This is a genomic window from Ferruginibacter sp. SUN002 (assembly GCF_050611725.1).
In the GTDB taxonomy this organism is placed as follows: Bacteria; Bacteroidota; Bacteroidia; order Chitinophagales; family Chitinophagaceae; genus Ferruginibacter.
The window spans coordinates 3,103,154-3,209,519 of record NZ_JBODJB010000001.1; the positions used below are offsets into that span (position 1 = coordinate 3,103,154).

Annotated in this window: 86 protein-coding genes and 4 tRNA genes (1 of these 90 only partly in view); 35 read left to right on the top strand and 55 right to left on the bottom strand. The window is 36.2% G+C overall.

Going from position 1 to position 106,366, the window contains the following annotated elements:
* The 7 genes from ACQ33O_RS13215 to ACQ33O_RS13245 all read right to left on the bottom strand — a co-directional run.
* Window positions 1–430: the beginning of a TolC family protein gene (locus ACQ33O_RS13215; RefSeq protein ID WP_430996064.1), read on the bottom strand. The gene continues 977 nt to the left of window position 1, outside the view; the window shows 430 of its 1,407 coding nt (coding positions 1–430); the start codon lies at window positions 428–430; its stop codon lies off the left edge, out of view.
* The gene (locus tag ACQ33O_RS13220; RefSeq protein ID WP_430996065.1) at window positions 427–1,740 is read right to left on the bottom strand and encodes an HlyD family secretion protein; all 1,314 of its coding nucleotides are present in this window, start codon (window positions 1,738–1,740) and stop codon (window positions 427–429) included. The genes ACQ33O_RS13215 and ACQ33O_RS13220 overlap by 4 nt, the downstream gene beginning before the upstream one ends.
* Before the next feature lie 17 nt (window positions 1,741–1,757).
* On the bottom strand, window positions 1,758–3,413 hold the full coding sequence (locus ACQ33O_RS13225) for a peptidase domain-containing ABC transporter (protein WP_430996066.1): 1,656 nt from the start codon (window positions 3,411–3,413) through the stop codon (window positions 1,758–1,760).
* A 111-nt stretch (window positions 3,414–3,524) separates the two neighbouring features.
* Window positions 3,525–4,283 carry a TerC family protein gene (locus tag ACQ33O_RS13230; RefSeq protein WP_430996067.1) on the bottom strand — a complete coding sequence of 253 codons (759 nt, stop codon included), beginning with the start codon at window positions 4,281–4,283 and terminating at the stop codon, window positions 3,525–3,527.
* Between the two features lie 10 nt (window positions 4,284–4,293).
* Window positions 4,294–4,635 carry a hypothetical protein gene (locus ACQ33O_RS13235; RefSeq protein WP_430996068.1) on the bottom strand — a complete coding sequence of 114 codons (342 nt, stop codon included), beginning with the start codon at window positions 4,633–4,635 and terminating at the stop codon, window positions 4,294–4,296.
* A 71-nt stretch (window positions 4,636–4,706) separates the two neighbouring features.
* Complete coding sequence (locus ACQ33O_RS13240; RefSeq protein ID WP_430996069.1) at window positions 4,707–5,357, bottom strand: carbonic anhydrase family protein; 651 nt, start codon at window positions 5,355–5,357, stop codon at window positions 4,707–4,709.
* Window positions 5,358–5,359: 2 nt separating this feature from the next.
* Window positions 5,360–6,919 carry a SulP family inorganic anion transporter gene (locus ACQ33O_RS13245; protein WP_430996070.1) on the bottom strand — a complete coding sequence of 520 codons (1,560 nt, stop codon included), beginning with the start codon at window positions 6,917–6,919 and terminating at the stop codon, window positions 5,360–5,362.
* Between the two features lie 128 nt (window positions 6,920–7,047).
* On the opposite strand from ACQ33O_RS13245, the gene ACQ33O_RS13250 reads away from it, so the two are divergent.
* Both ACQ33O_RS13250 and ACQ33O_RS13255 read left to right on the top strand, forming a co-directional pair.
* Complete coding sequence (locus tag ACQ33O_RS13250; RefSeq protein ID WP_430996071.1) at window positions 7,048–7,725, top strand: TetR/AcrR family transcriptional regulator; 678 nt, start codon at window positions 7,048–7,050, stop codon at window positions 7,723–7,725.
* Window positions 7,726–7,969: 244 nt separating this feature from the next.
* On the top strand, window positions 7,970–11,410 hold the full coding sequence (locus ACQ33O_RS13255; protein ID WP_430996072.1) for a DUF2126 domain-containing protein: 3,441 nt from the start codon (window positions 7,970–7,972) through the stop codon (window positions 11,408–11,410).
* A gap of 310 nt (window positions 11,411–11,720) precedes the next feature.
* Here ACQ33O_RS13255 and ACQ33O_RS13260 read toward each other — a convergent pair whose 3' ends face one another.
* Complete coding sequence (locus tag ACQ33O_RS13260) at window positions 11,721–12,188, bottom strand: DUF6680 family protein (RefSeq protein WP_430996073.1); 468 nt, start codon at window positions 12,186–12,188, stop codon at window positions 11,721–11,723.
* A 51-nt stretch (window positions 12,189–12,239) separates the two neighbouring features.
* On the opposite strand from ACQ33O_RS13260, the gene ACQ33O_RS13265 reads away from it, so the two are divergent.
* Window positions 12,240–13,391, top strand: a complete 1,152-nt coding sequence (locus tag ACQ33O_RS13265) for an IS1595 family transposase (protein ID WP_430996074.1) — start codon at window positions 12,240–12,242, stop codon at window positions 13,389–13,391.
* Window positions 13,392–13,399: 8 nt separating this feature from the next.
* Window positions 13,400–13,531, top strand: coding sequence for a hypothetical protein (locus ACQ33O_RS13270; protein ID WP_430996075.1), 132 nt, complete (start codon window positions 13,400–13,402; stop codon window positions 13,529–13,531).
* Window positions 13,532–14,364: 833 nt separating this feature from the next.
* Here the strand turns inward: ACQ33O_RS13270 and ACQ33O_RS13275 are convergent.
* Window positions 14,365–14,817 carry an Hsp20/alpha crystallin family protein gene (locus tag ACQ33O_RS13275; RefSeq protein ID WP_430996076.1) on the bottom strand — a complete coding sequence of 151 codons (453 nt, stop codon included), beginning with the start codon at window positions 14,815–14,817 and terminating at the stop codon, window positions 14,365–14,367.
* 677 nt (window positions 14,818–15,494) lie between these two features.
* Here ACQ33O_RS13275 and ACQ33O_RS13280 point away from each other — a divergent pair.
* Window positions 15,495–16,427 carry a 5'-nucleotidase gene (locus ACQ33O_RS13280; RefSeq protein ID WP_430996077.1) on the top strand — a complete coding sequence of 311 codons (933 nt, stop codon included), beginning with the start codon at window positions 15,495–15,497 and terminating at the stop codon, window positions 16,425–16,427.
* 113 nt (window positions 16,428–16,540) lie between these two features.
* On the opposite strand, the gene ACQ33O_RS13285 is transcribed toward ACQ33O_RS13280, so the two are convergent.
* The 5 genes from ACQ33O_RS13285 to ACQ33O_RS13305 form a co-directional block, all read right to left on the bottom strand.
* Window positions 16,541–17,209: a hypothetical protein gene (locus tag ACQ33O_RS13285; RefSeq protein WP_430996078.1), complete on the bottom strand. Its 669-nt coding sequence runs from the start codon at window positions 17,207–17,209 to the stop codon at window positions 16,541–16,543.
* A complete protein-coding gene (locus ACQ33O_RS13290) occupies window positions 17,209–18,108 on the bottom strand; it encodes a hypothetical protein (protein WP_430996079.1) in 900 nt (299 codons plus the stop codon). Before ACQ33O_RS13290 ends, ACQ33O_RS13285 begins: the two co-directional genes overlap by 1 nt.
* Window positions 18,109–18,142: 34 nt before the next feature.
* Window positions 18,143–19,066, bottom strand: a complete 924-nt coding sequence (locus ACQ33O_RS13295; protein ID WP_430996080.1) for a hypothetical protein — start codon at window positions 19,064–19,066, stop codon at window positions 18,143–18,145.
* 112 nt (window positions 19,067–19,178) lie between these two features.
* Window positions 19,179–19,541, bottom strand: a complete 363-nt coding sequence (locus ACQ33O_RS13300; protein ID WP_430996081.1) for a hypothetical protein — start codon at window positions 19,539–19,541, stop codon at window positions 19,179–19,181.
* 21 nt (window positions 19,542–19,562) lie between these two features.
* Complete coding sequence (locus ACQ33O_RS13305; RefSeq protein ID WP_430996082.1) at window positions 19,563–20,321, bottom strand: DUF4145 domain-containing protein; 759 nt, start codon at window positions 20,319–20,321, stop codon at window positions 19,563–19,565.
* 611 nt (window positions 20,322–20,932) lie between these two features.
* Here ACQ33O_RS13305 and ACQ33O_RS13310 point away from each other — a divergent pair.
* From ACQ33O_RS13310 to ACQ33O_RS13355, 10 genes are all read left to right on the top strand, one after another.
* The gene (locus ACQ33O_RS13310; RefSeq protein ID WP_430996083.1) at window positions 20,933–21,679 is read left to right on the top strand and encodes a DUF6261 family protein; all 747 of its coding nucleotides are present in this window, start codon (window positions 20,933–20,935) and stop codon (window positions 21,677–21,679) included.
* A gap of 307 nt (window positions 21,680–21,986) precedes the next feature.
* Window positions 21,987–22,502: an REP-associated tyrosine transposase gene (locus ACQ33O_RS13315; RefSeq protein WP_430996084.1), complete on the top strand. Its 516-nt coding sequence runs from the start codon at window positions 21,987–21,989 to the stop codon at window positions 22,500–22,502.
* Between the two features lie 190 nt (window positions 22,503–22,692).
* Window positions 22,693–23,034, top strand: a complete 342-nt coding sequence (locus tag ACQ33O_RS13320) for a hypothetical protein (RefSeq protein WP_430996085.1) — start codon at window positions 22,693–22,695, stop codon at window positions 23,032–23,034.
* 459 nt (window positions 23,035–23,493) lie between these two features.
* A complete protein-coding gene (locus tag ACQ33O_RS13325; RefSeq protein WP_430996086.1) occupies window positions 23,494–23,886 on the top strand; it encodes a VOC family protein in 393 nt (130 codons plus the stop codon).
* 1 nt (window position 23,887) lies between these two features.
* Entirely contained in the window at window positions 23,888–24,190 is a 303-nt protein-coding gene (locus tag ACQ33O_RS13330; protein WP_430996087.1) for a DUF1905 domain-containing protein, read from the top strand.
* Between the two features lie 15 nt (window positions 24,191–24,205).
* Window positions 24,206–24,553, top strand: a complete 348-nt coding sequence (locus ACQ33O_RS13335; protein ID WP_430996088.1) for a TfoX/Sxy family protein — start codon at window positions 24,206–24,208, stop codon at window positions 24,551–24,553.
* A 152-nt stretch (window positions 24,554–24,705) separates the two neighbouring features.
* Window positions 24,706–25,860, top strand: a complete 1,155-nt coding sequence (locus tag ACQ33O_RS13340) for an acyl-CoA dehydrogenase family protein (RefSeq protein WP_430996089.1) — start codon at window positions 24,706–24,708, stop codon at window positions 25,858–25,860.
* Window positions 25,861–26,009: 149 nt separating this feature from the next.
* The gene (locus tag ACQ33O_RS13345; protein WP_430996090.1) at window positions 26,010–26,687 is read left to right on the top strand and encodes a YggS family pyridoxal phosphate-dependent enzyme; all 678 of its coding nucleotides are present in this window, start codon (window positions 26,010–26,012) and stop codon (window positions 26,685–26,687) included.
* Window positions 26,688–26,792: 105 nt separating this feature from the next.
* Window positions 26,793–27,575, top strand: a complete 783-nt coding sequence (locus tag ACQ33O_RS13350) for a hypothetical protein (RefSeq protein WP_430996091.1) — start codon at window positions 26,793–26,795, stop codon at window positions 27,573–27,575.
* A gap of 18 nt (window positions 27,576–27,593) precedes the next feature.
* Window positions 27,594–28,943, top strand: a complete 1,350-nt coding sequence (locus ACQ33O_RS13355; RefSeq protein ID WP_430996092.1) for a bifunctional folylpolyglutamate synthase/dihydrofolate synthase — start codon at window positions 27,594–27,596, stop codon at window positions 28,941–28,943.
* Here the strand turns inward: ACQ33O_RS13355 and ACQ33O_RS13360 are convergent.
* Genes ACQ33O_RS13360 through fbp form a run of 5 tightly spaced genes read right to left on the bottom strand, consistent with a single transcriptional unit; the run spans window position 28,937 to window position 32,692 of the window.
* Window positions 28,937–29,476, bottom strand: coding sequence for an NUDIX hydrolase (locus tag ACQ33O_RS13360; protein WP_430996093.1), 540 nt, complete (start codon window positions 29,474–29,476; stop codon window positions 28,937–28,939). The two genes, ACQ33O_RS13355 and ACQ33O_RS13360, sit on opposite strands and share 7 nt — an antisense overlap.
* Window positions 29,477–29,528: 52 nt before the next feature.
* Complete coding sequence (locus tag ACQ33O_RS13365; protein ID WP_430996094.1) at window positions 29,529–30,053, bottom strand: YfiT family bacillithiol transferase; 525 nt, start codon at window positions 30,051–30,053, stop codon at window positions 29,529–29,531.
* A 2-nt stretch (window positions 30,054–30,055) separates the two neighbouring features.
* Window positions 30,056–30,892, bottom strand: coding sequence for an FKBP-type peptidyl-prolyl cis-trans isomerase (locus tag ACQ33O_RS13370; protein ID WP_430996095.1), 837 nt, complete (start codon window positions 30,890–30,892; stop codon window positions 30,056–30,058).
* A 25-nt stretch (window positions 30,893–30,917) separates the two neighbouring features.
* On the bottom strand, window positions 30,918–31,679 hold the full coding sequence (locus tag ACQ33O_RS13375) for an ABC transporter ATP-binding protein (RefSeq protein WP_430996096.1): 762 nt from the start codon (window positions 31,677–31,679) through the stop codon (window positions 30,918–30,920).
* 2 nt (window positions 31,680–31,681) lie between these two features.
* Window positions 31,682–32,692 (bottom strand): class 1 fructose-bisphosphatase, encoded by a 1,011-nt coding sequence (fbp, locus tag ACQ33O_RS13380; protein WP_430996097.1) that lies wholly within the window; start codon window positions 32,690–32,692, stop codon window positions 31,682–31,684.
* Window positions 32,693–32,797: 105 nt separating this feature from the next.
* Between fbp and ACQ33O_RS13385 the strand changes: the two genes are divergently transcribed.
* Window positions 32,798–34,051 (top strand): aspartate kinase, encoded by a 1,254-nt coding sequence (locus ACQ33O_RS13385; protein WP_430996098.1) that lies wholly within the window; start codon window positions 32,798–32,800, stop codon window positions 34,049–34,051.
* A gap of 2 nt (window positions 34,052–34,053) precedes the next feature.
* Here ACQ33O_RS13385 and ACQ33O_RS13390 read toward each other — a convergent pair whose 3' ends face one another.
* Entirely contained in the window at window positions 34,054–34,821 is a 768-nt protein-coding gene (locus ACQ33O_RS13390) for a L,D-transpeptidase family protein (RefSeq protein ID WP_430996099.1), read from the bottom strand.
* Between the two features lie 181 nt (window positions 34,822–35,002).
* On the opposite strand from ACQ33O_RS13390, the gene ACQ33O_RS13395 reads away from it, so the two are divergent.
* Window positions 35,003–36,124: a 5-(carboxyamino)imidazole ribonucleotide synthase gene (locus tag ACQ33O_RS13395; RefSeq protein WP_430996100.1), complete on the top strand. Its 1,122-nt coding sequence runs from the start codon at window positions 35,003–35,005 to the stop codon at window positions 36,122–36,124.
* Between the two features lie 86 nt (window positions 36,125–36,210).
* Window positions 36,211–36,729, top strand: a complete 519-nt coding sequence (gene purE, locus ACQ33O_RS13400; RefSeq protein WP_430996101.1) for a 5-(carboxyamino)imidazole ribonucleotide mutase — start codon at window positions 36,211–36,213, stop codon at window positions 36,727–36,729.
* Between the two features lies 1 nt (window position 36,730).
* Here purE and bshC read toward each other — a convergent pair whose 3' ends face one another.
* The 9 genes from bshC to ACQ33O_RS13445 form a co-directional block, all read right to left on the bottom strand.
* The gene (gene bshC / locus ACQ33O_RS13405; RefSeq protein WP_430996102.1) at window positions 36,731–38,329 is read right to left on the bottom strand and encodes a bacillithiol biosynthesis cysteine-adding enzyme BshC; all 1,599 of its coding nucleotides are present in this window, start codon (window positions 38,327–38,329) and stop codon (window positions 36,731–36,733) included.
* 127 nt (window positions 38,330–38,456) lie between these two features.
* A complete protein-coding gene (gene rimO / locus ACQ33O_RS13410) occupies window positions 38,457–39,764 on the bottom strand; it encodes a 30S ribosomal protein S12 methylthiotransferase RimO (RefSeq protein WP_430996103.1) in 1,308 nt (435 codons plus the stop codon).
* Between the two features lie 140 nt (window positions 39,765–39,904).
* Window positions 39,905–40,162, bottom strand: a complete 258-nt coding sequence (locus tag ACQ33O_RS13415) for a Smr/MutS family protein (RefSeq protein ID WP_430996104.1) — start codon at window positions 40,160–40,162, stop codon at window positions 39,905–39,907.
* An 84-nt stretch (window positions 40,163–40,246) separates the two neighbouring features.
* Complete coding sequence (locus ACQ33O_RS13420) at window positions 40,247–41,077, bottom strand: CvfB family protein (RefSeq protein WP_430996105.1); 831 nt, start codon at window positions 41,075–41,077, stop codon at window positions 40,247–40,249.
* A gap of 7 nt (window positions 41,078–41,084) precedes the next feature.
* Entirely contained in the window at window positions 41,085–42,053 is a 969-nt protein-coding gene (gene ftsY, locus ACQ33O_RS13425) for a signal recognition particle-docking protein FtsY (protein WP_430996106.1), read from the bottom strand.
* Between the two features lie 109 nt (window positions 42,054–42,162).
* On the bottom strand, window positions 42,163–42,333 hold the full coding sequence (locus tag ACQ33O_RS13430; RefSeq protein ID WP_430996107.1) for a DUF4295 domain-containing protein: 171 nt from the start codon (window positions 42,331–42,333) through the stop codon (window positions 42,163–42,165).
* Window positions 42,334–42,400: 67 nt separating this feature from the next.
* On the bottom strand, window positions 42,401–42,583 hold the full coding sequence (rpmG, locus tag ACQ33O_RS13435; RefSeq protein ID WP_430996108.1) for a 50S ribosomal protein L33: 183 nt from the start codon (window positions 42,581–42,583) through the stop codon (window positions 42,401–42,403).
* Between the two features lie 21 nt (window positions 42,584–42,604).
* On the bottom strand, window positions 42,605–42,841 hold the full coding sequence (rpmB, locus tag ACQ33O_RS13440; protein WP_430996109.1) for a 50S ribosomal protein L28: 237 nt from the start codon (window positions 42,839–42,841) through the stop codon (window positions 42,605–42,607).
* 96 nt (window positions 42,842–42,937) lie between these two features.
* Window positions 42,938–43,819: a DMT family transporter gene (locus tag ACQ33O_RS13445; RefSeq protein WP_430996110.1), complete on the bottom strand. Its 882-nt coding sequence runs from the start codon at window positions 43,817–43,819 to the stop codon at window positions 42,938–42,940.
* A gap of 203 nt (window positions 43,820–44,022) precedes the next feature.
* Between ACQ33O_RS13445 and ACQ33O_RS13450 the strand changes: the two genes are divergently transcribed.
* The 3 genes from ACQ33O_RS13450 to ACQ33O_RS13460 all read left to right on the top strand — a co-directional run bounded on the left by ACQ33O_RS13450 (window position 44,023) and on the right by ACQ33O_RS13460 (window position 49,862).
* Complete coding sequence (locus ACQ33O_RS13450; RefSeq protein WP_430996111.1) at window positions 44,023–47,094, top strand: glycosyltransferase family 117 protein; 3,072 nt, start codon at window positions 44,023–44,025, stop codon at window positions 47,092–47,094.
* A gap of 131 nt (window positions 47,095–47,225) precedes the next feature.
* Entirely contained in the window at window positions 47,226–48,323 is a 1,098-nt protein-coding gene (locus ACQ33O_RS13455) for a vWA domain-containing protein (protein WP_430996112.1), read from the top strand.
* A 12-nt stretch (window positions 48,324–48,335) separates the two neighbouring features.
* A complete protein-coding gene (locus ACQ33O_RS13460; RefSeq protein WP_430996113.1) occupies window positions 48,336–49,862 on the top strand; it encodes an AAA family ATPase in 1,527 nt (508 codons plus the stop codon).
* Between the two features lie 50 nt (window positions 49,863–49,912).
* Here ACQ33O_RS13460 and ACQ33O_RS13465 read toward each other — a convergent pair whose 3' ends face one another.
* The 4 genes from ACQ33O_RS13465 to ACQ33O_RS13480 are packed head-to-tail and all read right to left on the bottom strand — an operon-like array spanning window position 49,913 to window position 54,875.
* Entirely contained in the window at window positions 49,913–50,461 is a 549-nt protein-coding gene (locus tag ACQ33O_RS13465) for a hypothetical protein (RefSeq protein WP_430996114.1), read from the bottom strand.
* A gap of 53 nt (window positions 50,462–50,514) precedes the next feature.
* A complete protein-coding gene (gene murB, locus ACQ33O_RS13470; protein WP_430996115.1) occupies window positions 50,515–51,540 on the bottom strand; it encodes a UDP-N-acetylmuramate dehydrogenase in 1,026 nt (341 codons plus the stop codon).
* Window positions 51,541–51,563: 23 nt separating this feature from the next.
* Complete coding sequence (gene priA / locus ACQ33O_RS13475; protein WP_430996116.1) at window positions 51,564–54,056, bottom strand: replication restart helicase PriA; 2,493 nt, start codon at window positions 54,054–54,056, stop codon at window positions 51,564–51,566.
* Window positions 54,057–54,101: 45 nt separating this feature from the next.
* Window positions 54,102–54,875, bottom strand: a complete 774-nt coding sequence (locus ACQ33O_RS13480; protein ID WP_430996117.1) for a lysophospholipid acyltransferase family protein — start codon at window positions 54,873–54,875, stop codon at window positions 54,102–54,104.
* A gap of 192 nt (window positions 54,876–55,067) precedes the next feature.
* On the opposite strand from ACQ33O_RS13480, the gene rplU reads away from it, so the two are divergent.
* The 4 genes from rplU (at window position 55,068) to ACQ33O_RS13500 (ending at window position 57,878) form a co-directional block, all read left to right on the top strand.
* Window positions 55,068–55,373, top strand: a complete 306-nt coding sequence (gene rplU, locus ACQ33O_RS13485; protein ID WP_430996118.1) for a 50S ribosomal protein L21 — start codon at window positions 55,068–55,070, stop codon at window positions 55,371–55,373.
* 132 nt (window positions 55,374–55,505) lie between these two features.
* Window positions 55,506–55,772 carry a 50S ribosomal protein L27 gene (rpmA, locus tag ACQ33O_RS13490; protein WP_430996119.1) on the top strand — a complete coding sequence of 89 codons (267 nt, stop codon included), beginning with the start codon at window positions 55,506–55,508 and terminating at the stop codon, window positions 55,770–55,772.
* A gap of 82 nt (window positions 55,773–55,854) precedes the next feature.
* Complete coding sequence (locus tag ACQ33O_RS13495) at window positions 55,855–56,010, top strand: hypothetical protein (RefSeq protein ID WP_193311540.1); 156 nt, start codon at window positions 55,855–55,857, stop codon at window positions 56,008–56,010.
* Window positions 56,011–56,192: 182 nt separating this feature from the next.
* Entirely contained in the window at window positions 56,193–57,878 is a 1,686-nt protein-coding gene (locus tag ACQ33O_RS13500; protein WP_430996120.1) for a helix-hairpin-helix domain-containing protein, read from the top strand.
* Window positions 57,879–58,184: 306 nt separating this feature from the next.
* Here the strand turns inward: ACQ33O_RS13500 and ACQ33O_RS13505 are convergent, their stop codons facing one another.
* The 4 genes from ACQ33O_RS13505 to ACQ33O_RS13520 all read right to left on the bottom strand — a co-directional run bounded on the left by ACQ33O_RS13505 (window position 58,185) and on the right by ACQ33O_RS13520 (window position 62,910).
* Window positions 58,185–58,661 (bottom strand): hypothetical protein, encoded by a 477-nt coding sequence (locus tag ACQ33O_RS13505; RefSeq protein WP_430996121.1) that lies wholly within the window; start codon window positions 58,659–58,661, stop codon window positions 58,185–58,187.
* Window positions 58,662–58,712: 51 nt separating this feature from the next.
* Window positions 58,713–59,054, bottom strand: coding sequence for a hypothetical protein (locus ACQ33O_RS13510; protein ID WP_430996122.1), 342 nt, complete (start codon window positions 59,052–59,054; stop codon window positions 58,713–58,715).
* 40 nt (window positions 59,055–59,094) lie between these two features.
* Window positions 59,095–61,971, bottom strand: a complete 2,877-nt coding sequence (locus tag ACQ33O_RS13515) for an outer membrane beta-barrel protein (RefSeq protein WP_430996123.1) — start codon at window positions 61,969–61,971, stop codon at window positions 59,095–59,097.
* Between the two features lie 111 nt (window positions 61,972–62,082).
* Window positions 62,083–62,910, bottom strand: coding sequence for an MBL fold metallo-hydrolase (locus tag ACQ33O_RS13520; RefSeq protein WP_430996124.1), 828 nt, complete (start codon window positions 62,908–62,910; stop codon window positions 62,083–62,085).
* Window positions 62,911–63,145: 235 nt separating this feature from the next.
* On the opposite strand from ACQ33O_RS13520, the gene ACQ33O_RS13525 reads away from it, so the two are divergent.
* Window positions 63,146–63,361 (top strand): hypothetical protein, encoded by a 216-nt coding sequence (locus ACQ33O_RS13525; protein WP_430996125.1) that lies wholly within the window; start codon window positions 63,146–63,148, stop codon window positions 63,359–63,361.
* Between the two features lie 67 nt (window positions 63,362–63,428).
* Here ACQ33O_RS13525 and ACQ33O_RS13530 read toward each other — a convergent pair whose 3' ends face one another.
* Window positions 63,429–64,427, bottom strand: coding sequence for an ARPP-1 family domain-containing protein (locus ACQ33O_RS13530; RefSeq protein WP_430996126.1), 999 nt, complete (start codon window positions 64,425–64,427; stop codon window positions 63,429–63,431).
* A 129-nt stretch (window positions 64,428–64,556) separates the two neighbouring features.
* Between ACQ33O_RS13530 and ACQ33O_RS13535 the strand changes: the two genes are divergently transcribed.
* Complete coding sequence (locus ACQ33O_RS13535) at window positions 64,557–66,392, top strand: histidine kinase (RefSeq protein WP_430996127.1); 1,836 nt, start codon at window positions 64,557–64,559, stop codon at window positions 66,390–66,392.
* Window positions 66,382–67,125 carry a LytR/AlgR family response regulator transcription factor gene (locus tag ACQ33O_RS13540; RefSeq protein WP_430996128.1) on the top strand — a complete coding sequence of 248 codons (744 nt, stop codon included), beginning with the start codon at window positions 66,382–66,384 and terminating at the stop codon, window positions 67,123–67,125. The genes ACQ33O_RS13535 and ACQ33O_RS13540 overlap by 11 nt, the downstream gene beginning before the upstream one ends.
* A 28-nt stretch (window positions 67,126–67,153) precedes the next feature.
* On the opposite strand, the gene ACQ33O_RS13545 is transcribed toward ACQ33O_RS13540, so the two are convergent.
* The 5 genes from ACQ33O_RS13545 to ACQ33O_RS13565 are packed head-to-tail and all read right to left on the bottom strand — an operon-like array spanning window position 67,154 to window position 75,526.
* Complete coding sequence (locus ACQ33O_RS13545) at window positions 67,154–70,909, bottom strand: sensor histidine kinase (protein ID WP_430996129.1); 3,756 nt, start codon at window positions 70,907–70,909, stop codon at window positions 67,154–67,156.
* Between the two features lie 8 nt (window positions 70,910–70,917).
* Window positions 70,918–71,694 (bottom strand): nucleoside triphosphate pyrophosphohydrolase, encoded by a 777-nt coding sequence (gene mazG / locus ACQ33O_RS13550; RefSeq protein ID WP_430996130.1) that lies wholly within the window; start codon window positions 71,692–71,694, stop codon window positions 70,918–70,920.
* A 2-nt stretch (window positions 71,695–71,696) separates the two neighbouring features.
* A complete protein-coding gene (locus ACQ33O_RS13555; RefSeq protein WP_430996131.1) occupies window positions 71,697–72,629 on the bottom strand; it encodes a hypothetical protein in 933 nt (310 codons plus the stop codon).
* Window positions 72,626–74,395: a hypothetical protein gene (locus ACQ33O_RS13560; protein ID WP_430996132.1), complete on the bottom strand. Its 1,770-nt coding sequence runs from the start codon at window positions 74,393–74,395 to the stop codon at window positions 72,626–72,628. Before ACQ33O_RS13560 ends, ACQ33O_RS13555 begins: the two co-directional genes overlap by 4 nt.
* 24 nt (window positions 74,396–74,419) lie before the next feature.
* Window positions 74,420–75,526, bottom strand: a complete 1,107-nt coding sequence (locus ACQ33O_RS13565; protein WP_430996133.1) for an MbnH family di-heme enzyme — start codon at window positions 75,524–75,526, stop codon at window positions 74,420–74,422.
* A 142-nt stretch (window positions 75,527–75,668) separates the two neighbouring features.
* Between ACQ33O_RS13565 and ACQ33O_RS13570 the strand changes: the two genes are divergently transcribed.
* Complete coding sequence (locus ACQ33O_RS13570) at window positions 75,669–76,559, top strand: hypothetical protein (protein WP_430996134.1); 891 nt, start codon at window positions 75,669–75,671, stop codon at window positions 76,557–76,559.
* Between the two features lie 71 nt (window positions 76,560–76,630).
* Here the strand turns inward: ACQ33O_RS13570 and ACQ33O_RS13575 are convergent, their stop codons facing one another.
* The 6 genes from ACQ33O_RS13575 to ACQ33O_RS13600 form a co-directional block, all read right to left on the bottom strand.
* Complete coding sequence (locus tag ACQ33O_RS13575; RefSeq protein ID WP_430996135.1) at window positions 76,631–79,057, bottom strand: TonB-dependent receptor domain-containing protein; 2,427 nt, start codon at window positions 79,055–79,057, stop codon at window positions 76,631–76,633.
* Window positions 79,058–79,405: 348 nt separating this feature from the next.
* Window positions 79,406–81,961 carry a TonB-dependent receptor gene (locus tag ACQ33O_RS13580; RefSeq protein ID WP_430996136.1) on the bottom strand — a complete coding sequence of 852 codons (2,556 nt, stop codon included), beginning with the start codon at window positions 81,959–81,961 and terminating at the stop codon, window positions 79,406–79,408.
* Window positions 81,962–82,039: 78 nt separating this feature from the next.
* Window positions 82,040–82,396 carry a winged helix-turn-helix domain-containing protein gene (locus ACQ33O_RS13585; RefSeq protein ID WP_430996137.1) on the bottom strand — a complete coding sequence of 119 codons (357 nt, stop codon included), beginning with the start codon at window positions 82,394–82,396 and terminating at the stop codon, window positions 82,040–82,042.
* 209 nt (window positions 82,397–82,605) lie between these two features.
* Window positions 82,606–82,691, bottom strand: a tRNA-Leu gene (locus tag ACQ33O_RS13590).
* Window positions 82,692–82,768: 77 nt separating this feature from the next.
* Window positions 82,769–82,841, bottom strand: a tRNA-Gly gene (locus ACQ33O_RS13595).
* Between the two features lie 359 nt (window positions 82,842–83,200).
* Complete coding sequence (locus ACQ33O_RS13600) at window positions 83,201–84,238, bottom strand: glycosyltransferase family 2 protein (protein WP_430996138.1); 1,038 nt, start codon at window positions 84,236–84,238, stop codon at window positions 83,201–83,203.
* Between the two features lie 144 nt (window positions 84,239–84,382).
* Here ACQ33O_RS13600 and ACQ33O_RS13605 point away from each other — a divergent pair, with 144 nt between their 5' ends.
* Both ACQ33O_RS13605 and ACQ33O_RS13610 read left to right on the top strand, forming a co-directional pair.
* Window positions 84,383–85,531 carry a sensor histidine kinase gene (locus tag ACQ33O_RS13605; RefSeq protein ID WP_430996139.1) on the top strand — a complete coding sequence of 383 codons (1,149 nt, stop codon included), beginning with the start codon at window positions 84,383–84,385 and terminating at the stop codon, window positions 85,529–85,531.
* 79 nt (window positions 85,532–85,610) lie between these two features.
* Window positions 85,611–85,694, top strand: a tRNA-Leu gene (locus ACQ33O_RS13610).
* A gap of 176 nt (window positions 85,695–85,870) precedes the next feature.
* Here the strand turns inward: ACQ33O_RS13610 and ACQ33O_RS13615 are convergent.
* The 3 genes from ACQ33O_RS13615 to ACQ33O_RS13625 form a co-directional block, all read right to left on the bottom strand.
* Complete coding sequence (locus ACQ33O_RS13615; protein ID WP_430996140.1) at window positions 85,871–90,964, bottom strand: C25 family cysteine peptidase; 5,094 nt, start codon at window positions 90,962–90,964, stop codon at window positions 85,871–85,873.
* 6 nt (window positions 90,965–90,970) lie between these two features.
* Window positions 90,971–92,086: a PorV/PorQ family protein gene (locus ACQ33O_RS13620; RefSeq protein ID WP_430996141.1), complete on the bottom strand. Its 1,116-nt coding sequence runs from the start codon at window positions 92,084–92,086 to the stop codon at window positions 90,971–90,973.
* Between the two features lie 207 nt (window positions 92,087–92,293).
* Complete coding sequence (locus ACQ33O_RS13625; protein WP_430996142.1) at window positions 92,294–97,093, bottom strand: C25 family cysteine peptidase; 4,800 nt, start codon at window positions 97,091–97,093, stop codon at window positions 92,294–92,296.
* Window positions 97,094–97,289: 196 nt separating this feature from the next.
* On the opposite strand from ACQ33O_RS13625, the gene tyrS reads away from it, so the two are divergent.
* The 4 genes from tyrS to ACQ33O_RS13645 all read left to right on the top strand — a co-directional run bounded on the left by tyrS (window position 97,290) and on the right by ACQ33O_RS13645 (window position 104,506).
* On the top strand, window positions 97,290–98,573 hold the full coding sequence (tyrS, locus tag ACQ33O_RS13630; RefSeq protein ID WP_430996143.1) for a tyrosine--tRNA ligase: 1,284 nt from the start codon (window positions 97,290–97,292) through the stop codon (window positions 98,571–98,573).
* A 453-nt stretch (window positions 98,574–99,026) separates the two neighbouring features.
* A complete protein-coding gene (locus ACQ33O_RS13635) occupies window positions 99,027–103,253 on the top strand; it encodes a gliding motility-associated C-terminal domain-containing protein (protein ID WP_430996144.1) in 4,227 nt (1,408 codons plus the stop codon).
* 48 nt (window positions 103,254–103,301) lie between these two features.
* Complete coding sequence (locus tag ACQ33O_RS13640) at window positions 103,302–104,204, top strand: PorP/SprF family type IX secretion system membrane protein (RefSeq protein WP_430996145.1); 903 nt, start codon at window positions 103,302–103,304, stop codon at window positions 104,202–104,204.
* Between the two features lie 231 nt (window positions 104,205–104,435).
* A tRNA-Gln gene (locus ACQ33O_RS13645) sits at window positions 104,436–104,506 on the top strand.
* Window positions 104,507–104,935: 429 nt separating this feature from the next.
* Here the strand turns inward: ACQ33O_RS13645 and ACQ33O_RS13650 are convergent.
* From ACQ33O_RS13650 to ACQ33O_RS13660, 3 genes are all read right to left on the bottom strand, one after another.
* Window positions 104,936–105,514 carry an exosortase/archaeosortase family protein gene (locus tag ACQ33O_RS13650; protein ID WP_430996146.1) on the bottom strand — a complete coding sequence of 193 codons (579 nt, stop codon included), beginning with the start codon at window positions 105,512–105,514 and terminating at the stop codon, window positions 104,936–104,938.
* 193 nt (window positions 105,515–105,707) lie between these two features.
* Window positions 105,708–105,953: a hypothetical protein gene (locus tag ACQ33O_RS13655; protein WP_430996147.1), complete on the bottom strand. Its 246-nt coding sequence runs from the start codon at window positions 105,951–105,953 to the stop codon at window positions 105,708–105,710.
* A 55-nt stretch (window positions 105,954–106,008) separates the two neighbouring features.
* Window positions 106,009–106,366: T9SS type A sorting domain-containing protein (locus ACQ33O_RS13660; protein WP_430996148.1), on the bottom strand; the 358-nt coding region annotated here is incomplete at its 5' end.

Here is a 106,366-nt window from a genome sequence, read left to right on the forward strand (position 1 = left end):
ATGCGGCTCTTCTTTTATCCATAAACAAATTCTTTGCCAATGGTATACTGATTCCAAAGTAACTGGTTTCTCCTTTTGTTTCTACAGGGTCAGTACGGTTACCCGATAAATATTCTAACCCTGCAAATACTTCCACACCAAACCAAGTGGGGATGGAAAGTTCAGGGCGGTTGTAATAATAATAGTCATTACCATCAAAAGTTTTTTGTGCCATTTCATTTTGCAAAACGGGGTCAAACATTCCTTTGGCAATGGTGACTTCGGTTTTCGCTTTTTCAATAAATATATCCGCCTGCTTTGCCACGGGATGAAATCGTTTTACAATTTCCATCACCTCTTGGGCTGATAAAGTTCTCAGGGTATCCTGGGCTTTTAAAGAAGAGATAAATAGTAAGAGAATAAATAATGTTATGTATTTGATCGAATTCATTTTTTTTCTTTTAGTTGTGCTTCTTCTTTTTTATAATAGTCCGGCGGGAAGCCATTGATATTTCGCCATAGCTCATACCATACCATTACATCTTTTAATAAAGTAATTCCATTTGCACCGGCACCAATTTTTAATTCTTTAGGCCATGGTTTGTCGGATATATCTTCTTTTACCAGCACCCTGAATTTGCCATTTATACTTACATTGCTTTCCACCGCTACAATCTCGCCACCAAACGTACCAGAAGATGCTTTAGGCCAGCCGCTGAATACGATTGCAGGAAATCCATCGAAAAGGAAACGAACTTTTTGCCCTGGTGCAATCAAAGGCAGGTCGAGTGGTTGTACATACATTTCCACTGCATACTGAATTTTATTGGGGACTATTTCGGCAATCATATCACCATCTTTTACAAACTCACCTATACCGGCTTTTTGTGCTTTTATAATTTGTCCACTTTGCGAAGCAAGTAAATAATACATACCGTTGCGAATAACATAATTGGCATATTGATTCTCTAACTTCGCAACATCTGCCTGGCCGCTGGCTATTTGTGTGAGTGACTGAAACTGGTCGCCCTGTGCTTTGGAAACTTTCTCCAGGTTTTCCTGTTGCACTGCACTCATTTCAATTTTGGTAATGGTTAAATCCTGTTTACTGTTAGCAAGTTTATTTTCAGCACTAATTTTTTTTGCCATTGCATTTTGAAATTGCTGATTTCTTGTTTCTAATTGTGTTAATGAAACAAGGCCGCTGTCATACATGGCTTTCTGGCGGCTGTATTGTTTGGAGCCAATGATGAAATCATTATTAGCTGCTACTGCTTCTGCACTATCGGCCTGTACTTTCAGTTGCAATTGGCTCAGTTTGTTTTCTAATTGGTTCAGTTTTAGCTGAAGCCCTGAATTGATAGCGCCAATCTGTTGTCCCGTTACATCTACTTTACTTTTATAATATTCAACAGATAATTGTTTACCAGCGAGTTGTTCTTTTGTTCTTTGTAACAAATCAGGATCCAGGTAATCTGTTTTTACTTCCGTTAATTGAACAAGTGTATCACCAGCTTTTACATAGTCCCCTTCTTTGACATACCATTTCATTACCCGACCACCGATGACAGTATTCACCTGTTGCGGACGCTGGTCTTGATACAAAGTTGTAACCGTTCCTTTGGCCCGTATGTTTTGTGTCCATGGAAGAAACAAAAAGACAACAAAAACAAGTACACAAACAATAAACCACTCTTTTACACGACTATCCGTTCCATGTTTATAAATATGCGTATACGACTTTACTTTATCTGTATTCATTACGATTATATTTGAAATTATTTGATAAAAACACTACCCTCTTTCATCGTTATAGTCTTATCACATTTTGTCGCAAACTCTCCGTCATTAGTTACTATGATCATTGTTGTATCTTTTATTTCACTGAGTAGCTGAATGATTTTACGGCGATAAATATCTTCAGTATTTCGCCAAGGATCTTCTAATAACAACAATCGGGGTTTTCCGGCAAGGGCTCTTACTAATAAAATTTTGTGGGCTACATTACTGGGCAATTGTTTTCCATTGGGGTCAAGTATTGTGTCGAACCCATTTTTTAGTGTAGCAATAAAATCAGTAAGTCCAACTTTAGCGGCATAATCAATAACAGTTTCCAAATTTATATTATTATACCCAAGAGAAATGTTTTCCCAAAGCGTACCATGAAAAATATCCTGCTCATTTAGCAGCACGCCTGTTTGTGAGCGTATAGAATCTAAATCGTAATTATTAATGGGAAGATCATCGAGCAGTATAGACCCTTTAAAATCGGTATAGGCTCCGGCTAGTAACCGTAATAATGTTGACTTCCCTGAACTGTTATTGCCCATTATACAGATCTTTTCACCACTGTTTATTTGAAGTGAAATATTTTTTAACACATCTGTTTGATCGTTATAACTGAAGCTTACATCTCTCATCTCCAACTTTAGTCCTTTAGATAATTTTGATAGTTGAAACGACCCGTTTTGTTCAGTTGGTTTATCAATAAAGCTTCCAATTTTTTCAACCGATGTCAAGGTATCGTATACACTTTCCAAATTCATAATCAATTTCTCCACTGAATTCAACACCAATAATATTACAATCTCTGCGGCAACGAACTGGCCGACATTCAATTTCTGATTAACCATTAACAATGTACCTACAATCAACACTGCCGCAGTGATAATAGTTTTAAACAAAACCAATAAATTATATTGGAAAAGCAATATTTTAAAATGACTATTACGGGCTTTCAGGTAACCAATAACACTTTCATCCGTTTTATGCAAATGCAGGTCATTGCTTTTTGCCAGTTTAATAGATTTGATAACTCTTGCCGCCTCTTCAAGCCAGCCTGCTACTTTGTATTTGTAACTGCTTTCATCAAGGCTGGTTTGCAAACCATTATTACCTGTATAGCGAAGTATTAACCAAAGCAAAAAAATCAGTATGATACCGAAAAGGATAAATGCCGGATGATAAAAAGATAGTAATATTAACCCGAATAAAATTTGAATACTTGCGATTGGTATGTCCAGCAGAATTTTGGATAAACTTTTTTGTAATACCGGAATATCAAAAAACCGATTGACCAATTCGGGCAAATAAATATTGTCAGTTTTCTTTAGATCAAGTTTGGGGATATGCTCAGCAAAGGCAAAAGCGTAACGTACAAAAAGTTTTTGCTGAATTTTTTCTATAATCTTTATCTGGTTTACTTGCATGATGCCAACAACCAGTACCCCAAGTACTATTAATGTAATGAGTATTATCAGCGAAGCCCTCATGGAAGCTCCCAATACGAAACCAATGATAGCTTGTACACCCAGTGGTAATGAAAGTTGTATCAAGCCATTAAGTATGGCATATATGTAGACAGCAGTTATTTCTTTACGTTCCAGTTTTACTAACTTTAGTATTCTGGAAATTGGGCTTGTATTTGTTGCCATTTAAACAGGATTTACGATTCAGTTACGAATGATATAATATATGCTAAAGCCATTTTAAATTGTGATTGCGTGAGGTAACAAAGAATTGATTGCAGCTACCTCATTTTTTTGTCAGAATACATTTTTAGGTAATTTTTCTTCTCCATCTTTGTAATGTTCATGTATTTCTACAGGTGTATTATTTCTGTGCATCCGCATTTGAAAAATACTGACCAACATTGAAAATGCCATTGAAAAATAAATGTATCCTTTTGGTATTTCAATACCAAAGCCTTCACTTACCAGGGCAAACCCTATCAATAATAAAAATGAAAGTGCCAGCATTTTAAATGCCGGATGTTTATTTACAAAACTACTAATCGGTTCAGCGGCTAGCAACATTATCAAAACCGTAACAACGATAGCAACATACATTATCCATACCTCTTTCACCATACCGATTGCTGTAATAATTGAATCAATTGAAAAAACCATATCCATAAGTAAAATCTGGAAAATAACCTGTGCAAAGGAAGCTGCTTTTATTTTATTAGTTTTATTGCCTTGCTCTCCTTCCATTTTATGATATATTTCTTTTGAACTTTTATATAATAAGAACAATCCGCCTAATATCAATATCAAATCTTTGGCTGATATACCCTGACCGAATACGTTAAATAAATCATTGTTTAATTTCATTATGAAAGTGACTATAGCCAATAAACCTAATCGTAAAACCATAGCCAGTATTAACCCATAGAACCTTGCTTTTTTTTGTTGATTTGCCGGTAATTTATTGGCTAATATGGATATAAAAATAACATTATCTATCCCTAAAATAACTTCTAAAATTATAAGTGTAGCAAGTGAAATGTAAATTTGATAATCCATATTTTTCTTATTAATCTACTAGATCTTCGTTTATTAAATTTAACCCGGTTACCCTTTTTCTAATCTTGTTGTGAAAATTTATAGACATATGCACAATAGGGGTAGCTATCATATAAAAATCTATATTCGGAAACTCTTTTTTTAAAATGGAGTCTATTTCATTATACAACATACTTTTTGTTACAAACTGAACCACATAAACTTCCGAATGTAGTTTCTCACTAGAAGAGTTTAAATGATAAGAGTCAAAGCAACTTCCAAAAACATTCAGGGTAAACTTATTTTTCAGAATGCAATTTGCAACATCACTTCCTAATTCTTTTCCAACTACTAAAAGTTTTACAATGATCATGTAATAATGTTATAAGACGATTAAAAATGAGTGTTAAAAATTTGCTGATAGTACACCTAACCGAAAAGAGTTTACTGAGTGCTATTTATAATTGAAGTATCAGCATAAAAACTTACTTCTCCGGTGGCTATATCATGAGTTCCGCCAACAATACCTATTTCACCTTTCTCAATCATTTCTCTTAAAATCGGACTACGTTCCATTATGGCATGTACAGTTCTTTTTACATTAATACTGGCTACTTTTTCTACAAATTCACTGTTACCCGAATTACGATTTTCTTTAACAGTTTTTTCATCATACACAGCAGGCTGTATTTTGTTTAAAAGTCCTGTAAGGTTACCCATTTCCACATGGTCGCAGGCACCTTTTACAGCACCACATTTGGTGTGTCCCAAAACCACAATGATTTTTGAACCTGCAACCTTACAACCAAATTCCATACTGCCTAAAATATCTTCATTAATAATATTTCCTGCAATACGAACACTAAAAATATCTCCTAAACCCTGGTCAAAAATTAATTCGGCAGATGTTCTGCTATCAATGCAACTAAGTATTACAGCAAAAGGATGCTGCCCGTCTGAGGTTTCATTCGCCTGTTGCAAAAGGTTGCGATTTATTTTAAGGTTGTTTACAAAACGTTTGTTTCCCTCCTTTAATAATTCCAATGCCATTGAAGGTGTAATGGAAGCCTGCATTTCTTTTGTTAATGTTTTCATTTTTAATTATTTATTGTTTCTGTAAAATTTATTTTTTCAATAATTATATTTTTTGTTTTTGCGTTGCTTTCAAAATTTTTTATCAGTTCAATTACATCATAAGCAATTGATTTAGATTTTGAGCAGTCAATAATTACTTTTGAATTAGCAGGAATTTCATCTAAAACTCTCATAACACTTGCTTTATTAAAAAATGACACTTCTTGTGCAAGTTCAAGATGATGAACTTCTTGCCCGTTCTCTGTTGTTTCTATTTGTTTTAAATGGTGTGAGTTACGATAACTATGTCGTAGCGTATAAAAGATACCAAAGAGTATACCTACTGTAATTCCTTTTAATAGATCAGTTAATAAAATTGCTACAACTGTTGCAGTAAAAGGGATAAACTGTTCCCAGCCCAATTTATACATATCCTTAAAGAGTGCCGGCTTTGCTAACTTGTAACCAACCATTAAAAGTATTGCGGCTAAACTTGCCAATGGTATCATATTTAATACACTGCTAATTGATAATGCACTTAGTAGTAGAAAAAAACCATGAAGTATTGTAGACAATTTTGTTTTGCCACCAAAAGATATATTTGCCGTACTCCGCACAATTACCTGTGTAACAGGTAAACCGCCTATTAAACCAGAAACTACATTTCCTAAACCTTGTGCTTTCAATTCTCTGTTGGTTGGTGTAATTCTTTTATCCGGGTCAAGTTTATCGGTTGCTTCTACACAAAGCAATGTTTCTAAACTTGCAACGATGGCAATTACTACAGCAATTTTCCATACTTCAAAATTCATTAATGCCGAAAAATCAGGAAAAGTAAATTGACCGAAAAACTCTGCAATTGAATGTGGTACCGGTACAGCAACTACTTGTTTTGTATTTAAACTGAAATCAAAAATGCCGTTTTTATATAAATTAAACATTAAAATGCCAAATATCACTACTACCAGCGGACCATTAACGATACTGAAAATTTTATGTTTTTTAATTAATACTTTATCCCATAAAATAAGAATGACTAAAGAAATGACACCAATGATTAAAGCGCCGGGTGTTATAAAATTAAATGCCCTGAAAATTTCAGAAAACGTATTTTGCCCGTCGGCCTGAAAAAAAGCATCATCCCCCATTGCATCTTTATCCCAACCCAATGCGTGGGGAATCTGTTTTAAAATTATTAGCAGCCCAATGCCAGTAAGCATTCCTTTAATTACTGAAGATGGAAAGAAATAGGCAATAAAACCAGCTTTGGCAAATCCCAAAATCAATTGAAATAAACCCGCTAAAACAACAGCTGCTAAAAATGCCGTCCACGAACCGTCTAATGTTTTAATAGAAGTTAATACGATCACTGCTAATCCGGCCGCAGGACCACTTACTCCTAATGGTGAACCACTTGCAATTCCTACAACAATACCACCAACTATACCCGCAATGATACCCGCAAATAACGGCGCCCCGGATGCCAATGCTATTCCAAGGCATAATGGAACTGCTACAAAAAACACCACAATACTTGCAGGCAGATCGTTCTTTAGGCTTTTGAATAGACTTGTCTGATTCATATTTTTTATGATTTCCGACAAAGATAGGATTATTATTTTAAAAGATAGTAATACTATCATAAATAATTGTAAAACATTTTTTCCGTAGCTTTGTAAAGTATTCAGAAACTTACCTAAGTACAGTAAAAATGAAACTACAGTTACAAATAAAAATGAATGAGGATTTATTCCTACGAAATCCGGAGCAAACAGAATTGGGCAAAAACATCATTAAACATAGCATTCAATTAGTTGAAAAGGATGGTTTTGAGGCTTTTACATTCAAAAAGTTGGCAGAAGATATAGGTACTACCGAAGCAAGTATTTATCGCTACTTTGAAAACAAGCACCGCCTTCTTTTATATATTATTGCTTGGTATTGGAGTTGGCTTGAATACCAAATTATTTTTCAAACGAACAATATTACAGATCCGGAAGTAAAGTTAAAAAAAGTAGTAAAATTATTGGCAACAACAGTGGAAGATGATGCAAATACAAGTTATGTAAATGAAAGTTTGCTCCACAAAATAATAGTTTCAGAAGGCTCAAAAGCATATTTAACAAAGCAGGTTGGACAAGATAATAAGAACCAATTTTTTAAGCCCTACAAAGACCTTTGTGCTGTTATTGGAGAAATAATTTCAGAATGTAGTCCAAAGTACAAGTATCCAAGATCATTGGCAACTACGATTATTGAAATGGCTCATTTTCAGAATTTTTTTATGAATAACCTCCCCTCACTTACAGATTTTGGAAAGAATAAAGAGGAGTCGGAAATAATTTTATTTTTAAATGATCTGGTATTTTCGACTATAAAGAAAAAATAAATGTAAATAGAGTAATAAAGAATGAGCCAATAGGGAAACTTTACGAATACAATGAAATGGCAAAGAATTAATTCATAAATCACTTATCTCGTACTAACATAAGTGGAAATATATTTTTGCATTATTATCGCTTTCCTTAATATCCTCCCATGCATTTTTAAATTTTGTAATCCCCAAAAAATGTACTTACTTTATACACAACGATTGCCTGCCCTACACAAACACCAAAACAACCTAACTAACTATGGCAATCAGGGTAGCAATACAACACAAAACAACCTACAAGTACGACAGAGCTGTCAACATCGCACCGCACATTTTCAGGTTGAGACCGGCAGTGCATTCCAGAACACCCATTGAAGCCTATTCACTCAAGATCGAACCAAAGAATCATTTCATCAACTGGCAACAAGATCCCTTTGGAAACTTCCAGGCAAGAGTAGTATTTCCTGAACCGGCTACAGAATTGAAAGTAGAAGTTGAGGTCATCGCCAACATGATCGTCATCAACCCATTTGATTTTTTTGTAGAAGACTATGCAAAAGATTTTCCATTTAAGTATGAAGAAAATCTTTCTAAAGAATTAGTCCCTTATCGTGAGTTGACAGAGAACGGGCCACTCCTGCGTCAATGGTTATTGGATATAGATAGATCACCAAAACCAATCGTAGATTTTCTGGTGTACATCAACCAAAAATTAAACAGAGATATTAATTATACCGTTCGTATGGAAGCAGGTGTACAAACCTGCGAACAAACTTTAGAAACACGTTGGGGCTCCTGTAGAGATTCTGCATGGCTCTTAGTACAAATATTACGTTACCTCGGCTTTGCAGCTCGTTTTGTTTCCGGCTATTTAGTACAACTAACGGCCGACATTAAATCACTCGACGGACCATCAGGCCCCGAAAAAGATTTCACTGATCTGCATGCATGGACAGAAGTGTACATCCCCGGTGCAGGATGGATCGGTATGGACCCCACCTCCGGATTATTTGCAGGCGAAGGACATATACCACTGGCATGCACACCCGATTTTGCAAGTGCTGCACCCGTAGTAGGCACAACAGATCTTTGCAACGTAACTTTTGAATTTGATAATAGTGTAACCCGTATTCACGAAGACCCTCGTGTTACGAAACCATACAGCGAACAACAATGGGCTGAGATGGATGCCCTGGGTTATAAAGTAGATAAGGAATTATTAGAAGGCGATGTACGCATGACCATGGGTGGCGAACCAACTTTCGTTTCCATCGACGATATGGAATCTGCACAATGGAACACGGCAGCAGACGGAAAAGAAAAACGTTTACTGGCACATGATCTTATTTTTAAATTGAGAGATCAATTTGGCCCCGGCGGTATGTTGCATTACGGTATGGGCAAATGGTATCCCGGCGAACCACTACCCCGTTGGCAATACGGTTTGTTCTGGCGTAAAGATGGTGTACCTGTGTGGGAGAGCAGCAACTACATCGCAGGGGAAAGAGTTCCCAAAAAATACACCGAAAAAGATGCTGAATTGTTTGCAACCGAATTAGCAAAACATTTAGCCGTTAGTCCTGAAAATATTTCTCCTGTTTTTGAAGATGTATTTTATTTTTTATGGAGCGAAGGAAAACTCCCTGTCAACGTTGATCCATTAAAATATAATTTAAAAGATACCACCGAAAGAAAAACCATTGCACAATTATTAGATAAAGGTTTAGAAAAACCAGCAGGCTTTGTTTTACCCATTGCATGGAATTACTGGAGCAATACCTGGCAAAGCATTAAATGGCAACTCAATCGTGAGCATGTATTCCTTGTGCCCGGCAACTCTCCCATCGGCTTACGGTTACCGTTAGACTCTATCCCTGCAGTAGCAAAAGAAGATGAACCACAAATAGTAGAACGCAGTTTGTTTGAAGAAGTGCCTCCATTTGAAAATTTTGATAATACCATTAGCGGTCGTTATGATACAGTAAGCACACACAACGATCCAATAAAAAAGACAACAAAGTCAAAAGCTCCCATGACTGGCTCGGGGTTTCAACCCCGAGATGAAAAAGAAAAACCAAACATCACCGAAGCAATACCTGTTATTAAAACAGCATTGTGTGTAGAAGAAAGAGAAGGTGTGGTCTATATCTTCTTCCCTCCCTGCGATTATTTAGAACATTATTTAGATATGCTCTCTTCTGTAGAAGCAACAGCTACCAAATTAAATATACCTGTCCGCATTGAAGGTTACGAACCACCGAGAGATAACCGTCTTGAAAGAATGGTAGTATCTCCCGATCCCGGTGTGATTGAAGTAAACATTCATCCTGCAAAAAACTGGGATGAGTTAAAACATATTATCGGTACCGTGTTTGAACAGGCTCGCCTCTCAAGATTGGGCACAGAAAAATTCATGCTCGATGGTAAACACACGGGCACCGGTGGCGGCAATCATATTACCATTGGTGGTGCAGTACCTGCCGATAGTCCGTTGTTGAGACGGCCCGATATGTTGCGTAGCCTTATCACTTACTGGCAACACCATCCCGGTTTATCGTATTTATTTTCGGGTGCATTCATCGGACCAACATCTCAGGCACCACGATTTGATGAAGGCCGTGAAGAAAGATTATACGAAATGGAAATTGCTTTCAGTCAGGTACCCGAAGGCGAAGAAGTTCCTTTCTGGTTGGTTGATAGAATTTTCAGACATCTATTAACCGATATCACCGGCAACACACACCGGGCAGAATTCTGCATCGATAAATTATATTCTCCCGATTCATCATCGGGACGTTTAGGTATTCTGGAGTTCCGTGCATTTGATATGCCACCGCATAAAGAAATGAGTTTAATGCAAATGCTGTTGATACGCACACTCATTGCATGGTTCTGGAAAAAACCTTACAAACATGATCTCATCCGTTGGGGTACAGAGTTGCACGACCGTTTTATGTTACCGCATTTTGTAAGAGAAGATATGCAGGAAGTAGTGAACGACCTCAACAATGCAGGCTACGATTTCAAACTCTCCTGGTTCGAACCATTCTTCGAATTCCGTTTTCCGCATTACGGCAGTGTGCAGGTAAAAGGCATCGATATGGAGGTACGCATGGCCATAGAACCATGGCATGTATTGGGCGAAGAGATGAGCAGCTCAGGCACTGCACGTTTTGTAGATTCATCGCTGGAACGTGTGCAGGTAAAACTCCGCAATTTTAACGAAGGCCGTTATGTGTTGTTATGCAATGGTGCCCGTGTGCCATTAAGAGCCACCGAAATTAAAAGCGAATATGTTTGCGGTATCCGTTACCGTGCCTGGCAGCCGCCGAGTGCATTACACCCCACCATTGGTATTGATACACCGCTCACTTTCGATATTGTTGATACATGGAATGGCCGCTCTGTTGGTGGTTGCACCTATCATGTGGTACATCCCGGTGGCAGATCCTACGATGTGTTCCCTGTAAACAGTTACGAAGCAGAGAGCCGCCGTGTGAGCCGCTTCAACGATTTCGGACATACACAGGATGTACTCACCGCTACCGTACAAGCCGGCGACAATGTTACCGAAGCAAAACATTATATCACTCCCGACAGGCCAACATACATTGTTGATGCTCCCGAAATAGAAATCAATAAAGAGTATCCGTGTACGTTAGATATAAGACAGCACTGGAAGAAAGGAAAGAGAACCTAAGGATAATTACGAGAACAATACTTTAGACTATGGCCTATGGACCATAGACCATGGTTTTTACTTTCTTTTTAACCGGCATTTGTTTTTCATGGCGACATCGTGGAGTTTATCCTGAGGAACGAAGGATCACTCACTTGTACGGCATACCGTTATTCATCTTTCATCTAAGCGTAGTGGACTCACCTTTTTCAGCCCGTCTTCGACAAGCTGGCTATAACTACTAATAAAGGAACAAAAAAAGAAGGGGAGATTAACCCTTTATATCAACATCGTTTTTTATGGACTTTAAGACCTAACCAAAACCCTTATTCTAAGTATTCGGCAGAACATCAGAAGTTACGGCAGCGTCCTTTGGCTCGGTTTGTTCGGATTTTAATGGGTAATGCCATTTTAGGGCTTCTGGGGCATAGAAATCCCTTATATCTTGTAGTGTTACATCTTTATACCCGATTGACCGAGCCATCTCTAAAAGCATCTGATTGTATGTCTGCCAATATTGTTGATTCTGTATAATATGTTTTTCGGTTTGGGAAAAGAAGGTGTGTAGTAATGCTCTAATATTTTTTTCATCGTGAAAAACAACATCAACAGCATTTAACGCTTTTATCCAATCAAGTTCATTTGCACCTGCATTTCTATACATCATTAGCACTTGCAGAATTTGTCTTTTTTCTCTTTTTAATTCCAATGTATTCTGATAACGAAAAGCTAAAATAGCACCAATACCAGCAGCAATTAAAGGAACTATAATTTTTTCAAGAATATCAATAGTTGTCATATAAAGGTTGTTTTGAGGAAACCGAATTTACAAATTTTAAAACTAAATACCATGTTTAATAATCTTAGAGAACTTATTTTAAGTATGCCAACTGAACAGGCTTGTAGGGAATATTTAGCAAAACAACGTTGGGAAGACGGAGTAGCTATATGCCCTTATTGTGGTCATGGAAAGTGTTATTTAATTGAGAAGGGAGAAAGATATAAATGTGCAAGTAAAGAGTGTTATAAACGTTTTAGAATAACCGTAGGTACTATCATGGAAGCAAGTAACATACCCTTAGTAAAATGGTTTACTGCTATCTACTTAGTAACTGCACATAAGAAAGGTATTAGTAGTTATCAATTAGGTAAGGACTTGGGAATAGCACAAAAAAATGCTTGGTTTATGCTACACCGTATTAGAGAAGCATTATGTAGTAAAGAAAATATCAAGTTGGATAACATAGTAGAAGTAGATGAAGTTTATATCGGTGGTAAAGTAGGGAATATGAGTAAAAGCAAAAGAAAAAAATTAAGAGAGGAAGGCAACACATACAATACTAAAACTATGGTTATGGGTATGCTTGAAAGAGGTGGTAACCTAAAACTTATTCCCGTTGGGAAATCAACTAACACACAAGCAATTTGCCCTACTGTAAAACAGAACGTAGATACTGATGCGGTATTAATAACTGATAGCCTTTCTACTTATACTAACATAAGTAAAGACTACGCAGGGCATGAAGTAGTAAACCATACAGAAATGGAATATGTACGGGATAAAGTAATACATACCAATTCTATTGAGGGAGCATTTGGGTTACTTAAAAGAAGCATTATAGGTATCTACCATCAAGTAACACCAAAGCATTTAAAACGATACTGTGATGAAACTATGTTCCGTTACAATCTTAGGGGAATAAATGATGCTGCAAGATTTAACTATTCCCTTACACAAGTAAACGGACGATTGACATGGAAACAATTAGTAAAGAAAGAAGATACTCCCACATTTATTGCAACAAGAAATATCCGCACAGAGGAACAGACTCAAAAAAGAGTTATAAGACCTATTGTACAAATGAATGAAGGCGTAATAATAGCAGAGTTTAAATCTATACGGGAATGCAGCAGACAAACTGGTATAGCAACAGAATTAATAAGGGAGGTACTAATCGGTATTAAGATAACTACTCATGGTTATCAATTCAAATATTTGTAGATTTGGGAATGGCTAAAGCAACTAAAAAAGCACCTACCAAAAAAGCTATTCCAAAAAAAGATATAACTATCAAAACTAACTTGACAGCAGACCAACTGTTTAAGTTGGCTATCACTACTCCCATTAAGAAGAAAAGATAATTATACTTACCTACACTTATAAGGATTTATAATCAAATTTTATTAAGGTAAAAATACCCAAATAAAATTCCCTTCATTTATTATAGCTTTGACAATACTATAACTTAATGTTATTTAAGTAGTTAACACTGTGGATAACGCAGTGGGTTTAATATACCTTAATACATTATTATTGCGGAGTACTAACACAACAAAAGGTTACTCATTTCTGAATAACCTTTTAAATTCTTGTGGGCTGTTCTGGTGACGTTATCTGGTTTCCCACCCGTGAAACGCCAGTTCGATTCTGGTAGCCTACATTTTACTTCAAGCAAAATAACCTTTCGGTTTTTTCGCCTCTTATTCTGGTCGACTAAGAGGTTTTTTTATTTAATCCAAGCAGTTGTTTTGAGGCAACGATACCACAAAATACCACCTTTTATGATATTACCAAATATAATTGGTAGTTAATAATTGCTCTGTACTGATAATCAACTAAAAATATCTAAGAAAATCTACTCTACCCTGTCTTGTACCTTTATTAGTAGTTGAATCCCGACAAGCTCAGACTGACAGTAAAATAATCGTTAGACTGAGCGTCTTTAATTCGCAAAATGTTTTGCAATAGAAAGCTCTCACTCCTACAAGCTTAAAAGCTGTCAGTCTGTACTGAGTTTATCGAAGTGTTGTCGAAGACGGGCTGAAGAGGATACCATCCCATTCTTATCGCAAGCGGACCCTTGCGCCAGGCTCTTTTTAATTTGTTACATGCTTAGACAAATTAGGGGTTGTTTTAAAAGCAAAAAAGTTGCCTTTTGGTAAAGGCAACTTTTGCATGAGATGTTTTCACAACCTTAGTGGATCTCAATTAACTTAGGTTGTTTTTGTTTGGCATGTTCCATTTTAGGGATCAAAAGATGTAATACGCCGTCTTCATATTTGGCCTCAATTTTTTCAGTGTCTACTACATCTTTTTGCAGGGTAAAGGTTCGTGAAAAAGATTGGTAGCTAAACTCCCGACTGGTGTACCTTACATCTTCATTTTGTTCTTTCTGTGCCGTTTTTTCTGAACTGATGGTAAGGTTGTTACCTTCGAGCACCACTTTAAAATCTTTTTTTGTCATACCGGGTGCTGCCACTTCTACTTCGTAATTGTCTGAAGTTTCTTTAATGTTAACCGCAGGGATCGTCGTATTGGTGTTTGAAAAATTCGACAAGCCCCAATTAAAAATGTCACGGTTCAGGAAATCATCAAAAAGTGTAGGGAAGTGGTTTTGTAAAGTACCGTTTCTCTTAACGATTGTCATAATTACCTCCTTTTTAATTTGGTTAAAAAATAAATGATGTTCATCGATCAACAAAATAAATGCCAGCACAGGTAAGGATATTTTGTACTGATTTTTTTTCAGAAGAACTGAAATTTTGTAATGCTGAAAAAGTCAAATTTTCAGTTTTTGGTAGACTTTGTTTTGCTCTCCGCCCAGGTTTACGGGTGCATGAACCGGGGCGGAGTTGGAGGATCATATTTGATGCTGAAGTTATTAGGCTTGTACTCCATCCCTTATCAGAGACCGACCTATCTAAACACCAACAAAGGCGAAATAGACAGCAACCACTCCTGCAAACTTAAAAGCTGTCAGTCTGAGCTTGTCGAAGATTGGCTGTTAAGAATTCCGACCTCAAATATTTTTAGTGTATATCGATTTGAAAAGAGCCGCTGTCCGTATGTCTTTGACTACGGACAACTAACAATTATAATAAACTTATGTAGAATTGAAAAGTCCTGAGTTATAAACTCAGGACAGCGGCTCTTTTAAATTTGTTGAACACTACGGACAACCGGGGACATCGTTGTGTCACTCACTTGTACGGCATACCGTTATTGGGCTTTTATTGAAGTAGGTTTATTGCGTAATAAAAAATGTTATTTTTGGATAATAACAACAATAAAATTTATTCATTCCCTTCATAAACCCATAGATATATGCCTTACCCAATAGAAAGAAAATTAGTAGTAGGCGTTTCGTCTAATGCTCTTTTCAATTTGGAATTGGAAGATAAAATTTTTGTAGATGAGGGTATAGAAAAATATAGACAATTCCAATCTGAAAACAAAAAAAAATCTTTGGACGGTGGAATTGCTATGCCATTTATAAAACGTTTTTTAAATATCAATAAAGTTTATAATCAAGAGATCCCCGTTGAAGTTGTATTACTGTCTAAAAATAGCCCAGAAACTGGAATAAGAATTTTTAATGCCATTAAAAGTCATGGGCTAGATATTTCAAGAGCTGCTTTTACTTCAGGTAAATCACCTTATCAATATATTCCAGCGTACAATGTTTCTCTATTCCTGTCAACACATGAGCAAGATGTCATCAATGCAATTGAAGCAAATCATGGAGCAGGGAGGATACTAAAAACTAACGTGATTGATGATGATAAAGATATGGAACTTAGGGTTGCATTTGACTTTGACGGAGTAATTGCTGATGACCAAGCCGAAAAAGTTTTCAAAGAAAGCGGTCAACTTGAAATCTTTCATGAGCATGAACAGGAGCATATTACAGAAACACACAACCCTGGACCTTTAGCAGATTTTTTTAAAAAACTTTCTTTTTTTCAACAACTAGAAACAAAAAAAGAAGTTGAGAATCCAGGATATAAAAAGATTGTAAAAACGGCTATTGTAACTGCCCGTAATGCTCCTTCGCATGAAAGAGCAATAAATACTTTAAAAGATTGGGGGGTAACTGTAGATGAAATGTTTTTATTAGGAGGTATTGAAAAGAAACGAATTTTAGAAGTATTAAAACCTCATTTGTTTTTTGATGATCAAATAACACATCTTGACCCAGCTCTGGAGAATATTCCACTTGTTCATATCCCATTTGGAATAGCTAATATTAAAAAATAAATATATTAACTTGGCAAAATATTCGTGTGATAAACCTTTGCCCGGGTTCGTGTGCCAAGAACCGGGGGCGATGGATGTGTGAGGACAACCCAAAAGAAATTATAGTAACTAGATTATTCTCTTTGTGACCAAATATTATTTAAAGCTTTTTTTATCAACACTTTTACCTTGTCAGGAGCTATCTTAATCGGATCACTTTCATAATAGATTTCATTTTTACTTAAGCCTATCACATTTGGAGAAGGATTTTCTTTGTGATTGTATGTAAAAACAAAAGTCACAGCTAAATCAGATTCTTCAAATAAAATCTTATTTGAGTGGAAGGTATCTCGAGGAATTATATACTTTTCTTTGTTTCCAATAATTCTTTCAGTAACCTTTTTTACAGTTTTAAAATTATTGGTTCGAGTTAACGTCCGAACATTTTTATCAGGTAGATAAGACGAAATAAATAAAGTATAATCACTCTCTTCTTTCGATGATTCCACTTTATATAAATAATCTACAATTTTGCCACAAAGAATCCAGCTACATAAATCATAAAAATGGTCATGAATAAATAAGTCTGATTTGATTGGATAATTAGGCTCCCAAATATGAAGTCTAATCTGATGTTGGTCGCTTGTAAAAAGTCGACAATAATAGAATCCCAAAGGATGTAGAAAAAAATCATCCACCCATTTATCCTCTTTCTGCATCAACTCAAAAATGTTTTGTACAATTGGCAAAACGTCAGATATCGTTTTATTTTGATCAATATCAGTCTGCAAAAATTCAAGCATTATGCAAAAGGATTTTTTGGCTTCTCAAATTTTGAATATACAGCTTCAAGAAGTAAAGAATTAATAGATTCAAAAGGAAATAGACTTTGAATACAAAGTTGAATTTCATTTTTTGTAGGTGCTCCTATACCTGAAAATACATAGTCGAGAGTCTTACTTTGTCGATACACTTGTTGAAACTCTTCTGAATAGTGCCTATAGAGGTATGAGTCTTTTTCGACTATGATGGAAGGTATAGCTGGATCTTCACGAGTGATGACAGCTAACGAACTTGAAATGTCCATTCGAGATAAAGTAAAAAAATCCTTAATTTTTACTGATATATCTAAAAATTGATTTTGCTTTTTGTAAAATAAAGCTGTAACAATTGTAGCAAGTATTTCAGATTGCACCTCAAGTTCTGTCCAATAGGCTTTTTTTGAAGGTGTTTCAACACTAACTCTAAAGTTTATATATTTTTGAATCAATGAAATATTAAAAGGATTAATAACAATTAAATGTACAGTAATTGTTTGCCTTTCTTTCGATGCCCTTTCAGACAGCTTAGGGATGGTGTCAGACTTAGTGTATCTTCCTAACCCACCATTAAAGAGCCATCTTTCCGTTTTTAGCCTGGAGTTTGACAAGTGCTTTTCTATTTCATAACTCGATTCAGTAAATTCAAGTTGCTTTTTCTTTTCATCTCCAATTATCCAGTATAAAAAGTAACCGACTATTACTGCCGTAAAGACAGAAGTAATAAATTTTTCCAGAAAGGAAATAATGGTTTCATTGATTTTATCAGAAAAAGATTCAATAGGAAGCATATAGAACCGCACCAAAAGCAAAAGCAAAAGTAGAATTGAAATTAAAAATATGAATCTTTTTCGTCCTGGCTTTGATGCAAATATTTTGTCCATGAAATAATTTATTCAAATATTTAAGAAAAAAATTTTAAGAATGTAATTTAGTTTGCGTAGGCTGATGTTTCACATCTTTTATTTCAATTACAGTATAACCTCTATTTTCATAGGTTTTTGCAATTTCATTGTATTCTTGAGAAATCTCTAATTTAGCAATGATAATATCTCCATTTGTAAAATATAGTTCATTCTTTTTAACTCGTTCAAAAAAATCCTTATCTTTTATTGTTGCCGATATTTTTTGCCCTTCAGCATCAACAAAAATCCATTTATACTTTTCATCAAAAACTATTTTGAAAATACTTAAAGAAACATTTTCTTTTGTGATTGTTCTTGCTGGCTCAATTCTTTCTGCAATTTCTTTCTCTAATAATTTAGGGTCAGACTTGATTACATTTTCAAACTCAGCCTTAGGAATTAACACTTCCTTTTCATTTGCCAAGGATTGAAACTTAATACCCTTAACATTAGTTTCATTTTCTATTGTTTGAAATGTATTATTAATCGTGACATTTATAGTCGGGTTGTTGAAAATAATATCTCCGGTTTTGCTATTAATGACTTTAACTTCACCTTTATTATTTTCAATTTTTGTTTGGTTATGTCCAGTTTTCGTAATCGTTTTTGGTTTTTCCCCACCTAAAAACTGTTTAATTGAAATTAAATCTGCAAGAGTTGAGATGATGTTGCCGGCTATTGCTAAATTGTCCTTTGAAAGTAAACTAAATAATGTACTATTTATATTCGGATCAGCAAATAATGCAAATAAAATTTCAAAGCTTCCTTCCTTGAATGTCTGAACTCTAAGCGAAATTGGATATTCAGGTTTTAGTTCAATATTCAACTCTGCTATTAAGTTGTCAAAATTGTTTATGGTTTCTGATAAAACCTTTGCATCAATATCATGCTTGTCCCCTTGTAAAACTAGTTGAAATTCATTTTGCTTATCACTCATGATTTAAAAGATTTATTTGTTTTTTGTTCTTCACCTTGGTTCGTGACACACGAAACAACATTAATCTTGTCGTTTCATGTGCCACGAACGAGGGCGGTTGGAAGAATACGAACTATAATTTTATCCTTATTCTTTCCATTTCATCTACGATTTCTTTTAGTTTAATTATTTCGTCAGCTCTATTGAGGTTAATATATAATTGCGGATCCAGCCAAAACCTAGATTTATGATATAATAATTCTCCTAGATTAGGATTTATTCTCATTACTGCGGCTGAGGCTTTATTCCAGTCTTTTGCCAAATTAGGATTTGGCAAGTATTCACCATTTTTATTTTTTAAATAATCATAAGTATTTATGAATGCATCATTAATCGCTTCATGTGCATTAATATTATTTTCAGCATTGCCAGTCAAAAAATCACGGACATCTTTAAATACTGTCCACAAAATTCCAATTTCAAATGTAGCCGCCATAAATTTAGTATTTAGTTTAATTTATTTCTTCTTAGCTTTTCTAGCGCCTTTTCGTTTAATTATTTCCTTAGTAATTTTTTTTAACTCTTTTGTTTCATCATTGTAAAGTTTATTTAGAGAAAACTCTAATAAGCGAAATGCCTCAACAATATCAATAGTCTCTAAAGTACCATTATGACTACCTGAATTGCCAATCCACTTTATTGCTAGTAATAGATCTTTAATTTCAGGATGATTATATTGCTCAATTCTTTTGTGAAGATTAATAGGAATTCTTTTCCCATTTTTAATTTCATATTTTTTTACTCCTTGTTCATTCATTAAAATTTCCAAGGCAACTCTAATTCTATTTGCACAAGAAGGGAGGTCACACCAGAAGAGTTTAAATGAATGCCTTATTTCTGCTGTTAATTCTTTACTGCAATTGTCGGGAATTTTAAATATTGGGATAGATGGCTGAAAGAAGCTTGGGGTAAATGTATTTGTCCATCCCTCGTTATAAGAATCAGCTTTATAATCATAATATCCACTATGCTCTGGACTTCCTGTTCCCGTAAAAAAAATAATGTCATTACAAGTTAGTTGTCCAGAAAAAACTAAGTCAATCCATTCTGGCTCCCAATCTTCATTTTCTTTTCTGTATTTTTTTGATGCTGCTGTTTCTTCCTCGTGAAATTTCGTCTTTACTATTTCCAATGTTTTGTTATTGCAATTGGGGCAAGGCCATTCTATTTTTGAATCCGCAGTAAAATGCCTTTTGGTCCAGATATTTAGTTCCATAACTTTTTTTATGCAGTTAAATAAAATTATTCAGAAAGGATATTAGCTAGCTTATCTAAGGATTGAAGTCACACAACTTACCAAAACCTCCCCAAAAAATAAAACTTTCCCTCATATATTTTTAATCACTAACCGTAGGTCACACACGAAACACATCTCAACAAAAAAATTTTGTTCATATTTCATAAATATTTTATCTTCATTTCAGCAACATGCAGCTACGCTTTGCATAGTATGCTTTCAACCTTCTCTTTAAAAAAAGCCTCCATTAAACCTCATCCTGTTTTTTAATTTTTAGTCACAAATTAAATATAACAGTATGTCATTTTCTGTCCGTTTGCTACCGGCACCCCGGCATTTTTACACCCAATTATTACGTAAAACCGGTTTTTCATCCCGAAACTTTCCCTAGCATCCCGGCAAGCCGTCATGGTCGTCATGATAGGTCCCCCTGAGTCAGGGGAAGGCATCATGAGCTTCATGATTGCTTCCCGGAAACTCCTGCACGCCATCATGAAGCTCATGACGGGTTGTAGACTTCCGAGGCTGCTTTTCGGCCATCAATTACACATATTATTAAAAATCAATCACTTACAATTAAAATTACTTATATGATAAATGCAATAGACCTTCAAAAACTTCGCAACGGCGAATATTCACAATTCATACAGGATGTTATCAGCATCACCAATCAAAATAACCCGGCAGCCATGCAGGTAGAGCCGCAATTAACTGCTTTGTCTGCCGTAGCTGCAGAGATAGAAGCGCTTTTCAGAACACCGATAGGCAGCGCCATTACCACCGAGCTGGAAAATTTAGATCTGCTTCGTGACAATGCCATAAGGGGCATCATTTCAATCGTTCGGGGTAGCACCTATAGTGAGGACACCGTTGTAAAAAATCATGCAACTGTGCTGGACACACACCTGGCTCTCTTTGGTAAAGACATTGCCGCCGATAGTTACCAAAGCGAAACAAGTTCTATCCGCAACATCATCGACGACTGGAACACTAAGCCCGAACTAACGGCTGCCATAAACGCACTTAACCTGCAAAGCTGGAAAACAAATTTAGAAACAGCCAACAATAATTTTTCAGATAAATACATTGCACGTGCCGTGGAGCTCGGCAGCGATACTACTGAAAGCATCAAGCTAAAACGTGTGCAGGCCAACGAGGCTTACTACAAACTAAGGGATAATATCGATGCCCGTTACATTATTACCGATGGCGCCGAACCGTATAAAACAGCGGTAGCATCTATCAACGGACTGATCAGTTATTACAATGATCTGCTGGCGAGAAGGGTTGCTGGTGTTACTAATGAAACGCCGGTTGTTACTCCTCCTACAAACTAGACTGTATTCGACAACATTAATCTTGCCGTTGACCGTACCGGCGGGGTTTTCGCCAAATACACTTAAAACAATTGAACACTATCTGTGAAACCCCGATGGGACAAACGAAAAAAAACATGACCGTCCCGGCGGGGTTTTCGCAGAATACATCCAAAACAATTTTCGCCTTCGTTGGTCTTCCACTCCATCCCTCATCACTAGCCAACTTATCCAAACGCCGTTGTTGGTGTTTTCCACCAACAACCGAAGTGAACGCATCGAAAACATTCACGAAAAAATAATAAATTAGTATTCGCAAAAAACACGAATGAAGTACCCGGAATACTATGCACAATTTTTTACTGCTACTATTTTAGAATGGAAACATCTTTTAAAACCTGATAAGTATAAAGATATCATCCTGGATAGCTTGCGATATTTAACAACAGAAAAAAGAGTAAAAGTATTTGCATTTGTTGTCATGTCGAATCATATTCATTTAATGTGGCAGATACAACCTGATAATACCTTAGAAGATGTGCAAAGAGATTTTTTAAAATTCGTTGCTCAAAAAATAAAATACGACCTGGTTAAAAACCATCCGGCCGTATTGGAAATGTTTCGGGTAGATGCAAAAGACAGGAAGTATCAGTTCTGGGAACGAAACCCACTTAGTATAGATTTATACACCCATGAAGTATTTAAGCAAAAACTGGAATACATTCACCAGAACCCTGTAGCAGCAGGCATATGCACTTTCCCTGAGCAGTATAAATATTCTTCTGCAAAATTGTATTATACAGGTGTAAATGATTATGAGTTTATTACTCACCTGTTTGATTAAACCGGTTAAGACTTCGGTTGTTGGTGAAAAACACCAACAACGGCGTTCGGGACAGTTAGAGTATTATATTTGATGAGTTGGAACACCAACAAAGGCGAAAGATATCATCCTGGATAGCTTGCGATATTTAACAACAGAAAAAAGAGTAAAAGTATTTGCATTTGTTGTCATGTCGAATCATATTCATTTAATGTGGCAGATACAACCTGATAATACTTTAGAAGATGTGCAAAGAGATTTTTTAAAATTCGTTGCTCAAAAAATAAAATACGACCTGGTTAAAAACCATCCGGCCGTATTGGAAATGTTTCGGGTAGATGCAAAAGACAGGAAGTATCAGTTCTGGGAACGAAACCCACTTAGTATAGATTTATACACCCATGAAGTATTTAAGCAAAAACTGGAATACATTCACCAGAACCCTGTAACAGCAGGCATATGCACTTTCCCTGAGCAGTATAAATATTCTTCTGCAAAATTGTATTATACAGGTGTAAATGATTATGAGTTTATTACTCACCTGTTTGATTAAGCCGGTTAAGACTTCGGTTGTTGGTGAAAAACACCAACAACGGCGTTCGGGACAGTTAGAGTATTATATTTGATGAGTTAGAACACCAACAAAGGCGAAAAAAACTGGAATACATTCACCAGAACCCTGTAACAGCAGGCATATGCACTTTCCCTGAGCAGTATAAATATTTTTCTGCAAAATTGTATTATACAGGTGTAAATGATTATGAGTTTATTACTCACCTGTTTGATTAAGCCGGTTAAGACTTCGGTTGTTGGTGGAAAACACCAACAACGGCGTTCGGGACAGTTAGAGTATTATATTTGATGAGTTAGAACACCAACAAAGGCGAAAACCCCGCCGGGACGAAAAGCATCAACAAATAAATCGTTGCAATCAACATTTACATCATTAAATCAATCATTCTATAAAATTCAAATAAAAATATTAAATTGTAATCCCTAAAAAATAATCAACATGAATGAAAAAATGAGCGGCAATACCAATGCCATTAACTGGTTTGAAATTCCTGCAACGGATATTTCAAGAGCAAAAAAATTTTACGAAACCATTTTCGATATTGCAATGGAAGAAATGGAAATGCTGGGTATGAAATATGCCATGTTTCCGTTTGACCCTACCAAAGGAAAAATTGCAGGTGGTTTGGCTCAAAGTCCGCAACACATACCGGGTACAACAGGTGCTATTGTTTACCTGAATGCAAATCCTGATCTGCAAATTGTTTTAGACAGAATAGAAAAAGCCGGAGGCAAAATAACCATGCCTAAAACATCTATCGGACCAAATGGTTTTATGGCTTTCTTTATGGATACTGAAGGAAATTCGGTGGCGCTTCATTCCAACACATAAATTGAAAAGTACGGCAATACAATATGAATTTGTAACAAGGCCCTGGCAATACAGTGGCCCTAACGGCTGGTATTTTGTTTCGCTGCCTAAATCAATGTCGAAAGAGATTAGAAGTGCACTCCGATCTGAAGAAGAAGGCTGGGGACGGTTGAAAGCAACTGCTAAAATTGGCAACAGCCAATGGAAAACAGCCATTTGGTTCGATACAAAAATGAACACTTATTTACTTCCACTGAAAGCTGAAATAAGAAAAAAAGAAAAGATCGATATTACAAAAGATGTAGAAACAATCATTTGGATTTAATCATAAAAAAACTTTATGGCATACTCCGAAAAACTAGCAAAACGTATTAGAGAAACAATTGCCCATATTTCTAAAGTTGAAGAAAAAACTATGATGGGCGGACTTACTTTTATGGTGAATGATAAAATGTGTATCGGCATTATTGGTGATGAAATGATGTGTCGTATTGATCCTGATATGCAGGAAACAGCGCTTGCAAAAAAAGGCTGTCGTATTATGGACTTTACCGGCAGGCCAATGAAGGGCTATGTAATGGTGGACGAAAGCGGAATGAAAAGCAAAAAAGAGTTCGACTATTGGATAAACTTATGCTTAGACTTTAATAAAAGAGCTAAATCGTCCAAGAAGAAAAAAAACAAATAATATAGCTATAAAGTTGCTGCGTTTCTCTTCCTATAAATTCTTTTAGTACCATTAATGGTATATTATTTATCCGCAATGAATAATAGTTGTAATAACTCGTTCATTTCTTACAATAATATTGTACCTTATCTTTATGTACAAAATTTAACGATATGCATTTTGAATTGTCTGAAGAGCAGTTAATGATAAAAAAAGCTGCCAGAGATTTTGCCATCAATGAATGTTTACCCGGTGTAATAGAAAGAGATGAATTACAAAAGTTCCCGAAAGAACAAATTGAAAAATTAGCCGATCTGGGTTTTTTGGGTATGATGGTAAAGCCTGAATATGGCGGAAGCGGTATGGATACCATCAGTTATGTTTTAGCTATGGAGGAAATAAGTAAGGTAGATGCAAGCGTTAGTGTTTGTATGAGTGTAAACAACAGTCTGGTTTGTTATGGCTTACAGGAATACGCCAACGAAGAACAGAAACAAAAATATTTAGTGCCGTTGGCGCATGGTAAAAAAGACGGACAATTATACATCGGCGCTTTTTTATTAAGTGAGCCCGAAGCAGGCAGTGATGCTACTTCACAAAAGACCACAGCAATTGATAAAGGCGATCATTACGTATTAAACGGTATAAAAAACTGGATCACCAATGGCAATTCAGCTTCTGTTTATCTGGTAATCGCTCAAACAGATATCAGCAAAGGAAGCCATGGCATCAATGCATTTATTGTTGAGAAGAACTGGCCCGGCGTAACCGTTGGTGCTAAGGAAAATAAATTGGGTATTCGTGGAAGTGATACACATTCCATTTTGTTCACCGATGTAAAAGTACCGAAAGCTAATCGTATTGGCGAAGATGGCTTTGGTTTTAAATTCGCCATGAAAACATTGGCCGGCGGACGTATCGGCATTGCATCGCAAGCATTGGGCATTGCAAGTGGTGCGTATGAAAGAGCGTTGGCTTACAGTAAAGAACGTAAAGCATTTGGTAAAGAGATCATGCACCATCAGATCATTCAATTCAAACTGGCAGATATGGCCACTAAAATTGAATCGGCCAGATTGCTTTGCCTGAAAGCAGCATGGGAAAAAGATCAACACCTAGACTATACCGTTAGCAGCAGTATGGCTAAAGTTTTTGCCAGCGAAACAGCTATGTGGACCACCACCGAAGCGGTACAAATTCACGGCGGTTATGGTTTTGTAAAAGAGTATCATGTAGAGCGATTAATGAGAGATGCAAAGATTACCCAGATATATGAGGGTACGAGTGAAGTGCAGCGGATCGTTATTGGAAGGGGGATATTGAAATAATGTGCTGATGTGCTAATGTGCTGATGTGCTAATATGCTGATGTGCTGATGTGCTAATGTGCTGATGTGCTGATGGTGAAAACTGTTAGCGCATTTTTTATTTCCCACTTTGTGTAACTTCGTGCCTTAGAGCCTTTGTGGCGAAAAACTATGAGTGTAAATACAGAAAAATATAAGGAGATACTTGCAGAGCTTGAAGGTAAAGCAACATTAATAGCAGTTTCGAAAACTAAACCCATTGAAGATATACAAGCTTTATACGATCTTAGTCAAAGAGATTTTGGTGAGAACTATGTGCAGGAATTAGTTGACAAGGCTGCTACCCTGCCAAAAGATATTCGCTGGCATTTTATCGGTCATCTGCAAAGCAATAAAGTAAAATACATTGCACCCTTTGTTCATTTGATACATGGGGTTGATAGTTTTAATTTGTTGAAAGAGATCAACAAACAAGCAGCAAAAAATGATCGTGTCATTGATTGTCTTTTGCAAATTCATATTGCACAGGAAGAAACTAAGTTTGGGTTTGGTATTCACGAATTAGACGGATTACACGAATTACACGAATTAAAAAACATTCGTATTGTCGGGTTGATGGGTATGGCATCCTTTACTTCAGATGAAACATTGATCCGAAAAGAATTTGCCTATCTGAAACAACTCTTCGACCAACTAAGAACTAAGAACCATGAGCTAAGAACTAAAAACTATGAACTAACAACCCTAAGTTCGGGTATGAGCAGCGACTACAAAATAGCCCTCGAAGAAGGCAGCAACATGGTACGTATCGGCAGCCTGCTGTTCGGCGAAAGGAATTACAACAAGTAACCCTCCTATAGATTTGTTAAAATCATGTGGCTTCTATGTATTTCGGCACAGTATTGTATCTGTATAAAATAATACAATAACTTTGCTATGTACTACACACCCACTATGCAATCAGCAGTATTTGAAACAGAAAAAAACCGCAAGGCCTTTATCTACACAGCCATAATTTGTGCGGTGATTTTATTGCTGGCATTCATTATTACATGGCCGAATACAAAAATTCCACCACCGCCTCCTCCGGTAGATATAATGGAAATTAATTTAGGTGCGGCATTCGGTCCATTGGCAGATGAGATAGGTGGCGGCTCAAGCCCTGCAGCATCTACAACAAATACAAAAAGCAATAATGATGAAGAAGATGCAGCACAACAAGATGCTGCAGAAGATAATATTGATGAAGGCGCTTCTGTAGCAAAAAACACCAGACCATCTACTTCAAAAGTTACTCCAACAAAACAAGTTACCAATCCAACTCCGAAAGCACCAACAGCTAAAGCCGTAATGGGAGCGAACAATAGTAAAACTCCGGGCACTCAAACAGATGGCTTTGGAGATGGAAGAGGTAAAGGCGATGGAATTGGTGATGGCCCCGGTCCGGGTAAAGGTGGTGGTAGTGGCGGCAGTAGTTTTAGTAAGATCAAAGGTGTTGGCCCGTTAAACCCTGGAGCATTAAGATTTGAAGATGATTTCAGCGAAAATGCAAAAGTATATATTGATGTTAAATACGATAGCGAAGGAAAATTCATCAGTGCTACTACCATTAGAGGAACTACTACAACAAACGCTACTATTCTAAGAATTGCAAAACAAAAAGTAAGCGTATTAAAATTCCCTCCTTCTCTTGATGGTGGAATTACCACATTTTTATTGAACTTTAAGGTCAATTAGGATATTATATTTGCATAGATGACCTATCAGCAAACCATCGATTATTTATATGCACAATTACCAATGTTCAGTCGCATTGGAAGTATTGCATACAAAGCCGATCTGCATAACACCATTGAATTGTGCAGTAGTTTAGATGATCCGCATACAAAATTCAAAAGCATTCATATTGCCGGCACCAACGGCAAAGGCAGTACCAGCCATATGTTGGCCGCTATCTTACAAAAGGCAGGCTATAAAACAGGCTTATACACTTCGCCACATTTAAAAGATTTCAGGGAGCGAATAAAGATCAATGGTGAAATGATCACTGAAGATTTTGTGATCGATTTTGTAGAGAAAACAAAAACTTTGTCGGATAAGATCAGTCCTTCTTTTTTCGAGCTAACTGTTGCGATGGCATTTGATTATTTCGCTGAAGAAAAAGTTGATATTGCCGTTATTGAAACAGGCCTTGGTGGCAGACTGGACTCTACAAATATCATCACTCCCATTCTATCCATCATCACCAATATCGGTTACGATCACATGAATATATTGGGAGATACTTTAGATAAAATTGCTTTTGAAAAAGCAGGCATTATTAAACCGAACATCCCGGTTATTATTGGAGAATATTTGCCTGAAACAAAACCAATCTTTATTAATAAGGCTGCAGAATGTAAGGCCGCTGTTTCTTTTGCTGAAGAACAGTTTTCGATTTACGATTTGGGATCTACGATTTACGATTTAAGTGTTACTGTTGAAAGTGCTGAAACTAAAAAAAGAGAATTATTGAAGTTAGATTTAAATGGTTTGTATCAAAGTAAAAATCTACGAACAGTTTTAAGTGCAGTAAACATTTTAAATGAACAAGGTTTTATCATTTCCGATGAACATAAAAAATATGCATTGGCCAATACAAAAAAACTAACAGGCTTGCACGGACGTTGGGATGTAATTAGTAGCGACCCCATTGTGGTATTAGATGTTGCACATAATGAAGATGGCATTAAGCAGGTGTTGGAACAGGTGAGACGACGAACCACGGACGACGGACAATCGACCATAGACCATGGACCATGGACAATGAACCATGAACAACCAAAACCACAACTACACTTTATCATCGGTATGGTAAAAGATAAAGAGGTCTCGAAAGTGTTGTCCTTACTGCCTTCAGAAGCCAGGTATTATTTCACCAACTCACATATCCCAAGAGCATTGCCGGCCAGCGAACTACAATTAAAAGCAAAAGAATTTGGGTTAATCGGTGAAACATTCGACAATGTGAATGATGCAATCGATGCAGCGAAAAGATCAGCGCAAAAAGATGATCTGATCATTGTTTGTGGTAGTGTTTTTTTAGTAGGGGAAGTAAATTATTGACTGTCTAATTTTTGAAAAGCATACATCAAACAACAAGTGTGCAATGCCTGAGCAAATTCATTTCTTGCAAGCATCGCTCTCACTTCTGCTAACGGCACTAACACAATATCAATTTCTTCATTGTGATCGAGACTTTGAGCTGCTACCTTTTTACCGCCTTGTGCAAGAAATAATTGCGTATAATTATCTAACACTCCCGGGTTAGCTGCAACCTTGCCAACATATTCAATAGATGAAAATGCATAACCGGTTTCTTCGAGCAATTCTCTTGCAATGGCTTTGGTTGGTTCCTCTCCTTCATCCATAAAGCCTCCGGGTAATTCTGTGATCGTTTCTTTTATTGGATGACGGTATTGTCTGTTCAATACAACATTTCCATCTTCTGTAATAGCCAATGCACATGCAGAAACCGGTAATTCTACAACATAATATTCTTCTACAATCTTGCCATCAGGCATTTCACATTTATCTACCCTTGCAGTAAAATATTTGTGACGAGAAATGTATTTTGTTGTGAGTGTTTTCCAGTTCATTGCTTTAGTTCTTAGTTTGTAGCTTCAGTCCATGGACTATGGACCATAGAAACTACCAGCCATTTCTTTCTCTTAATCGGGTAACATGAGCAGTATGATGTTTACTGTGCCATGCATACATACCCAATAAAAAATACAATGTCATTTGTTTACCATGTTCAGGATGAACAACAGTTCTGTTCCATTCTTCCGGTTTGATCGCTTTTAATATTTCCGACCAACGCAAATGCACTGCATGTAAAATAGTCAACGATATATTGATGGGTAAATTCTTTGTATCACTCATCTCAGCCCACAGATCCTGCTCATATGGTTTGATGGTAGGATTGTCTTCTGTTAATCCTAATTTAAACCGGATATAAGCGTTCATATGGCTATCTGCCACATGATGTATTAATTGCTTCACCGTCCAACCACCGGAACGATAAGGAGTATTCAATTGAGCTTCGTCTAAATTTTGCACAGCATTCTCCAATTCCTGCGGTAAGAATTTAATATCATTTATCCATTCCCGTAATTGGTTATCGGAAAATGGTTGTGGTTCATATTTGCCAATAGGAAAACTAAGATCTTCCATACTTATGGTTTTGCTTTAACTTTTGTTTTTGTTTTAGGTTTAACCGGCGCCGGCTTGGTAGTCTTTTGTATTTTTGGAGGTGCCGGTGGAGGTGGCGGTAAAACAAAAGGTTTTACACCTAGCAATTCCATTTCAAATACCAATGTTGCACCGGGAGGAATATCAGCACCTGCGCCTCTATCTCCATAACCCAATTCACTTGGAATAAAAACGGTCCATTTATCACCGATATGCATTTTTTGAACGATCTCCGTCCAACCCGGTATTACTTCATTTGCTTTAATAACCAAAGGTTGCCCTCTTACAATAGAGTTATCAAATTCTTTTCCATCGGTCAACATCCCAACATAATGTGCAACGATCGTGTCATATGCTCTAGGCATAACAGCAGTGGAATCTCCTTTTTTCATAACCTCATATTGCAACCCACTTGCTAGCGTGATCACGCCGGGTCTTTTTGCATTTGAATCAAGAAAAGCTTTACCTCGTGCTTTTTCGGCTGCCAGTTTTTTTGCAGAAAGATCCATCAATGTTTTTTGTATACAGTCATTTGCCTGCTGCTCGGTAATGGTCATTTTATTGGCAGCAAAAACATCCTGCATACCTTTTTTCAACGCATCAAAATTCAATGTTACTACTCCCTGATCTTTTAAATTGTTTCCGATATTCATCCCCAAACCATATGCAAACGTATCTGCTACATTCAATAAAGTATCGGTGTGGGGCAACTTCACTTCTGTTCCAGAAACAGTTTGAGCAACCGTTTTTCCCGAAGAAGTAAAGCTTATTGCAAATACTCCCGAGATCGCTACACATAATCCTAAAAAAAACTTATTCATGTTACTTTTCTTTTTATTTATAAAATTATTCTTCTCTTATTTCTTTTCCTGTAAGATGAATAAAAACATCTTCCAGATTAGCAGCTTTCACTTGTTTAGGTCTTTCAAAACCCGTAGCCACTAAGTCATCGATCAGTTTATCAGGCGAAGCCAATGCAATTATTTTCCCTTCATCCATAATAGCGATCCTGTCGCACAATTGCTCTGCCTCATCCATATAGTGTGTGGTGATGATTACTGTTGTTCCTTTAGCTCTTATATCTTTTATCAAATCCCACAAATTTCTTCTTGCCTGCGGATCAAGTCCGGTTGTTGGCTCATCCAGAAAAACGATCTTCGGTTTATTGATCAATGTTGTGGCAATGGAAAAACGTTGTTTTTGTCCGCCACTCAATTCCTTATATTTATTCTTCGCTTTGTCTTCTAAATTTACAAGCTTCAGCAACTCTAATGGTTTTACTTCCTGATTATACAATCCTGCAAAAAGCTCTATTAGTTCTATTAAATTCAAACCCGGATAAAATCCCGATGTTTGTAATTGCACACCGATGATCTTTTTAATGCTATCGGGTTCTTTATCTAAATCAAGTCCGTCAACTATAACCCGGCCACTTGTTTTATTTCGAAGTGTTTCAATGATCTCCAGCGTTGTAGATTTTCCGGCCCCATTCGGACCAAGCAAACCGAATATCTCTCCCTGATATACTTCAAAAGAAATGCCTTTCACAGCGTGAAAAGCACCATAGTCTTTTTTAAGATCAGTAACAGATATGATAGATTCTTGCATTTTTATTTCGTCAAATAACTATTTAATTCTTCCATCATCAACTTACTTCCAACATAAAATGGTGTACGTTGGTGTAAGCCTGTTGGTTGTATATCCAGTATTCTTTGAGTACCATCTGTTGCCACCCCTCCTGCTATTTCTACAATATAAGCAAAAGGATTACACTCATACATTAACCTTAACTTACCCCCTGGTTTATCTTTAATGGCAGGATACATGAATATTCCACCTTTGATCAAATTCCTGTGTACATCACTTACCATACTACCGATATATCTTTGCGTATATGGACCACCGTTACTTGCGTTCTTCGCCTGACAAGCATGAATATAATCCTGCACCCCGGGAGTATATTGAAAAAAGTGCCCGTGATTCACAGAGTATATTTTACCGGTAGGGGGACATTGAATATCCGGATGGCTCAGCGAAAACTCTCCGATCGACTGATCCAATGTAAAACCATTCACACCTCTCTTTGTTGCATACACCAAAATGGTTGATGAACCATAAATAACATATCCTGCAGCCACTTGCCTATTACCCGGCTGTAAAAAGTCTGCCGCAGTAACCGGTGTTCCTCTTTCAGTAACTCTTTTGAACACACTGAATATGGTTCCGATAGACACATTCACATCAATATTGGCACTACCGTCCAATGGATCGAACATGCATACATATTTACTGTTCATGCTTATTTCATCATCAAAGATCACAAAGTCATCCATCTCCTCACTTCCTATACCTGCACAATTGATACCATGCCTCAATACCCCCATGAATTGATTATTGGCAAATATGTCGAGTTTCTTTACTTCCTCTCCCTGCACATTGGTTGTACCGGCATCTCCGAGTATATCCACCAAACCTGCCTTGTTTACTTCTACATTTACTCTTTTTGCAGCCAAACCAATATCCCTCAAAAGGCCTGATAATTCACCGGTTGCGCCGGGTATGCTACGCATTTGCTGGATAGTAAACTCATCCAGCGTGAGTACTCGTCTGTTAATTGCCATTATCGTTTTTTTCTTAGGTGTTTATTGAGCAATATTCACGATTTTTGCACCGCAAATTTTGCAGGACGAAATTAAATGAATTAACTCAATCAATCACAATTTACAATGAAGGTTTTTAAATTCGGGGGAGCAAGTATAAATAGTATAGAAAGAATACAGAATATTGCCAAAATTGTCAGATCATATAGTAATGAGAAGATATTTATCATCATCTCAGCAATGGGTAAAACCACTAATGCGCTTGAAAAAGTTGTTGAAGCATTTTTTGCAGGCAAAAAAGATGAAGCACTTGCTTTATTTACCCAATTAAAAGAAGAACATTTAACTGTTGCCTCCAACCTTCAACTTCCCACCTCCAACCTCCAACTAAACGACTTATTCACCGAAGTAGAATGGCTCCTGCACGACAAACCTGTAAGAGAATATGATTACTATTATGATCAGATCGTTTGTTTGGGTGAATTACTGAGCACTGCTATTGTAAGCGATTATTTTAATACAGTTGATATCAATAATAGTTGGGTAGATGTAAGAGATATCGTAAGAACCGATGATAATTTCAGAGATGCTACTATTGATTGGGCCTTTACAACGCAACAGGTTGAACGAAATATTGTTCCGCTTTTTGAAAAAAACAATATCATCATTACACAAGGTTTTATCGGCGCAACAGATGAAAATGAAAGTACTACACTCGGAAGAGAAGGCAGTGATTATAGTGCTGCCGTTTTTGCCAATATACTGAATGCAGAAAGTCAAACGATCTGGAAAGATGTTGAAGGTGTAATGAATGCTGATCCGAAAAAATTTCCGGATGCACAATTCATTGACGTATTGAGTTACAGAGAAGTAATTGAAATGGCTTTTTATGGCGCTACGGTCATTCACCCAAAAACAATAAAACCCTTACAGAACAAGGATATACCATTACATGTTAGATGTTTTCTAAAGCCTGAGTTGAAGGGAACGATCATCAGTAACGATCCGGTACATAACCTGCCTCCTATCATTGTTGTAAAAGAAGATCAGGTAGTAATGCAGTTGAATTCAAAAGACTTTTCTTTTGTTGAAGATCATCTGGTGAGTCAATTGCATGATCTGTTTGTTGAGATAAAGATCCGTCCGAATATATCGCAAAACGGTGCCATCAGTTTATTATGTTGTTTAGACAATAGATCTGATAAAATAGAAAAGCTTGCATTGAAAGCAAGTGAATTATTTGATGTACAAATAGAGAAGGGACTAACGTTATTGACTATACGTCATTACAACAATGAAACGGTGAACAAACTAACCGGTAACAGAAAAATTGTATTGGAACAAAAAACAGAAGAGATCATTCAGTTGATACTGAAATAAAATTACTCAACGATGTACTTGCCTTGCTTGTTGACCATTACAACAGGCAGTGCTCTTTTAGCTTCGAAATGATCGAATGCCACTTTAAGCGAATTTGAAAAATCTTCTAAAGCGTGGTTGGTTTTTGTGAATTGAGTTAAATAATCCATTGATTTTTTAAGATCATATCTAACCGGGAAAATATGTACCGGAATAAAATCCTGCCCGGCTTCTTTTGCCTGATTGGCCAGAATATATAACTCTTCAATTGGTTCATCACTGATTGCCAGACAACCTACTGAAACACAACTGCCGTGTATGTAAATATTACTGCCCGGGTGTGCATCATCAGCCAAAATTCTGTCTGATGCATTCGGATAATTTAATCCAAGAGATAAATGGTAATTACTGTTAGGATTAAAATCATTGATATAATAGAATCCTTCGGGTATCTGATAATCACCTTCCATGCGTTTAGGCCCCATGGTACCGCTCTGCATACAAACCCTGTACGTTTTAAACAACTTGTATGATCCGCTGTCGGAACTTTTCACCCAAACTTCTAATTGCCTATCATATTTAAAAGAACGTATGTACATTTCTTTTACCGGCCAGCTGAGCTTTTTAGCTTCAAATTGTTTTTTGAGAGAATCTTCTTTTCGGTTATATATCTCGGCAAGTTTGTAGGAAGAGGTCTTGTAATCAGTGAATGCGGTTTGGCCAAACGCAGAATTGCCCGCAGTAATTGCAAGCAAAGCCAGTAAACAAGCGCCGACAAACAGGTTCTTCATTGATATTTTATCCTCCTTAGTTGTTACTATGGGATGTAAAAATATATTATTTATCGGTTTCATTTTGTTAATTATTGCGTTTTTTACGGCATCGTTTGCGTAAAGCTGCTTAGTAAATTCACGATTATTTATATACAACGTAAAAACTTTAAACTTCGTATATAGGATTTATATTTGCCTCATGAAAAAAGTTGGCATTTTAGGTGGCGGTCAATTAGGCAGAATGTTGTTACAAGCCGCTGTAAACTACCCCGTTGAGACTTTTTTAATGGAAAATGACGCTGATTGCCCGTCTGCACATCTTTGCCACCAGTTTACAATAGGCAATATTTCTAATTTCGACGATGTATATAATTTCGGGAAAGGCCTGGATGCCATAACCATTGAAATTGAGAGTGTTAACGAAGAAGCCTTGGAAAAACTTGAATCTGAAGGCATAAAAGTTTACCCAAAACCATCGGCATTAAGAACCATTAAAGACAAAGTTGTACAAAAGCAATTTTATAAGACAAATGAGATCCCTACTTCGGATTTTTTAATCACCAATAACTTACAGGAACTCAACAGCCATACCGATTTTTTACCTGCAGTACATAAAGTTGGCAAAGGTGGGTATGATGGAAAAGGCGTGCAGATCATCAGAACAAAAGATGATGTTGCAAAAGGCTTTGATGCACCCAGTGTATTGGAAAAGATGGTAGCGATTAAACAAGAGATCGCTGTGATCGTTGCGGTGAACGATAAAGGAGAAACTGCTATCTACCCTCCGGTAGATATGGTCTTTGATCCGGTGTTGAATTTATTAGACTATCAGATAAGTCCCGCCGACCTACCTGAAAAAACATTTTGGAAAGTAGAAGCCATTGCGTTGAAAGTGGTAAAAGAATTAAAAAGCCCGGGCATTTTTGCAGTAGAATTATTTGTAGATAAAAATGATGAAGTATTTGTAAATGAAACCGCTCCCCGTGTTCACAACAGCGGACATCATTCTATAGAAGCTAATTACTCCTCACAATTTGATATGCTTTGGAGAATATTGTTAGACTATCCGCTTGGCAATACCGATCATATTCTACCTGCAGCCATTGTAAATATTATTGGAGAAGAAGGCTATAGTGGAACTGTACATTACAAAGGATTAGAAGAAGTGTTGCAGATTGAAAATGTATTTGTTCATCTTTATGGTAAAAAAGAAACTAAGCCGGGAAGAAAGATGGGGCATGTAACCATATTGAGTGCAGAAAAACAAGAATTGATCCATCAGGCTAACAGGATTAAGAGTACGTTGAAAGTGATTAGTTGATAGTCCATGGTCCATTGACTATCAACTATGGACCAGTAATAATTTAAACTTTATCAAAATAATTTATCTTTATAAAAACACAAACCATGGCAGCAGTATTAGTTGGAATCATAATGGGCAGCGAAAGCGATCTTGATATAATGAAAGGTGCAGCAGAAATGCTCAGACAATTTGAAGTTGAACCTGAATTAACGATCGTATCTGCACATCGTACACCTGAACGTTTAAAAGAATATGCTTCCAAAGCAAAAGAACGTGGTTTGAAAGTGATCATTGCCGGAGCTGGCGGCGCTGCACATTTACCGGGCATGGTAGCTGCACAAACTATTTTACCTGTTATTGGTGTACCGGTAAAATCCTCTAACTCTATTGACGGATGGGATTCGGTTTTATCTATTTTACAAATGCCTTATGGTGTGCCAGTTGCTACTGTTGCATTGAATGGTGCAAAGAATGCAGGTATCTTAGCTGCACAAATTCTTGCCTTGCATGATCCTTCGATTGCCGGAAAATTAGAAGCTTATAAAGAATACCAGGATGATATTGTTATGGAAAGTGTGAAGAATGTTAGACAACTTGGTTTCACGAATGAGTTTGATGTGTAGATTAATTTTCTGTAAGAACTATAAATTCCTGCACTAACCCCAAAGAATTATCATAGATCATTTTAATAAAATCTTTTCCATACTTAGCATAGTAAGGTAAAAAGTTATCAATTCTTTCCTGCAAACTGTGATTAGGAAACAACTGTGATTTTATTTTATGCAATTGTCTTTGCTGTGCTTCAAATTTTTTCTTTTCTGCTCTTAATAATTTTTTCTCTAATTCGGTAATACGTTTTAACGCTGCAGTTTTCAATGCTTCGGTATGCGATGAAAGTGTTACGTCAACAGCATTTACAATTGCATTCACTTTATTGTACAATGCATCGATCTCTGCTTTTTCTTTTTCTAAACTTAACTGAGCGTCGGAATCTCTTTTGACCAATGCATTTAGCAATTCCATTTCCGGCTTAAATAGATCGGCTGCACTAAACTGTAATTTATCTTGAAGTGCTTGTACTTCTTTTGAAATAAAAGCAAATGAATTACGAACGATCAAAATTGGATATGGTACGTTTACCGCTTCAAAAACTTTTTTTAATTCCAGCCAGTATGCAATTTCTCCTCCACCGCCAATAAATGCAATGTTTGGTAGAATGAATTCCTGGAACACCGGTCTTAAAATTACGTTCGGACTAAAACGTTCGGAATGATCTTTCAATTCATTAAGTATTCCTGCCTCATCAAATTTCTTACTATCGTTAACAACAGACCATTCACCATTCGCTACTTCTATTCTTTCTCTGCTGGTATCATTCAAATAAAATAGATTCAGGTCTCTGCCTGCAGCCTGTACTTTATACTCTGAAGGGAACGCAGCAACTGTTTTCGCTACTTCTTTCTGAGAAAATTGCTCAAGCAATTCTTTCTTAAGAACAGGAGCATAAGCATGTTTCAATACAGCATTATCGGGCAATAAGATCAACAAGCCGTAATCAGCAAATAATTCATTCACTAAACAAAATGTTGATTGTTCAATGGTTGAACCCTCTTTATAACAGTTCTTTATTTTATCGATGATCTCGTTGCCGAAAGGATAGACCAATAGTTCTCCTGTAATTTCATCCAGCATTTTCATCAAAGCCTTATCCACCTTCATTCTTCCAACAGCACCCGTCTGCTTGGTTTCCCAAACATGTTTTTCTCCATTGATAAAAATGTGATTCAATTCATCCAGATCAGCATCTTCGCTTCCCATATAATACACCGGAATAAAATTATATTCGGGCAACTCTGTTTTTAATTGCTCAGATAATTTTATTGCATGCAATATCTTATAGATAAAATACAACGGGCCGGTAAATATATTGGGCTGATGTGCTGTTGTAACAGTGAAGGTATCATCACTATTTAGTTGAGTAAGATTTGATTGTTGTTTACTCGAAATCGTAATGCCTTTGTATTGCTCTGTAAGAACTGTTGTAAGCAATTTTCTATCGGTAGAATATTTTTTTCTTTCGGCAATGGCAGCTTTAACACCGTTAATCGATACAGGATGATCGTAAAAAGGTTTTAGTTTCTCATCAGCAGCAATATAGTCTGCTACCATTTTTGAGAAGTAACCCGTTTGAGCGTAAGAAATATGTGAAGCTGTTGTATTCATTTAAACCGTGAATATTTGATGTACGATGTACGATGTACGATTTCCTTCAACATGTTAGGACTTATTTAAAAGAAAGCTCTAAAAATTTAAACAAAATCGTAAATCGTACATCACACATCGTAAATAACTAAACTACATCTCCTTCCAAATCATAATCATATGCCTTAGTGATCTTAACATTTACAAAATCACCAATGGTTAATTTTTTCTTGCTTTGAACGATCACTTCATTATCTACTTCCACGCTATCAAATTCGGTACGGCCAAGATATCTGCCGGCTTCTTTTTTATCGATCAGCACTTTAAAGGTTTTACCAACTTTTTCCTGATTTTTTTCGAGAGAAATTTCCTGTTGTACTTCCATGATCTCCTGTGCTCTTTCTTCTTTTTCTTCTGCAGAGATATTATCAATCAAACCATGTGCAGTTGTTCCTTCTTCATGACTATAAGTAAATATACCTACCCTATCGAAACGCATTTTTTGTAAGAAGGTTTTTAGTTCTTCTACATCATCTCTTGTCTCTCCGGGAAAGCCGGCAATTAGAGTAGTACGCAAACAAATGTCGGGTATCTTATTTCTTATTTCACCGATCAGGTCTTCCATTTCTTCTCTGGTGATATTTCTTTTCATCGCTTTCAACATATTGTTGGCAGCATGTTGTAAAGGCATATCAAGATAATTACAAATGTTCGGACGTTCTTTTACTGCATCAATAATTTCTATTGGAAATTTTGAAGGATAGGCGTAATGCATTCTGATCCATTCCAATCCTTCTACATCTGCCAGTGCATGCAATAATTTAGGAAGCTCTCTTTTTTTGTAAATATCTAATCCGTAATAAGTAAGTTCTTGTGCAATCAGCATCACTTCTTTTACGCCACGTTGTACCAAACGTTTTGCCTCATCTACCAATGATTCTATCGGTCTGCTTACATGCTGACCTCTCATCAATGGTATAGCACAAAATGAACAGGTACGATTACAGCCTTCGCTTATTTTCATGTAAGCATAATGCTGCGGTGTATATAACAAACGTTCGCCGATAAGGTCTGCTTTATAATCTGCGTTGAAGGTCTTCAACATGCCTTGCAATTCCATCGTACCAAAAAAAGCGTCTACTTCAGGAATCTCGTCTTCCAAATTATTTTTATACCGTTCACTCAGGCAACCTGTAACATAAACTTTATCGAGTTTGCCTTTACGCTTCAATTCAACCTGATCTAAAATAGTATTGATGCTTTCTTCTTTTGCTTTTTCAATAAAACCGCAGGTATTTACAATAACGATATTGTGATCTTTTTTTGTACTCTCATGTACGGTCTCAATTTCATTAGCGATCAACTGACCGCTCAGCACTTCACTATCCACCATATTCTTACTACAGCCGAGTGTAATGATATTTACCTTATCCTTATGTAATGATCTTGTACGCATAATTTGGTGAGTGCAAAGGTAGTTAAAACTGGGGTTTAAGAATTTACGATTTTTGATTTGGGATTTACGATTTTGTTCAAATTGTTAGAGTAATCCTATTAAGACAGTTGTAATATTTAAAAGAAATCGTAAATAATAAATCATTTAAACTTAAAATAAACAAACAGCCTTCCAAAATTCTTGCTGTCGTTTTCTATTCTATGATATAATGGTTTGATATGCGGCATTTGTAAAAAACGTTGCACCTTCTTTTTCAGCTGTCCGGTTCCTTTACCAGGAATGATCTCTACTTCAGTGATACGCTTTTCAATAGCAATTTCAAAAGCCTGTAACAATGCATTATCAATAGCTTTGCTGTTATTGTAAATGGGATGCAGATCAACTTTTATTTTAGCCATTTCTACAAAGTTTAAGAGGTTGAAAATGTTCAAAAAGTTTTACAAGTTTAATGAACGTTAAACGTATTAAACGATTTAAATCTTTTAAACGAGTTTAATACCGTCATTCTCAAAAACAATCTTCCGTTGCTTATATAAATTCCCCGTTGTCATTTTAAATGTTTTTTTGCTCATTGCAAAAAAATCATAGATATCATCGGGATTGCTTTTGTCGTTGTATGGAAGAAAACCATTATTCTCTTTCAAAAGTCTGATCACTTTTTCAGTTTCATCCTCTACTCTTTTGTAGCCCGGCTTACCTGCTGCAAGATCAATTTTATTGCCATCGGGATATATCTTTTTTACATACCCCTGAAATTTATCGCCTACTTGAATATTTCTGTAAATTTCATTAAAATGCAAAACGCCTGTATATTGATTGTTGATGATGCACACATAACCAATATCGGAACGACGTTGAACCGTAAGGTCAACAACATCCAATTCTTTTAATTGTACAAGATCATTATTTAGAGCATCAGCTAATCTTTCTGTTGCTGCAATACGTCCTGTCTGTTCATCTATATATATCTTAACCAGATAATCGCCATTCACCCGCATTCCTGTTATTTGTTTTGCAGCAGGAACAAAAATATCTTTCATCAAACCAAGGTCTAAAAACGCTCCCTGTGGTGTTGCATTCACACACCTTAATTTTACGATATCTCCTACTACAGCTTTTGGTTGTTGAGTTGTTGCAATCAATCTTTCTTCACCATCATGATATAAGAACACTTTTATCTCATCGCCAACTTCCAAGCCTTCGGGTACAAAACGTTTGGGCAATAAAATACCTTGAGCGCCATCATCGAGATACACACCGAAATCTACGGCACGTATTACTTTTAGTGTATTGTATTGACCGACTTTTATCATAATTGTTTTATGTTGTTAAACTAAAGAGCCCCTCAACGAAAAGATGCTTATCAAAAACCAAGAGATCTTCTGCCTTTTCACCAACGCCGATGAACTTTACAGGAATCTTGAATTGATTGGCTATTGCCAATACCACACCGCCTTTTGCTGTACCATCTAATTTAGTGATTGTTAGAGCAGTAACATCCGTTGCGGCAGTAAAATGTTTTGCCTGCTCTAATGCGTTTTGACCTGTACTTCCATCCAATACCAACATTACCTCGTGTGGTGCATCAGGAATTACTTTTTGAATTACTCTTTTTATTTTAGTTAACTCATCCATTAAATGAGCTTTGTTATGCAATCTACCTGCTGTATCTATTAAAATAACATCTACATTTTTTGCAACACCACTTATCACCGTATCATAAGCTACCGAAGCAGGATCACTACCCATTTCTTTTTTAACTATAGGCACATTAGTTCGTTCACTCCATATCGTTAGTTGATCAACTGCTGCAGCTCTGAAGGTATCGGCGGCACCGAGTAAAACAGATTTCCCTGCTTTAGAAAAGTTATGTGCCAACTTGCCAATAGTTGTTGTTTTACCAACACCATTCACACCAACTACTAAAATGATATGCGGTTTATTGCCCGTAGGTAACTCATAATTTTCATATGATGTATCCTGCGGAGCTGCTACCAGTATTTTTTCTATCTCTTCCTTTAATATTGTATTAAGTTCTGAGGTTCCCAAGTATTTATCTTTGGCAACACGTTGTTCAATGTGCTCAATGATCTTAACGGTTGTTTCAATACCTACATCAGCGCCAACCAATGCTTCTTCAACATTATCCAACACCTCTGCGTCAACAGTGCTTTTTCCGGCAATGGCCTTTGTTATCTTGCTAAAAAAACCTTCTCTTGTTTTTTGCAATCCCTGCTCAAGACTTTCCTGCTGCTGCTTTTTTCCGAAAAGTTTATCGAAGAGTCCCATGTTTTAGTTCTTGGTTTATAGTTCTTAGTTGTAGATCGAAGTATTATTAAAACAAAGAAAGCTGTTCCGATATTTCAGAACAGCTTTAATATAGTAAGTACTTAGCAAATTAACTTGCTAAAAATTCTTTCACTTTATCTTTGTGAACGATGTTTTCTTTAAAAGTATATGCACCGGTTTTAGGACTGCGTTCTGCACGGATCACTTTTGTCCAGTTCTTTGCTTCTGCTGCCGCTTTAATATCTTTAACCTTAGCGTTCTTTGATGCTGCTTTTGCCATTTTCTTTTAATTTGAAGATTTGATGATTTGGAGATTTGATGATTGCACCATCCAATCAGCAATTCAATTATTTAATTTCTTTGTGTACAGTTACTTTCTTAAGAATAGGGTTGTATTTTTTCAACTCTAGTCTTTCAGGAGTATTTTTTTTGTTCTTTTTAGTGATGTAACGACTAGTACCTGCCTGGCCGCTAGCTTTGTGCTCTGTGCACTCTAAAATCACCTGAACTCTGTTGCCTTTCTTTGCCATTTTATCTTAATTGTAAGATTATTAAATTTTTTCGCCGGCAGCTCTCAATTGTTTTACAACAGAAAGTAAACCGTTTTTATTGATAGTGCGGATAGCTTCTGACGAAACTTTCAACGTTACCCATTTGTCTTCTTCAGCCAAGAAATATCTTTTCGTCTGCAAATTTGGTAAAAATCTACGTTTTGTCTTGATATTTGAATGCGATACTTTGTTACCTGTAATTGGCTTCTTACCTGTAACCTGACATACTCTAGCCATTGTACTAATTTTTTGGACGGCAAAGGTAGGGAAAATATTTAAGAATTTTTAATTAAGAATTAAGAATTTTCGACTTTTGGGGAAAATTATTCTTACTTAAGCCTTTTTTTTGCGATGAGAGCTGATAACCAAGGCTGTTTGTAAAGCTACGGCAATAATTATTAGTGCAACGCCTAAGTAAAATTGAGTGTGTAAAGCTTTGTTTTCCTTGAAGAAAATAAAACCCAAAATAATACCATAAACAGGTTCTAAATTGTAAGCCAGATTAGAGGTAAAAGGTGATATTTTTTTCAATGCATTTAGCTGTAAATCAAAGCATAATACGGTACATAACAAGGCCAATACGATCAACCACCACCAATCAGCTAGCGTTGGTAAAAAATAGGTTGCAGGAAAAAAATATAGGTATACCGGAATTAAAATACTCAATACAATCAACCCTCCGATCATTTCGTAAAGGGTAAGAATGGAGGGTGTAAACCGATTGATCAGTTTTTTATTGAAAATGGGGAAAAGTGAGCTGCCTAAAGCGGCAAAAATTCCAAAAATGATCCCCAATTTATACTGAGGATGAAAATCGAATATAATATAGATACCTATAATTGCTAAAAGCCCTAAGATGATCTCCACTGGTTTGATCCTTCTTTTAAAAATAATAGGCTCTAAAAAAGCTGTGAAAAAACCCGAAGCAGCCAAACAAACAACAGCCACCGAAACATTGGCATATTTTACACTACCGTAAAATGTTACCCAATGGAATGCAATGATACCTCCAACTCCGAAAACTTGCAACATATCCTGCATAGAAAGTCTTACCAATTGTTTTCGTATAAATAAGATTACAACCAGCGCAAGCACCGTAAGCAATAATCTGTACCATACTAAAAGCCCTTCGTTCAATCCAATTAACTTTCCGAGTATTGCCGTAAACCCAGCTAAGAAAACCGCAATGTGTAATTGTGTGAAGGCTTTTTTCATTGGGGCAAAGATAGTAAGCAGTTAGAAGTTGAGTGTTGGGAGAATAATAACTTATATAATCTTTGATAATTTCTCGAATTGAAAGCTAACATCCAATTTCCAACCTCAAACAAACTCCTTCCAAAAAAAAACATAAATAACCACAAACTATGAACCGCAAACTATAAACTAATTATATTTGCCTCCTCATAATCAACTTCTATATGAATTATAAACGTATTAACAACATTACCGGATGGATCGTGTGTTTCATTGCATGTGCAGTATATCTTATGACAATGGAGGCTACCGGTAGTCTTTGGGATTGTGGCGAATTTGCCAGCAGTGCTTATAAATTGCAAACGCCGCATCCACCGGGGGCACCTCTTTTTGTTTTGATTGCCCGTTTATTTATGATACCGTTCTCTCACAATGCAGCATTAGGTGCTAACACAATGAGTGCTTTAGCAAGTGGCTTCACTATTTTATTTTTATTCTGGAGCATTACCCACTTTGCAAAAAAGATCGTTCAAAAAAGCGGAGAAGAATTAACCGGAGAAAAAACTTTCGGCATCATGGCTGCCGGTGTTGTTGGTGCGTTAGCATATACATTCAGCGATTCGTTCTGGTACAGTGCAGTTGAAAGTGAGGTATATGCATTGTCATCTTTCTTTACTGCTATTGTATTCTGGGCTATTCTTAAATGGGAGAACGCTGTTACAGAAGAACAAAAAGCCGGTATTAATGGTCACTTTACAAGTGCCGACAGATGGCTTATTCTGATATTTTATTTTATGGGATTATCAATTGGTGTGCATTTATTGAACTTGTTGACGATTCCTGCAATTGTAATGATCTATTATTTCAAACGTTATAAAGTAACCAACTGGGGAACCTTTTGGGCTTTTGTAATTGGATGTGTGATCACCGGTGTGGTTCAAAAAGCCGTTATTCAATGGACTATTAAAGGTGCCGGTAACTTTGATGTACTGTTTGTAAATGATTTTGGTCTGCCTTTTTTCAGCGGCTTTGCTTTTTTCTTTGTTTTATTGGCTGTACTTATCTTTTGGGGAATACGTGTTGCTAAAAAGAAAAACTGGAATTTCTTACGTCTTGGTCTTTGGATATTCACCTTCATGCTATTAGGATACTCTACTTATTTTACAACACTAATTCGTAGCAATGCAGATACTTCAATTGATATGTTCAATGTAGATAATCCGGTGAGCTTAGTTGGCTATTTAGCTCGTGAACAATATGGCGAAACGCCTGTTTTATTCGGACAGGATTTTACTGCTGAGCCTATTGATTCGGAAACAGAAGAAACCTACATAAAAGGAAAAGATAAATACGAAAAAAATGGCAGGAAGATCAATTATGTTTATGCTGATGAAGACCAACATTTCTTCCCTCGTATGTGGGATGCAAGCAATGATCAAGGCCGCCATGCTGACTTCTACGCAAGTTTTGCAGAAATAACAAAAAATGATAAAGGCGAATGGGACAGAAAACCTACCATGGGAGACAATATCAACTTCTTCATGCAATACCAAGTTGGTTGGATGTATATGCGTTACTTCATGTGGAACTTTGCAGGTAAACAAAATGATATACAAGGAACCAACCCGGGTAATCGTCGTGATGGTAACTGGAAATTTGTAGATCAAAAAGCTTTACCCGACACCTTAAAACATAATAAAGCAAACAATACACTTTTTGCCCTACCGCTTATTCTTGGCATATTGGGCCTTGTATTTCAATTTTCAAAAGATAGAAGAGATGCATTGGTAACAGGTTTGTTATTTTTCTTTACCGGCTTTGCCATTGTAGTTTATTTGAACATGCCGGGCAATCAACCTCGTGAAAGAGATTATGCGTTTGTAGGATCGTTCTATGCGTTTGCTATATGGATCGGCTTGGGTGTTTTATTTGTAAAAGACCAGCTTTCAAAACTGATCAGCAAACCATTGGCAGGATATGCCGCTGCTGCTGTTTGTACTTTAGCTGTTCCATTGTTGATGGCTTCTCAGGAATGGGACGATCATGACCGCAGCAATAAAACTTTAGCAAGAGATCTGGCTATTAACTATTTAGAAAGTTGTGATAAAAATGCCATCGTAATCTCGTATGGCGATAATGATACTTATCCACTTTGGTATGCACAAGAAGTAGAAGGTATTAGAAGAGATGTGAGAGTGATCAATTCAAGTTTACTTGGAACAGATTGGTACATTAATCAATTAAGATATAAAGTAAATGACAGCGACCCTATCGATGTTATATGGACCAAAGAACAGATTGAAGGTCCAAAGAGAGATGCGATCATCAGCTATCCGATTGCAGGCGTAGATCCAAATCAGTATATGGATCTTTATACGATGATGAAAGACTATGCAGGTAGCGAAGATCCGTTAAGGCAAGTTCCGGCTAGAGGTGGTGGAATGTTGAGTGTTTATCCTACTAAAAAAGTGATCATACCGGTAGATGTTGATCTTGTAAGAAGAAACGGAACAGTAAATGCAGATGATAGTGTACTGACCGAAATTCGTTTTGAAATTCCTAAAGAAAAAGATCAATTGAATAAGGGTGAAACAGCGATCCTAAATATCATTGCTGCCAATAAATGGAAACGCCCTATTTACTTTACAAGTAACGGAGCAGGCTTAGGATTTGACAATTATTTACGTAGCGATGGGTTGACAAGCCGTTTAGTACCGGTTGTTAACACCGGCGTAAACAGAGATTGGGTGTACGATAAAATGATGAACAAATTTGTTTTTGGTAATTGTAATAAACCCGGTGTTTATTATGATGAAGAAAACCGTCGTCACTTAAATTCAATCCGTTTGGCATTTGCTGAAGCTGCGTCTAATTTAGCAGATAACGGCAGAAAAGAAGAAGCTAAAAAATTATTGCACAGATGTGATTCAAACATGTTGCAGGAAAACTTCCCTTATGGAATGGTTTCCCGTAATCAACTGCATGATTATTTTTCTATTCAATTCATGGAAGCAGCTTATAAAGCAGGAGATTTCACATTAGCAAATAAGGTTTTTGAAAGCTTGAAAAAAGATCTTCAACAACAAATAACTTATTACAGCAACCTTAGTGATGGTGCACAGGAAGCATTAGCTGATGATGCAAAACAAGCCGATCGATTCCTTAAGGGTATAGAACAAATGAAACAGCAATATACCAACCCTCAACCACCTGTAGAACAGGCAACACCTGGTAAATCAACCGGCACAGGCACAGCTCCTGCAAAAGTAGCAGATACACCAAAAAAGAAAAGCTAATAAAACAACTTCATAAATAAAAAAACCTTCCGAAATACGGAAGGTTTTTTTATTTAACAACCGAACCAATCGATGAGCTTAAATGTTTCGTAAATTGTGGGGAGGCAAAGAATATCGAAAAGTGAAAAACTATGAAAGGATATAACTTCTCAAAATATGATCCCAACCAAGATGGCAAAAGCAGTTTTGAAAAATTGCTCGACATCTTCATGCAATTACTCACCTATACAAATGGCGATGTAAGTGAAGCAATGCAGTGGATGAATGAATTGGATAAAGAATATAATCTTACCAATGATGATTATGGCATGGGAGACTTTTTTGAAGATCTGAAAGACAAAGGATACATTGATGAAAATAAACAAAACGGAGAGATAAAAATTACTCCAAAAACAGAACAAGGTATCCGTAAAAAAAGTCTGGAAGAAATTTTCGGTAAACTAAAGAAAACAAAACAAGGCAACCACAATACATTCAAACCTGGCGGCGGTGATGAGATCAATCCCGAAACAAGACCCTTCCAATTTGGAGATACACTCGAACAAATTGATTTCACCGCTTCCATTCGTAATGCACAAATCAATCATGGTGCAGAAAGTTTTCGTTTGCAGGAAGATGATCTTGAAATCAGAGAATCGGATTTTAAATCGCAGACATCAACAGTATTGATGATCGATATTTCTCACTCAATGATCTTATATGGCGAAGATAGAATTACCCCTGCAAAAAAAGTAGCCATGGCATTGAGTGAACTAATACAAACCAAATATCCAAAAGACACACTGGATATAGTTGTATTTGGTAATGATGCATGGACCATTGAAGTAAAGGACCTACCCTATTTACAAGTTGGTCCGTACCATACCAATACAGTAGCAGGATTGGAATTAGCTATGGATATTTTACGCAGAAGAAGAAACCCTAACAAACAGATCTTTATGATCACCGATGGTAAGCCTACCTGCTTAAAAGTTGGTGGAAAATATTATAAAAACAGTTTTGGTGTAGATAGAAAAATATTGAACCGCTGCATGAGTTTGGCTACACAATGTAAAAAATTAAAAATACCGATCACAACTTTTATGATCGCTTCAGATCCTTACTTGCAAAGGTTTGTACAGGAATTTACAGAAACGAATAATGGCAAGGCCTTCTTTGCTTCGCTTGATAAATTAGGAGCGTTTATATTTAAAGATTTTGAAAGCGGAAAAAGAAAAACAGTATATTAAAAAATAAAAAAGATGAGCAGACCAACAATTAAAACATTTGGCGAATTAAAGAAGAGCGGCTACGTTTCTAAAAGCATCAAAGATGAAATACGTGAAAATCTAATTGTAAAAATTAAAGCTAAGGAAAATCCGTTTCCCGGTATATTGGGCTACGAAGATTCTGTAATTCCCGATACAGAGAGAGCCTTGTTATCCCGGCACAATATTTTGTTCTTAGGCTTACGAGGTCAGGCCAAAACAAGAATGGCCAGACAAATGATCGAATTATTAGACGAATACATACCAATTGTTGCCGGTAGTGAGATCAATGACGACCCTATGCAGCCAACATCTAAATACGCAATCGATTTGATAGACCTGCAAGGAGACGAAACACCGATTGAATGGCTTCACAGGAGCCAACGATATGGAGAGAAATTAGCTACACCTGATGTAAGTGTGGCAGACCTTATCGGCGATATTGACCCCATTAAAGCAGCTAATTTAAAATTAAGTTTTGCAGATGAAAGAGTGCTGCATTACGGTATCATCCCAAGAAGCAATCGAAGCATATTTGTGATCAATGAATTGCCTGATCTTCAGGCAAGGATACAAGTTTCCTTATTCAATATTCTGGAAGAAGGCGATTTGCAGATACGTGGTTTCAAACTTCGTTTACCATTAGACGTTATGTTTGTATTTACTGCAAACCCGGAAGATTATACCAACCGTGGGAGCATTGTTACGCCACTGAAAGACAGAATTGAAAGTCAGATATTAACACATTATCCTAAATCGATTGAAACATCATTAAGCATTACTGAACAAGAGGCCAACATTAATGAAGCTCAATCCCAAAAAATAAAAATAAGCGACTTAGTAAAACGTTTGATTGAGCAGGTTGCTTTTGAAGCCAGAGGCAGCGAATTGGTTGACAAGAAAAGTGGCGTAAGTGCAAGATTGACGATTGCTGCATACGAAAATGCAGTGAGTGCTGCAGAACGCAGAGCATTTATGAACAATGAAAAAGAAACGCAAGTGTGGATCAGCGACCTGATCGGTATCATTCCTTCTATCACAGGAAAAATAGAATTAGTGTATGAAGGAGAACAGGAAGGTCCTTATCAGGTTGCATTTAATTTATTAGAAAGAGCCATTCGCACTCAATTCGGCGAGTATTTCCCTAACCCTGATGCACTAAAAAAGAAAAACAGAAAAGAGAAAACAGAAACAGAAAATCCTTACCGATCGATCACCCGGTGGTTTGACGGCGGCAACCATCTGAATACGCTTTTTGACACCAAAGACGCAGACAAAATTCAATTGCTTTATAAGGTAGATGGGTTACATTCTCTGGTAAAAAAATATTTTAAAGGTGCGAATGAAAAAGAAACTGCCTTATTAATGGAATTTGTTTTACATGGACTTGCAGCACACTCATTGATCAGTAAAAAAGTGTTGGATGGAAGAATAGAATTCAAAGATCTGATGGGCAGTATGTTCAATTTAGGTTCACAAGAATTTAGCGAAGATGATTTTAATGAAAGTGATTTCAACTAATAAAAAAGCCGCAGTTATTTACTGCGGCTTTTTACTAATGTATGATCTGATTAGAATTTATACCCGAAAGAAACACCTCCATATATCGGCCAGAAAAATCCTTTACCAAATAACGGATTAAGTGTTGCTCTGAAAAAGAAACCACCATCCTGCGGCTGCATACGATAACCAAAGTTCAGGTGCCCGAAACTTGTTGAAAATTTATCGGTACTGCTACCTGATCCATTATCATAAGTATCTTTTGTACTCACAACTGTCATACCACCGCCAATTTCAAAATAACGTTTACCTTCACTATCATTACCGCCAAACATATAATTTATACCGATCGGGATAAAAATAGCAGTTGACCTGTTACCGGCTTCACCAAGACTAAAACCACCAATACCCACACGGCCACCAATACCTTTTTCAGATTTTGTAAACCGCATATCATAGTTCAAAGACGCAAAGCCCGGTCCACCTAATTCGAAATAAGCAACTTTTGCAGGGCTTTCTACTTCTTCTGCTTTTTTATGTCTTGGTCTTTCTACTTTTTCATCCTGAGCGTTTGCACTTATTGCCGATAAAAGTAAAAGTGCTGAAAATATTTTCTTCATGTTAAGTTTTTTAGTGGTGACAAATATAAACAAGATATTGTTGTGTCAAAATTTTAAATAATATTAACTTCTCTCTCTAATGTTACGCCAAACTTTTCCTTCACACTTAAAATGATTGCTTCACTTAAATCATAAATTTCGTTACCGCTAGCAGTACCGTAATTTACCAGCACCAAAGCTTGTTTGGCATGACAACCTGCATCACCTTTTCTATATCCTTTCCATCCGCATTGTTCAATTAACCAACCTGCAGCAAGTTTTGTTTTACCATTTGGTAAAGAGTAGCCTACGATATTAGGATATTGAATATTTAATATTGAATATTGATCATTACTGATCTCAGGATTTTTAAAGAAACTACCTGCATTACCAATCTCTTTCGGATCGGGTAATTTTGATGAACGAATATGTATCACAGCTTCCGAAATAGCCTTAATACTTAATTCCTTCACACCCATTTTTTCTAACTCTTGCTCTATTGCACCGTAAGAGGTATTAAAAACAGGGACTTTATTCAATTTATACGTAACAGAAAGTATAACAAACTGTCCTTTAAATTTTCTTTTAAATACACTCTCTCTATATCCGAATGCACATTCACTTAAATTAAATTTTATTATTTTTTTCTCTGTTAGATGAAATGCTTCCAATTCATGAAATACATCTTTTATCTCCACACCATACGCTCCTATGTTTTGCATTGGCGATGCTCCAACATTGCCCGGTATCAAAGAAAGGTTTTCTATGCCTGAGAAATTATTTTCAATACAATACAATACAAACTGATGCCAGTTAACACCTGCTCCAGCTTTGATATAAACTGAATTGTCGTCTTCGCCTACTTTTTCAATTCCCTGGATGTTATTCTTCAATACGAGTCCTTCGAAGTTTTTAGTGAATAAGATATTGCTGCCGCCGCCGAGGATCAGTATTGAGGGTTGGAGGCTGGAAGCTGGAAGTTGTTTAAATTCGAGGAGCTCCGATAGTTCATCAACGGTATTAAATACGGAAAAATATTGTGCCATTGCACCAATGCCAAATGTGTTATAATTTTTTAGTGATATGTGTTGTTCTATCATTACCAACTACTGATTTTATTTAACTAATACATATCAACATCTGTAACAATGGAGACAGATTTGAAATGTTTTTCCGATTGCAATAAATTAAAATGGTTTTGCAGCACCTTCTTATACTGTTGTATCCGTTTCATATCTAAAGGAAGCTTGATCAATATTTCCATCAAATACTGATTTCTTATTCTGCTGACAACCGGTGCCGCAGGGCCAACTACCAGGTCTCCAAGATCTTTTTGCAAAGCTATGCCCAATTTATCAGCAGCTTCGTCTACAACATCTTTCAATTTATGTTTTAAAATGATCTGTATTATCCTGCTAAATGGCGGGTAAAAAAACTCTTTCCTATTAGCCAACTCAAACTCGTACATTTTTTTATAATCATGCAACTGTACAAATTGTAATACAGGATGTTTTATTTGTGATGCCTGTATCAACACTTTACCTTGTACATCCTTTCTGCCGGCTCTGCCACTCACCTGCTCCATCAATTGATAAGCTCTTTCGTTTACACGAAAATCTGCAAAACTCAATAGGCCATCAGCATCTAATATACCTACCAGACCCACTTTTTCAAAATCCAGCCCTTTAACCACCATTTGCGTTCCTACCAAAACATCTATTCTTTGTTGTTCAAACTGTCTTATAAGATCATCATGCGCTGTTTTACCTCTTACCGAGTCTACATCCATTCTGGCAACTCTTAATTTCGGAAATTCTTCTTCTATCAATTCTTCTATCTTCTCCGTACCAAAATTCCGTTCATTCCAATTCACTGTACCACATGCCGGGCATTCAATTATTTTAGGATAAGTTGTGCCGCAGTAATGACAGTGCAGTTTATTAGAAAATTTATGAAGCGTTAATGTTACATCACAATTCTTGCATTGGGGAAGATAACCACAGGTACCACAAATAAGATAAGGTGCGTACCCTCTTCTGTTTTGAAACAAAATAACCTGTTTGCCATCTGCAACCGTTTTCTCTACAGCCTCTTTCAACTGAGGAGAGATCATTACCTTTCCTTTTTGTACAACTGTTCTTGTATCAACAATTTCAATGAGCGGCAATTTAACACCACCGAAACGTTCATTCAACTCAACTAAACCATACTTTTCTTTTTGTGTATTGTAATATGTTTCAATAGATGGCGTAGCGCTACCCAGTAAAACTTTTGCGTTGAACAATGAGGCATAATAAATTGCCGTATCTCTTGCATTGTATCTTGGTGCAGGATCCTGCTGTTTAAAGGATGCGTCATGCTCTTCGTCTACCACTATCAACCCCAACTCTTTAAATGGCAGGAATAGGGCGCTACGTGCCCCCAGAACAATCCTTGTTTCGCCGCTTTTAATTTTATTCCATAATTCTACTCTTTCATTATTGTTGAATTTAGAATGATAGATAGCAATATTGCCGCCAAAATGTATTTGCAAACGACGAATCATTTGTGCGGTTAATGCGATCTCCGGCAAGAGATATAAAACCTGTTTACCCTCATTATAAAATTGTTCGATCAACTTAATATACAATTGCGTTTTTCCGCTACTTGTAACACCATGCAGTAAGCAAATATTTTTTTGGGTAAAACTTTCCTGTACTTCTTTCAATGCTGTTTCTTGTGCCGGACTCAGATCAAAATTAACTTCCATTGATCTGGGTGAAACTTTAATTCTATCAACAGCTCGTTTTTCTATTAGCAAGATATTTTTATCTGACAGCCCTTTTAGTTGTGCTGCAGAAGCGCCGGACTTTTTCAACAACTCAGCTTGCGTTACTTCTCCTGTAGTTTTTATTAAATGGAGGTAAGCCAACAGCAATTCCATTTGCTTAGGTGCTTTTGTCCAATTATTTAGCAACTCTCCTAAAGCATCTTCGTTATCATACTGCGGATTAAGTAAAACAAAGTTTTCCTTTTTCGATTTGTACTTTTCAGTGAGGGCTTCCCAAACCTGGCAAACTCTTTTATCGATCAATCTTTTTATAACCGGATAAATATGCGTAACATCCAGTATCTGCTGCACTTCGGTCAAATTCAACTGCTTTTTAATCAGCAGCGCTTCGGCAACTAAATATTCATCATGATCAAGTAAAGAAAAATCATCTCCATACTCTTCATCGAACAATAAAATAGTTTCACTACTCAATTTAAAATGAGCTGGTAATGCGGCAGCCATCACTTCTCCTTCGCTGCACATATAATAGTTGCTTACCCAATTCCATAATTGTAATTGCTGTGGATATAACACAGGTTCATCATCCAAAACATTGATGATATCTTTTGTTTGATATGGAGGAGCTTCGGATGAAATTGATTTTACAATTCCTGCATAACGTTTTGCTTTTCCCAGTACCACTTCCACTCTGCAGCCGGGTTTAACTTTATCTGCAAAGATTGAAGGAATGGAATATGTATATGTTTTAGGTAGTGCCAACGGAAGAATGACTTCGGCAAATAATACACCCCCTCCGCCCCCTAAAGGGGGAACTGTGAAGAGTATATTGCTTTCAGTTATCATCTTTAATTTCTGTTTCGTATTTACAGTACCTGCCTTGTTCCTCCTTTAGGGGGCGGAGGGGGTAATCCAGTTTGCTTTGTATTCAATTAATTTTTCTTCCATCAATTTGTATGCTTTTGCTTTAAGGATAGTTACATCATTCAATGTTAATCCATCTACAGGTATTTCTTCCAAATAAACAGCTCTTGATCTGCCTGGTGTTAAAGAAAAAATGCTTTTATAATTCAGCCGATCATACGCATCTAAAAGTACAACAGGTTTTATGGGTGTTTGTGTTTCAATTGCAATTCTGAAAGCTCCGTCATAAAAATCCTTCAATGGCCTATTGGTCATATTAAAAGTACCTTCCGGAAAAATAACGATCGATATCCCTTTTTTAATGATCGCTTTTAACTGTAGTACACTTTTAGCTCTTGCTGCTGCATTATCTCTTTCAACCAATACCACTGCCTTTCTATACATAAAACCAAAGATTGGGATTTTGGCCATTTCCGCCTTACCCAATACTCTTATATGTTGGTTTCTGATAGCTTTCAATAAAAAAGGTATATCTATATAAGAGGTATGGTTAAATATAAAAACATACTGTTTGTTTCTATCGTGTGGACTTTTGTATAGGTTTTTATGAAAGATCCCCCAAAGCAGGGTAACACAATCGGTCCACCAATGGCATAGTTTGTAGATCATATTCCCACCACGGATCCGGCCAAAAAAAGACAGAAAAACGGCAATCGGAAAAACAATCAGCATAAATAACAAGAAAACCACAAATCCATAAATGGAAAAAATTGCCTTTAAGATAGTAAGAAAGTACTTCATTGTCCGATAACGAATATAGACCGAATGTTTTAAATAATTAATAATTAATGACTTACAAAATAACCAATGCCCTCCGATCAGTCATTTATTCAGCAAATAACTGTAAAATTACAACACTATAAAATTATCACTTGTCAATTACCGATTATTCATTGTATTTCCTTACCTTTGCCGTCCTAAATTTTGGAAATTATGTTAGCAATAGTAAAAATTGCCGGTCAGCAATTTAAAGTAAAAGCAGGCGATAGCCTATACGTTCCCCACATTGCAGGCAATGATGGCGATAAAGTGGAATTTTCTGATGTTCTTTTAACAGATAACGCAGGAACAATTTCAGTTGGTACAGGTGTTAAAGCTGTAGTAAAAGCGGAAATACTAAAAAGCCTTATACAAGGTGATAAAGTAATTGCTTTTAAAATGAAAAGAAGAAAAGGTTTCCGTAAAAAACACGGTCATCGTACTCACTACACACAAATTAAAGTAACAGATATAGCTTAGTTATAAGTGATAGGTTATAAGTAATAAGTTTACGCTTTGCACTTTAACTCTAACTTAAAATTAAAACTCAAAAATATGTTCTAAGAAGTAAGTGACTTATCACTTAAAACTTAAAACTTAAAACTTAAAAAAATGGCACACAAAAAAGGTGAAGGCTCGGTAAAAAACGGCAGAGATTCACAAAGCAAAAGATTAGGTGTAAAAATTTACGGCGGTCAACCAGCACTTGCAGGTAATATCATCGTTCGTCAAAGAGGTACTGTTTATCATCCTGGTAAAAATGTTGGTGTTGGAAAAGATTTTACAATCTTCGCATTAGCTGATGGAGTTGTAGAATTTAAGAAAGGTAAAGGAGATAAAAGTTACATTTCGGTTAACGCAGTAGAAGCCGCTAACTAAAAAAAACAAAAGTTTTTTTTGGTAGATTGAAAAATGTTTTTATTTTTAAGTATTATTTACTAACCAATTAAATTTAAAAAACATGGCAACTGCAAAAAAAGCCGCTAAAAAAGCTGCTCCAAAAAAAGCTGCAAAAAAAGCTGCTCCAAAAAAAGCCGCTAAAAAAGCTGCTCCAAAAAAAGCCGCTAAAAAAGCTGCTCCAAAAAAAGCCGCTAAAAAAGCTGCTAAGAAAAAATAAGTTTACTTCTAAAAAAGTAAAACGAATAAAAGAGTCTCTCAAGCAATTGAGAGACTTTTTTGTTACACTACTTTTACAAAAACTTATTTAGCTCCATCTCACTTATTACTCCGGAAAACTGATTTACATTTGATGCAATAAATTTCACTTCTCCCACATTCAATTTTTATTATTTTTGGAATATGGATAATTCACAGATTGCAGACTCCTTCTCACTTTTAGCCAAATTGATGGATATACACGGCGAGAATAGTTTTAAAGCAAAATCATATGCAGCAGCTGCATTTAATATCGAAAAATTAGAGGTTCAATTAAGTGAAATCGATCATGAAAAAATATCATCGATTAAAGGAATCGGCGAGTCATCTGCAAAAAAAATAATTGAAATTTTAACAACGGGGCAACTGCAAGCACTCAATGATATCTTACAAAAAACGCCAAAAGGTGTTGTAGAAATGTTGAACATAAAAGGTATTGGTCCGAAAAAAATTTCTGTGATATGGAAAGAAATGGAGATAGAAAGTATTGGAGAATTATTATACGCTTGCCAGGAAAACAGACTAAAATTATACAAAGGCTTCGGTGAAAAAACACAAAACAGCATCGAAGAGAATATTGAATTTTTTCTTCGAAACCAGGGAATTTTTCTTTTTTCGGAGGTTGAAGCCGTTTTTTTTCAAATAAATGCTTACCTCCAAAAAATATTTTTTCCACAAGTTATTAGTGTTACCGGAGCATATGCAAGACAAGAAAATACAATTGAAGCATTAGAGTTTGTAGTGAATGAAACGATCGAAGTAATCAAACAAAAAATGCAAACTGCAAATCCTCCTCAAGTATTGGAAGAGAATAGCGAAAACATTTTATTTAAGTTGACCAATGGATTGAAACTTCGTTTTTATACCGCAGATAATAATGTAGTTGAACGTATATTTTATACAACGGGCAGTGAGACATTCACGAATGCGTTTCTGAAAAAATACCCTTCTTCAAATTTCAATGTAGCGAATGCTGCAAGTGATAAAATTATTTTTGATACAGCAGGTATTCAATATATAGAACCCTATTTAAGAGAAACAGAAAGTATCATAGAATTAGCTGCTTCAAATTCGATCCCTGCAGTTATTCAACCAACAGATATCAAGGGAATCATACATAGCCATAGTAACTGGAGCGATGGAAGTTATACGCTTGAAGAAATGATAAAAGCTGCTATTGAAAAAGGCTTTGAATATCTGGTTATTTCAGACCACAGTAAGAGTGCTTTTTATGCCAACGGGCTTCAGGAAGAAAGAATAAAGGCACAGCATCAGTTAATAGATGAACTGAATGCTAAATATGCCCCGTTCAAGGTATTTAAAAGCATTGAGTCAGATATTTTGTACGATGGGAACCTGGATTATAGTAATAATATCCTTTCTACATTCGACCTGGTGATCGCTTCTGTGCATTCCATCTTAAAAATGACGGAAGAAAAAGCAATGCAACGGTTGATCACAGCCATTGAAAACCCATACACAACCATCTTGGGACATATGACGGGTAGATTATTATTAAGCCGCAAAGGCTACCCTGTTGATCATAAAGGTATCATAGATGCCTGTGCTGCTAATAATGTAGTGATCGAATTGAATGCTCATCCTCGCCGTTTAGATATAGACTGGAAATATATCGACTATGCCATTCAAAAGAATGTACTCATCTCCATAGATCCGGATGCACATACTATTGAAGGATATGATGATATCAGATATGGCGTATTAGCTGCACAGAAGGCAATGGTGACGCCTGCAAATAATTTAAGCAGTATGAGGTTGAAAGAGTTTGAGGAATTTGTGGTGAATAGAAAAAAATTGAAGGGGATTTAATCCTTATTTACTTTTTGCCTTGACGCAAAAAGTAACAAAAAAGTCAAGGACAAATAAATGGCTCCGCCTATTTGTCCGGCCAACGCCACATGACCAGATCACTTTTTCTACAATATTATTATGGACATTCCATTATGAAAATCACAAGTTCATTCTATCGCTTATAATTGTAGTATGGCTGTATTAGCTATAGGATTGTATATAACAAGTAATCGTACCGAGGTTGGGTTGAATATTAGTTATAGCGTGAAGTAGGTATATTTTAGAGAGTTTACCAATTTAATTATTTGTTAGGGTAACAAAAGCCTAAAACTTAATATCTCTAATTGTGTCAACAAAACGAAACATTCTCCAATTTCCACCCAAACCCCAAGTTTCATTCTTGTACTTATCTTTTTTGTAGAACCCTTTGGTGTTTTCTATTGAATCTTGCTTGTTATTATAGATAAGGTATATAGGATATTCGCTTGGCCAATTTGTCTTTAAATAATACCACCTATCGCATACATAACATGTATTATGAGAGGATGCGTCAGTAATACCAATTTTCGTTAACAGCCTAAACTCATTGGGATAAGAATCTTTGATATCAGGTATTCCAGTTTCCGGACCTGAATAAAACAAAGAATCAAGATGTTTATTGTTTCCGATTTTTTTTACAAGGCTATCCAAATCAGCTTTGTTAGTATAAAACCTATCAATAAGTTCTTTTGGACTACTGATTTGTTGACAACTTGCCAAAATGAAAGCAACAGTTATGATTCTAAAAGCAGCTTGAAACATTATAGATTATTTTGAATTGCATAAACAGGTAAATGCAATTTACATTTTTGCCTATTCAAATACTTTATTTTTCTTTAGCTCCTTAATGTTATAAGTCTTTATATCTACCTGTTTCCAATCCCCTGTCATATCTACTATCGCTATTTTTTTCACACAAACGGTATCTTCTTGGCAAGTGTAACTATATCTCTCATGGTCACTATCTAGCTTACCAATGTATAATCTAAAATTTACAGAATCCATTAAATATTCTGCATCAACACCTGCCGGGTTAATATTAAAAACTTCAACATTTAGAGTGTTGTTACAAACTTTAATAGTAGACTTATGCCTTTTAATACAGCCGACAAAAAGTGAACTCAATAATGCCATAAAGGCTATTTTATTTTTCATTTTCGGTACTTACACAAAGATAACAAAGGGTAGAATTTCTTTAAAAGCCCGGTGCACCAGGCCCTCCCGGAGGTCTATCTCCCAGAGGAACTTTATTATTTGTTGAGGTAGTTATCCCAAAACTTTTAAGCTTGTAAGTAAAAGTCAGCATAAAGTATTGTTGCAATACCTGGTTTCTAACATCTTCGATATACGTTGGATCAACAGTACGTGTAATGCTTTGATTTTGTTTTAAAAGATCGAATACAGACAATTTTAATTCGCCTGCCTGATTCTTTAAAAATTTCTTACCCACCGCTGCATTCCACAACCAATAGCTTTGATTAAAGCCACTGCTTAAACCACTGTAGGTTGCGTTAGATACATCATTTTGTAAGAACCATCCTTTCTTATCTAACAAGTTAACCTGCAATCTTGCATTTTGAGAAACATAGTTGGTATTTAATGCTGAGTTGATGCTATTCTTTGTATTGTTGAAATTCACATTGTATGAAAGATTATAATCAATATACTGACTGATATTACTTGCTAATACAACACCTGTGTTATAGGTATAATTATTCGATACAGAGCTTACACTATTCACTAGTCCTGGTGTTTTAGAATAGCTCACTCCACCACTCAGATTTAAAGTAGATTTTATAAAACTTAAAGGCATGGAATAAGTAAGCAAGGATCGAAGACTTATATAACCATCGAGATTGGTTGGTTTGCTTAATTGAGAGCCTTTGTACAGAACAATTCCGTTATCCAATAATGAATCGGCAGCAGCAATGTATGTTGCATTGGCTATATAATTGTCGGCCTGTTGCACAAATATATTTGCAAAAAAACTAGTGCTCTTTTGAGTATTATTGAACGTATATCTTCCTCCTATTGTATTGCTTACCTGTTGTTTAAGATCCGGATTACCTGCTCTTAGAAAAAGTATATTGCTATTATCGATCACATTTTGCAATTGATTAATTGAAGGCGTATTTGTATTAGCTCTGTAAAAAAGTCTGATGTTACTTTTCGGGCTTATCTTTTTACGCCACATCAGATTCGGTAATACATTATTGAAATTTTTATTTACCGAAAGAACATTCGGAAAAACCTGGTCGCTGTTCAATTCAAGATATCTGTAACTTACACCAACATTAAACATATTATCCTTATCTCCCACCCGGTAGCCAGCTTCAGTGGTATGTGAAATGGTTTTGTTATCAAATTTATTTGAATACGCCGTATCAAGTTCAGAATATTTATCTGTTACATCATCAAAACGAAAAACACGTTGATCTGATTTATTATTGGTTACAGATGGCGAATAGCTGAACTGCAATTGCCCTTTCTTTCCTATCGGTTCTGTATAACTTATGTTAGCTGCATAATTATTTCCATTTACCAGTTGATCTGTAAATTGATTGGTAGTAGTATCTAAATAAACAGATCCGCCTGTATAATATTTATTGTTAGAGTTCAGATATACATCGCCTTCTCTGTCATTGTACCCTGCTGTTAAATTCAGAGAGATCGTCCTTCCTTTTTTTGCAAAAGCATGTCTATAAAGCAAACTATTGCTTGAGTTATAACCAGATCTATCAGATCTGGTTGAACTATTTGCCGTACTTACCAGGTTGGTTGCCGTTACATATCTTGTACCTTCATTAGTTCTGTATGAACTGTTTTTTTGAAAGCTAATTGAAGGAGTAAAAGTCAAAGTATTCTTATCATCAATCTTATAATTCAATCGAAGATTTAATCTGTGATTGAAGTTGTTTGCAGATGATGTATTTGTTTCATCATAAAATTGATCATTCGCACCTTTAATAAAATATTGTGTGTTGGAATTTTGATTATTCCCTGTGTTGCTGTTGTTGAAGAAATAGCTTCCGGTAACATCTACCTTCTTACTCCATTGATCGGAATAATTAATACCGAATGCATTGGTTTTGCTAATGCCATTTGTTTGTCCGACTAAGAAATTATTACCCCCTCCGCCAAAGTTACCTCCACGATTTCCACCACCACCTCCGCCTCTTCCTCCGCCACCGCTGCTACTAGAACTGTTAACCCCTAATAGATCTTCTGACGAAAAATTTTGTTGGTTGATATTATTGAACATTCCCAATATGGAAATTCTTTGAGCGCCTTTGAATAAGTTTACATTACCACCTGCCGTATAACGATTATCCGTCCCATAACCTGCATAAACTCTACCGAATTGCCCATTGGCCATTCCTTTCTTAGTAATAATATTGATCGTCTTTACACTATTACCATCATCAAAACCTGTAAATGCGGCCTGATCACTCAGTCTATCAAACACCTGTATTTTGTCGATCACTTCTGCAGGTAAATTTTTAAGTGCGGCTGTAGCATCATCACCAAAAAAATCACGACCATCTACTGTAACTTTTTTAACCTGATCACCAAGTGTTGTTACATTACCTGAAGCATCTACACTAATTCCCGGCATTTTTTTTATAAGATCTTCTGCTGTTGCATCAGGATTTACTTTGTACTGACTCGCTGTAAATTCCGTGGTATCTCCTTTTTGTTTCACAGGTGCTACTTTTCCTACAACAGTCACTGCTTCAAGTGTAGCTGCTAATCTTGTAACAGGAATAACAATTGGTTGTTTATTACTTGCCTGCAAAACTATTTTTTGTGAGATATTTTCGTAATTCAAATTGCTAGTGGTCAACGTATAGCTTGTTGGATTAAGGCCTGTAAACGTAAACTCGCCTTTACTATCAGTAATAACAGTTTTTACAACACCTGAATCATTATTTGATTTTAAACGTATAGAGGAACCGACAACCGGTGTCTTATCTGTATTATCAATCAACTTACCTGTAAGTGTAATATCCTGAGCAAATACAAGGCTCACAAAACAGTTTAGCAATAGGAAAAGGCTTATTTTCTTTATCATATATGTTATTTGGATAGTATGACTATCAAATTCTTAAGAAGTTAATTTGCAAAGAACCACAATATCGTGCCAAAAGATTGTTAAACAAATGAAAATGATGAACGGTAAAAATCAGAATAAACCCAATTGCATTGAGTTTACATGTATAGAGGTTTTTATTTCAATTGTATTAGGATCTGCAGTGACCGTAAAAATTTGAGTGGGTTCATATCTTGATGCAACGATCACTTTTATATCATTGGCATGCGGGGCAAATAATGCTGATGCTATTTCCGGAGTATTATTCTCTTTCGATAAATGAGATAATATAAGATGCGACATAAAGGGTGGCCGATGCTTTACAAATAAGTCAAATGCCTGATCATTCGACAAGTGTCCTTCTCCTCCACGAATACGATTTTTCAAGTGTAAAGGATAACGTCCATTCTCTAACATGGCATCATCATAATTAGCTTCTAAAAAAATAGCGTGGCATTGTCTGAAGTAATTAATGACCTGATCGCAAACAATACCGATATCAGTGAAAACACCTACCGTAATTTTGTTATGGCTTATAATAAAACTATGAGGATCGATGGCATCATGCTTTTTTGCAAATGGAGTAACTGTTAATGTGCCGACTGTTACAGGCTCGTTTGCAAAAAATCTTTTAGATAGATGACCAATTAGTATAGGGCCGTTTTTGGCAGTATGTTCAGTAATGTAAACCGGCAGTTTGTATTTGTTAGCTAATGTTGAAACACCTTTGATATGATCTCCATGCTCATGCGATACAAAAATTGCTTTTACAGTTTGCATAGAAAGACCTAGCCTCTTCATCCGCTTTTCTGTTTCTCGGCATGAAAGACCTACATCTACCAAAACAGCATCGGTATGGTTGCCTACATAATAGCAGTTGCCATTGCTGCCGGAGTTAAGTGATGTAATAAATAGAGACATATGCTTGCAAAGATAATGATTTGATGATGTGAAGATTTGAAGATTGAATAACATTAATGACTCAACAATTATCCCATAAGTAACATTGACATTGACGAATTATCAGCCAATATGGCGAAATATAGAGGGAATAAGACTTTTAGTGATTGGGGTATGATTATTGAGGCTATTTAAAGCTGTATGGTGCCAACTGGTGCTTTAACAAAATGCAGTATTACTTAAACTAATTTTTGTTATGAAAAAAATCATTGGCTTATTATCGTTGGCAATTGGCTTTACTGCAATGTCTTGTACAAATGAATCTACCGAACCTAAGAAAGATGTCATTGTTGTTCCGGTTACAACACCTCCTAAAAAAGAAGTGATCATTGTTCCTGCAACTCCAACTCCCGATAAAGGAACGTCTGTTACTTTAGATAAAGGAGGTGTGAAAGTAGAAGTAAAAAAATAAGAACAAAGCTTTATAATATAGAAAAAGGATTGCAAATGCAATCCTTTTTCTATATTCATTATACAAATTAAAAAGAAGTGATCTTAATTTTTTTACCATTCACTTTTAAACTACGTCCGTTTTCATTCAGTAGTTTATCCTGTTTTGTTTCATCAGATAAAAGATCATTCAAATACTTAGCCACTTTAGCATCTGAAATAGTTACAGGCTTTCCTTCATACACGGCTTCTGAAATATAAGACTCAAGCATATTGCTGTAATTACTTTTGAACAATTGGGTTGTTGCATAAATATCGCAACCAATGATCTTATCGCCGGTAACAGCAAGCAAACCAACAATTGTGGTATCTGCATCAATTGTTTTGATAAACGCATCTTTGTATTCTTTTATTTCTTTGGTGTATTTCGAAGATTGCGACACTGCCGTGTAGGTACCCGTACTTGTTTCGGTTCCGTTTGAAGCATTTATATCCGAAACCTTATTCCATACCTGCGTCTGACTTTTCTCTTTTACAATACTTTTTCTAACAACATTATTGATACTACTATGATAGGTCGTAAAACTATAACCTGCTCCGGTAGCTGTAGTAGCCGATCCATTAGTATTCACATTCGACCCTGCCCATCTCCCATGCTCAACACAATACACTGATATAGGAATGGATTGTCCGGGATATATCAAGGTATCTTTTTCTATTACCCTATCTTGTTTACCTCCTTTAACAATATCTCCCATGCCGATTATGATCGTATCTTTTGAAGTGTTAGTAAATTTCAAAGTATTTACTTCTCCTGAAGCTGATATTTCTTTTACTGTGATTTTAGATTGTTGTAATGCTTTTTCTAATGTGGTATATTTTCCTACATCTTTTACAGCTTCGGCTAGTGAAGGCTTGGCTTTAATAAAATAAAGTTTTATTTTTTTGTGTGAGGTAACAAAATCCGTCTTTGCCGACTGCGAAAGATCTCCAAAAGGAATGAATAAATTTTCGCTATTTAATTGTGCCGCAGCATTGAATGTTGTCATTGCTACAATAGCAAGGGCTAAACCTTTAATTTTTTTCATATTAATAGTTTTTGTTCAATGAAAGTACTATCCGGACAAAGCCATTTGCAGGCACACTTGGTGAAACTGCCATTTGACTTGGTTGAGAACTGATGAAATAGCTATAAAAGATGTTATTTTGTATTACCGATGAAGCAACAGACTCATTTTAAATTATTGATCGTGTTATTACTCTTATTATACAGTGGAGTAACCGGTAACGTGTCTGCTCAAATGAATCAAACGGAAAAAATATCCCAGGCCGGAAAAAAGATTGAAAAGGGATATGCTAAAAACAATCAGGATACTGTTGCAAAAGGCCATTATGAGCTTGGAGAAAGTTTTTACAGAAGAGGCGAATTGGAAAAAAGTGAAGAGCAATATAAAAAAGCAAAAGCCATCTACGAAAAAACCAACAATGCAGTCGGTATTGCAAAAGCCAGCAGGTCGCTTGCCAAAGTGCAGGAAGATCTTCATAAAAATAAAGAAGCATTAGCTAATTATAAATTTGCTCAGGAAAATAATATAAAGGCCGGAGATGTTTCCTCAAAGGCTTTAAACTCAAACGATTTTCTTCGACTATCCAATCCGGACTCTACAAAACTTCAACAAAAACTCATAGAAGCCAATATTGATCTAGGTTTAAAAAACAAAGACACAAGTGAGGTGCTAACTTCTTACTCAAGAATGGCAGATATAAATTGGAACGGAACCGGTGCCGGTTATAATACCGTTGGGGCTTTAAACAACGCTTATAATTTATCTGTAAATGACCCTCCACAGGCTTTAAAAATCAATCAGCAATTAACGAGTGCCTATCTCAAAGACAAAAATTTTGACAAAGCAATTGAAACTAAGAAAGAGATATTAAAAGAACCATTTGTTGCAAATTCCACACAATTACAAGCCAGCGAAACAACCCTATTAGCAGACATCTATTTACAAAAAAATGATGACAGTACCGCAATCAGGCTACTGAATGAATCATACGCTTTATCAATAAAGAATGGGCATACATTGGAAGCGAAAAGAAATATTGAAAAATTGGATAGCATTTACAGAAGCAGCGGGCAAAAGGAAATGAGCTTGCAATTGTATAAAAGTTTCTTATCGCAATTGCCCGATATTATTGCTAAAGACAGTTCACTGATCGATAATAAGATCATTGAAGAAACCGTAGGTAAAATTCAAAAACTCGAAAGTGAAAAAGCCTTAAAAGATGCATTGATCAAAAGAAAAAACATTTTCAATTATTGGCTAATAGGGTCACTGGTTGTATTGCTGATCATTTCCGGTGTAACACTTTCTATTCTTAAAAAACTCAAAGTAAGAAATAAGAAAATTGCTTTACAATCTTTACGAAGGGAAATGAACCCTCATTTTATCTTCAATAGTCTTAATAGCATCAATCAGTTTATAGCTAATAATAATGAGTTAGAAGCAAATCAGTACCTTACAAAATTTTCTACTTTAATGCGTAGAGTGATGGAAAATTCAAAGGAAGATTTCGTGTTGTTGTCAAATGAACTGGAATTATTACAGAATTATCTTGAACTGGAAAAAAGCAGGTTCCCAGACAAGTTTAATTTCAAAATAAATGTAGATGATGAACTATATGCTAATGAACAGTTGTACATACCGGGTATGCTAATACAGCCACATTTGGAAAACTCTATCTGGCACGGCTTACGATACATAGAAGGGCAAGGACTTTTACAATTAAGTTTTTCTAAAAACCAGAATGCAATTGATATTGTCATTGAAGATAACGGCATTGGTATTGCGGGTAGTAAAAATGTAAAAACGGCCAATCAAAAAAAACATTCGGGAAGAGGCATTACCAATACAATGGAGAGAATAAAGATATTGAATGAGTTGTATCATCAAAAGATCACTTGTTCGGTAGAGGATAAACCTCAAACAAATCCCGGTGTATTGGTAAAGATCACTGTCCCTCTTTTAAAAAATATTGAAAATGAAAATTAAAGCTGTCATTGTAGATGACGAATCGATCGCAAGAGATGTGCTGGCCGGTTATCTGAAAAAATATTGCCCGATAGTAGAAGTTGTTGGTCAGGCACAAAATATTAAGGATGCCGTACCAATGATACAGTCGCTTCAACCTCAGTTAGTATTCTTAGATGTTGAGATGCCCTATGGCAATGCATTCGATATCCTGGAAGCTTGTCAGGATCAGCATTTCGAAACCATCTTCATTACCGCTTTTGCTGAATATTCATTAAAAGCACTGAACATGAGTGCAGCTTATTATATTTTAAAACCGATCGACATAACCGAATTGGTCTCTGCTGTTAATAAAATTCAGATGAGCATTCTTAAAACAGAAGAATTTAACAGAACACAGATACTGCTGGATAATTTAAAATTGAAACCGGAAAAACAGCAGATCATTTTACCTACCATGCAGGGCTTTGATGTGATCAAAACCGCTTCAATTACTAAACTTATAGCTAATGGAAACTTTACTGATGTTTATCTGGACAACGGATCAAAAAAAATGATATGCAAATTTTTAAAACATTTTGATGACCTGCTTGATGCTCCTTTTGTAAGAATACATCGTTCCTTTATTGTAAATGTAAATTTCATCAAATCGTATTCTAAAAGCGGAGGAGGCACTGTGCTGCTATCAGATGGATCTGAACTGGAAGTTTCTGCCACCTATAAAGATCAACTGTTGAAAATGTTCGAAGGGTAAATAATTGTAGGAAATTGTAAAACTGTAATTAGATATCTTCTTCGGCTAAAGGCAATTCTACAAAGAAAGTAGTGCCTACCCCTTCTTCGGTTTGAAACCATATCTTACCCTTACTTTGTTCTACAATGCCTTTACACATAGCAAGTCCCAAGCCCGTTCCGGATGTTTTAGTTGTAAAATTAGGCATGAATATTTTAGAACGCATATCGTGAGGAATACCCAATCCATTATCTCTAACGATAATGAGTACCCTTTTTTCTTTTACAACTTCCTTAATATCAATAACCGGTTTTCTGTCTGCCGGAATAGCCTGTAATGCATTCTGAACAAGGTTATTAAAGAGACGGTTAATATGAGTGCTATCTGCATCAATAATAACCGGATAGCTTACGAGATGCCATGTAAGCTCTACATTATCCTCAATTGCATGTAATTGTGCAACAGAACGTAATGTTTCGTTTAAATCAAATAACTCATTTTTAGGATTACCGATATTCGCAAACTGAGAAAAATCGCTTGCGATCTGACTCAAGTGATCTATCTGTTCTACCAACGTTTTTGCCACACTATTACCTAATTGTTTTACATCTCCCGAATTACTATCAATCGCCTTTTGTAAGTACTGCAAACTCAACTTCATCGGTGTAAGGGGATTCTTGATCTCATGTGCAACCTGCTTCGCCATTTCTCTCCAAGCACCTTCACGCTCGCTCTTTGCCAAAGCAATAGCACTATCATCCAGCTTATTTACCATTGTGTTATACTCATTGATCAACTCTCCTATTTCATCTTTTCTATTCCATATAATCGCTTCATTCTTCTTACCCAAATTCACTTCTCTCATTTTATGACTGATGAAAGAAAAAGAACTTGTAATTCTGTTAGTAAGAAACAAAGCAACAACACCTGCTATTAAAAAGATAAATGCATTCAAATTAATGATGGCCACTAAAAAATTAGAAATCTCCTGACGCAATTTTGTTTGAGCGGTGAAATACGGAATATTCAAATAAGCATACTCCTTACCGGATTCATCAATTACAGGGACATAGTTACTGAGGTATTCCAGTGTTCCGATCTTTTCCTCACCAAAATATTGTATTTCTTTTAGATTACGTAAATGATAATAAGCCATGGGATCCATCTTAGTGCCTACAATTCCTTTGCTGTAAGGCAATGGCAACGAAGACACTTGCAGATTTCCTTCGAGATCGTATAAATTAATATCAGCAGCATGTATCTCTGATATTTTTGTAACCATCTGTTCAAGACTTGCTTTGTAAGCCTGGTCATATATTTTTATCACATCATCAAAGGCAGATAATTCACCCAAAGTATTTCGTACTTCGTTGGCCATAACATGTATGGTTCTACTTAATTTTTCTTTATTGTTACTGTTATATCTATCTATAAAGAATAAAATTGTAGCCACGCCTATTACCAAAAAAGACAAGAGACTAATAAAAATAATTGTACCATGTACCTGATTTCGTATGCTCATTTGCCAGTATTGGCGCATTTCGGTTAATTTAAAACGGGAACGTATAACCGCATTTAAAAACCAAAAGATGGCTGTTACAAATAAGAACGAGCAGAATAAGTAGGAGAATAATGTAATGGATTCGATAAAGAAATTATCCTGTTTGGCAATGATAACAATTTTATCTGTAGCTGCTTTATACCATAGTTCATCATAACTGCCTTTACGAATATTTTCAAACTCTGTGGCCGGCACTTGTGATTGATCGAGTTGCCACGGAAATGCATAGTCGTTGTGGCTGTTTACCAATTGAAACTTATTATAAACCGCATAAGAATAAATAGGCGAATTTTCTATAGAGTTATTATACCCCTTCAAAAACAACTCCGGATACAAAGCATCTGTTTTATATTTTTTAGGAGATGCCAGTATAAATACATAACCCAGTATTTTTCCGGACGTATCCGTAATATCTTTTTTGCTGATATAGGTGAATCGGTCGTAGGAAACGTCATAATAGTACAGATCGGCAATTGCCGTAGGTTTACCCTGTGTGTTCAATATAGTTAGCAGTGTATTGAAACTCGTAGAATCCTGATTGAATAAGGGTTTCTCGGTATCACTGAACGTGTATATCCGTGTGTCGTATTTATTGAGGTACCCTGTAAAATTTTCGCTCAGCAAACTATCTTTCAATATTTTGTTGGTTGAATCTATCTTGAATTCATCGAACAAAGGTGCTAATACTTCACTTCGAAAATCTGTTAAGACGGTATTCATCAAACGTTCACTCGAAGGATCGGCTTTGGTAGAAAGCGTTTCTGCATAATGTTGCCGTCTGTCAATCTCTTTCTTTTTATTTTCTACAATGATGATAGCCGCAATAGAGAAAGAAAAGAAAAACAACCAGAATACAAGTCTTGATGAGACAATTTTAGAAGCCAGTAACGAAAGATATTTATTGTTAAGTAGATACAGATACAATATCAGCCATCCAAGCAACATCAATTCAAAAGTAACACTTCCCATACTGATCAAAGAAGATAAGCCGATCAGTCCGACAATAGCCACAAAGAAACTCAGCGGAAAGACTGTTGTTTTGATCTGTGGTGTGATCAAATAAGCTATGATCTGCGTTACAAAGAAATAACTAATAGATATACATCCGAGTACTACAAAGCCAATTACAGTATAATAAGTAAGCGTAAAGAAATTAACTACATCGAAAGATATTTGCGAATCAGCTACAAGTGAACGAAAAACGTTACCACAAATAAAAGTGATCACTAAAATCAAAACAACTCCAACCAATACTACAAACCAATTTAATATTGGCGACTTAAATTGTATGATAACTTTTTTTTCTTCGATATAATGCCGAGTGAAAAGTGTCAGCCATAAAAGTAGAATTGCATTGATGAGCAGATCTCCTAACGAACGTAGCACTGCATTGGAACCATATACAGAGGGGTCAAACAATTCAAACTGACGAAAATTCAAAGGCAACGGATAATAATAACTTAAAATTCTGATACCCACTACAACTGTGATTAGGAATAGAACGGCCACAGAAAAGTTCTTTTGCACCAAATAAGTTGCAACAAAATGAATAAACAATAAGATAAGAAAAGCTGCAAGCAATCGGCATATTACTGCTCCAAGATTATTATGACTAATAACAGGCTGCGATTTTTGCTCAAGTGAAAAAAGAAACTTCCCCGTTTTTGATTTGATAACGGTATTATTATAGGGACCTTCAGAGATGGCATAGCCATCTTCAATATCTTCACCAACAGCAAAATTATTTTTCAGGTATTCATTCGTGATAGAATAATCCCATTTGATCGGAATAAGCGCAACTGTTGTATAAGCATAGCATGGGGTTTTTCGCCAAACATAATTACCGTTCGATAGTTGTATGAACCCACTGCTATCTGCATCTGCTAATATAGCGTTGGTAGGTTTTACCACCTGTGTACTCCAAAATGCCATATCATATTCAGACATTGCATTTTGCCTGAACACAAAGAAAAAGTATGGTTTGTCCGTAATATTTTTTAAAAAAGCTTCGTTATATTTTCCTGATGCTAATTTAAATACCGATGCAGAATCACCTGCCAATTGTTCAAAATCATCTTCTTGTTCTCGTACATATTTCGAAATGTTTTTCTCGGCTGCCCGTACGGAAGAGTTGTCAGACCAATAGTTATCAATAATGAAAGAAATAGTTATAAGCCAAGCTGCAGCTACTAACAAATAGCTGTTTCTAATAATAAATTGCTTAAAAGTGTGTGTCTTTTGCAATAGGATGATTATTCTTTTGACTGTTTCTTAATTTTATCCCATTCTGCATCCATTTCCTGTAATGTCATAGCCGACAAAGCTTTTCCCATACCCGCCGCCGTTTCTTCCATCTTCACAAAACGATCAAAAAACTTTTTATTGGTACGTTCAAGTGCATTCTCAGCATCTAACTGCAAAAACCTTGCAAAGTTTATCAAAGAGAAAAAAACATCTCCTAATTCATCTTCCATTTTGCTTTTATCCCCCGATGCAATGGCTTCAAAAAGCTCCTTTTGCTCCTCTTCTACTTTTTCCCAAACCTGATCTTTGTTTTCCCATTCAAATCCAACTTGCTTTGCCTTTTCCTGTAAACGCATGGCTTTTATTGTGGCCGGTAAAGATTTGGGCACACCGCTTAAAACGGATTTTTTTCCGGATTTTATTTTTAGTTTTTCCCAGTTTCTTTTAACATCTTCTTCGTCATTGACTTTTACATCTGAGTAGATGTGCGGATGCCTGTATATCAATTTTTCACATACTCCGTTAATCACTTCTTCTAAAGTAAACTGATTTTGTTCTGTAGCGATCTTTGCATAAAATATGATGTGAAGCAAAATATCTCCCAATTCTTCTTTAATACCTTTCCAATCTGTGTCTGTTATTGCATCTACCAGTTCATAGGTTTCTTCAATAGTAAGCTGACGCAGTGTTTCAATTGTTTGCTTTCTATCCCACGGACATTGTTCTCTCAACTCGTCCATGATCTTCACTAATCTTAAAAAAGCTTCGCTCTTTTCGTTCTGCATAATTATTTTTTGTTTGAAAGTATTTTACTGTAGTTCCATTTCTTTGTCGCATCATCGTAAATAAACTCATATACAGTTTCCTGCTTTTCAGTCGGAGCTATTAAATTAAAATTAAACTCGTAGCCATAAACATTTAAGTTGCCATATGTATCGATCTTAATCTTCCGTAGTTTATCATCTCCCCTTGGACCTATATTTTCGAGTGTAAACGCTTGTTCTACTTTTCCGGAAAACTTACCTTCCTTGGTCAACACAACTGAATAAACATTCGAAGTACGTGCACTTCCCAAATACAATTTTCTTTTTCCTTCTATGTAAGAAATACCCATACCTAAAATATCTATACCTTCTAATTTGTCTATTATTTTTTTGTTGTTGATATCAATCGCATAAATAACACCTACCTCCTTACTACGAGTAGAACCTGCTACCGACGATACATACAGCGTATTAGTTTCACATAAATAAGCAAAGCCCAAAATGCCATAAGCGTTATAAATATTCGAACTGTCTAATGCAGACAATTCCATAAAAACACTCATCTCACCCGATTGTCCATCCACTCTATACAAGGTATTTTGTTTATCTGCTTTATTGTGTAAAACATTTACAACCGGTACCGGTGCTAAAAAAACATTACCTACATTATCTATCTGCATCGGACCAAGCCAGCCGGCCATTTTCCAGCTCGGGTGCTGATAGGTACGAGGCCGCTTCAACGGATCTTTCGGATCAGGGAGTTCTTCTAAAAGCAAACCCATCAATCTTTTATCTGAAGTACTTAAATAAGCCTTATTAGCTTGAAATCCAAACTTTGTAATAAAGGATGTAGTGCCTTTACAACTGTTATTATTATAATCCACTACTTCCTCTTTACACCCTGCAATTAACAGTGTGATACAGATGAAGTATTGTATATTAATTACTCTTCTCATTTAACAGGAATAAACATTGGTCCGCAAAAACATGGATAGACATGTGTTACATAGATACCATTTTCAAGAACAGATTCTGCCCAACAATATTCTCTTCCTTTAGAATCATCATTCTTTAATTGCGCCACATACCACATTACCAATTTCGAATGCTGAATATTATCCGGAACGGTTCCAATAAACTTTTCCGGTCCTTGCTGATAATCTGTATTACAACACGGACCAATCGTCACCAGATCACTCTCGCCTTCATCAACAGTTGGCTTATTGGCTGTTACATAAATATATGCATTATCTCCTCTGCCCTTGTCATTGAATTGGCCTCTGCCCGGTTCTACATAATATCCGCTACCGGTATTATCCAATAATTTAAAAAGATAGCCTTCTTTTGTATAAGTTGTGGTTGCCGATTGCTGCATCCATTTTTCTGCCGGCCAATTAGTCCAATCTTTTCCATTCCATTCCGAAAAATTATTTTGAGGTGCTGCAAAAGCGATCCTGAATACCGGTCTGTAAGTACCGTCATTGCCACATCCTCTACCCAAACTGGCTGCCGACACCCTGAATCGGCCATCTTTATAAAATTCAAATCTTTGCTTGTAATCATAATTGCATGGGCCGGGCCAGCCTTCACTTTTAAAGGTTTGCTCTAATACAAAACCTTCAATTTCATTTTTTGTATTTTTTAAAACAGCCACTTTGGGAATTTCAACCGCTACAACAGCCGCCTGAGAAAAATACGGGCAACCTACCGCATCGCTATATCCGAAGCCATCCGTTCCGGAATAACTCACATGCCAATCTACAAGTTTAGCACTTTGTAAAACCGGTTTTCCGTTAAAAGACACCTGTGCCACTCTTAAGCCATCACTACTCGTAAGCATGTAATTCAACTTCCATCCATCTTTTTCCAATGTAGTTTCTTTTTCGCAAAAGCAGGCTGTTACCTTATCATCCTGCAAACGCCTTTCTGTAATAGTTGGAGCCGGTCCGGTGGTACCAACATTTGTCCAGCGCACACCCACTAATTTATGATTTGTAAGATCGACAATTGCCCACAAAGCTTTTCCCTCTTTCACAAAAGTTGGCGCTACACATAAATGCCTGGACCTTTCACAACGGCTACGGTTAAGTGCTGTTTTTGTACTCGCCATCAAGGCATCTTTTTCTTCAGGTTTTATTCCGAGTGCAGTTTCTACTTCAGAGGATGATATGGCAATTTTAACGGCAATATCTCTCAGATAAGGAGAAAGATCAGGCTGCGTTTGTTCTTGTGTGCTATTGAACAATACTTTTTGTTGTTTGATATCTGTAATGGCAATTGAGGAAAGATTGAGTGCATAATTATACATTTCAACCCTATAGCAATCTTGTAGATTGTAGGCTGCCTTCACATAAGCCATATCGCTTTCTCTTGCAGGATATACACCAAATACTTCGTTTCGATAGGGAATATTTGTTCCGGGCTGCCGAGTATTTTTTATAAATCCCGAATCCTTTAACGCAATTGTCTGTGCAAGTAGTTGATACTGATTCAAAGAATCGCCGCATAATAATACAGGCACTGGCTGTTGCATAGCTTTCTTAAAAGCTTCTACTCTTTCGTTCACAAATGGAAAAGTTTTCAATGAATCAGTTTCTGCAAGAACAGATTTCAGCACATCTTCATCGTATTTTACAGCATTGCCAGGCAAACTATGGCCATCATTGCATGAAAAAACAAGTGACGATAGACCAAGTAAGACACAAATTGTAAGCAGCTTCATTGTAGAGGACATATTTATTGCAAATTAATATTTCTTTTTGGTTTCATCTTCTACAAATGGATTGCTAAAGCGAACATCATTGATCAAAGAAGAATCCGTAAGCGATTGTAAAAAATTTAAAAGGTCTATTTTTTCACTTTCGGTTATGGGAAACCCTTTTACTAACGGATCTTTATAAGGATTTTTTGTTCCGTCACCGGCGTATATACCTGTACTTATTACACGTCCACCAGATGCATACATATCTATAACCTCACCTAAATCTGCTGCACTTCCATCATGAAAATATGGAGCAGTGAACGCTAAATTCCGCAATGTAGGTACCCTGAATCTACCCATATCGGTATTATTTTTTGTGAGCTGATAAAGCCCCATATCGTAGGCGGGGTAAGCTCCTTTGCCATCAATATTGTATAAGCCGGTATTGAAATAATAAACGGTGTCTTTCTTTGCATTGATAACAACAGGCGACGAAAAATTAAACCCTCCATGACAGGATGAACAGTTTAATCTATTTGAAAAAAATAATTGCATCCCATTTTTCTGAGATGATGATAATGCATTTTTGTTACCTCCGATATATCTATCATATGCCGATTGATTAGAAATGATCGTTTGCATAAATGCGCTAATGCTGAGCTTGATGTTATTCCAGTTAAAAATATTCTTGTCGTCGGGAAATGCATCAGCAAATAGTTTTATGTACAAAGGATCATTGGCAATTTTTTTCAATATTTCTTCTTCATGCCCCTTTACACCCATTTCTTTCGGATGTTCATTGAACAAAGGATTGCTCATTTGCTGTATCGTAAGATGAATAGTAGAATCTGCAGCTGTCAGATATTTAAAACTACTCAGATTAAACAGCGGTTGTGTATTCCTTTGATGGAGATCTGCATAAGCACCCAAGGAACGTTTATATCCATCGGTGAAAGCTAAATTGGGATTGTGACAGGTACCGCACGATTTGGAATTATTTACAGATAAACGTCGATCATAAAACAGATATCTTCCCAATACCTCTTTTTTGCCTTGAACCTCGACTCCCTTTGTACTGCAAGCAATCAAAATATAACCGGCAAGGCTCACCACAGTGATACATATTATGACTAGAAAAATATTTTTCTTCATTCGTATTGTTATGAATATGCACAGGGCATATTTATTAATTTGTTAAAACCTCTCAGTCTGTCTCTGTCGAAGCTTTTCGGCACAAAATAAGCAATGTAATTAAATCAATTATTAGCTTATTTTTATGCCGAAATTAAACACAATGAATAAAAGAATATTAGTGATATTGTCAGTTTGCATAGGATTCAGCTCTTCAGCGCTGGCACAGTACTATTACAAAGAGATTTTAAGCAACAAACAACTAATTGCCGATCGGAACGCTTATAAAGAAAAAAAGATAAGAACCATAATTGTACATAGCCTTGAAGCGAATGGAGAACCTAGTGAAGGATTTTTCTGCGAAAAGAAAATCAGCAAAGACTACAGCCGTATTGAAACAGAAACTCAAACAGAATCAACGGGCAAATCTATACTAACTACTTATTTTGATGCAAAAGGATTAGTAAGCAAGACGATTGATCAATCCGACCTGCTTACAGCAGTTTCAAATTACAAATACGATAGCGATAATAATCTCATTTCCATATTTGCATACTCTTATTCAACACAGGAAACAGATACATCCTTGTATGTTGACAGCAGAAATGACACCATATCTCTTTCAGAAGAACATATTTATTCATACAACAACAAAGGACAACCGACAAAAATGCTGAGAGTTAAAAACAAAACAGACACCACTGTTTTTAATTTCACTATTGATGAGGCCGGCAATGTAACTGATGAAATTGAAGCCGTACCAAATGGTAGACATTATTACTATTACTACAGTGAAAACAACAGGCTCACAGATATTGTAAAATATAGTGTTATCAAAAGAAAATTGTTACCGGATTTTATGTTTGAATATGATACAGATGGGCAATTATTACAAATGATAACAACTGAAGAAGAAGTAGCAAATAATTATTCAGTACAGAACAATTATTTTATCTGGAAATATTTTTATGGTGATGATGGATTCAGGATCATTGAAAAATGTTTTTCAAACGAGAAAAAATTATTAGGATCTTTTGAATATGAATATAAATGATTGAACTAAATAATTAAAGCCTCCTGAGAACAGGAGGCTTTAATTTACTATTGATCTCTAAAACTATAACACTATCCTTTAATTCTTTTTGCTTCACTTTCCAATCCGGTTTGTCTTTGACGAGACGCTTTAACCTGACTGTTTCCAAAACGCCATGAGAAACTCAACCTGAATGTGCGACTTTCCCACGAGCCACTACCTTTAATGTTTACACCACCAAAGTCGTTGGTAGCACTCCACGGAGCAGTATAGAATATATCAGTTCCTGACACTTTAAGTGTCCCTTTGTTCTTCAATACAGATTTTTGTACACCTACGTCAACGCCACCCTGAGATTTTGTCCTCCAGGTTCCACCCCAGATACTCGGGCCATTATACCAACCGCTTATTTCCGCTGAATAACCTTTGCCCAATGTAAAAGTGTGTTGCATATATGCTCCATACATTGATAATTCTACATTTACTTTATTGTTACCTATAGCACCATCAAAAATTTGATAATTGTACCATAGGTTCACATAACCATTCCACCATTTTTTTATCATCAATGGCGAACCTATATTAAAGTTGATGATCTGTTGAGTTGCCAGATTTTGTTGTTGAACATAGGTTGCATTCTTAGTTGTATCAGTTACCATTGTTGCATAATCTTTTACATGACTATATCCAACTGTTGTATTGATCATTCCCAAAAAAGTATGTGTCAACTCAACATTATCTGTGTATTGTGGACGCAGAAATGCATTTCCTTTTTGATATGTCAACTCATCCAATTTATTTTCGAAGGGATTCAAATCTTGATAAGTAGGCCTGTCAATTCTGCGGCTATATGTTAAGCTCAATGAATTTTTCTGATTAACCATCCATGAAACGGCACCACTTGGGAAGAAATCAAGATAGTTACGTTTCACCCTGTTATCTGGCTGCACAATACCATCTCCTCTTGTAAGCGTGCCATCACTATTTGTTTGCTCCATACGTACACCAGCTTGTAAACTCCATTTTTGATTTAATTGTTGTTGATAATTTACATAAGCTGCGTTTACATTTTCTTTATACTTAAAACTGTTACTTTTTTCATCAACCTTTTCAGGTATGCCTCCTATCTCATTAAAAAAATCAAATGTGTTTTTTGTTGTTACAAAAGATGTTTTAACTCCATACCCGAATTTTCCTTTGCCCAATTTTTGCTCTGCATCAATTTTTGCTGTGTAGATATCAATATCGGTAGGAGTATAGTTACGATTGATAACACTATATAACAGGTTATTATTGATATCATAATAATTATTAGGTTGACGACTTCTACCAACTCCACGGAACAAACCATAATCAGCATCAAAATTTATCTCTCTTCCGGTTGTATCGATATAACGATAGTTCAGATTAAAATTTGCATTAGTTCTGCTACCGGGTATATTATTAATTGCTTTTAATGTTTTTACAAATGTGTTTGTCGGGTTGTAAAAAATTGAAGTCTTACTATCTGCCGTGAATTCATTATCGCTAAAACTTGAATTGGCCATAACTCCAATAGTATGCTTTTTATTGATAAAGAAGTCAGCTCCAGCCTTGAAATTGATATTATTGTTCTTATCAGCATTTGTGCTTAACTGATCATACAATGTATCCTGTTGTACCCTATATAATTTCAGTATATTTTCATACCTACCAATATTACCGCTTACATTACCAAATACATTTATTTTTTTATCTCTGTAATTCAATCCCACAGAAGCATTTGCTTTAGGTGTTACACCTTGAACATATCCAAGGTTCATACTACCATTGGTACCGAATTTTTTATTCTTTTTTAAACGAAGATTAACGATACCGGCATTACCACTTGCATCATATTTAGCACTTGGGTTTGTGATCATTTCTATCGCTTCAATATCATTACTGTTAATACTTTTAAGATAGGCAGCAAGATCTTTTGTATCGAGTTGCAACATCTTTCCGTCTACATAAACCTTTACACCGGTTTTCCCTTTCATGCTGATATTTTCATTGTTATCTACCTGCACACCGGGGCTTTTTTGAAGTAGTTCCAAAGCATTGCTACCTGTTGCATTAATGCTGCTTTCTACATTAAAAACAGTTTTATCTGCTTTTACTTCTATCATGGGTTTTCTTGAAGTTACTGTTACTGTACTTAACTGGTTTGCTGCAAGATCCAGTAAAATAGGTTTAACATTCACATCAATACCTTCAGCAACTGAAAACGCTTCAGTATATTTTTTTTCATATCCTATTAGAGAATATAACAGAATGTAATTATCCGGTTTTCTCACTGAAATTGAATATTCGCCATTTGCATCGGTAATATCTGTTTTTACAAGACTACTGTCTTTTGCAGCTAATAGCGATACTGTTACAGATTGCAACGGCTTACTGCCAGCACTTACTGTACCGCTCACTTTAGCCGGGCTTTGAGCCATTGATTGCATAGCAAATAGCATCAATGCTGCTAATGCTATGTTTATTTTCTTTCTCATTGTTTTGGTGGTTTTTAAATGTAGTGCAAAGCACTTCTAAAAAATTGAGGTTCAATAATTAAATTGGATGAACAGAGATAAAAACAATATAAGTGGTAAAATAAAAAAGTGCAGCTGTGATAAGCGGGAAAAAATATTGCAAAAGGTAGCAAATAAAAAAAGCGGCATCTGCCGCTTTAATCCAGTACTCGGGATGGGAGGCTAACTTTGAAACAATCTCATGCAACCATGTACATGAAAAATGTCGGGATGCCCCACATTTTGTGCATTATTGTATATGATTGTATTGAAAAGGGTCTACCAGAGGGTCTACCGAAATAGTGAATTATTGTTAATAGGCCCGCTTATTCACATATGGTTCAACGTGTAGGTCAATGTCATATAATAAAAACCTCCTATAGATGGGCCTCCTAAAAACGAATAATAATACTTATTTAAAACATTAGTACCTCCTAACTTTATGTTTATTTGAGGGGCTTTAATATGATAGCTAGCTTCTACATCAAGGTTTCCATAAGCAGGGACAGTGCCTGTTACTAAAAATGTTTGTGAATAATAACTATTCTGCCATTTATAAGTAATGCCTGCACCTATGCCTTTATAAATATTTTCATTTGCAACTGAAATATTAGTTATCCATTGCGGCGTATTGAAACCATCTTCCAAACCATCATTGCCTGATTTTCTATCCAGCTTTGCATAAGAAACATTTGCTCTAAGAATATAATTTTTTGGAAGATTATATTTCAACCCAAGACTACCTCCATAATTGTACACAGTTGTTTTGGAATTTGTCCATAAACGATACCTATCCTGTGTTTTATTATCGTTCAAATAAAAAGCAACAGAATCCGGCTTTGAAGTTTTTGCAACACTTGCTTCTACCTGTGCAATGAATGAATTGTATTTGTTGTAATAGAAATCTACATCAACAAATAATCTCGAATGTACAAACAACCCTTTGTAACCCAATTCAATTGAACTAACATGTTCCGGTTTAAGATAAGTGTACCCATTTTTTTTCAATAGACTGGCATTTCTTTTAATGGAAGAATCTTTCGTGATCGCTAAAGTGTTTACATCTTTTGTAACAGCTGCTTTAAAAACATCGATGGGTGATTTAAGGTATGAGTTCTCAAAAACCCCATTAGACATAACTTTTAGCCCGCCCACTCTTTTTACACCGCCACTATTTACATTTGAGAATCCTTCAAACAAACTCGGGAAACGATTGCCGCTTTGATAAGCGATCCTGAAATTATTTTTTAAGTTTGGAGAATAGACAGCAGTAAATCTCGGATTCCATAACATAGAGAAATAATCATTTCTATCAGCTCTTATAATTGCACCAAGTTTTACTTTATTTTTCAGTACTCTTCTTGTTGCAGAAATAAACCCACCTGATTTACTATAAATTAAATTATCAAATTTGTTTGTAGCAGTAGGATTGATAAAATAATTTCCATCTGGAATAACAACATACGTTCTGTAATCAAACCCTGCTAGCAATTCTACATTTGTTTTTTTCTTAAATGCACTTAAAATATTTTCTGTCAAATTTATTTGTGCATCAATATTGATCAAATTTGCTTTTACTCTCAATGCCGCACCCGAATCCCAGTTGTTAATATTTTTTAATTTATTAAAAGTGGTTTGGTAGTCTGCACTTCCAGGTTGTAGTCTTGCAGTATCCGCAAAAATCCGGGCAGCCTGCAAAGCTTGTATCACACTAGCTGGTGATGCGTATGTACTATTGAATCTTGTTGCAAAATCCCCAAACCACTTATCATCACTTTTATAAGCCTTATCAGTATTTTCTGCCATTGAGCGGAGGTTGTATGAATCCCCTGTGTTCTCTACATTCCAGTAAGCATGGACAGTAATCGATTTAGATCTTAAATTTAAACCATGTTGTTGTACCAAATAATTTTCTAATCTAAATCTATTAGATCTTTGATAGATATTATCCATCAAAGAAAATTTATAAGCGTAAGAAATTTCAGTGCGGTCATTAATTTTGTAAAACAATCCTGCATCGCCTTTTATATTTTGCAATGAATAATCAGCAATTTGTTTTTCGTAATAACCTGTTCTTGCTATCACATAATTTTTACCTTTTAAAGTAATTGCTTTTCTGTTAGACGATTCATTACCATATCCATTCACACCATCATAACCCGGATTATCCAAACCAGTTAACCCTAGGGTTGCATTACCGGCGGCATTGATATCGGTATGGTCATCTGCGATCCAGTCAGTACCCGTTGTAAATGTTCCATTTACTTTTAATGCAAACTTTGAATTAAATGCACGAGCAATACGCAAACTTGTTTCTGAAAATATTTTAGCACTGCTGTTAGAATCACTTACATGATTTATACCCGTTTTTTGTTGAATGCTTATTCCCTGAGATGTAAAGGGATCTTTCGTAATGATATTTGCCAACCCATTAATAGTATTCATGCCATACAGGGCAGAAGCTACACCAGGTATGACCTCCACACTTTCTACATCCATATCATTCGGACCAATTGCATTGGCAATCGGTGCACCGATATGCGGTGCCTGTATATCCATACCATCTACTAATTGAGCAAAACGAACGTTGGTTGTGTTTGCAAAACCTCTTGTATTAATTACTTTAAAACCTATGCTGGGAGTAATGATCTGCACACCTTTTACATTTTCCAACGCATCAAAAAATGAAGGAGCAGCAGAATTTTTAAAATATTCAGCACCCACTTTTTCAATACTTACTGGTGATTGTAATATTTTTTCAGGCACTTTTGAAGCTGAGACAACTACTTCATCTAAAATAGCAGCATGTGCAGAATCTGATAATTTTTGTGCATTCATTTGTGTCAATAAAAAACACCCCACAAGCGTAGTTGTAAAAAACTTCATAATAGAGTAGTTTGGTAAAACAGTTTCGTTATTCCTTGAAATGAATAACGATGGTAAAAATAAAAGAAACGGAAGAAATTAAAAATTAAATTTTTCTGCTTCTTTCTCTAAGAATTTTTGGAATCGATTGTTGAAAGATTTAAAAAGTGCTATCATTTCTTGCCCTTTCTCAGTAACAACAGCTTGCCCTCCACCTTTGCCACCACGATGAGATATAACCAATGGGGTTTTTGCTTTTGTATTGATATCATCGATCAACTGCCACGCTTGCCTGTAAGACATTTTCATAGCAGCAGCAGCTTGTCGGATTGAACCAAATTCCTTAATTTTTTCCATTAATTCAATCCGACCTTTACCTACCAACTTACCCTCATGAGTATTTATCCAAATACGACCATCGGCAGTTAATTCAATATTTTTAGATTTGTTTTTCATTTCTTAATATTTAAAGAATTGAATCATTTGAAAAGTCACTTTCACTTTTAAAATGAATTTAAATGGAAATGTAGAAAAAGTTTCCAAAAGTAAAAGAAATGAATCCATTTGGCAGGATCAAAGAAATGAAAAGGGGCTACCCAGCGGTCTACTAGCTAAAATAAAAAACTCCAAATGTAAGCGGGACGCTACTTTTGGAGTTTGAAGGGTACTCGGGATGGGAATTGAACCCACACTCGCATTACTGCGAACAGGATTTTAAGTCCTGCGTGTCTACCAGTTCCACCACCCGAGTGACACATGTTTACTCAAAAAATGAGCAACGAATTGAAAAAAAAAGCAGATAACAAAAGCTATCTGCTCTATTCTCAGAGCGGAAGACCGGGCTCGAACCGGCCACCCCGACCTTGGCAAGGTCGTGCTCTACCAAATGAGCTACTTCCGCATTATATATTCAATGAGTCGAAAACTTATTGAACTGTTTAAAAGAACTTTTCCGATTTTTTCGGACTGCAAAAATAAGGGTTGTATTACAACCACAAAATTTTTTTTATTTATACGATGGATTATATAGCGTGTTTTCAGGTACAGCTACTTGAGGTTTACCTTTATAGCGGTGTGTATACAAATTATAGCAGCCGCCTAAAATAAAAGCCACCACTAAAAAAACCTGACAAAACCAAATAAAACGAGATGAAGACACCCAATTATGGGCAAAATCCTTGTGTTTATTGTCTATTATTTCCTGAGCCATAATAATTTCTGATTTGCAGTGCAAAAATAAGGTATGCCACTCAAAAAAACTTATTTACCAGCAACAATTTCTGAAAAGGTTGTCTTCTTCTTTACAAAATGTTGCCAAACCGCCGATCCACCATACCATCCTGATAATCTGCTGTTTTTGCGTATAGGAAAAAATTGTCTCCGCTTTTTTGTAAATATCCATCTTAAAAAATGAACATGTCCCCTTTGAATGGCTATAAAATAGCCCGGATTACCACCCAATAAACCTTTCGCAGCTGCCACATTATCCAATAACATCCTGAAGGGAATTTTCCAAAATGTTTCAAACAGAGTAAAATTCTTTGCCATCATGATCAGGTTATTCCTGAAGTTAAGGAAAACTTTCAGGTTATTTTCTTTAGGCAAGGTCCCACCGCCTACATGATAAACTACTGAGGCTGGTTGAACATATATTTTATACCCTGCCAATTGCATTCTCCAGCAAAAATCAATTTCTTCCTGATGAGCAAAGAAATACTCATCTAAACCGCCAATACTGTGATACAATTCTGCTTTCACAAACAAAGCGGCACCACTTGCCCAAAAGCAGGGTTGAGCATTATCATACTGTCCTTTATCTTCTTCAACAATGTCAAAGATCCTGCCCCTCGAAAACGGATAGCCGTATGCATCCAGCCAGCCGCCACTAGCACCGGCATACTCAAACTCACGTTTATGATTGTACGATAATAATTTTGGCTGACAAGCTCCAATGGAATGATCGCTTTCCATCAAAGCAATAACAGGCTCAATCCAATCAGGTGTAACTTCCACATCACTGTTCAGCAAAATATAATAATCACTCTTTACTTGCTTTAAAGCTGTATTGTATCCTTTTGCGAAGCCTTCGTTTACTGTATTCTTAAGTAGTTCAACTTCTGGAAAATATTGTTGCAAAAAGCTAATTGAATCATCTGTTGAAGCATTATCTGCCACGATCACCCTTTTATTAATATAGGTAGATGCCAATACCGATGGCAGGAATTTTTCTAAAAAAGCCCTGCCATTCCAATTCAATATCACAATTGCTACAGATGGTAAATCTTGATTGTTAAGCATATCAAATGTATAGTCATCCTTGCTTTGTCTCGATAATCATCGGGATTAATCCGCAGTACAACTATTTAACCTTACTTGTGTTTTGCACAAACTTAGTTCATTTCTTATTTTTCATTTCTTATTTCTTAATTTATATTTGATAAAATGTTCACTCAACTATTTAACTGGCGTACACTGCTTGCTGTTGTTGCAATAACAATTGTAACGGGTACTGTATTTTATTCAAATCAGCTTGCTAAAAAAATTGCTGCCGGCGAAAGGCTTAAAATAGAACAATGGGTAGAAGCTGTAAAAGACCTCAATAATCCAGATGCGATCGCAACTACTCTATCTACTGAAATACTAACAGACAATAGCAAGGATATTCCGATGATAGCAGTAACTGAAAAAGATAGCATTCTAGATCACTATAATCTTGACACCAATAAGATAAAAGCCGAGAAATCTTACCTCACCGATAAAATAGAAGAGTTTAAACAATTACATACACCTATTGAATGGAAAAATCCATTCGACAGCACACAAACCAATCGTGTTTTTTATGGTGAATCTAAATTATTAAAGCAAGTAAGATACTACCCGATCATTCAACTGGTAATTGTTGCATTCTTTATAATCATCATTTTAATTACAATCAGCACAAGAAATAAAAGCACTCAAAATCAGGTATGGGCGGGGATGGCAAAAGAAACGGCCCATCAATTGGGCACACCGCTATCTTCTTTACAAGGTTGGGTAGAGATGCTGAAAGACAATCCTGCCGGTGAAAAGATCGCCATTGAGATGGAAAAAGATGTTGATCGATTGCGTTTAGTGAGTGATCGTTTTGGTAAAATAGGCAGTACACCTCATTTAGAAGAAACCAACATTATTGCACAAATAGAAAACATGGTAGCCTATATTAAACGAAGGGCTACTGACCGGGTTGATTTTTTTATTAATACAAATGAAAAAGAAATTACAGCATTGATCAATGCTCCATTATTTGATTGGGTAATAGAGAATTTGCTTAAAAATGCATTGGATGCAATGGAGGGGAAAGGCAAGATATCAATTACAATAACAAATGAGACTTCGCAAATTTTAATTGATGTTGCTGATTCTGGAAAAGGGATCAGCAAACAAAACATTGCAAAGGTTTTTAAACCCGGGTTCACAACAAAAAAACGCGGTTGGGGACTTGGTCTTAGTCTTTCAAAAAGAATTATTGACCAATATCATAAAGGGAACTTATCGGTAAAACATTCAGAACTTGGCAAGGGAACTACTTTCAGGATAGTGTTGAGGAAATAATTGAGAAGGTTGAGAAGGTTTAGGTTGCACTTCTAAACCTTCTCATAAAATCATTACTTTTGCACCACAAAAATCACCTGCGGCGATGGCGAAATTGGTAGACGCACTACCTTGAGGTGGTAGCGCTCGAAAGGGCGTGGGAGTTCGAATCTCCTTTGCCGCACAAAAAACCTTTCAATTATTGAAAGGTTTTTGATTTTATACAAATCGTTCAAACATCATTAGGATTTAGAGAGGTGGTAGTTCCGTCAAAAGCGGGATGGGGTAACCAATCTCCTTTGCCGAACAAAAAACCCTTTCAAATCATTGAAAGGGTTTTTAATTTAAGTATGAATATTCCTATCTCATTAAATACATCTTACCATATCCTTTATTAAAGTATTGATCAGTCTTATCTCCATCAGCTTTGTATTTATCCATAGCCTTGCCATTTAAACTGGTTAACACTCTGTACAAATAAACTCCATTGGCCAATTTTTGACCATAACTATCTGTTCCATCCCATTTAAACTCAGTGATGTTTCTACCAATGTGGATCGGACCCAATTCATCCTTATTGATCTCTCTTACTACTTTACCTGTAATAGTTAATATCTGTATTCTAAAACCTTGTGGCGGTTCACTACCGGTAACCGTAAATACAAATGCGGTTGAAGTGGTAAACGGATTAGGATAATTCAACAAGTTTGAGATCATTGGTTTGTTAATAACGGAGAAGTTTACACGATATTCTATGTAACCGGCCTTATTTTCAACAGCATCTTTACCAGAAACGATCAATATATATGTTCCGTCGGCAAGGAATGTAGGGCTAAACTCAATGGTTGCAGTATTTTGCCCACTACCAAGATCGGCAGGAGTAAAATGAAGCATATCTGCAAAATAGAAATCATGCAAAGTACCATCAGGATATTGCACCTGTACTTTTAACAAAGAAGTATCTTTTAATGCCATGAAACGACTTTCATCTTTCAGTTTAACAAGAATATTAGGAGTTGATGAAACAATATCATCATTAAGAATATGTACCCCATCAAAAGTCACATCCAGCAAAGGATTGAACTGATCTGCTTTCACAAAGAAATTCTTATAAATAAAATTATTGAACAATGTTTGTTCAGGCTGATCATCATCTGAGTTAAACATCAGATATAAAGTATTATCGCCTGAGTAATCTTTGGTATCAATCGCATATCGAACAACAACTGTATCGCCTGAAATCAAAGCTTTCTGTCTTGGGATATCGATTGTATGTGGTACATTATCTCTATCGGTGATGACAAATTTTATTTTAAGACTATCGAAATTTACAGAACTGATATTTTTAAATACCAACGCAAAGTTGATCTTTTCCCCTTGTTCTACCGTATCCTTCATATTCAAGAGAATATTAGGGGCAACCGCACCTTCGGGAAGATAATCTGCGTTAATTCTCCAATACGTAAGTTGTTTTGGCGTAGCGTATGTTTCATCGATGTTTATCATTTTCAATTGAACATATGGATAAATCGATGCATCGATAAAAGCAAGTGATGTATCAATTGCAGGATGTACAGTAGCTAACAATATTTTGCTACCGTCTTTCTTAACTCCGTAAACTTCTATGTCAACTGAATCGGCAGTTGTAACAGGATCTAGACTTTGACCTCTCCAATGTAATGAATACCAGGTTTTGGCAGGACCATATAATGGAGATTCAATTGTACCCGAACGCTCTGAGCCTTGTAGATTAAACACTTTTTCCAAATGCTCGTCTGCCGTTACACCAACAAATTGTTGCGGTGTATAGCTACTTGTACCCTTGCGATAGAAGAATACAAATGGGAGGTTTTTTGTAAACTCATCTATCCTGCTTAATCCATTTGCTTTAAAAGTATGATATAAAGAGTTACCTGCACCAAGTGTAGTTTGATCTGTCTGCCAATCGCTTATAAAAGTTGTATTCTTGTGAATAAACCCAAAAGCATCAATATCTGAAGCAAAGTTGGTGATGGATACATACATTCCGTTAGGAATAGCATTTAAAAAGTCTATCGCCTTTCTCCTGTATCCGGCATCGTTATAAGGGAATTCGAAGAAAGTTCTATATTCCGGATGGGCAACATCTTCGCAAGGTTGAAGACTACCAAATCTTCCTTCATTTCCATTCACTACATAATTCTTCCACGGAAGATGCGTTAAGCTGTCATATACTGCAATTTGAATTACATTATATTGACATCCATACAAATCAAGTCTTGTAAAATTCAAATTAAGATCTATTCCATCGTAATTAAAATAAGGATATAACCCTGTTCGTATCAACAGATCGTTGTTTGTTTTAGCAAATCGAAACACTCTATCGGCATCCAAACTAACTGTATTATATTCACTATGCTTATGCTGATAGTAATGCGATTGATTAAATCCGCTGCTACTACCTGCCAGGTATACAAATGAAGAAACATTCCACACAGGTGGTGTTGCTGTCAAAGATGCAATAGCCGTACGCCAGTAATAAACCTTGCCATCTACAAAAGTTATATTGTTTGGTGTAAACTGAATCAATCCACCCGTACCGGTTGAAGTATATTGTTTCAGGAAAGGTGAATTAAACAATTCCGTTGTATCTACCTCCATTAAAAACTGACGTTGTCCCATCAAAGGGTTAGCAGTAGATGCGCTATATGTAATGTTTTGCTGATTTACTATTGAGTAAATATAGGGATATACCGGACGGAGTTCATCTTCAAAAATGTAAAAATCCTTTGTAACTACATTGTTCGTTTCACACAACTCCGCAATATGATTATCAGCGTCTGTAGTTACAATAAGCTGATTCAACCCCTTATCTGTTAATGAATTTATAGGAACCACCAGATTAACAGAATCCACATATCTGGTTGATGCTATTTTAGTATCATAAAGCGTTTGTACATTACCGTCAGGTAACTTGCGCTTTACTGTAATACGTATAGAATCGTTTACCGCTTTGCCAATATTGTAAGTTTTAACATTCACCGTAAAGCTATTATCTGCCACAGATATTATTGACGGACTGATCTTAACAGTTTGATCTTCTACAACATAATCAGGGGCATTAAAGGAGTTAACCTTAAGCGCCGGATCCCCGTGCAGCGTTATTTCTTCGAGATGAATGCGTATATAATAATCAGATTCTTTTATGTTACTACCCAAATTCTGTAGGATCAATTTGAGTTGATTGCCCATTGAATTACCGTAAAGTGTTCTACAAAATGCAGTATACAACTGCCTGTCATACACATCTAAATAAGGAGGTATTCCCAAATGTGAATCGGCTAAAAAGCCAATACTTCCTCTGTCTTTTGCCAATACGTATTTTTCCGAAAGCGAAAGACTACCTGAAAGGCGGGCTATATCATAAGTAAAGAAATTACCGGCGCTACAACCACTTACACAGAACATCGGGTATTTTCCTTTGTTATCATACACTTCGGGGTTACTTAAATTGAATGCAAGTGTATTGGCTGATGAGTGACCAAAATAACTGATCACACTTACTCCTTCTTTCATCAAAGCTTTGATCCGTTCGCCATTGGCTTGTTCTACAGATGCAGTAGATTCTTTTTTAAATGTTTCAGTTTTAGCACCAAATAAAGTGTCTGCTGCTATGTCTGCATAGCCTTTCATGTAATTTTTAAATAACGCATCCTCTGCACTATCGGCACCACCAATTACATGGATTATATTTTTCATCCAAACCTTATCAATAAGAGAACAACTTGTAGTTGCTTGCACCTGCTCATATTCTTTCATTTTGTCAAGATAATTTCCAAGTTCGGCTCCACTCACAACAGCAATTCTTCCGATAGGAATAAGCGGCACATACTTACTAGGTTCACAAGCAAGCAATACATCTGAAGGAGGCCATCCAAATGTTGGAACCAAATTTAATTTATCAGCATTAGGATCAGATTCATTTTTTCTATACTCATCATAAGTAACACCTCGTCCTACCAGAAAAACGTATTTAGGTTTAACTGTAAATTGTTGTGCAGCATATCTTACAAAATCTCGTATAGATGATGGATGTTTTTTAATACCAAACCCAAACTGATCGACCAATTCATCGATGGAAACAATTTTTGCATTGTAGCCACCACCTGCAGTTGAGGTACGGTATTGAGCATATTTTAAAACGTTATCTACTCCTGCTCCATCATCAAACAAAGATTTGTGTGAGATCAAAAGATAATCTCCCTGATTGGCAGCACTTGAATAGTTAACAAAGTTTCGTTGCGTTAATTGATTCACTGCGGTGATATTCGATGCGTCTTCGCTTACCAGCATAAACTTACCTGATTCAGTTGGAGATGCAGGTAAAACAAATTTTATTTTGCCCACTGTTGAAATATCTCCCACATATCTTTTTCCGTTAACAAGATCATACAAAACAGGAGCAACACTACCGTTGTTAAAATTATCTATCTCCAGATATTTGGGTGATGCATCGGCCGCTAATTCAAAATAAAAATTCTTACTACCTGAAAAATTAAACGTAGCCGGATAAGTAATTGCAATTTCTGAAACTACTATCCGATCATTCACATTTGCAGAAGTACCATTGATAGAAACATCGACCGTGTTAGGATTTTGAAGATACGATAATGGCAATCCGTCGACTTGTTTTTTTGCGGCACTAAAAAGATCCATCGTTTCATTAATCACCGTATTTCCAAACAGCTTCATTCGTATGTTTCTGAAGTTTAAAGCATTTCCATATCCGGATATATAAGCAGAAAGACTGTTAGCAGGACCTGCAGTATAAACATTCAGATTTGAAAATTGATACGTAAGATCTTGATCGGGTTGTATATCTCTACTCGACCATCCTTCGCCATTGTCAAAAGACGAAGAATAAACATATTCGCCAACAGGTGAAGCATATCCACGATTTATTTGATCACCATTTGAAGGATTGTTAAAAACGTGACTCAATCTTCTCATGTAATACAATTCGGCCGGCAATATATTACCTGCAGTATTGTTTGATGCCGTCGTATAACGAAGATTGGCCGTTGCCGCATTTACAGTAAGAAAATATGCTGCAGTATCGGTAAACAAACTTGTACTGTCGCATAATTGAAATTCAGGTTTTCTGTACAATTGTCTGTCAACAACACCATCATTTGCTTTTCCAAGAAATTCAATATAGTCGGAGGAAGACAGTGCACCAGCACTAGCGGAAGTGTACAAACGAACTTGTTCTCCGTTTCTCCATAGTTGAAAATTTTGAGCCGGCGTATTGCCAAGTCCAATTCCTGCAAGTGTCGGTTGGTTGATACGATATAAACCGGATCTACCTATCGTAAACTTATAATAAACCTTACTATAGTCTATCCAGCTATTATTAAGTTGTGCATCTGCAACAACTGTTATAAAAAGGAAAAACGGAATTAATATTTTTTTCATCACAGATTACTTTACAATTTTAATATTTTCTTTCTTGATCAGATTTACATGCAGAGAAAAAACATGAGTATATAACGGATTAGATTGATTGGCAAGATTAGTAAATGCATAATCGATCACTACATTATTCAATTTAAAGCCGGCTCCTAAAGTTGGCTGATATATCCAAACTTTTTTCTGGTTGATCAGATCGCCATCTGATAATGCTTTTTGAAAATTATTGATGCCTGCTCGTACAAAAAACACATCCTTTACCGCAGCTTCCAATCCGATATGCGGATCAACGCTTACCGCTTTACTACTTATTAGCGTATTTCTTTTACCATCAAAAGTCAGATCAAGATTCGCTTCAGCAAGAAGATTAACAGATTTACCTAAAGTGAAATTATAGCCCCCGCCCAAGATCAAACGAGGTGCGGTTAACTCGGTTGATTTAAGTGGTATAGCGTTGTTGGTAAGATAAAGCGCTTCTTTCTCTCTTTCCGTAAATTTAAACGACCATGCATTGAAGGTTGTTGTAAGATCCTTTGCTACTGCTGCCAAATGCCATTTATCTCCATGCAATTGTGCGCCGGCATCAATACCAAAACCCCATGCTGTAGCAAATGAACCAACTTTTCGGTGAATCACTTTTGCATTTACACCAAAACTGAAAGCGTGTTCTTTTATCGGTTTAAGATTTTGAGCAAATGAAAATACAACAGCATAATCAGCAGATGAAAAAGTTTGAATATTGTTGTAATTGATACTGCCATCAGGTTCTACCAAAAACAATGTATTGGGAATATCGTCTACGGCAAATCTTAAAACAGACAAGCCAAGTGTTCTTTTATTATCTTGTACAGGTATTGCTAAAGCTCCATAATCATATTTGCCAATGCCGGCAAAGTAAGATGCATGCATAAGACTGACATTAGGGTTATCTTTAACACCTACCAATCCGGCTGGATTCCAATACCCGGCAGTACTATTTTTGACACTGGCAATTTGTGCACTACCCATTGCCATAGCTCTGGCTCCGGCACCTATGTTTAAAAATTCGTTAGAATACTTTCTAAACTGGGAAAATAATAAGGCAGGGAAAAACAAGAGGAGTATTATAAACAGCTTTTTATTCAACATCTTTTTCTAATTAACAGTTGGTTATGATTATAAAATTTTTTAACGAAGCGGCAGCAACAAACTGACCATTCATTAAAACTACTTAATGTACAAATTTAATCAATATACGTGTGTTATAGAATTTCTGTTTGAATAAATATAGTTATGATATAGACGCTTTACCGAACCAAAAGGCTGCTTTTATACAAAAGCAGGCTTTCAATTCTTTTATTGAGTATTGGTTCCTGTTATTGTTAGTGAATGACCTGTATTTACCTGAACTGAAGCATTAGGTTTTGCCCTGATACTTCTACAGATAGCATCACTTTTAATAACGGGATAATCTGATAATCCTGAATTAATGATGACATCAGTATTCGCATCGGGTATTTCATGACAACTCCAGTTGCCTTTCTTTTCCCATGCATCATCAATTGCTCCTGTCCATGTATTGGCAAATCGAAGCACAAACTCATCTCCGGTAGTTAGAACAGCATTACTATTTGTAATAGCTCTATACTTTGTACCATACATAGATGAAGGCGGATTGTTGATGATCAGTGTATCTTTTTGAGCACCAGAGTACATTGGCCCGTCGGCAATATCGACATAACCACTTCCTGTATTTACCTGCCACTGATAAGTATTACCCGGTACATATTTACCGGCATACAACACAACAGATTCATCTGCACAACCTGCAGCCGGTGTTACAACAAGGTATCTATACAATACATTATTGAAATGATATTGTTCAGCCTGACTATTGTCAGGATTTATATCCAAATAAAATTCATTTACTCCCAAATAAGCAGCAGCAGGAATGTCATAAACAACCACCGCACTATCCCCTCCTTCCAGAGGTTCTATTTTTAATCCGTTGGTCTGTTTATTATAAACATGTGCAACTCCGTTAATATCGGTAATGGTTAAACGAACATCGATACTATCAAACGCAACATCACTTATGTTTTTGAATGCCACTCTAAAGTGAAGTGTATCATCTGCCGACACTGGCGCTGGAAAATTATATGCCAATGCTGGCGAAACAGCTCCTTCAGGTACTTTGGTGCCGGTAAGCATCCAGAATTTCAATTGTGCTGTTTTTGCCTGTTGGGGATCTGCATTGTTCATACGAAGCTTCAGATACGGATAAGTTGCAGCATCTATAAAAGCTATGGTTGTATCTTTTGCATCTTTTACTGTAGCAAGCACTATGTCCTGACCGGTAAAGTCCTTTCCAATTATATCAAATGTTTTTTCGGTGGTTGATGCCGGATCTGCAAACTCATCCCACTTGAAGTTTTTCCATTCCTTTGCAGGCCCCATCCATGGAGTTGTTACATCTCCAACTGTTTGTTTACCCGGTATATAATAATTATTAACGATGTGCTCATTCACCGAAGTGCCGACCGATTGATATATTGGAGTATTGATCGAATCACCTTTTCTGAATACAAATACGAACGGAAGTGCTTTAGTGAAAGAATCTATCATATGCAATCCGTAGTTGTGAAACTGGTGCCATAAAGATTTGCCACTGCCATATACACTTGTATCTGCCTTCCAGTTATTAATATAAGCTGCAGCAGGATTATTGAAAGTACTGAACAATAAACTTCTTATCAGTACAATTGATCCGTGAGGAATACTATCAAAGAAATCCATCGCACTTTTTCGGTAAGCTTGTTTGTTCATAGGAAACTCAAAGAAATGTCTCGGGCCATTACATACAGCCCCGCTTCCAAAACGGCCTTTTCCATCTAACTGCGTAGAGTTCTCCCATGGTGCTAAACTCGAACTGTCAAAAACATAGAATTGCAAAGGATGATCAATTGTACAGCCCCAATAATCAACCTGAATATCATCAAGATTTACATTGTTTTGATCCCAGTCGTAATAAGGATGAACACCTGCTCTTACTAATATCTTACCTATCTTATCTCCAAAAGCAAACTTTCTTGAATTTGAATCAATATCAATCGCATCGTACGTATTATTTTTATACTGGAAGTAATGCGATTGGTTAAATCCATCATCCGTTCCATTTATATAGATAAAAGAACTAGTATTCCAGTTAGTACCTTCGGCAACAGGCCCAACAGCAACTCTCCAGTAATAAACTGTGCTATCTGTCAGAACAAGACCGGGAGTAAATTCGATCATGCCGCCAATGGTGTTTACAGTTTTTACTACTTTTAGAGACGAATTAAATAATGCAGTTGTATCCATCTCCATAATATACTCCTTAGCCGCTGCAGTAGGGTTTGCCGTTGAGGCAATCAACAAAGGGTTATTATTATTAATGATTGCATAGTTGTATGGATAAACAGGTCGTATTTCATCTTCAATAATAGTAAAACTTTTTGTTGCACTATTGTTTATTTCCGATAATTCATCAATCTGATTGTTAGGATCAATGGTTACTGTGATCTGATTAAGTCCTTTATCTTGTAGTGGATTGATGGGCAAGATCACGACCACACTATCATCATAAGCAATTGGTTTTATCTTACCATTAAAAATTGCTTCTACAGTATTATTAGGTAACGTATGTTGTATCAACACAGTAATAGAATCACCTGTTGCTTTTCCAATGTTCAATATTTTTGCAGTGATGGTTACTTTATCATCTGCTACGCTTACCAACAAAGGCGAATAATTCAACATAGAATCCTTTATGGCATAATCAGCTTTGGTATGCGGATTAATAAGAATTGCAGGATCACCATGTAAAGTAATTTCTTCAACATGTGTTTGAGCAATATAATCAGAACTGTATGTTGTGATCATATTCTTAATAGTAGTTTGCAAAATATTACCAAGCGACTGGCCGTACATGTCGTTTGAAAGATTACGATAGAATTCTGTATTCCAGTAGTTCAATTGTGTTGGCAATCCAAAATGTGTACTGGCAATATATCCTATACTTCCTTTTTGATCGGCAAAAACAAATTTTTCCGAAAGTGTTCCTGCACTAAATGCTCTGGATGTATCAAACTCAAACAGATCGCCACTTTCGCATCCGTTGATCACAATTAAAGGATACTTACCTGTGTTGTTATAACTACCGGGATTATCTAAATTAAATTCAATTGTATTTGGAGATGAGTGGCCAAAATATGTGATCAAGCTCAAACCCTCACTAAATAAATTTTCAATTGTTTTGTTGGTACCAAGCGCTTTATTACTTCCGGAATTTGCACTAAACTGATAAACGTTTGCACCAAATAATGTATCACTCGCTATCTCTTCATACCCTTGCATATAACTTGTTATAAGTCCTGCTAAACTAGGATCATCCAAGCCTCCTGTTACTTCAGCAATGTTTTTCATCCACCCCTTGCCTTCAATAGTTTGAGGTGCTGTTTTTTGAACCAGCTCGTATTGTTTTATTTTATTAAGATAAATGGCAATTTCGTTCCCTGTAATAGCCGATAAACGACCAATCGGTATCAATGGAATTTCACCTGTACGGGTTGCCGTTAGTAAGTTATCTGACGAAGGAAAACCTATTGTGGGCACCATTGCCAACCTGTTGATCCAGGTAGAATTTTCGGAGCTTTTGAAACGATTATAATTCAACCCCTTTCCGATTAAAAAGAAATATTTTGGTTTAACTGTATAGTTTGCCAGTGTGTATGCAGCAAAATTCTTAATTGAAAGCGGATGGTGTTTTACACCAAAACCAAACTGATCGATCAACTGATCAATATTTACTATTTTGGCATTGTAAGCACCACCGGCTACAGAACTTCTATACTCTCTGTATTTCTCAACATTATTATTTCCTGCTCCGTCATCATATAATAAAGGATGACTGATGATTACATAATCACCTTGGTTTGCTACCAGCCCGTAGTTAACAAAATTCCTTTGAGTAAAATTATTTACATTCAGAATTTTAGTTGCATCGGTACTTAATAAAACAAATTTTCTGGTAACTGCCGATGCAGGCAGTGCAAATTTCATTAACCCGGAGCCCACTACAGCCGTATATCTCAGACCATTTGTAAGATCATATAATACCGGCACCCCTGATCCTGCAGTAAAACTGCTGATCTCTAGATATTTACCTGAAACACTTGATTGCAATTCAAAATAAAATTGAGATGCACCGTTAAAATTAAATTGTCTCGGATAAGTAAGTTCGTAATGCGACACTACCATTTTATCGGCAGTGGAACTACTTGCACTAGAAAACTCAAAACGAGCAGAGTCGTTTACAAAATATGCAAGTGGCACAGCAGTAGTTGTTACTCTGCTAATATTGTACCCATTGATGGGTGTTGTAACAAGAACATTGTTTCTTAATCTTGTAGTTACCGATCTGCTTGTATAAGCGTTACCGGCCATCACGGTACTTAATGTTGCTGTGGGGCCCGATGTATACACTTTCATGTTAGCATTATAATCCTGCAACTTTCCGGCAGGAGCAATATTATTGCTTGTCCAGCCTTCTGCTGTTTCATAAGATGCTGCACTTACCAGTTCACCAAGATCGTAACCAAAACCAACATTCATTTGATTTTTGAAATACTTGCTGAACTTATACATAAAGTATGACTCAGCCGGCAACACATTCCCTGCCACATCATTAACCGCATCGGTCATTCGTCTATTGGCAGACGTTGTATTTACTGTAAGAAAATATGCCGAAGTATCTGTATACAAACTGTTCTTGTCGCTCATTTGCAGTAGGTCAGTCTTGTAGAGTTTTGTATCCAGCTTCCCGTCATTCATTTCCCCGTAAAACTCTAAATAATCAGAGGCAGTAAGTGTACCTGAAGCAATACTTGTGTAAAGTGCTACCTCTTCCCCATTATGCCATAACTGAAAATCGGGAGCGGCTGTACTACCCAGCCCAATATTCGCCAATGCCGTACCCGATATACGATACAGACCGGTAGCACCTACATTAAATTTATAGTATGTTTTGCTGTAATCTATCCACTCATTGTTGTAGGTTTGGGCACTTGCAACAACGGAACCGAATAGAGCCGACAGGATCAGGAGGTATGTTTTCATTAAAGACTTTAAAAGTTACTACTAGAATATCAATGTTTTATATATTATATGCTCATTAAGATAAGCAACGGTAGCTAGGTAGACAGGTAAAAAATGTAAGTGGTTGCAAACTTAATTATTTTTTTCGATTTTTCTTGCCATTTTTGCAAAAGTTTACTCAACTGTTAAACGTTATAAATCAAAACATAGTATAAAAATGACAGGCAATTTGATAGAAGAATTACAATGGCGAGGTATGATACAAGACATTATGCCCGGAACCGAGGAGCAGCTTAAGAAGGAAATGACTGCCGGGTATATAGGTTTTGATCCTACAGCTGATAGCCTGCATATAGGTAGCCTTGTACCAATTATTTTGCTTGTACATCTTCAAAAGAATGGCCATAAACCCGTTGCCTTGCTTGGTGGAGCTACCGGAATGGTAGGCGACCCCAGTGGTAAAAGTGAGGAAAGAAACCTGTTAAGTGAAGAGGCTTTGCAACACAATTTGAAGGGCGTAAAAGCTCAGCTTGAAAAATTTTTAGATTTTAACTCAGATGCCCCAAATGCAGCTGAAATGGTCAATAACTACGACTGGTTCAAAGATTTTAGTTTTCTTGATTTTATTAGAGATGTAGGCAAGCATATTACAGTCAATTACATGATGAGTAAAGACAGTGTAAAAAAGCGTTTGGAAGGTGATGCAGGTATGAGTTTTACAGAATTTACATATCAACTGGTTCAGGGCTATGATTTTTACTGGTTGCACCGAAATAAAAACTGTAAACTTCAAATGGGTGGTAGCGATCAATGGGGCAATATTGTTACAGGCACCGAACTGATCAGAAAAAAAAGCAGTAGCGAAGCATTTGCATTTACCTGTCCTCTAATAACAAAAGCCGATGGTGGAAAATTCGGTAAAACAGAAAAAGGTAATGTATGGTTAGACCCCGTTCGAACATCTCCATACCAATTCTATCAGTTTTGGTTAAATGCCGCAGATGCAGATGCAGAAAGGTTTATAAAGATATTTACTTTCTTAAGTAAAACAGAGATCGAAGATATTATAACAGCACATCAACAAGATGCGGCCAAAAGAATACTGCAGAAAGCACTGGCAAAAGAGATCACCATTTTTGTACATGGGGCAGATGAATATAATAAGGCCATTGAAACAACTGAGAAATTGTTTTCCAACCAAAACGCCCCGGCAGAAAGTTTGAGCGAGGAAGAATTGGAAACCATTGAAGGCATTGTAAAAAACAATTATGAACTCAGTAAGATCCAAACAGGCGTTTCAGTGATTGATTTTTTAGCGGAAACAGGTATTTTTCCAAGTAAGGGTGAAGCAAGAAAAATGATACAAAACGGAGGTGTAAGCATCAACAGAAAAAAAGTTGAAACAATTGAGTTCAAGATCGATGATTCGATGATGCTTCACAATAAATATTTACTCATTCAAAAGGGTAAAAAAAATTATTACCTCATTACTGTGATCTGATCAAAATTCATCATCTTTTATTTTACAAAAACGTTGCTCTTTAGGCAGCGTTTTTTATTTGATATAAGTCTTGCAAGTAGCAATTGAAAAAAGGGTTAAAATGTTTTTAAATACGAGGGTTAAAAGCTATATTCGCTGTTCGAATTGCTTTCCTGAAGCCGGTTTCGAGAGTTTTGAATAAAATAACGTTCCCGGCAACGATTGCATAAAAAATCCAACTGAATATTCGATATAAGTAGCAACTTACACGAATATTTTGCTTCCATTATCAACCAAAACCGATTGTAAATTTTTATCTGTTGATTGATCAACAAATTAAACCAGCTGTATGACGATAGTATCTCTAACAAAAGGATACATTTTTCTTAAAAAAAGATGCTTTGCAGCTTTACAATCTCACATTAGTATTCAACCATTCAATTTATAAAACAACATCATAAAATGCTGCACAACATGAAAATGCAACTACCCGAGTTTTTGAACCCGAATAATACTCATAGGGGTGTTATTCAAAAGTTTTGGTCATCTGCTTTCAAAGCTGTTGCAATCCTCCTTATTGGATTGTCAGTGAACAAAGCAAATGCACAAGTTGTCTTTAACGAGACATTTAGTAACGTAACTAATGTCAATTATTCAACTGCCATTAATCCTTCCACTTTTAATACCCTGTTCGATAATACAGGATGGACGTCTTCTTCGAGCAGTGGTCAATCTTGTACAGAAGCAGGAACATTAACTATTGGAAGAAGCGGAAGTAGCGGTGGTAACGTGTCTACCCCGCAAATGGATCTTTCGGGAACCGATATTGTAATTCTTTCCTTTAAACTAAAGTTTTACGGCACCAACAGTATTACCGGTAGTACAAGCTCAAGAGTTATTGTACAATTAAACGGTAGTGATGTTTTCAGCGGACAAAAGGGTGTTGTTTCTATCCCAGCTGGTCAGGCAGATTATAATTCAACCGAATTTAAAACATACAATATCATATTAACAGGTGGTACAGCTACGTCAACAATTACATTCAGAGGTACATCATCTAACTATGCTTATGTAATAGATGATGTTGTTGTAACAAAAGCGGCTATGCCTACTGTTGCTACAACAACTCCCCCTGCAACAGTTAACTTTACCAGTGCGGTTTTAGGCGGAACTATCAATGCAACAGGTCTACCAATTTCAGAAAGCGGTATTGTATGGAGTACTTCTAATACAAATCCAACTACTGCCAACAACAAAGTCGCTACTGATCCATTGGTTACAAGTGGTGCTTACAGTGTAACTTTGTCATCATTAACTCCGGGTGTTACTTACTATTATAACTCATATGTAGTAACTCCGGCCGGAACAGTTTACGGAACGGCTTCTTCTTTTACAACTCCTGTTCCTGATTACAAATTAACCTCTAATACAGGAAATCTTGATTTCGGCGGTGTTACCATCAATACAACATCTGTGCTTTCTTACACAGTTTCAGGTAAAAACCTTGAGCCTGCTAGCGACAATATTTTAGTGACTGCTCCGGCAGGTTTTACAATAGCTCTTTCAAGCAACGGAACATTTGGTCCGACCTTATCACTTCCGTATTCAGGAGGTATATTAGCACCAACTACGATTTATGTAAAATTTGCTCCTACTATTGCTTTTGCTACAACAACCGGTACAATTACATTGAGCGGCGGTGGTGTTACTAGTGATTATATCATTAATGAAAAAGTGAGCGGTCGTGGTAAACTGGTTGATCCTGCAGTTGCCTCAAACGTAGGTAATGATTTCTGGTTAGGTTTCGGTTATCATGCAAGTATGAACAGTACAGGTTCGGGAAGAGCAAGACTTTCAGTATATGTATCTAACCCATCAACTGAAAAAGCAAGCGTAATGGTTGAAATACCTGGATTAGGATATACAGCAGGCCCTGTAGATATCGACGGGAATGGAGGTTTCTTCGAATTCGGTGATTTCCCATATGGAGATGGAACTGCAGGAAACGCAACAAATGCCCCGGATTCAAGACTTTACTACACAGGAACAAGTAACAGAGCAATCCATGTTTACAGTACTAACGGTGTACCTGTATCAGTTTGGTTGTATGATTATAGCAGCGGAGATGCAGCAGCCGGTAGCTTGGTTTTCCCAACCAATACATGGAACACATCTTACACAGTACAAACAATTGGCGGCGGTGCTAACAGTGCCGGTAGCCCTAACTCATATTTCTTTGTTATTGCCCAAGAAGATGATACACAAATTGAAATTACGCCAACCGGAGATATCTTAGATTCAGTAGCTATTAATACTATTGAAACTTCTTCAAACGTGAAATACTCTCCGGGCACAGGTACATTTACAGTTACTTTGAATACCGGACAAGTATTCAATGCCATCAGTACAATTGTTGGTGGTGTTGGTACCGATCTTTCAGGTACACTTATTAAAAGTACTAACTGTAAAAAGTTTGCAGTATTTGCAGGTAATGGTAGAAATGGTATCGGTAGCGATCTTTGTAACTATACTACAGGCGCAGGTACCGATAACTTGATTCAACAAATGTTCCCGAAAGTAGCATGGGGTACAAAATACTATACTGTACCTACCAAGCATATGGAATACAATACATACAGAATCACAGTTGACGATCCTGCTACACAGGTATGGGTAAACAAATCTGTAAACCCTACAGCATTGAGCGGATACGATGCGGTGCACAAATTCTATCAAATTTATACCAATTTACCTTCAGTAATTGAGTCAGATAAACCTATCAGTGTTACACAATTTATTTCTTCAGAAAGTTGTGGATCTAATGAAACTATTGGTAATAATGGTCAGGGTGACCCTGAAATGATCATCCTTAGCCCTGCTGCTCAAGCAATCAATAAAGTAACTGTGGTTTCTACTACCATTAAAAATGGTAATGGCCCAGGTGCACACTATATTAATGTAGTAGTACCTAATGCAGGTATCAATACATTTAAATTAGACTATGATTATTTAAATAATGTACAACCACTTGTTGATACAGGTAGCAGCAGTTATGTAGCGGGTGCATATCAAGGGTCTTCTGAATTGATTACTATTGATAAGGCATTCCAACCTTATCCATTTGATGCTAACTACTCTTGGGCTAAATTTAAAGTGCTTTCAGATAGAACACATACACTTGAATCTGCAATTCCATTTAATGCGATCGCTTACGGAACTGCAAAAGGCGAAAGCTATGGTTTCAATGCAGGTACTCAGGTAAATGACTTAACAACTCCATTAATTTTGAATAATCCGTTCGGAGATTCGCTTAACTCATTGAATACATCGAAACCACTTACAACTTGTAGAGGAACGGAAGTTGCACTATCTGCAACACTTCCTTTTGCGAATGTAGAAGGAAAACCAATTGTATTTAGTTATGGCGGGAACGCAAATATCAGTCCTAATGCAGATGATGTTATTGCAAACCCAGTCCTTAGCCATACTTTTGATTTCAACGGCCAAACATTCTATGTTTATAAATTAGCTCAAAAACATGTGTTTAGTGCTAATGGCGATTATCAAATAAATGTTACCTACTTCAACCCTTCTCCTTCAGATGGTTGTGGTCAGGGAGGTAGTAACAAAACAATTTCTTATACTATTAAAGTTGTTGATGGCATTGCTCCTGCTTATACTATTGACTACAATACTTGCGTAAGCAATACAGTTACTATTACCGATGCAACAAATGGTTTAGGTTATGATATTGTAAAATGGAATTGGTCTTATGACAATGGAAGTAAACCATTACCAAGCGGTCAGGATATTGTTAAAAACCCTGTGTTTACAAATCCTGCTAATAATACTGCTGCTAATGTTAAATTAATAGCGATCAACAGTATTGGCTGTTATGGTGAATTACAAAAATCATTGCCAACACCAACCATTCCGCAAGTAGTATTCAACAACCAATTTGCCCCGGTATGTTCTAATGCTGCAGTTATAACATTAAACCAAGCAACTCCGGCAGGTGGTGTATATTCAGGTGCAGGTGTTACTGTTAATCAAGGTGTATATACATTTAATCCTGCAGCTCAAGGCGTTTCTACAAGTGCGCCAAATGTTATAACGTATACAGTTACCGGTGAATCTGGCTGCTCTAATTCAGGTACTAATACAATTGTTGTAAATGCTTTACCGGTTGTTAGTGCAGGACCAAATCTTACAACTGTAATTAACAAGCCAATTACCATTACGGGTACAAGCTCTGTAGAAGGCGTTTATACATGGTCACCTTCTACCGGAATTACTCCTACAAATGCTTTGGTAACAGAAGCACAGATCGGTGAACTTGGAACATATACATACACATTATCGGTTCAATCGAATAATTGTACTGCATCTGATGACATGACGCTTACAGTAGTTCCTGATGTTGAATGTTTAGATCCGATGAGAGGATTTACTCCGAACGGTGACGGGCATAATGACAGATGGATCGTATTCAACGATGAAGGTTGCTTTGTAAAAGTACAGGTTGACGTTTACAACCGTTATGGCGGTCTGGTTTATCATTCAGATAAATACACTAACAACTGGATAGGCGAGTTTAAAGGCAAAGCGGTTCCAGATGCTACTTATTACTATGTAGTAAAAGCAACACAGGCTAACAAAAAAGTTATTATTAAAACAGGTAATGTAACCATCGTAAGATAATAACCGTAAACAGTAAATAAAACAATGACCATTAAAAAAATAAATAATATGCAACTAAAATCAATCATTGCTGTGCTGTTTTTAAGTGTTAGTGCTGCTAACGTTAATGCACAACAGATTTTTAGAATGAGCCAGTACCAACAGCATAATTTTCTGTATAACCCTGCAGCTGCCGGTGCAGCCGATCAGGCTTCGGTAGGAGCATCCTACAGAAAAATGTGGGCAGGCATTGACGGCGGACCACAAACAACCATTTTGTTTGGCGATAAATATTTTGCTAAGAAAAAAGTAGGTGTTGCCGTTGCTTTGTATGATGATAAAACAGGACCTACCAGTCGTACAGGCGGACAAATAAACCTTTCTTACAGTATCCCTTTAAAAGAAGGCAGACGTTTAATGTTTGGTTTGGGCGGACAAATACTTCAACAAAAATTAGATAAAGCTGCTTTTGCTGAATCTGATTATTTTGATGATACCGACCCGATCATGTCGGCTCCTGCTAATGTTACCAAAGGAGATGCATCTGCAGGTATTTATTACAAAACACCAACCGTTAACTTCGGTTTCTCTGTACAACAATTGATCCAATCAAAACTTGATTTTATCAAAGGAACAACCAATACACAAGGCAAACAATACAGACACTATAATTTTACGGCAGATTATTATGCAAGAACTGATGAAGACAATGTGTTAATTCCAAATGTTTTGGTAAGATATCTGCCTAATGCACCTGTTGATATTGAAGGAGGCGTAAGATTAGAACACAAGAACATTTTATGGGTAGGGTTCAATTATCATTACAAACAAAGCTATGCAGCTTTTGCCGGTGTTAAAATACAAAACAAACTGGCTATTGGTTATGCTTACGATGTTTACAAAACACCATTGAGTGTTTTTGATGATGGTGGCGATGCTCATGAAATATCTTTGAGATACTTCTTCAAATAACTGATACGATCAAAATAATTAAAAGGGGCTTAATATATTTAAGCCCCTTTTAATTTCTATACCTATTAGCCAAGAAATCTTCCTATCTTTCTCATATCACATTTAAATTCAAGCTCTTTTAGCTTGAAAAGCCTCTTAGAAATAAAGATTTCAATTATTATTAAATTCCTTTTGGGACTTTTATGTTCTTATTGTAAATTTGCACTCCCAAATCGATTTTGGGAAAATGATTGGGTTATGGTGTAACGGTAGCACTACAGATTTTGATTCTGTCTGTCTAGGTTCGAATCCTGGTAACCCAACAAAAAGCAATCTGTTAAGGTTGCTTTTTTTGTTTTTCGGTATTCCCTGCTTCTTTAAAAAAAATTCGTTCTATCAACCAGAAAAATATAAAGGGAATCGGGGAGTTCAATTTTGTAAAGCTTAAATAGTCCGATAAATATTGTACCCTCATGTCAACTGCAATTGGATATAAATTGAAATGATCTAATCCATAAAGTAATATTTTCAAAAGAAAATACACAGCCCACAACGAAAGATAAACTTTTATGAAAACATTGAATATCTTTTTCGACACTGCATACCACATTATAATTATACCGGCTACAGGAATAAAATAAGTCCATAAAGCAATAAAAAGTGAATGATATTTATGGAGGAAATATGTTGCCTTTAACCAATCTAAGGTAAATGAGCCAAGGGTTATAAGAAACATCAGTAAAATAAAAACACTAGTTCTTTTCATGCTTAAATCCTTTACGGGTAAATAATACCCATCCGCAAAATATCAACAGATACAATAAAAGTGTAAAAATATACTTGTGGTTCAATTCAAACATTGGTCGATGATATGCATATAACCAGTACAACATTGTTACCCTGATCACATTGGCAAGCATTATAACGATCAGTCCACCTAACCCAAATGCAATTTTTCGTTTAATAGAATAGTATGGCAGTAATATGATCAAGCCTAAATAGATAACAAATAAATCCAGCCCATTACAAATATCAGCTATAATAAAAACAGGCTTATCTCTTTGCAACAACTGAAACCCCCCTTTATTTCCATGATATACAGGATCCATGGTTAACTTCGGGTCAACCGGTAAAAAAGTATTGATACAGGCCATAGCTCCTATAGTCGTTACTTTTGTCAGCATTTTATCAGGCACATTTGACGGCTTTAAAACAAAATTGTACAATAGTTGCCAGGCAACAATCAAAATTATCAATTGAAGAAAGAATTTCTTGATTGCTTTGCTCAACTTTTCGTCACTACCAAAAAGCTTGAATTGATTTGACGTCATAATCTAGGTAATGAGGTTTAATAGTAATTAGTATATAAGGTTATTTCGAGAATTAATTGAATATATGAAAGTACATTATACTTCTGAAAATAAAAAGTGTTATTAATTAATCGGTGACATTGAAATAAAAAGTGCATCCCTCCTTTCGGAAAAATGCACTTTAATTTTATTGGCTTGTAAACTAAATAGTTAGTTAAGCCTGAAGAGTTGTTGAAGCATTCATTCGCTTCATCACTTTCATAGCTAAAAATGAACCGGCTGCGATAAGTAATACTGTCATTCTCGGATCTAATGGTACAGCCTGTGGCTCAGCATCAGGGTTATCTCCGGGATTCTGACCAAGCACTAAACTTGGTAAAACAGTCATACATATGATAGCTACCAGAGGAATGATGTTTCTTACCACCTTACCTCTCACTGATTTTAAATTAACGCTCATTCTTTAACTATTTATTGTTTTTACCTTTTGTTTTATTATCGGTTATTATTAAACGTTAGTTCACAATAACTTTTTCAACTTGTTTAACACCATTTGGTCTTACTAATTCTACGTGATAAATACCTGCTGTCATTTTCGGTAATGCTATGCTTTGTGTAGCATTGCCACCTGCATGTTCAAACATTGTTTTTACCATTTGCTGACCAATGCTGTTCAATATTCTTACATTGTATCTGCCTTTTTGTTCATTGTTCAAGCGGATGCTTATCCTTCCATCATTGATGATAGTTGTATTCAACGTAATGCTTGGAACTGATGAACCATAAGTTACTGTTACAATATAAGTGTATTTGGTTGCTCCTGATAGATCTACGGTTTTTATACGGTAGTAGTTCAATCCGGCTACAGGTGCC

Bases quoted from the DNA above. Each gene is read 5' to 3' on its own strand.
- ACQ33O_RS13505 (WP_430996121.1), bottom strand. From the start codon at position 58,661: ATGTTTCAAGCTGCTTTTAGAATCATAACTGTTGCTTTCATTTTGGCA.
- ACQ33O_RS13370 (WP_430996095.1), bottom strand. From the start codon at position 30,892: ATGAATAAGTTTTTTTTAGGATTATGTGTAGCGATCTCGGGAGTATTT.
- ACQ33O_RS13585 (WP_430996137.1), bottom strand. From the start codon at position 82,396: ATGAAAAACAAATCTAAAAATATTGAATTAACTGCCGATGGTCGTATT.
- rimO (WP_430996103.1), bottom strand. From the start codon at position 39,764: ATGCGTACAAGATCATTACATAAGGATAAGGTAAATATCATTACACTC.
- ACQ33O_RS13565 (WP_430996133.1), bottom strand. From the start codon at position 75,526: ATGAAGAAAAATATTTTTCTAGTCATAATATGTATCACTGTGGTGAGC.
- ACQ33O_RS13415 (WP_430996104.1), bottom strand. From the start codon at position 40,162: ATGGCTAAAATAAAAGTTGATCTGCATCCCATTTACAATAACAGCAAA.
- ACQ33O_RS13570 (WP_430996134.1), top strand. From the start codon at position 75,669: ATGAATAAAAGAATATTAGTGATATTGTCAGTTTGCATAGGATTCAGC.
- ACQ33O_RS13315 (WP_430996084.1), top strand. From the start codon at position 21,987: ATGAAGTACCCGGAATACTATGCACAATTTTTTACTGCTACTATTTTA.
- ACQ33O_RS13450 (WP_430996111.1), top strand. From the start codon at position 44,023: ATGAATTATAAACGTATTAACAACATTACCGGATGGATCGTGTGTTTC.
- ACQ33O_RS13555 (WP_430996131.1), bottom strand. From the start codon at position 72,629: ATGAGAAGAGTAATTAATATACAATACTTCATCTGTATCACACTGTTA.
- ACQ33O_RS13510 (WP_430996122.1), bottom strand. From the start codon at position 59,054: ATGAAAAATAAAATAGCCTTTATGGCATTATTGAGTTCACTTTTTGTC.
- ACQ33O_RS13305 (WP_430996082.1), bottom strand. From the start codon at position 20,321: ATGGAACTAAATATCTGGACCAAAAGGCATTTTACTGCGGATTCAAAA.
- ACQ33O_RS13325 (WP_430996086.1), top strand. From the start codon at position 23,494: ATGAATGAAAAAATGAGCGGCAATACCAATGCCATTAACTGGTTTGAA.
- ACQ33O_RS13310 (WP_430996083.1), top strand. From the start codon at position 20,933: ATGATAAATGCAATAGACCTTCAAAAACTTCGCAACGGCGAATATTCA.
- ftsY (WP_430996106.1), bottom strand. From the start codon at position 42,053: ATGGGACTCTTCGATAAACTTTTCGGAAAAAAGCAGCAGCAGGAAAGT.
- ACQ33O_RS13480 (WP_430996117.1), bottom strand. From the start codon at position 54,875: ATGAAGTACTTTCTTACTATCTTAAAGGCAATTTTTTCCATTTATGGA.
- ACQ33O_RS13580 (WP_430996136.1), bottom strand. From the start codon at position 81,961: ATGAAGTTTTTTACAACTACGCTTGTGGGGTGTTTTTTATTGACACAA.
- ACQ33O_RS13365 (WP_430996094.1), bottom strand. From the start codon at position 30,053: ATGGAAGATCTTAGTTTTCCTATTGGCAAATATGAACCACAACCATTT.
- ACQ33O_RS13290 (WP_430996079.1), bottom strand. From the start codon at position 18,108: ATGGACAAAATATTTGCATCAAAGCCAGGACGAAAAAGATTCATATTT.
- ACQ33O_RS13300 (WP_430996081.1), bottom strand. From the start codon at position 19,541: ATGGCGGCTACATTTGAAATTGGAATTTTGTGGACAGTATTTAAAGAT.
- ACQ33O_RS13320 (WP_430996085.1), top strand. From the start codon at position 22,693: ATGTGGCAGATACAACCTGATAATACTTTAGAAGATGTGCAAAGAGAT.
- ACQ33O_RS13385 (WP_430996098.1), top strand. From the start codon at position 32,798: ATGAAGGTTTTTAAATTCGGGGGAGCAAGTATAAATAGTATAGAAAGA.
- ACQ33O_RS13650 (WP_430996146.1), bottom strand. From the start codon at position 105,514: ATGACGTCAAATCAATTCAAGCTTTTTGGTAGTGACGAAAAGTTGAGC.
- tyrS (WP_430996143.1), top strand. From the start codon at position 97,290: ATGACAGGCAATTTGATAGAAGAATTACAATGGCGAGGTATGATACAA.
- ACQ33O_RS13495 (WP_193311540.1), top strand. From the start codon at position 55,855: ATGGCAACTGCAAAAAAAGCCGCTAAAAAAGCTGCTCCAAAAAAAGCT.
- ACQ33O_RS13615 (WP_430996140.1), bottom strand. From the start codon at position 90,964: ATGAAAAAAATATTAATTCCGTTTTTCCTTTTTATAACAGTTGTTGCA.
- ACQ33O_RS13335 (WP_430996088.1), top strand. From the start codon at position 24,206: ATGGCATACTCCGAAAAACTAGCAAAACGTATTAGAGAAACAATTGCC.
- purE (WP_430996101.1), top strand. From the start codon at position 36,211: ATGGCAGCAGTATTAGTTGGAATCATAATGGGCAGCGAAAGCGATCTT.
- fbp (WP_430996097.1), bottom strand. From the start codon at position 32,692: ATGGCAATTAACAGACGAGTACTCACGCTGGATGAGTTTACTATCCAG.
- ACQ33O_RS13285 (WP_430996078.1), bottom strand. From the start codon at position 17,209: ATGCTTGAATTTTTGCAGACTGATATTGATCAAAATAAAACGATATCT.
- ACQ33O_RS13620 (WP_430996141.1), bottom strand. From the start codon at position 92,086: ATGTTGAATAAAAAGCTGTTTATAATACTCCTCTTGTTTTTCCCTGCC.
- ACQ33O_RS13395 (WP_430996100.1), top strand. From the start codon at position 35,003: ATGAAAAAAGTTGGCATTTTAGGTGGCGGTCAATTAGGCAGAATGTTG.
- ACQ33O_RS13230 (WP_430996067.1), bottom strand. From the start codon at position 4,283: ATGGATTATCAAATTTACATTTCACTTGCTACACTTATAATTTTAGAA.
- priA (WP_430996116.1), bottom strand. From the start codon at position 54,056: ATGATAACTGAAAGCAATATACTCTTCACAGTTCCCCCTTTAGGGGGC.
- ACQ33O_RS13265 (WP_430996074.1), top strand. From the start codon at position 12,240: ATGTTTAATAATCTTAGAGAACTTATTTTAAGTATGCCAACTGAACAG.
- ACQ33O_RS13295 (WP_430996080.1), bottom strand. From the start codon at position 19,066: ATGAGTGATAAGCAAAATGAATTTCAACTAGTTTTACAAGGGGACAAG.
- ACQ33O_RS13375 (WP_430996096.1), bottom strand. From the start codon at position 31,679: ATGCAAGAATCTATCATATCTGTTACTGATCTTAAAAAAGACTATGGT.
- ACQ33O_RS13355 (WP_430996092.1), top strand. From the start codon at position 27,594: ATGACCTATCAGCAAACCATCGATTATTTATATGCACAATTACCAATG.
- ACQ33O_RS13445 (WP_430996110.1), bottom strand. From the start codon at position 43,819: ATGAAAAAAGCCTTCACACAATTACACATTGCGGTTTTCTTAGCTGGG.
- ACQ33O_RS13390 (WP_430996099.1), bottom strand. From the start codon at position 34,821: ATGAAGAACCTGTTTGTCGGCGCTTGTTTACTGGCTTTGCTTGCAATT.
- ACQ33O_RS13640 (WP_430996145.1), top strand. From the start codon at position 103,302: ATGCAACTAAAATCAATCATTGCTGTGCTGTTTTTAAGTGTTAGTGCT.
- mazG (WP_430996130.1), bottom strand. From the start codon at position 71,694: ATGCAGAACGAAAAGAGCGAAGCTTTTTTAAGATTAGTGAAGATCATG.
- ACQ33O_RS13535 (WP_430996127.1), top strand. From the start codon at position 64,557: ATGAAGCAACAGACTCATTTTAAATTATTGATCGTGTTATTACTCTTA.
- ACQ33O_RS13280 (WP_430996077.1), top strand. From the start codon at position 15,495: ATGCCTTACCCAATAGAAAGAAAATTAGTAGTAGGCGTTTCGTCTAAT.
- ACQ33O_RS13360 (WP_430996093.1), bottom strand. From the start codon at position 29,476: ATGAACTGGAAAACACTCACAACAAAATACATTTCTCGTCACAAATAT.
- ACQ33O_RS13540 (WP_430996128.1), top strand. From the start codon at position 66,382: ATGAAAATTAAAGCTGTCATTGTAGATGACGAATCGATCGCAAGAGAT.
- ACQ33O_RS13520 (WP_430996124.1), bottom strand. From the start codon at position 62,910: ATGTCTCTATTTATTACATCACTTAACTCCGGCAGCAATGGCAACTGC.
- ACQ33O_RS13250 (WP_430996071.1), top strand. From the start codon at position 7,048: ATGAAACTACAGTTACAAATAAAAATGAATGAGGATTTATTCCTACGA.
- rpmG (WP_430996108.1), bottom strand. From the start codon at position 42,583: ATGGCAAAGAAAGGCAACAGAGTTCAGGTGATTTTAGAGTGCACAGAG.
- ACQ33O_RS13515 (WP_430996123.1), bottom strand. From the start codon at position 61,971: ATGATAAAGAAAATAAGCCTTTTCCTATTGCTAAACTGTTTTGTGAGC.
- rpmB (WP_430996109.1), bottom strand. From the start codon at position 42,841: ATGGCTAGAGTATGTCAGGTTACAGGTAAGAAGCCAATTACAGGTAAC.
- ACQ33O_RS13455 (WP_430996112.1), top strand. From the start codon at position 47,226: ATGAAAGGATATAACTTCTCAAAATATGATCCCAACCAAGATGGCAAA.
- ACQ33O_RS13340 (WP_430996089.1), top strand. From the start codon at position 24,706: ATGCATTTTGAATTGTCTGAAGAGCAGTTAATGATAAAAAAAGCTGCC.
- ACQ33O_RS13525 (WP_430996125.1), top strand. From the start codon at position 63,146: ATGAAAAAAATCATTGGCTTATTATCGTTGGCAATTGGCTTTACTGCA.
- ACQ33O_RS13465 (WP_430996114.1), bottom strand. From the start codon at position 50,461: ATGAAGAAAATATTTTCAGCACTTTTACTTTTATCGGCAATAAGTGCA.
- ACQ33O_RS13430 (WP_430996107.1), bottom strand. From the start codon at position 42,333: ATGGCAAAAGCAGCATCAAAGAACGCTAAGGTTAAAGATATTAAAGCG.
- ACQ33O_RS13275 (WP_430996076.1), bottom strand. From the start codon at position 14,817: ATGACAATCGTTAAGAGAAACGGTACTTTACAAAACCACTTCCCTACA.
- ACQ33O_RS13575 (WP_430996135.1), bottom strand. From the start codon at position 79,057: ATGAGAAAGAAAATAAACATAGCATTAGCAGCATTGATGCTATTTGCT.
- ACQ33O_RS13270 (WP_430996075.1), top strand. From the start codon at position 13,400: ATGGCTAAAGCAACTAAAAAAGCACCTACCAAAAAAGCTATTCCAAAA.
- rplU (WP_430996118.1), top strand. From the start codon at position 55,068: ATGTTAGCAATAGTAAAAATTGCCGGTCAGCAATTTAAAGTAAAAGCA.
- ACQ33O_RS13600 (WP_430996138.1), bottom strand. From the start codon at position 84,238: ATGCTTAACAATCAAGATTTACCATCTGTAGCAATTGTGATATTGAAT.
- rpmA (WP_430996119.1), top strand. From the start codon at position 55,506: ATGGCACACAAAAAAGGTGAAGGCTCGGTAAAAAACGGCAGAGATTCA.
- ACQ33O_RS13635 (WP_430996144.1), top strand. From the start codon at position 99,027: ATGAAAATGCAACTACCCGAGTTTTTGAACCCGAATAATACTCATAGG.
- ACQ33O_RS13420 (WP_430996105.1), bottom strand. From the start codon at position 41,077: ATGATAAAAGTCGGTCAATACAATACACTAAAAGTAATACGTGCCGTA.
- murB (WP_430996115.1), bottom strand. From the start codon at position 51,540: ATGATAGAACAACACATATCACTAAAAAATTATAACACATTTGGCATT.
- ACQ33O_RS13655 (WP_430996147.1), bottom strand. From the start codon at position 105,953: ATGAGCGTTAATTTAAAATCAGTGAGAGGTAAGGTGGTAAGAAACATC.
- ACQ33O_RS13625 (WP_430996142.1), bottom strand. From the start codon at position 97,093: ATGAAAACATACCTCCTGATCCTGTCGGCTCTATTCGGTTCCGTTGTT.
- ACQ33O_RS13260 (WP_430996073.1), bottom strand. From the start codon at position 12,188: ATGACAACTATTGATATTCTTGAAAAAATTATAGTTCCTTTAATTGCT.
- ACQ33O_RS13460 (WP_430996113.1), top strand. From the start codon at position 48,336: ATGAGCAGACCAACAATTAAAACATTTGGCGAATTAAAGAAGAGCGGC.
- ACQ33O_RS13225 (WP_430996066.1), bottom strand. From the start codon at position 3,413: ATGGCAACAAATACAAGCCCAATTTCCAGAATACTAAAGTTAGTAAAA.
- ACQ33O_RS13245 (WP_430996070.1), bottom strand. From the start codon at position 6,919: ATGAATCAGACAAGTCTATTCAAAAGCCTAAAGAACGATCTGCCTGCA.
- bshC (WP_430996102.1), bottom strand. From the start codon at position 38,329: ATGAATACAACAGCTTCACATATTTCTTACGCTCAAACGGGTTACTTC.
- ACQ33O_RS13240 (WP_430996069.1), bottom strand. From the start codon at position 5,357: ATGAAAACATTAACAAAAGAAATGCAGGCTTCCATTACACCTTCAATG.
- ACQ33O_RS13605 (WP_430996139.1), top strand. From the start codon at position 84,383: ATGTTCACTCAACTATTTAACTGGCGTACACTGCTTGCTGTTGTTGCA.
- ACQ33O_RS13560 (WP_430996132.1), bottom strand. From the start codon at position 74,395: ATGAAGCTGCTTACAATTTGTGTCTTACTTGGTCTATCGTCACTTGTT.
- ACQ33O_RS13350 (WP_430996091.1), top strand. From the start codon at position 26,793: ATGCAATCAGCAGTATTTGAAACAGAAAAAAACCGCAAGGCCTTTATC.
- ACQ33O_RS13345 (WP_430996090.1), top strand. From the start codon at position 26,010: ATGAGTGTAAATACAGAAAAATATAAGGAGATACTTGCAGAGCTTGAA.
- ACQ33O_RS13500 (WP_430996120.1), top strand. From the start codon at position 56,193: ATGGATAATTCACAGATTGCAGACTCCTTCTCACTTTTAGCCAAATTG.
- ACQ33O_RS13220 (WP_430996065.1), bottom strand. From the start codon at position 1,740: ATGAATACAGATAAAGTAAAGTCGTATACGCATATTTATAAACATGGA.
- ACQ33O_RS13530 (WP_430996126.1), bottom strand. From the start codon at position 64,427: ATGAAAAAAATTAAAGGTTTAGCCCTTGCTATTGTAGCAATGACAACA.
- ACQ33O_RS13235 (WP_430996068.1), bottom strand. From the start codon at position 4,635: ATGATCATTGTAAAACTTTTAGTAGTTGGAAAAGAATTAGGAAGTGAT.
- ACQ33O_RS13255 (WP_430996072.1), top strand. From the start codon at position 7,970: ATGGCAATCAGGGTAGCAATACAACACAAAACAACCTACAAGTACGAC.